Consider the following 115,343-nt stretch of genomic DNA (forward strand, 5'->3'; position numbering starts at 1 on the left):
GACGGGACTTGAACCCGTGACCGACGGATTATGAGTCCGCTGCTCTAACCAGCTGAGCTACCGCCCCGAGTCGCTCCCGAGAGCTACGGTGCCGGCTCGTCGAGGGTGACGTCGGTCGCCGGATCGGCGACGCGCTCCCCACGATACAGGCTCTCAAAGGTCGTGAGCGTGCGCTGAATGTCGTGGGGTTCGATGAGCTTCAGGCTGGCCTTCTTGAGCCGCAGTGTCTGCTCCCACGGCATCCGCAGCACGGTCTCGAGCTTCTGCGCCAGATCGTCGACGTCGCCCGGTCGGAAGAGGAAGCCGTTCTCTCCGTCGTGCACGAGGTGTGGGAGCGCCATGGCGTCGGCCGCGACGACCGGCAGTCCCGACGCCATCGCCTCCATCGTGGCGATGCTCTGCAGCTCGGCGATGGACGGCATTGCAAACACGGATGCCCGGGTCAGGGTCGAACGCAGCTCCTCGTCGCTGACATATCCCGTGAAGTTCACATTGGACCGGATGCCGAGGGAGACCGCCAGCTGCTTGAGCTGATTCATCTGGTCGCCACCGCCGACGATGTCCAGCTTGACGTCGAGGGTCGGGTCGAGCTTCGCGACGGCCTTCAGCAGCACATCGATGTGCTTCTCGCCCGTGACCCGGCCGACGAAGACGATGCGGTGTTCTTTGGGTTCCTCGAAGCTCGCGGCGTAGCGGCTCGCGTCGATCCCGCAGGAGATCGCGTGGACACCCTTCAGTTTGGTCTCGCTCTCGAGAAACGCGGCTGCCTTGCGGGTGGGGGTCGTGACGGCCTCGCAGAGCGCGAAGGTCTTCGAGGCATCCGCCCAGGCCATCCGGATGGCACTCTTCTGCAGGAACTTGGGCAACAGCGTGTGCTCGATCATGTTCTCGGGCATGAAGTGGTTGGTGCCGATGACCCGGATGCCGCGTTTGGTCGCCTGCCGGGCGAGGCCCCGTCCGACGACGATATGCGACTGGATGTGCACGACATCGGGCTTGACAGCGTCGAGGATGCGGGCGGCATGCGCCTGCGACCGCCAGGGCAACACGAAGCGCAGCCAATCGTGGGGATACCACCGCCAGGAATAGACCCTGTGCACGCCGAAGCGGGCGCCCTCATGATCCTCCATGAAGTACCCGTGGCGCCTGCTGAAGGCGGGAGCCTCGACCACGACCTCGTGGCCCCGCTCCGTGAGACCGGCCGCAAGTCGGGAGGCGAAGTTCGCCGCACCGTTGACGTCGGGTGGGAAGGTATCGCAGCCGATGAGTACGCGCAGCGGAGACGAGGGCGCCTGTGCCGTCGATTCGGGTGCAGCGGAGGGTTCTTGCACGCTGATGGGTTCCTTTGGGATGGGTCTCCCCGGCTGCCGGGGCGCGAGCCGGGTCAGGCTGGAAGCTCGAACAAACCTACCGCAGAGTCGGCCTCCGACATCGTCAGGCGCGCGACTGTGGATGATGTCGCGCCAGCATGAACACCCCTCGCACGGCGAGGGCGCCCGCCCCCAGGAAGACGAGGTAGGCGCTCCAGTGAGCGCCGCTCGCCTCCCCCAGCACGGCGATGCCGATCGTGACGGCAACAATGGGGTCGACGACCGTAAGTCCCGCGATAACGAGGTCGGGCGGACCAGACGAGTAGGCATTCTGCACGAACACGCCCCCGAGGACGGTTGCGATGAGAAGCCCGAGTAGGCAGGTGAGGGTGAGCCACTCGAAATCGCCCGTCTTGATCCTGTCGATCACGACCTTCGCGAGCGTTGCGACGAATCCGTAGAGGATGCCCGCCCCGAGGATGTACATGATGGCTTTGAACTTGGCCCGGTAGATGCCCCAAATCACCGCGCTGACCAGCGTCACTCCCCCGAGGATTCCGAGAATGGTGATGACCTGCCCATCGCTCACGGGGTGTGACCGCGTCGTGAATGAAGCGACCCCGACGAAGAGAGCGACCCCGACGACGCAGTAGACGATGGCACGGATGCTGACGGCATCGAGGGTTACGCGGGAGACCCGGGCGTTGACCACCGCCGTGATGACGAGCGCGACAGCACCGAGCGGCTGGACGAGAGTGATGGGTGCGAGATACAGGGCAGTCAGCTGCAGGACGACGGCGAGCCCGAGCATGGCCGTGCCGATGAGCCAGGAAGGCCGACGCGCGAGAAGGGCAAGCTGTTTGAGACTCAGCCCTGCCGTCGTAGCGAGGGGTTCCATCGCCTCAACGCCTGCGAGCGGTTCCGCGCGCTCCTGTGCCGCCCGTAGCGCCCTCGCCTCGACCTTGCCGACGCCGCGGTGTTGCAGCTGTGCGCCGACCGCCAGAAAGACGGCCCCCAGCAGGGCGACCGGGATGCCCAGGTACTGCAGCGGTGTCAGGGTTTCCACCGCGAGGATCGTCAGGTCTGGCAGCACGCAATGACCCTACCGGCTGACCCCACGATATTCTTGGCGAATGGCCGTGCTTCCGATTGTCATCACGGGTGAACCCGTGCTCCACACTCCGGCGGCGCCGGTCACCACGATCGACGACGATCTCCGCTCGCTCGTCGATGACATGTTCGAAACCATGGAGGCCGCGCCGGGGGTGGGCCTCGCTGCACCCCAGGTGGGGGTGGGCCTCCGCGTGTTCGTCTACGGCTGGATCGATGACGACGATGTGGAGCATCGCGGCGTCGCCATCAACCCCGAGCTCTGGCTGAGCCCACTCTCGACCGCACCGCTGCACGAGATGGCCGAGTCGGAGGGCTGCCTCTCAGTGCCCGGAGAGCGCTACCCGCTGCGGCGCGCGCACCGGGTCATCCTTCGAGCGACGGACCTGGAGGGCGAACCCTATGAGGTCGCAGCCGAGGGGTGGCTTGCGCGCATCTTCCAGCACGAGTACGACCACCTCGACGGTGTGCTCTACGTCGATCGCCTCGACCACACGAACGCCAAGACGGCGGCGAAGGCCGTGAAGCGAGCGGGCTGGGGCACACCGGGCCTCTCGTGGATGCCCGGGGTCGACGACCTCGAGGGCTGACGCCGATCAGCCCCCGAGTGCGCGGATGAGGGCCGCAGTCGCGGCCGCCGCAATGATGACGACGATGAAGGGAACGCGGAGGGCGAAGAGCGCAGCCGCGACGAGCAACGCGGGCACGCGGGCATCCAGCACAACGTCCTGACCGTCAGCGAGCGTCTGGGTCGCCACGAGAGCTGCGAGGAGCGCGACGGTGAGCAGACCGGCCACCCGCGACGGCCGCTCCCGCTCCATGACCTCCGCGGGCACGAGATAGCCCGTGATCTTGACGGCGAGGCCGGCGACGGATGCGATGATGATGATCGCCCAGATGCTCATCGCGCGCCTCGCCTCGTGCCGCCTCGTCCCCAGTTGGTAAGGCCTACGACGACCGCGACTACGGCGGCCGCAAGCACGGGCAGACCCGGCGCGACCCAGGGTGTGAGGGCCGTCGCGACGACAGCGGCGGCCACCGCCACCGCAACGGGCTGGAGCGAACTCAGGCGCGGCCAGAGAAGACCCAGGAATGCGGCCGCGGCCGCAGCATCCAATCCGTAGCGGCTGACGTCGCCCAAGAGGTCACCGAGGAGCGCCCCCGCGAGCGTTGTGAGGTTCCAGCCCACGAACACCAGGATGCCCGTGAGCCAGAAGCCGCGGCGCTGCTCCTCTGGGGTCCCCTGCGCCGTACCGACCGCCGTGCTCTCGTCGATCGTGAGATGGGCGGCGGCGAGACGGCGCAGGATGCCAGGGCCAACGATGGGCCCCATTCGCATGGCGTAGATCGCGTTGCGGCTGCCCAGGAGGGTCGCGCCGGCGATGGCAGCGGGACCCGCTGCAGCACCACCCGACGCGAGCACGCCGACAAGGGCGAACTGCGAGCCGCCCGAGAACATCACGAGGCTCAGCACACACGCCTGCCAGACGTCGAGACCCGCCGCAACCGCGAGGGCGCCGAACGAGACCCCGTAGGCCGACACCGCTGCGGCGACGCTCACCGCCATCCTCGTGACAGGCTCGCGCCTGGGCTCCGCGACCGAGTTCACGTCAGGAGTTGTGTGCAGCGCCCTGCACGCCCTTCGCATGGCGGAGGCGCGGGAACGCCGCGGAGACCGAGAAGCCGACCCCCGGCACGCGGTACGCGTTGAAAACGCCGCCGAAGAGCTCCGTGCGCTCGCGCATCTCCGTTATGCCCGGGCCCGTGGGGGTGTCCGTCAGCGCCGCCGCATCGTCCGCAACCGAGTAACCGGCCTCCCGAGCCTCGGCGGGAACCTCGCCCCCGCGCCGCGAGACAGCCCGCACACCGTCGTCGTCGACCAGCACGCTCAGCCCGTCCTCGGACCAGCGGAAGGTGACCCGCACTTCGGTGCCCTCACCACCATGCTTGAGCGCATTCGAGAGCGACTCCTGCAGGATACGCAGCACCGCGACCTCGGCGCCGTGCGCGAGGTCGAAGCGATCACCGAACTCCTCGAAACGGATGTCAAGACCCGCCTCCCGCATGACGCGCAAGAGTTCGCGCATCGTCTTGATGCCCGGCTGCCGCACGACATCCGTCTGCCCTTGGCGCACGATGGCCATGATTCGGCGGAGTTCCGCGAGCGTCGAGCGGGCCGTATCAGCGATCTTCACGGCCGCGCGCCCCGCTGCGGCGGGCTCCGTCTCCTCCGTGTAGCGGGCACCGTCTGCCTGCGCGACGATCGACGACACCGAGTGCAGGGCGACCTCGTGCAGCTCACCCACCATCCGGAACCGCGCGGCTTGCTCCGCGAGGGTCATCTCGAGCTCGAGAATGTCACGCTCCGCCTCGGCGACGCGGTGGCGGAGCGTGCGTCGGGCAGCGAGCCCGAGCATCCACAGCACCGCGACGACGAGGAGGACCAGGACGCCGACCGCCGCGAGGGCCAGAACGAGATTGGGGATGCTCGTGTCAGCGGCGAACCACGACTGCATGAACACACTCCCCGGAACAACCTCGGTCGTGCGGACGAAACCGCAGGCGAATGCCCACGGGACGCCCATCATAACGTCAGCCGTGCAAAACTCACTATGGCTCCCCGACTTGGACTCGAACCAAGAACCTGCCGGTTAACAGCCGGCTGCTCTGCCAATTGAGCTATCGAGGATCGCTGAAACAGCGTGCCTACTTTACCAAGGAATCCGCTGGCACCAAATTGACCAGTGCTCAGTACGCGCTTGCTGCGGGCAGCAGGAAGGTCGGGGTCGGCACATTGGCACTCGTGAGGAACTCGGGCATGCCCGTGTCTGCATCGAGCGCGAAGACCGCGACCGAGCCCGAGCGCTGGTTGGAGACGAAGAGCGCGTCGCCAACGAGCGCGAGATGGCGCGGCCAATCACCCTCACAGGAGACCGTGCCCACGGGCGCAAGCGACGCGGCATCCGCGACGGCGATGCGGTTCGACCCCCTCAGACCGGCGTACAAGAAACGTGCATCGCGGCCGGCGACGAGGCCCGAAGCCTGGTCGCCCTCCGCACCCTCCGCGATCTGGCCGGAAGCGACGAGCTCGAGCCCTGCCTCATCCATCCCGAGCTCACACAGGGCTCCGCCGAACTCGCCGAGCAGCACCATCCGTTCACGCAACGCGAGGAGGTCCCGCGGTCCTGTACCGGGCGGCACGGAGAGGGAAGACACCGGCGAGAGCACGCCGGAGGAAAGCGAGAGCAGGTGCACCAGATCGGCACCCAGATCCGCGCTCACCACCCACGGCGCACGCGAGCCTCGGGTGACCACCGCGGTGCTATGAGCGTGCGGCCCATCCTGCTCGTCCCGCGGCCCCGAGCCCGCACCCTGGAAGGAAGACGCGAGGTTATGCGCTGCTCCGTCAGCCCCGCATTCGACGAGATCGATAGAGCCGGAGCCGTAGTTGGCGACCAGAAGCGCCCGAGCCTCCGAGCCGTCGAGAAAGCGCACGTGGCAGGGGTTCGGCCCACTCGTGGGGACGGCGCCGCCACCCCCCAGGGGCACGAGCCCCCCGTCGGGCGACGCGGCGAAGGTGCGGACGTGCCCCGTCTCCTCATCGACCGCCGCGACGACGCCGCGGTCATATGCGAGGAACGATGGCGAGGGCATCCGTGCCACGGTCCCCTCGAAGGAGAGCGAAGCGCCATCCCAACGCAGGAGCCCGATGCCCTCGGCGGCGCCGCCCATGCCGGACGAGTACCCGCCCGCCCAGAGCAGCAGGTCAGGAGAGCGCACCATGAGCTCGGAAACCCTCCCGCACGGCGGCCAGAGAACGAAGGTACGGATGCCGCGGCTGAGCGAGCACCTCGTCCATTGCACCGAGACCAATCAGCAAGCCATGGTCGAGCACCGCGAGGCGATTCGACAGCGCCGAGACGACCTCCAGATCGCTGCTCACCACCATGGCCGCGAAACCGCGCTGCTCCTGCAACTCCCGCAACAGGTCGATCACGCCGTCGCGCACGGTCGCATCGATACCGCGCGTCGGCTCGTCGGCGACCAGGAACGTCGGCTCCAAGATGAGCGCCCGCGCGAGCGCGACCCGCTGCCGCTGACCGCTGCTCAGCTCAAATGGATAGCGCTCGACCGCGCTGAGAGGCAAGCGCACGGCGTCAATGAGGGTCGCGACAGCATCCGCCGCCTCACGCTCGGGGAAGCGACGATCGCGCTGGAAGATCGGCTCCGCCACGTTCTCGCCCACCGTCAGCTGCGGGTTCAGCCGCAGCGCCGCATCCTGTGCGAGGAAACCCGTCACAAGCGTCAAACGGTCCCGAGTTCTGCGGCCCAGCGAGCGCATGTCGCAGCCATAGACATGCAGGGAGCCGCCGCAGATCTCCGGCACCGCCTCCCCCGGCGCGAACCTGTCCGCCATGGCAGCAACAGTCAGAGCCAGCGTCGACTTGCCGGAGCCCGCCTCCCCTACAACGCCCAGAACGTCACCCGGCAGGATGTCGAAGCTCACCCCGTCGACGGCGAGATGGTAGGAGAGCGCATCGCGCGAGCGGTAGTGGATCGAGAGGTCGCGCGCCTCGACCACCACATCGTCGTCCCACCGTGCCATCTCGCCCCTTACTCCCGCGCCTCCCTCGAGACTAGTCCTCTCGCAGCGCCCGACGTTCCTGCTCGACCGAGACGAGCGCGCGCTGGAGCTGCGTGTAGCGCTCGGCCTCCGCCGCGGCATCCGTGCGCTGCAGGCGGCCCAGGAGCTCCGCCTTCTGCCGCAAGAGATCGCGATCCACGATCGAGGTGGCAATGCCCCTGCAGTAGACACCGAGGTCGCGATCGCTCTTCTCAGGCAACGGCGCGATCGCAAGTTCTGAGATGAGGCGGCGGAACGGCGCCGGAGCCTCCTCGAGCACACGCTCCAACCAGACCGGGGTGCCGAAAGCGTCGTCACGCTCGACCGATGCGAGGGCCGCCGCGACGGCATCGCGCACGACCGACAGTGACGCCGCAGCGAAAGCAGCCTGACTCACCCGGACGGCGAGATCGCGCCCCACCCGCTCCGGCGCCTGCAGGACCGCCATGAGGGCGTCGCGCTCCAAGCGGGTGGCCGGATCCGCCGGCAGCTGAGCAATCGTCGGCCCCGCCTCCTCTCGCGCCGGCTCATCCCCATGCACCTCCGGGTTCGCAGTACTACGCGTCTCCTCTCGGCGCGGGTCAGAGTCCGCGCGACGCTGGGCCCCCGACACGGCACGGCCCACCTCGGTCGGATCCATGCCCAACCAGCCCGCCAGGTTCCGCACGTAGCCCGTACCGAGCGCGCGATCGCGAATGCCCGCCACGATGGGGGCCGCCGCTCGCAGCGCCGCGACCCGCCCCTCGACCGTGTCGAGGTCGAAGCGCGCCAGGGTGCGGCGGAGCATGAACTCGAACATCGGCTTCTTGCCGGCCACGAGCATCCGCACGGCGTCGTCGCCGCGTGCGAGCCGCAGGTCACAGGGGTCCAGCCCCTCTGGGGCCACCGCGACGAAGGTCTGCGCCGCGAAGCGCTGCTCCTCCGCGAACGCACGGCTCGCCGCCTTCTGCCCCGCCTCATCGGGGTCGAAGGTGAAGACGACCTCGCCGAGTCCCGTCGAATCGGACGTGTCGAAGTCCCCCAGCACCCGGCGCACCACCTTGATGTGCTCCACGCCGAACGCCGTGCCACAGGTCGCCACGGCCGTCGTGACGCCCGCGAGATGGCAGGCCATGACATCCGTGTACCCCTCGACCACAACGACCTGCTTGCCGCGGGAAATGTCCCGCTTCGCCAGGTCGAGCCCGTAGAGCACCTGCGACTTGTGGTAGATCGGCGTCTCGGGGGTGTTGAGATACTTCGGCCCCTGGTCGTCATCGAAGAGCTTCCTCGCACCGAAGCCGAGGGTCTGCCCCGTGACATCCCGGATCGGCCAGACAAGGCGGCCTCGGAAGCGATCGTAGGTGTTGCCCCGGTCGTTCTTGCTGACGAGGCCGGAGGTCACGAGCTCGAGCTCCGTGAAGCCGAGGCCCACCAGATGCGTGCCGAGAGCATCGAAGCTCTTGGGCGCGAAGCCCACCCCGAAACGCTCCGCCGCCGCCCGGTCGAAGCCGCGTTCGCCGAGGAAACGACGCGCCGGCTCCGCCTCGGGCGACACCAACTGTGCCGCGAAGAACTCCGCCGCCGCCGTGTTCGCCGCAATCAGGCGCGCTCGATTGCCATAGTCACGGGACGCGGCACCGCCATCCTCGTAATGGAGCTCCACGCCGACGCGCGCCGCCATGCGCTCCACCGCCTCCGAGAAGGAGACGTGATCCATGCGCTGGAGGAAGGTGAAGACATCGCCGTCCTCACCACAGCCGAAGCAGTGGTAACGGCCCACCTGGGGGCGCACATGAAAGCTGGGGCTGCGCTCGTCATGGAAGGGGCACAGGCCCTTGAGAGAGCCGACGCCAGCACCCTTGAGAGTCACATACTCGCCCACGACATCCGCGATGTTGACCCTCGCCCGCACCTCATCGATGTCGTTGCGTCGAATGAGGCCGGCCATGCCGCAATCCTACTGAGAGCCTCGGATGCTGCGGCTCTCGACCACCTTGCTGTGGCGTGAGCGCGGGCATACGGTGACGCCATGGCGGATGTGGAACGTCCCGGCGCGCAGGAGTGGGTCCCCGACGGCGCAGGTCTTGAGGAGCTGCGCTCGGCCTCCGCCGAGTGCCGCGGCTGCGAGCTCTGGAAAGACGCCGAGCAGGTGGTCTTCTCTGCCGGGCAGCGCGGTGCCCGCATCATGCTCGTCGGCGAGCAGCCGGGCGACCAGGAGGACCGCACGGGGGAACCCTTCATCGGGCCCGCGGGGCGCGTGCTCGACGATGCCCTCGCCGATGCGGGGATCCCGCGCGGCGAGGCATACGTCACCAACGCCGTCAAGCACTTCAGACACCACGTGCGCGGCAAACGGCGGATCCACGACAAGCCCGGCGTCGCCCACATCGAAGCCTGCCACCCGTGGCTTGATGCCGAGATGCGGGTCATCTCCCCCGCCGTCGTCGTCGCGCTCGGAGCCACCGCCGGCCGTGCGCTCCTCGGGCGGCCCGTTCGGATCACGGCGGAGCGCGGCGCGCTGACGGAAGGACCTCAGGGCGCGCGTGTGCTCATCACGACGCATCCGTCTGCCCTGCTCCGGCTCCGAGGTCGCGAAGGCTGGGACGAAGCCTACGACAGGCTCGTCGCCGACCTGGAAATCGCGCGGGACGCCGCCAGGGCCTAGACGACGAGGCGGTCGTGCCAGCTCATCGCCGACTGGTCCGTCAAGCTCGCGACCTGGTCGACGACCACGCGGCGGCGCGCCGCGTCATCCGGCGCCGCCTCCCAATCTGCGGCGAAACCCGGGTCAAGCTCCGAGGGGCCGGCTGCAAAGAGCGCATCAGCGACGCTCGTGAGAATCTCCCGCTGCTGCGCGTAGATCGGCTGCCGCGTGTTCCGCGACATCACGAAGGCCGCGACGATTCCCTTCAGCACCGCGATCTCGGCGCGGATCTCGCGCGGCACCACGACATCCGCACCGAAGCGGATCAAACTCGCCTGCGGGAACGCGTCATGCGTCGCCTGCACGGCACCACCCGCGAACCGACCGATCAGCTGGCTCGTGAGGTTCTTGAGACGACTCTGTGCCAGCCGACTGCCATCCCACGCATCGATCCAGACGTCCAGGCTGTCAAGCCGGTCGAATGCCTCGATGAGCTCATCGTGACTCAGCTCACCGCCGATCCACTCGAACATGGAATCGACAAGCTCATCGTGGTCGACACGAGCGCCCAAAGCACGCACATCGATGTACCCGCTGAAGATCGCATCCTCGAAATCGTGGACCGAATAGGCGATGTCGTCGGAGAGGTCCATGACCTGCGCCTCGATACAGAGGCGACCGTCCGGGGCGCCCGCCCGCAGCCACTCGAACGCCGCGACATCATCCTTGTAGAAACCGAACTTGGCGCGACCGCTTGGATCCGCGACCGAGCGCGTGTCCGGCCACGGGTACTTGCAGCTCGCGTCGAGACTCGCGCGCGTCAGGTTGAGACCGTAGGCCCGGCCATCGTCGCCGAAAACCTTCGGCTCCAGGCGGGTCAGCAGTCGCAAGGTCTGTGCGTTCCCCTCAAAACCACCGAAATCCGCCGCCCACGCGTTCAGCGCGCGCTCGCCGTTGTGACCGAAGGGCGGATGCCCAAGATCATGCGCGAGGCACGCCGTATCGACGACATCCGGGTCCAGACCCAAAGCCGTTGCCAACTCGCGCCCCACCTGAGCCACCTCGAGCGAGTGAGTGAGCCGGTTTCGCGCGAAATCCGCGCCCTGCGTCGGGCTCAATACCTGCGTCTTCGCCGCCAGACGACGCAGCGCACTCGAATGCAGCAGCCGCGCGCGATCCCGTGCGAAATCGCTGCGCCGCGAATAGTGTTCCTCCGGCAGGAACCGTGCCGTGTCGTGCTCGCCATAGCCGTGCGCGGCGAGCCCGGAATCCATCAGCACCGACTCAACCCCCACTGGAATCCAGCTCGGCTCCCGCGACCTCGACCGCCGCTGCCTCATCCAGATCACGACTATCGAGCCACCCCTGTGGCAGCGCCGGCCGCTTGGGCGTGCCCGCACGACCACGCGGCCCCTCAGCGCCCGCCCCCGGGTATGGCATCTCCCAGTCAAGCTCGCCCAGCAGGTCGTCCAGATGCGCGAAACTCTCCACCGTGGTCAGCCGCGCCCGCATATCGCCGCCCACGGGATAGCCCTTGAAATACCAGGACATGTGCTTGCGGATGTCACGGCAGGCCCACTCCTCGCTTTCAAAGAACTCGGCGAGGAGCTCGGTGTGGCGCCGGACCGTGCGGGCGACCTCCCCCAGGCTCGGCTGTGCCACATCCCGCTGACCGTTGAACGCCGCCACGAGATCACCGAACAACCACGGGCGACCCAGGCAACCACGGCCGACGACCACCCCGTCGCATCCGGTCTGCTCGACCATGCGCACGGCGTCCTCGCCCGACCAGATGTCGCCGTTGCCCAGCACAGGCACGCTCGTCACCGTCTGCTTCAACTTCTCGATCGCCGACCAATCGGCGTGGCCGCTGTAGAACTCCGAGGCCGTGCGCGCATGCAAGGCAACCGCCGCAACGCCCGCGTCCTCTGCAATCCGCCCCGCCTCAAGATACGTCAAATGGTCAGAGTCGATGCCCTTGCGCATCTTGACCGTGAGCGGGATGTCACCCGCCGCCTTCACGGCCCCCGCGACGATGTCGCGGAAGAGACCCGTCTTCCACGGAAGCGCCGAACCCCCGCCCTTGCGCGTCACCTTCGGCACGGGGCATCCAAAATTCAGGTCGATGTGGTCGGCGCGATCCTCCGCCACCAGCATTGTGACCGCCTCCGACACCGTCTTCGGATCGACGCCATAGAGCTGGATGCTGCGAGGTGTCTCCGACTCGTGATGCTTGATGAGGCGCATGCTCGCAGGCGTGCGCTCCACCAGGGCGCGGCTCGTGATCATCTCGCTCACGTAGAGACCAGCACCGAACTCCCGGCACAGACGCCGGAACGCCGTATTCGTGATGCCCGCCATCGGCGCGAGCACAACCGGCACGGCAAGCTCAAGCGACCCGATGCGCAGCGGCGACGCCACGGCAGAAGCCGGGCGCGAAGCGGTAGCGTCGATCACAGTCACACACCGATTCTCCCAGAAAGCATCCGGCGCGCATGACAGCACTCACAGGAACCGCACGGGTCGCTGCCGCGGCAACAGAGCTCGGGCTCGACATCCAGCTCGTCGAAGGAGGGCCCGTCGCCAGCCTCGAGGAGGCCGCAGCATCCCTCGGCATCGAACCGTCTCACGTGATCAAGAGCCTCGTCGTCAAACGCAAAGACGGAGGCTTCCTCTTCGCGCTCGTGCCCGGTGACCGGCAGATCTCCTGGAGCAAACTCCGCACCGTCGTCGGCGTCAACAAACTCTCACTGCCCGACGCGCACACCGCCTACGAGGCCACCGGCTACGAGCGCGGCACCATCACACCCCTCGGCAGCAGCACCGCATGGCCCGTCTACGCTGACGAGCGAATGCGCGGCAGACGAGTCTCCCTCGGCGCCGGCGCGCACCACACCACCTTCTTCGTCGACGCCGACGAACTCCTGGCAGCCCTCGACGCCACCGTCGCCGACATCACGGAAGCGAACTAGTCCTCCCCTGCCTCCGGCGTCTCCGCCGCTTCCGGCGTAGGAACTGCGCAGGCGTCACCCTCGCACGTGACGGCGTCGGGCGCGCCGAGGAACGTGAGCTTCGAAGCATCCGTCGTCACGAACTCACCCGCTCCTCGCTGACCTGTCGCAACGCCTGGGCGAACGTCGCCGCCTCCTGAGCCCCCGAGATGCCATAGCGGCCGTCGATCACGAAAAACGGCACACCCTGGATGCCGTACGCTCGCGCCTGAGCCTGGTCGGCACTGACGGCATCGGCGAACTCCCCCGTCTCGAGCACGCGCAGCACCTCGTCCCCGTTCAGCCCAACCTCCGCCGCGAGATCGGCGAGCTGGGTGAGGTCACCGACGTGGGCACCCTCCTCGAAGTAGGCGCGCAGCAGCCGCTCCTTCATCTCGAGCTGCAGCCCCTGCGACTTCGCGAAGTGCAGGAGCTCGTGCGCCTTGAGCGTGTTCGTCTGCTTCATGGCGCCGAAGTCGTAGTTGAGGCCCACCTGCGCGGCAATCGCCGTGACATTCGCGAGCATCGCCTTCACCTGCTCCGGCGGCAGACCCTTGCGCGCGGACAGGTAATCGGCCGGCGTACCCACGAAGTCCGCGGGAGTATCGGGCGAGAGCTCGAAAGATCGGTACTCAACGTCCACCTCCCCGCCGAACTCAGCCGCGCCCGCCTCGAACTTGCGCTTGCCGATATAGCACCAGGGGCACTGGACGTCGGACCAAACCTCGACCTTGATGGGGTTGCTCATGCTCAGGGCAACCGAGGCCGCATTCTCGGCATTCCCGCCCGTCGCGGGGCGCGAGTGCGGCAACCGGGCCGGCCTCGGAAGCTCAAACCGGCTCCTGGCCCACGCGAAGCGACCCCAGACGCCCGTCTTCGGAAATTCAGGAGATGCCGCCTCGGCCCGGATGTCGACGCGCCGGCTCCCCCGCAAACTCGGGGACACAGGCGCACGCCGCCTGCTCACTTCCTGAATTTCCGGAGCGGCCATGTTTCAGTGCGGCCTCAACGGCGGCCAACGCTAACTCCCAGTCGTGGAACACCACCTGCGCCGGCAGCCTCAACGGGATCAGGTCAGCACGCATGATCTCGATGTCCTTCAGCCGATCCAAGAGGAAGCGATCCCAGTGGAACTCCTCACCATCGGTCTCGAGCCCCACCGCGCCGTCAATCACAAGGTCGACTCTTCGGTTGTTCTGCAGGCACACCTGCGTGATGACGTGGTGTCCGCGAAGACGGAGGCGGGTGCGGCTGAGGCTTTCGGGAAGACTCTCGCACGTCGCATCCACCCACTCGCGGATAAACCAGTAGCGCCGCGGGAGGGAGCGAAGAATGCGGTCGAGATCGTCGCTGTCGATGCGTCCAGTGTGCAGCGCCCAGTCCAGCGCCGCGACCGCCGTTTCGAGATCCTCGTCGAGAATCACCCGAGCGAGCGAGTCTCGGAGAGCCACCATTGTCGTCGAGCCACGGGATGCCACGTTGTCGCAGTCCCAATGGAGCTCGACGCCGAACTTCCGCTGCCTGGTCAACCGTGCACGTCGGTTGCGAGGCGAACGGAGCCGTGCCGCGTTGCCCGGAACGGAGATGTGCAAGGGACCGTGAGCCTCGAGCACCCAGCCTCCCTCGGCGCGAATCGCGGAGAGGCCAGTCAGCCTTCCGCCGCACCTCACGGCGAGGAAGCGCGGATCACCGACTGGCCGCGTTGAATACCACCCTTGACGGGCTCGAGACACCTCGCCCCTTCGGACCGCGAGCGTGAGGGCGTGGTCCGTCGCCCCTAGCGCGACGAGCTGTTGCTTTTGGGCGAAGCCGCCGAGGCTCTCCACCCACTGTGCGATAGACATGGCCCGATCCTGCGGAGCCTGCCGCCGCGCCTCCGCAGCCGCGCCCCCAGCGGTGGACACAGGGCCGCTGTACTCCCTGGGGAGGAGGCACGGCCCCGGCCCGCTTACGAAAATTCAGGAAAGCGCGGGGGCACGGGGTGCGGCTAGCCCGAATACAGGGGCGCAGGCGGCGCCCCGCGCCCGCAGTTTCCTGAATTTCCGAAGGGAGCAGGGAGCAGGGAGCGAATGGGGCGGCGGGCGGGCACCGCTCGACAAGACGGCAGTCGGGCACCGCTCGACGAGACGGCCGGCAGAGTACCGCTCGGGGGGTGGAGGGGGCGGCGGGCGAGCGCCGTTCGGGAAGGAGGGCGTCGCGGCGTTAGGCGCCGAGGAGACGCTCCGCGAGGTAGCCCTGCAGCCGGTCGAGCGAGATCCGCTCCTGCTGCATCGAGTCACGTTCGCGCACCGTCACCGCCTTGTCGTCGAGGGTGTCGAAGTCGACCGTGATGCAGAACGGCGTGCCGATCTCGTCCTGACGGCGGTAACGGCGACCGATGGCCCCCGCATCATCGAAGTCGATGTTCCAGTACTTGCGCAGGTCTGCCGCAAGCTCACGCGCGATGGGCGAGAGCTGCTCGTTGCGGGAGAGCGGAAGCACGGCCGCCTTGACGGGCGCGAGACGACGGTCCAGACGAAGCACGGTGCGCTTGTCCACGCCGCCCTTCGTATTAGGAGCCTCGTCCTCCGCATAGGCGTCGACGAGGAACGCCATAAGGGAGCGGGTAAGGCCTGCCGCCGGTTCGATGACGTAGGGCACCCAGCGCTCGTTCTTCGCCTGGTCGAAGTAGGACAGGTCGCTGCCGGAGTGCTTCGCGTGCGTCGAAAGGTCGAAGTCGGTGCGATTGGCGATGCCCTCGAGCTCGCCGAACTCGCTGCCCTGGAAGCCGAAGCGGTACTCGATGTCGACTGTGCGCTTCGAGTAGTGGGAGAGCTTCTCCTTCGGGTGCTCATAAAGGCGAAGGTTGTCGGGGTTGATGCCCAGGTCGACATACCAGCGGAAGCGCTCGTCGATCCAGTACTGGTGCCATTCCTCATCCGTGCCCGGCTCGACGAAGAACTCCATCTCCATCTGCTCGAACTCGCGGGTGCGGAAGATGAAGTTGCCCGGCGTGATCTCGTTGCGGAAGCTCTTGCCGATCTGCCCGATGCCGAACGGCGGCTTCTGGCGCGAGACGCCGAGCACGTTGGCGAAGTTCACGAAGATACCCTGTGCGGTCTCGGGGCGCAGGTAGTGCAGGCCAGCCTCGTCGTCGACCGGGCCGAGGTATGTCTTGAGCAGCCCAGAGAACTCTCGCGGCTCAGTCCACTGCCCCCGTGTGCCGCAGTTGGAACACGCGACCTCGGCGAGACCACCCTCGGGGGCACGCCCCTTCTTTTCCTCGAACTCTTCCTCGAGGTGATCGGCACGGAAGCGCTTGTGGCAGCTCAGGCATTCCACGAGCGGGTCGCTGAACACCTCGACGTGCCCGGACGCCTCCCACACCTTCTTGGGAAGGATGACAGAAGAGTCAAGCCCGACGACATCCTCGCGGCCGTTGACCATCGACTGCCACCACTGCTTCTTGATGTTCTCCTTGAGCGCGACGCCCAAGGGCCCGTAGTCCCACGCTGACCGCGATCCGCCGTAGATGTCACCGGCCTGGAAGACGAAGCCGCGACGCTTCGCGAGGTTGATGACAGGGTCGAGGGATGAGGCAGTGGCCACGAGGAACTCCAGGGGTCAGCCGGGCTGGATGCTCGGTCGATTGTGATGCGTAGGTTGTGCTGTGCGCGGCGCGCGACATCCAGCCTACTTGTCTCGCCGGGCTCGTTCCGCGCCTCAGAGCGCCAGCACTCGCGCGACCGCGTCGACGTCGCTCTCGTCATTCCACAGGTGGAATGCCGCCCGCAGTCGCCCGGCGCGCCCAGAAACCTTGATGCCTGCCTCGCTCAGCCGTGCGAGCGCATCCCCGTCGGAGTCAGGCCAGGTCACGATCGCCTGGTGCTGCTGCGGAATCTCGAGGGCGTCGCAGAGAAGGTCACCGAGACCGGAGGTGCGTGCCCACACCTCGGCGATGTCGATCCCGGCGAACATGCGCAGCGCCGGCTCCGCACCGGGCCAGCATGGCCAGGCGGGCGACACGTCGAAGCGTCGCGCACTCGCGGCCAGAGTCATCTGCGGCCCATAGATTGACTGCCAGATCTGTTCCCCCGCGTACCAGCCCGCGTGGAGCGGCGTGACCTGGTCGGCGAACTCCTCGGAGATCGTGAGGAAAGCGACGCCGCGCGGTGCGCACAGCCACTTGTATGCGTGGCAGACGGTCGCGTCGAAGTCTCGCCCATCGAACGGATGCACTCCCGCTGCCTGCGTGACGTCGCACACCGTCCGGCTCCCGTGGGCCGCCGCCGCTGCTCGGATCGCGGCGACATCCGCGACGCGGCCGTTGGAGGACTGGATCAGCGAGAAGGCGACCAGCCATGTGGCATCCGTGATGCTCGCGGCGAGCTCGTCGAGCGGGACCGAGCGAACCGTGATGTCGGGGCGCTGCAGGAACGGGTAGACGACAGAGGTGAAATCGCCCTCGATGCAGAGCACCTCGGCGCCGGGGGGCACGGCCCCGGCGAAGAGGCTCGCCATGACAGAGGTCTGCGAGCCGATCGCGACCCTCTCGACGGGAACGCGTGCGAGGCGTGCGAAGTGTCCGCGACTCGCTTCGACTGAGTCCTCGTAGCCCATGGGGTCGCGGTTTGCGGTGCGCCACGCCTCGAGGTCGGCGCGCATCGCCTCGACCGTCTCGGCCGTAGGGAGCCCGATGGAGGCCGCCGCCAAGTAGCCGCGGGCGGCAACCGGGTCGAAGTGCTCGATCGCCGCGGAGAGTGCGGCGCTGGGTTCGGGAAGGCTCGCCATGCCTCCATACTGCCGCGGGCGGCGCGCAGGATTCGTGCGATCTCGGCGGCGCGCCGCACGGACTCAGCGCGCGGAGAGGGAACTCACGGATTCGACAGCTGCCGTGACGGCATCGGCCACCGCCAGGAAGTCGCCACGGGGTGTGGCCGCGGGGAAGGTGAACCGCACGGCCGTCTGTGCGAGTTCCCGGCTGACTCCCATCGCCGTCAGCACAGCAGACGGCTCGTCGCTGCCAGCCGCGCACGCGGAGCCGCTCGAGCAGACGATGCCGCGCCGTTCGAGTTCCAGCAGCACCGCTTCTCCGCTCGTTCCATCGAAACAGAAGGAGGCGGTGCCGGGCAGTCGCTGCGTCCGGTGTCCCGTGAGCCGCGCTCCGGGAACCGACGCGAGCACGCGCTCGATGAAGTCATCCCGGCCCGCCGCAACCTCAGCGGCTCGTGCAACACGCTCCTCCTCGGCGAGGGTGAGGGCGGTCGCTAGCCCGACTGCGCCCGCGACGTTCTCGGTGCCGGACCGGCGCCCCGCCTCCTGCCCGCCCCCGTGCAGGGTCGGCTCGAGCGCGAGCCGCGAGCGGACGAAGAGCGCACCGACGCCCTTCGGAGCGCCCAACTTGTGGCCCGCGAGGGTGAGCGCATCGACGGGCAGGCCGGCGGCATCCCCGCGCGCGACTGTGAGGTCGAGCCAGCCGGCGGCCTGCACAGCGTCCGCGTGGAATGGCACTCCTGTGCCCACGGCGATCTCCCCCAAGCGGTCGAGAGGCTGCACCGTGCCGACCTCGTTGTTGGCGTACATGACGCTCACGAGGGTGGTGTCGGGACGCAGCAACCGCTCGAGTTCCGACGGATCGACAAGACCGTCTTCGTCGACGCCGAGGCGGTCGACCTCGAAGCCGTGGAAGCGCTCGAGGTAGGCGCAGGATTCGAGTACCGAAGGGTGCTCGATCGCCGAGGTCACGATGTGGCGCCCTCGCGGCGCCGCGAGAGCGATCCCCTTGATCGCGAGGTTGTTGGCCTCGGTGCCGCCACTCGTGAAGATCACCTCGCCCGCACGACAGCCGAGCACCTCGGCGACCCGGGAGCGAGCCCAGGAGAGGGCGGATGCTGCGCGCTCCCCCACCTCGTGATGACTCGAGGGGTTGCCGAACTCCCCCGTCAGGTAGGGCCACATGACCTCGAGGACCTCGCGGCGCACGGGCGAGGTCGCGGCGTGATCGAGGTACTGCATGGCGTCAGCCTTCCGCGCCCACTTCGATGTCCAGTCCGAGGTCGAGCGCCCGGACGCTGTGGGTCAGGGCGCCCACGGAGATGACGTCGACACCCGTCGCCGCAATGTCCGCCACCGTCGCGAGCGTCACTCCACCGCTCGCATCGACGAGGGCGCGACCGTCGACCAGACGAACCCCCTCGCGCAGTTCCGCCAGAGTGAAGTTGTCGAGCAGGATCGCGTCGACGCCCGCCTCGATGACGAGGGTGATCTGGTCGATGCGGTCGACTTCGACTTCGAAGTGCACGGTGTGGCCGAGACGAGAACGGGCCTCTCTGAGCGCCTCTGTGAGGTCGCGTCCGCCGGCCGTGAGGACTGCGAGGTGGTTGTCCTTCACCAGAACGGCGTCGGAGAGCGAGAAACGGTGATTGCTGCCCCCTCCACAGCGCACGGCGTGCCGCTCCAGCACGCGCAGGCCGGGCGTCGTCTTGCGCGTGTCGGCGATGCGCGCCCCAGTGCCCTCGACCGCCGAGACGTAGCGGGCCGTCTCCGTCGCGATTCCGCTCATCCGCTGAATCAGGTTCAGCGCCACACGCTCCGCCCGCAGCACGGCCCTCGCATCGCCCGTCACGAGGGCAAGCACCTCTCCCGCCTCGAAGCGCTCGCCGTCGGCCCGTCGTTCCTCCACGAGTGCGGCAGCATCGCACGCGTGCATGGCCGCCGCGAAGACCTCGATGCCGGCAAGCACGCCGGCCTCTCTCGCGGCGAGCACGGCGGTCGCCCGACTCCCCGGGGGCAGAAGCGTCTCACTCGTCACATCCCCCCACGGCGCGTCCTCCTCGAGGGCGCGATCCAGCACTGCAGCGATGGCGGATGCGGTCAGCATGCGATGGGAACCTCCCGGTCAGACACGGCGGGCGTCGCCGTGAGAGCAATGTCGTCAGTGCGGTAGTGGGCACCGACCGAACCGCGTCGTGCGGATGCTGCGGCCACGAGTTCGCGCGCGATGAGAAGCAGGTTCCCCGTCTCGAGATCAGGAACTGTCGAGCCGCGGACGACCGCGTCGGCGAGCTCGCAGCGCGCCTCCTCGAGCCCGTCGGCGTCTCGGTGGAGACCCACCCGATCCCACATGAGCTGCTGTAGGCGCTCGCGCGTGAGGAGTCGCCCACCCTCCGGATGCTCCGGTGCCGCCGCATCCGGCCATGCTGGCCATGCCGTACCGAGGGCCTGTGCCGCCCGATGGCCCGTGACGAGCGCCTCGAGCAGCGAGTTGGACGCGAGGCGATTGGCGCCGTGGGCGCGGGTGCAGGCCGCTTCACCGACCGCGAAGAGCCCGGGCACTGCGGTACGACCATCGAGGTCGACCTCGATTCCGCCCATCCAGTAGTGGGCGGCGGGCGTCACGGGCACCGCCTCCGTCGAGGGGTCGAGCCCATGGGTGGCTGCGAGCGACCAGAAGCCGGGGAAGCGGGAGCGGAGCAGGCGCTCGCCGAGGGCACAGGCGTCCAGCAGCACGGGCGCGCCTGCCTGCAGCTCCATCTGCCGGGCGATCGCGCGCGCGACGACATCTCTCGGGGCGAGCTCCGCATCCGGATGCACATCGAGCATGAATCGTCGCCCCGCGGCATCCCGCAGCACGGCCCCCTCGCCCCGCACCGCCTCGGAGACGAGAGGAGTGCCAGGCACCGCGAGCGTTGTCGGGTGGAACTGCACGAACTCGGCATCGACGAGTCGCGCCCCCGCCCGCATCGCCGCGGCGACCCCGTCGCCCGTCGCGCCCGGAGGATTGCTGCTGTATCGGTAGAGCTGGCCCACCCCTCCGGTCGCGATTACGATCGCGTCGGCGGCCAACTCGAACTCATGTGCTCCGCGGATCACGCACAGCCCCGCGACCGAGCCATGCCGCACGACGATGTCGCGCGCGACGCAGTGCTCGTGCACCTCAACTCTGCTCGCCCGCACTGCCGCCGTGAGGGCGGCGATGATCGCGCGCCCCGTCGCGTCACCGCCCGCGTGCACGACTCGGGACGCCGAGTGAGCTGCCTCGAGCCCTCGCTCGAGTTCCCCGTCGGACCCTCGGTCGAAGCCAGCACCCAGGGCGATCAGATCCCGGATGCGCGCGGGCCCCTCCTCGCAGATGAGGCGAGCCGCACGCGGGTCCGTCAGCCCCGCACCGGCCCGCACCGTGTCGGCGACGTGCGCATCGACGCTGTCGTCGTCGAAGAGCGCCGCTGCGACACCGCCCTGCGCATAGAGCGTATTGCTCTCGCCGAGCGTCGCCTTCGTCACGAGCACGACCTCACGGTCAGCGTTCTCGGCAGCCGTCAGCGCAGCGGTGAGACCAGCGGCCCCCGAACCGACGACGACGACGCGCTCCACCGTCAGCCCTTCGGCTTCGCCGCGAGCATCCGCTCCAGGGCGATCTTCGCGGTGTCCGCCACGTCTCCCGGCACCGTGATGCGGTTGAGCACCTCGCCGCGCACGAGAGCCTCCAACACCCAGGCCAGGTAGCCGGGGTGGATGCGGTACATCGTCGAGCACGGGCAGATGACGGGGTCGAGACAGAAGATCTCATGCTGCGGATGCTCCGCCGCAAGTCGCGACACCATGTTGATCTCGGTGCCGATGGCGAAGGTGCTGGGTTCGCTCGTCGCGGCGACCGCCCTCTGGATGTAGTCGGTCGACCCGGCCTCGTCGGCGGCGTCGACGACAGGCATGGGGCACTCCGGGTGCACGATGACGCGGACGCCCGGGTGCTCGGCACGCGCCCTGTCGATCTGCTCTGTCGTGAAGCGCTTGTGCACCGAGCAGAAGCCGTGCCACAGCAGCACCCGCGCATCCCGCAGCTCGCTCTCGCTGTTGCCGCCGAGAGGCTTGCGCGGGTTCCACATGGGCATCTGTTCGAGCGGCACGCCCATCGCCTTGGCGGTATTGCGGCCCAGGTGCTGGTCAGGAAAGAAGAGAACCCGCTGCCCGCGCTCAAACGCCCACTCGAGCACGGTCTGCGCATTGGACGACGTGCAGACGATGCCGCCGTGCTCCCCGCAGAAGCCCTTGAGCGCGGCCGAGGAGTTCATGTACGTGACGGGGATGATGGGAGCCCTCCCGTCCGCGTCGGGCTCCGTGCCGTAAAGCGCCTCCAACTGTTCCCAGCACGCCGTGACCGAGTCGATGTCCGCCATGTCGGCCATCGAGCATCCGGCCGCAAGGTTGGGCAGGATCACGGACTGGCCGGGCTGCGCGAGGATGTCAGCCGTCTCCGCCATGAAGTGGACGCCGCAGAAGACGATGTGCTCAGCGCTCGGCTTCGACTGCGCCGCATTCGCCAACTGGAACGAATCGCCCACAAAGTCGGCGTACTGGATGATCTCGTCACGCTGGTAGTGGTGCCCGAGGATCACAAGCCGATCGCCGAGCTGCTCCTTGGCAGCGCGAATGCGCGCGTCCAACTCCCCGGCGCTGGCCGTGCGGTAGAGCTCGGGCAGGGCGCCCTGCCGCGGCGCACCCGCGGGGATGACGTCACTCATCGACGAGCCGGGGCCGTAGCCGGGTGTGGCGTCGAAGTTCCAGGGCGAGTCGGCGAGGTCCGGCGTACACACCTCCCCCGCGGGGGTGCTGCCGCGCGGAGTGAGACGAATGCGCTGGATCGTCGTGTCGACTGAGGTCACGGTGACTCCTCGGGTCTGTGCTGCTCGGGTCTGTGCTGCTCGGGTCTGTGCTGCGGTGCGGGACGGTGCTGCTGGGAGGGAGAGGGCTGTGGACGGTTCGGTGGGTCAGCTGGCGCGAGGGCCGAGCGGCCCGTTGTCGGCCATGTCGACGTCCTCGTCGTAGCGGTAGAGGCGCGGAGGACGATGTCGGCCGCCCGTCACGACGGCCTCCGTCGCGACAAGGCCGCCCGTCGCCTCCATCTGTCGCCGGAAGTTCGCGGGGTCGATCGAGCGGCGGAGGATCGCCTCATGCACGGAGCGCAGCTGCGACAGCGTGAAGGTCTCGCCGAGCAGGGCGTGGGCGATGCGGCTGTACTCGACCTTGTTCCGGAGGCGCCACAGCGCGTAGTCGATGATGCCATTGTGGTCGAAGGCCAGATCAGGGAGCTCGTCCGCCACGAACCATCGCACGTTCTCGCCCTCGGCCACGCGGTCGGCCTGCTCGGCATGCACGAGCGCCCAATACACAATCGAGACGACACGATCGCCCGGGGAGCGCTCGGGGTCACCGAAGGCGTAGAGCTGCTCGAGGTACTTGGGCTCGAGGTCCGTTGTCTCCTTGAGGTTGCGCCGCGCCGCCTCGGCGAGCGACTCCGAGTAGCGCAAACGGCCGCCGGGAAGCGCCCACTGCCCCTCGTAGGGCTGCCGGATGCGACGGACCAGGGGGATCCACAGCGTTGGCGATCCCCCGTCCGGCGCGGGACGCAGGGCAAAGATGACGGTCGAGACGGCGAGATCGATTGTCTCGCGCTGTGCTCCCTGCACCATGTCGGCCACCCATCGGTAAAGGTCACTTCGACCTGAACAGATCCTAGCACTTAGGGTAGCGGCGACCCAAACACGTTACGCGAGGGGCGTATCCACCGCCCCGCCGAAGCGACGATTGCGCCCGGCATAGAGTTCGATTGCATGCCAGAGATCCGTCCGGGAGAAATCTGGCCACAGCGTGTCGAGGAACACCATCTCGGCATACGCGCTCTGCCAGAGCAAAAAGTTGCTCGTGCGCTGCTCCCCCGACGACCGCACAAAGAGATCCACGTCCGGCATGTCAGGCGTATACAGGTGACGCGCAATCGTCTTCTCACTGATGCCCGACGGACTCATCCTGCCGGCAGCGACCTCCGCCGCGATCGTGCGCACCGCATCCGTAAGCTCGTTGCGCCCGCCATAGTTGACGCACATCGTCAGCGTCAGCGTGCTGTTGCCCGCCGTGAGACGTTCTGCGAACTGGAGCTCCTTGATAACGGATGCCCACAGCCGAGGCCTGCGCCCCGCCCACCGCACACGCACCCCCCACTCGTTGAGCTGGTCACGGCGACGGTGCAACACCTCACGGTTGAACCCCATGAGGAAGCGGACCTCGTCGGGCGAACGCTTCCAGTTCTCGGTCGAGAAGGCATACACGCTCAGATGCGTCACGCCCACCTGGATCGCCCCCGCGACCACATCCAGCAGGGCCGCCTCCCCCGCCTTGTGCCCCTCGACCCGGGTGAGGCCGCGCGCATTCGCCCAACGGCCGTTACCGTCCATCACGATCGCCACATGCTTCGGCACGGCGGCCCGCGGAATCGGCGGTGGCGTAAGGCCCGTCCAATCGATCGGCTTGAAATCGACCGCATCCGGATGCGTCTTGCCGACTGGCGTCATGTGGTCTGTTCCTCCCGTGCCCCCGAGGGGGAGCTGCGATCAACGTGCTCAAGCGAACGGAGCCGGCGCTCCAGATGGAACTGCGCGTACGCGGCGACGATGCCGCTCGCCTGCGAACGAGTCCGCTCGTCGGCGGCCTCAGCGACGGACCAGTCGCCCGACAGGAGCGCGCCGAGCAGGCTCAGAGTCGCGGCATCCAGCCTCGGAGCCCCTGGCGGCGCCACCTCGTCACTCACGACCCCGCCCAACTGCACCACAAAAGCCGAATGCGGCCCGGGCGCGCCCGTCATCGCGCAGTCGTGAAAACTCGGCGACCACCCCGCGATCGCAAGCGACCGCAAGAGGTACGAATCCAGCGTGAGCCCCGGGCCGTGCTCCCGCCGCGAGAGCGAGCGGAGCGCGCCCACCAGCAGGAGGTACTGCTGAAGGCTGCCCTCGTCCTCCGTCAGCTTGTCGGCAGTCTCGACCATGGCGCTCGCTGCCGTGTATGCCCCGTAGTCCGAGGTAATCGCCGGACCGTAGGCCCCCACCGAGACCGCCTGCGTGATGACGTCGAGAGTGCGCCCCTCATAGAACTGGGCGTCAGCGACCATGAACGGCTCGAGTCGCGCACCGAACTTAGACGCCGTGCGACGGACCCCCTTTGCGACAGCTCGGATCTTGCCGTGCTGCCGGCTCAGCATTGTCACGATGCGGTCGGCTTCGCCCAACTTGTGGGTGCGGAGGACGACCACCTCGTCGCGGTACAGCGGCATCCCCCCAGTATCCCCCGCCGCGCCTATCCAGTGCCGCAAAGCCGCGTGCTAGAACTGGCTTCATGGAGCCGGTCGCCTTCACCATCCCCCTCTGGGCCGACCTCCTCGCCGTGGGCGTCGGTTCCGTCATGGGGGCGATGTATGCCGCGGGCTTCAGCGACCGGCGGCTCGACCTGCTCGGCGTCGCTGTCATCGGAGTCGCGACAGGGCTGGGCGGCGGACTCCTGCGCGACCTACTCCTGAATATCCCGCTCGCACCCCTGCACAGCAACTGGTATCTACCGGTCGCGACCGGGGCGGCACTCCTCGGCATGCTGCTGGAACGCGTCTTCAACCGGCTCCGCCACGTGCTGACCGTGCTCGACGCTCTCACGATCGGCCTCTTCGGCGCCATCGGCACGACAAAGGCGCTCGCGCACGGGCTTCCCGAGATACCCGCGATCTTCGTGGGCGTCCTCGCCGCCGTCGGCGGCGGCGTGCTCCGCGACATGCTGCTCGCGACACCCATCGCGATCATGCAGGTCGGCTCCTTCTACGCCATGGCTGCATTCTCAGGCGCCGGTGCGATTGTGGCCCTTGAAGCGGCCGGGGTGGTCCCTGCAATCGCCTCGGTAGTCGGAGTCGCCGTTGCATTCGGTGTCCGCGTCCTTGCCGTGCTGTTCCGCTGGAGTCTGCCCGAGCAGCGCCGACTCACGCGCCTGCCGCGGCTGCCGTGGCGGCGTGGCCTGCCCGAGTAGCGCGCCTCGCACCCTCCGGGTCTCGGGCGGCACAGGCAGCCTGAGATCAGACGGCCGCGGCACCCGCCCCCCTCACGAGAATTCAGGAAATCTCCTTGCTGCGGCGCAAGTAGCCCCCGGCCTTCGTCGCCGTGCGCGATGTCGGAAACTCAGGAAATACCGCGGTGAGGGTCCCGAAGGGCCCGGTGGTTCCCGCTGTCGCGAGACCTCGTCCATCCGCAGCTGAGGTGTTTTCCTGAACTTCCGAAGATTGGGCCGGGAGCGTCACCTCCTAGGAGTGCAGGGCGAGAGGATGCTCTCGCTCCCGAGCACCGTGAACTTCCTGAATTTCCGAAGTGGGACGGTGCGCACGGTACTCGGAAGTGCTGCGAGAAGCGAGCGCGCCGCGGGAGGGCATTACCCGCCGTCAGACGGCGGCGAGCACCCCGCCGCGACTTCCCGTCTCCGCCCGGAGCGCGCGGTTGACCGCCGAGACGATCGCCTTCAGCGACGCCGTTGAGATGTCCGCGTCGATGCCGACGCCCCAAAGAGTGCGACCGTTGACGCTCAGCTCGACGTAGGACGCGGCGAGAGCATCGCCGCCCGCACTCATGGCGTGCTCCTGGTAGTCGTAGAGGGAGACGTCAATGCCTCCGCGCTCGCGGAGCACGTTGAGGAACGCCGCGATGGGGCCATTGCCCGTCGCGTCGACCTCTTCGATCTCGTCACCGACCCGCAGCCGAACGTGAAGGGAAACGTCACCCTCCAAATCGCTCGAGGTGCGGGTCTGCTTGATCTCGAAGTGACCCCACTTCTGCTCCTGCTCGAGCGCGGGCAGATACTCGTCGCTGAAGATCGCCCAGATCTCGTCGCTCGTGACCTCACCGCCCTCAGCATCGGTGCGCGCCTGCACGACACCCGAGAACTCGATCTGCAGCTTGCGGGGCAGGTCGAGCGCATGGTCAGTCTTGAGCAGGTACGCGACGCCACCCTTGCCCGATTGAGAATTCACGCGGATGACAGCCTCATAGGTGCGCCCAAGATCCTTCGGGTCGACCGGCAGGTAGGGCACGGCCCACTCGAGCTCGTCCACCGAGACACCCTTGGCGGATGCCTCCGCCGCCATCGCCTCGAAACCCTTCTTGATCGCGTCCTGGTGCGACCCGCTGAAGGCGGTGTAGACGAGGTCGCCCGCCCAGGGGCTGCGCTCCGGCACCGGCAGCTGGTTGCAGTACTCGGCCGTGCGCTTGATCTCGTCGAGGTTGCTGAAGTCGATCTGCGGGTCGATGCCCTGCGTGAACAGGTTGATGCCGAGAGCGACGAGGTCAACGTTGCCCGTGCGCTCGCCGTTGCCGAAGAGGCATCCCTCGATGCGGTCGGCTCCCGCCATGTAGCCCAGCTCGGCCGCGGCGACAGCTGTGCCCCGGTCGTTGTGCGGGTGCAGGCTGAGGATCACGTTCTCACGGTGGTTCAGGTGCCGCGACATCCACTCGATCGAGTCGGCGTAGACATTCGGTGTTGCCATCTCCACCGTCGCCGGGAGGTTGATGATGACCTTGCGCTCGGGAGTGGGCTCGAGCACCTCGAGTACCTGGTTGCAAACATCGACCGCGAACTCGAGCTCGGTGCCCGTGTAGCTCTCGGGCGAGTACTCGTAGAAGATTTCGGTGCCCTCGGCGATGAGCTCCGCCGCCCGACAGAGGCGCGCACCCTCGAGAGCGATGTCGATGATGCCCTGTCGGTCGGTGCGGAAGACGACATCCCGCTGCAGGATGCTCGTGGAGTTGTAGAGGTGCACGATGGCCCGCTTCGCACCCTTCAGCGACTCGTAGGTACGGGTGATGAGGGCCTCGCGCGCCTGCGTCAGCACCTGGATGGTGACGTCGTCGGGGATGAGGTCTTCTTCGATGAGCGTGCGCACGAAGTCAAAGTCGGTCTGGCTGGCCGAGGGGAAGCCCACCTCGATCTCCTTGTAGCCCATCTTGACGAGCAGTTCGAACATGATGCGCTTGCGCTCGGGGCTCATGGGGTCGATGAGCGCCTGGTTGCCATCGCGCAGATCCACGGCACACCACCGCGGCGCTTGAGTGATGCGCTTTGTGGGCCACGTGCGGTCAGGCAGGTCGACCGCGATCATCTCGTGGAAGGGACGGTACCGGTGGATCGGCATCGCCGACGGCGTCTGGTTGTTCTTCATTGTCTTTGGGTTCTCTCTCGCGTGATCCGGATCAGCCGACGACAAACACCGCGACGAGGGAGGCCTGGTAACTAGGACTCGTCGCGGCAGCTAAGGAGAAGCAGACCAAACAACACACCTCCAGCGTAGCACCCCCAGCGAGAGGTTCCGCGGGCCGACCGTGCAGACGACCTGAATCCCGAAAACGTTGGGTGGTGACGTGTGCACCCGCCGCCCAGACTGGAGGCATGAGAACACTAGGTACTCGCGGGGGCACCCTCTTCGCCGTCCTCGGCGCGGCACTCGTGCTGACGGCGTGCGGCGCGGATCCCGCCGACCCCGGAGACATCATGGACATCACCGAATCGGATGCCACGGGCAGTGAAGTAATCGGACAGGGCACCGTGATCGAGAAGCCCGGTTCGACCGTGCAGATCTGCCTCGGCCCCATCACGATGATCTACCCGCCAGACTGCGGCGGCCCCGAGATCGTCGGTTGGGACTGGGACGAGGTCGACGGCGAGGAGACGGCGAACGGCACCACCTGGGGAACGTACGCGGTTCAGGGCACGTGGGATGGCGAGCAGCTGACGCTGACCGAGCCGCCCATCATGCTCGCCCTCTATGACCCGATGGTGCCCGACGACCCCTACACGGACCCGGAGAACCCGGGTGAGGCGAGCGAGGCGGAGCTCGCCGAGATTCAGGCGGAACTGGCGGACGAGCCCGACATTCTGGGCGCCTACCCCCAGAACGGCTACCTCTTCGTCGAGGTCGTGCACGATGACGGCTCGCTGCAGGAGGAGTTCAACGAGCGCTACGGCGAGGATGTCGTTGTCGTGCGCCCCCAGCTGAAGCCCGTCGAGTGAGGCCGGGGGGGCGGAGGCGCCGCGTCTGGCGACCCCCGCCCCCTGGCCTAGTCCACTGCGAGGGCCGCGACCGGGCTCACGCGTGTTGCCCGCCTCGCGGGGAACTGCGCTGCCAGCAGCGTAATGATGGCCGCGCCGAGGATGACCGCGAGCACGAGCATCCAGGGCACCGAGGGCCACACGAGCCCGGGGCTGCCCTCGATCGCTCCGAGAAGTGATTGCGCACCGGCCCAGCCGTAGACGACGCCGAGCACGACCCCGAAGCCAACACCGGCGACGGTCAGCTGGATGCTCTCGGCAACGATCATGGACCGCACCTGTCGTGAGGTGAAGCCGAGGGCGCGCAGGAGCCCGAGTTCGCGGGAACGCTGCAGCACGCTCAGTGAGAGCGTGTTGATCATGCCGAAGGCGGCCGTCACGGCGCTGAAGCCGATGAGAGCGCTGAAGATGCCGACCGTGACGACGAGGAGTTCATCGACACCCCCGCCGTAGGATTCGGGCGACTCCGCCTGGGAGCGGGTGATCATGTCGAGGTAACCCTGCGTCGCGACAGCGAACGTCGTGACGAGCGTCACCCCGATGACGAGGCCGATCGCTGTGCGGGCGCTGCGCTCGGGGTGCCGCAGGCCGCTCTCGGCGGCGAGCCTCGCGGGGGCGCCGGCTCCGAGTATGCGTCCTGCCGCGCGTAGGATCGGCGGGATCACGATGTGCGCGGCCAGCACGATGCCGCTGAAGGAGGTGATGCCTCCGAGGAACGCGACGAGGAAGCCGAACGGCGAGACAAGCCCGAGCGCGACGCCTGCCGCAAGGATGACGGCACCGCCGACGCCCAGGATACCGGCGATCGCGTTGCGCACCGGGCGCCGCAGCACGACCTCGCGGGGAGCCTCAACAGCAGCACCGGTCGCCTGCATGGGCGACACCTCCAGCACTCGACGAGAGCCGACCCATGACGCCGCCCAGGTCGAGAGCACGACGATGACTGCGGGGAGCACGATGAGCGGGTCGACCACGGGGTAGTCGAGCTGAGGGACGAGACCGGATGCTGCGGCGAGGCGTATCCCACCGGCGGAGAGCAGCACTCCCGCTACGGCGCCGAGGGCGCTGCCGAGAAGCCCGACCGCCAGTCCCTCTTTCGCGACCGCCCTCCGCTGCGCTGCGGCTGTCGCGCCGATCAGGCGGACGAGCGCAATCGTGCGGGTGCGCCCCGCGATGATGGTCGCGAAGGTGTTGGCCGTGACGATCGATCCGACATAGACCGCGATCATGATGAAGACGGCGGCGACCATGGCGAGAGCGAGCTGGACGCTGCTGCGGGAGGCGATGTCGTCGGCGGAAATGACGGTGGCGAGGATCGCCGTCGCCTGGATGAGCCCGACTCCGAAGGCGGCACTGAGCGCGGTGACGACGAGGCTCGCGACGTGATCCCGCTTCGGCCCCTTCACGCCGCACTCTCCATCGAGAGCATGAACGCGCTGATCTCCTCGGCGCTGGATCGCCCGCGCTCCTCAACGACCCGGCCGTCGGCGAGGAAGAGGATGCGGTCGGCGTGGCTTGCCGCGATGGGGTCGTGCGTCACCATGGCAATGCTCTGGCCGTAGTCGGCGGATGCCGCGGAGAGGAGTGCGAGCACTTCCCGCCCGGTGCGCGAGTCGAGGTTCCCCGTCGGCTCGTCGGCGACGACGAGGTCGGGCCGGGTGGCGAGCGCTCGCGCGATCGCGACCCGCTGCTGCTGGCCGCCGGAGAGTTCGTGGGGCCGATGGTTGAGGCGGTGGCCGAGACCGAGTGATTCCACGAGCCTGTCGATCCATTCGCGCTGCTCGGGGCCGGGCATCCGCCCGTCGAGCTCGAAGGGCAGCTGGATGTTGCCCGCGATATCGAGGGTGGGCACGAGGTTGAAGGCCTGGAAGACGAAACCCACGCGCCGGCGGCGAAGCACGGTCAGCTCTGTGTCGCCGAGCGAGGTGATCTCGGTGTCGCCCAGCCAGGCCCGGCCGGAGCTTGGGGTGTCGAGGCCGGCCATGATGTGCATGAGGGTTGATTTGCCGGAGCCGCTCGGGCCCATGATCGCGGTGAACTCGCCCGCACGGATCCCGATCGAGACGCCGTCGAGGGCGGTCACGGCGTTCGATCCGGCGCCGTAGGACTTGGTGAGGTGGGAGACGCGCGCCACGAGTCCCGCGTCGGAGTTGAGGAATGTCATGGCTTCGACGCTATTGAGCCGCCCCGCGGCCCCGCGTCGGCCGGATGTCGTCTTCCGCTACATCCGCAGGATGATTCGCCCTACACCGCGAGGCCGTGCTCGTAGGCGAAAACGACCAGTTGCACGCGGTCGCGGAGCGAGAGCTTTGCGAGGATCCGGCTCACATGGGTTTTGACCGTCGCCTCGCTCAGATACTCCTGGCGCGCGATCTCTGCGTTGCTGAGGCCCCGGGCCGCGAGGGCGAAGATCTCGCGTTCCCGCTCCGTCAGGGTTCCGAACGCCGGCGGCTCCTGGGGAGCTGCGGGTGCGGCCCCGAAGTGTTCGAAGAGCTCTCGGGTCGCGGATGCCGCGATCACTGCGTTCCCCGAGTGCACCGTACGGATCGCCGCAAGCAGGAACTCCGGCTCCGCGTCTTTCAGCAGGAATCCACTCGCCCCCGCGCGGATCGCGCGCGTCGCGGCCTCATCGAGGTCGAAGGTCGTGAGCACGATGACCTTGGGTGCGACAACGCCCTGCTCCTCGGCGTCGCTCACGATGCGGGCCGTCGCCTCGATGCCATCCATAACGGGCATCCGGATGTCCATGAGCACAACGTCGGGGCGGCGCGCCGCCACGAGAGCGGCCCCTTCCGCCCCATCGCCGGCCTCGCCCACGAACTCGAGGTCGGCCTGTGAGGAGATGAGCATTCGGATGCCCGCCCGGAAGAGCGCCTGGTCGTCGACGAGGGCGACGGTAATGCGGTCAGTCACGTGTGGTCCCTTCCCGGGTGGGCGTCGAAGGTTCAGGGGTGAAGGGGATGCGGGCGTCGACGCAGAAGCGCCCGTCACGCGGCTCTGCCGCAAGTCGACCGCCGACCAGTTGGGCCCGCTCGCGCATCCCGGCGAGGCCGTGCCCCAGGCTCGCCTGCACCGGCTGCTCCCCCGCGCGAAGCGCGCTCGAGACCCGGATCGCGACCGCTTCGGCGCCCCAGTCGAGAGCGAGCGTGACCTCCTGCGCCGCGTCACCGTGGCGGAGCGCGTTCGTGAGGGCCTCCTGCACGATGCGATAGACCGCGAGCTGTTGGGCGGTTCCGAGCTGCCTCGGCTCCCCCGCCGTGTCCTCCCGAATCCTGAGCCCCGACGCACGCACCTGCGCGACGAGTCTCTCGAGATCGTCAAGCCCCGGTTGCGGCCCCTCCCCCTGGCTATGGCGCAGCTGGGTGAGGAGGACACGAACATCGGCGAGGGCGTCTCTCGCCGTCGTCGAGATCGTTGCGAGGGCTTCGGATGCTGCATCCGGATCGCCCCCGATGGCGTAGCGTGCACCGTCCGCCTGAGCGATCACAACCGCGAGCGAATGCGCAACGACGTCGTGCATGTCACGGGCGATACGGTTGCGCTCCTGTTCGATGATCGCGAGTTGACGCGCCTGGCGTTCCTCCTGCTCGGCACGCGCCTGCGCCTCGCGGCTGGCGCGGGCAGCCGCCCTGGTGCGGGCAAGCAGTCCGAGTGTCCAGCTCAGCCCGAAGACGGCGGTGAAGCCGGCGAGCGTGAGCAGCAGCCCCACGATCGTGACGGGCAGGTCGCCCACCGCGATGGCGGCCGGCGAGACGGACATGACGACAGGGAGGAAGAAGAGGTAGGCCGTGGCGACGAGGGCGCCGGCGCCAGCGGAGGCGAGCCCGATCCACTTGACCCTCGTCGCACCGTAGGCGGCCGTCGCGTAGAGCACGGGCAGGATGGCGAGATTCGATAGGTCAGGAGGGAGACCCGCCGCCATCTGCGCGAGCGCCCCCAACCAGGCGAGCCCCAGCGCGATGGACGGGGAGAGCCGACGCATGGCCAGGGCTGCTCCCATACACAGCACGACGAAGGCCTCGCTGAGCGCGAAGATGCCGAAGGGGCCGAGCCTAACGGCAACGCAGAGCGCCGCGAACACCACGTCGAACGCGAGCTGGCGTGGGGTCAGACGGCGAAGCATGCGACAACGCTACGGCGTTCCTGCGCCGCACCGACCCGAAATCGCGTCGGCGGCGCGAAGATCATCCTCGGGATGTATGAGGTGTCAGAAGCCCAGCCGCCCCAGCTGCTTGGGGTCTCGCTGCCACTCCTTCGCAACCTTGACCCGGAGGGAGAGATAGACGGGTGACCCCACGAGCGGCTCGATCTGGGCGCGAGCTGCTGCGCCGACCTCCCGCAGGCGGGAGCCCTTGTGCCCGATGATGATGCCCTTTTGACTGTCGCGCTCCACGAAGACGTTGGCGTAGATCTCGACGAGATCCTTGTCCTCGCGTTCCACCATGTCATCGACCGTGACGGCGATCGAGTGGGGAAGCTCGTCCTGCACACCCTCGAGGGCCGCCTCGCGGATGAGCTCGGCGATCCGGTCGTCGAGGGACTCCTCCGTGACCGACTCGGCGGGGTAGAGGGGCGGCGACTCCGGCATGAGCGCGATCAGCTCGCTCACCAGCACGTCGAGCTGCACGTTCGTGAGGGCGGAGACCGGGATGATCGCGTCCCAGTCGCGCAGATTCGAGACCGCGAGGAGCTGCTCCGCGACGGCCGCCTTGGACGCCGTGTCGACCTTGGTCACGAGCGCCACGCGTTTGGCCCGGGGGAAGGCATCGAGTTGCTCGTTGATGAAACGGTCTCCCGGTCCGACCTTCTCATCGGCCGGGACACAGAAACAGATGACGTCGACTTCCGCCAGCGTGTCTTGCACGACCGCGTTGAGCCGCTCGCCGAGGAGGGTTCGCGGTCGGTGCATCCCCGGGGTGTCGACGAGAACGAGCTGCCCCTCTGACCTGTGCACGATGCCGCGGATGGCGCGCCGGGTGGTCTGCGGCTTGGTGCTCGTGATCGCGACCTTCTCTCCCACGAGCGCGTTCGTGAGGGTCGACTTGCCGACGTTCGGCCGGCCGACGAAGGTCACGAAGCCGGAACGGTGGGCAGCAGCAGATTGTTCGTCCGTCATGATCGTTGCTCCTCGCTGGGAAGGTCTTCGCCATCCGATTCCAGGTCGGCGAGGGTCTGGTCGCGCTCGACGATGACGGTGGTGAGGCGCTTGCGCCTCCCCTCGGTGCGATCCGCCATGAGCAGGATGCCCGAAACGCTCGCCGTGTCGCCCCGCGACGGGATGCGCCCGAGCCCCTTCGTGAGGAGGCCACCCACCGTGTCGACATCGTCGTCATCGAGGTCGAGGCCGAAGAGCTCGCCGAGTTCGTCGATTGCAAGCCGTGCCGAAACACGGAAGCGCCCCTCCCCCAGATCTTTGACCTCCTGGAGGGTGCGGTCGTACTCGTCGGAGATGTCTCCCACGAGTTCCTCGATGAGGTCCTCGAGTGAGACGAGCCCCGCGATGCCGCCGTACTCGTCGACGACCATCGCAAGGTGATTCGACTCGAGCTGCATCTGGCGCAGCAGGTCGTCGGCCTTCTGCGACTCGGGCACGAAGAGCGCGGGCCGCGCGATCTCCGCGACCGCGATGCTGTCGAAACCGAGAGGTTGTTCGTGGCTGAGGCGTGCGACGTCGCGGAGGTAGAGCACTCCGAGCACCTCGTCGACATCCTCGCCCGTGACGGGGATGCGCGAGACTCCCTTGCCGAAGAAGAGCGCGAGCGCCTCCGTGATACCCGCCGTGCCGTCGATCGTGACCATGTCGGTGCGGGGCACCATGACTTCGCGCACGACCGTCTGGTTGAAGTCGAAGATCGAGTGAATGAGCTCTCGGTCCTGCTCCTCCAGCACGTCGAGCTCGGTCGCCTCGTCGACCATGCTGAGCAGCTGCTGCTCCGAGCTGAAGGTCACAGTGCGAGGGCGGCCGGGAGTGACGCGGTTGCCGACCGCGACGAGGGCCGCCGCGAGGGGACCCAGCAATACCCGCAGGGCGTGCACGAGTCCCGAGGTCCAGAGGATGATCGGGGTCGCGTATTCACGGCCGACCGAGCGAGGGCTCGAGCCCACGAGCACGAACGACGCGACGATCATCACGAGTGCCGAGCACAACAGCGCCCACCACCACTCGTCGAAGAGGGTGGCGAAGCTCATCGTCACGAGCACCGCGGCCGTCGTCTCCGCCACGACACGCATGAAGTTGACGGCGTTGACGTGAGCGCCGACATCCGACGAGATGGCCAGGAGCGCGCGCGGGCGGCGCGAACGCTGTGCGAGATCGCTCAGGTCGTTCCGCGACAGCACTCCGAGCGCCGCGTCGGCGGCGGCGAGCAGGCCGCCAAAGGCGACGAGCAGCACGGCGGCCGTCACGAAGACGATCGTCACCGACCATCACCGCCCACGGGCTTGGGCGTACTCGGACCGTCGCTCACGACCGGAGACGCTCCTCGTGCGCGAAGCCGACGAGGATGTCTCGCTGAAGGCCGAACATCTCCCGCTCCTCCTCCGGCTCGGCGTGGTCGAAGCCGAGAAGGTGGAGGATGCCGTGCGTCGTGAGCATGAGGAGCTCGTCGCGGAGCGCGTGGCCAGCCGCTTCTGCCTGGACCTGCGCGACCTGCGGGCACAGCACGACGTCACCGAGTAGCCCTGCCGGCGTGATGGCGTCTTCCGTGCCGGGGCGCAGCTCGTCCATGGGGAAGCTCAGCACGTCTGTCGGGCCGGGCTCGTCCATCCACTGCACGTGAAGCTGCTCCATCGCTGACTCGTCGACGAGCACGATCGAGAGATCCGCGTCGGGATGCACATGCAGCTCGTCGAGGGCGTAGGTCGCGAGACGCTGCAGCGCCGCTTCGTCGACGACGATGGCCGACTCGTTGTTGATCTCGATGCTCACCGGGAGCGCCCTCGTCTCTCGTAGTCCTTGCGCTGCTGCTCGGCGTCGTAGCGTGTGTACGCGTCGACGATGCGACCCACGAGCGAGTGTCGCACGACGTCGTCGCTCGTGAGGGTCGCGAAGTGAATCTCGTCGATGTCATCGAGCACTCGTGTCACGAGCTTGAGTCCGCTCGCGCCCGTCGGCAGGTCCATCTGCGTGATGTCGCCCGTCACGACCATCTTCGACTCGAAACCGAGACGAGTGAGGAACATCTTCATCTGCTCAGGCGTCGTGTTCTGCGCCTCATCCAGGATCACGAAGGAGTTGTTGAGCGTGCGACCGCGCATATAGGCGAGCGGGGCGACCTCGATCGTGCCGATTGCGAGCAGCTTGACGACGACTTCCGGGTCCATCATCTCGTTGAGGGCGTCGTAGAGGGGGCGCAGGTAAGGGTCGATCTTGTCCGTGAGGGTTCCTGGTAGGAAGCCGAGACGCTCTCCCGCCTCGACCGCGGGACGGGTCAGGATGATGCGCTCGACCTCTTTACGCTGGAGAGCCTGCACGGCCTTCGCCATCGCGAGGTACGTCTTGCCTGTGCCCGCCGGCCCGATGCCGAACACAACCGTGTTCTCGTCGATCGCATCGACATAGGCGCGCTGTCCCGCGGTCTTGGGGCGGATGCTCTTGCCGCGACTCGTGAGAATGACCTGTCCCAAAACGTCGGCTGGTCGGGCACCACCGTCGCTCGCGAGGATGCGCGCCGACTCCGAAACGTCGCTGACGTCGAGGACGTGGTCCTCACGGATGAGCGCCACCAGCTCCTCGACGAGTGAGCGGGCCGCGCGCACGTCGTCGTCTGGCCCCTCGAGGGCGACCTCGTTTCCTCGGACGTGTACCTCGACGAGTGGGTACTGCGCCTCGATCGTGCGCAGGAGCCTGTCCTGAGGCCCGAGAAGCCGCACCATGGCGACCCCATCAACCTGGAGTACCTCGCGGCGCGTCGTCTCGCCGCCGCTCGTGTCGTCAGTCGCCAAGGGTCTGTTCCGTCAGGGTCTGAGTGCCCTCGCCCTCCCCGAGCACGTGGGCGTGAACATGAAAGACGGTTTGTCCGGCGGACTCCCCCGTGTTGAAGACGAGCCGGAATTCCCCTCCGCAGTGCTCATCGGCCAGCGACTTGGCGGTCGCGATGACCTCGGCGAGCAGCCCCGGGTCGCCTGCGGCCAGCTCTACGACATCCCGGTACTGCGGTGTCTTCGGGATCACGAGCAGGTGCACGGGAGCCTGGGGAGCGATGTCACGGATCGCAATCAGGGACTCGCTCTCGAAGACGATGTCGGCAGGGATCTCGCGGTCGATGATACGCGTGAAGATCGACGGTGAGGCGGATCCAGTCATGACACCAGCCTACGCGCAAACCCGCTGCCCACGCAGGCTACCAACGCCCGAGCCGGGCGTTCAGCACGGCGATCGCGGCAGGGCCGGCCGTGCTCGTGCGCATGATCCCCGCCCCGAGACGAACGGGTACGGCGCCCTCCGCCGCGAGGAGCTCGATTTCCTGCGGCGCGACTCCCCCCTCGGGCCCCACTACGAGCACGACATCGCGCCCCGCATAGTCGACCGAATCGAAGTCGATGGCGGTCAGGTCGGTTGTGGCACTCGGCTCGAGCACGAGCACGAGTGACGAGCGGGTGCGGTCAGCGATCTCACGTGTCGTCTCGAGCTCATGCACGACGGGAAGATGCGGCCGCATCGACTGCTTGCTCGCCTCCCGCATGATGGCCTGCCAGCGCTCGCGACCCTTCGCCCGTTTCAACGCATCCCAGCGTGCGATCGATCGCTGCGCCGCCCACGGCACCACAGCATCGACACCCAGCTCCGTCGCCGCCTGCACGGCGGACTCGTCGCGCCCGCCCTTCGCGAGGGCCTGCGCGAGCGTGATGGTCGGCGAGGGCGACGGATGCCGCGACACGCCGTCGACCCGAAGCGCGAGTCGGGCGGGTTCCGCCTCCACCACGTCGCCCGTGACGACGAGTCCCGCGCCGTTGCCGATCGACAGGCTCTCGCCCACACGGATGCGACTCACCGACACCGCGTGCTTGGCCTCGGCCCCCTCGAGGACGACGATCGCCCCCATCTCCGAATCGGCGAGGCCCTCGGCGAGGTAGAAGTGCGCCACGAAACCCCTAGAGGTTGAGGAAGCGGTCGCGCAGCTTCTGGAACAGGCCCTGCTGGAACTGCGACAGGTGAGGCGGCACCGCGTTCTGCACTCGCGCGAGCTCGTGGATGAGATCCTTCGCCTTGCCGTTGAGCTTGGTGGGCGTCAGCACCTGCACCCCGACCTTGAGATCGCCGCGTCCTGAGCCGCGGAGATGCGTGATCCCGCGGTCCTTGACCGTGATGACCTCGGCGCTCTGCGTGCCAGGCTTGATCTCGACCTCGACCGGCCCATCGAGCGACTCGAACATGGCTGTCGTGCCGAGCACGGCATCCGTCATCTGCACTTCCAGCGTCGCCAGCAGATCGTCGCCATTGCGGCTGAAGACATCGTGGTGCCGCACCTTGATCTCGAGGTAGAGGTCACCGCTGGGGCCGCCGCCCTGGCCCACCTCGCCCTGGCCGGGCATCTGCAGGCGAAGGCCCGTGTCGACACCGGCGGGGATGTCGACGGGGATCTTGCGGCGCGCCCGCACGCGGCCCTGCCCCGAGCACGTCTGGCACGGGTGCGGGATCGTCGTGCCGTAGCCGCGGCACGTGCCACACGGGCTCGACGTCATGACATTGCCGAGGAGGCTGCGCACGGAGCGCTGAATGAGCCCGGAGCCGCCGCAGATGTCGCAGGTCGTGACATCCGTGCCCGGCTCGCAGCAGGTGCCGCCGCACGTCTTGCAGACGACAGCCGTGTCGACCTCGACCTCGCGGCTCGTGCCGAAGATCACATCGGCAAGCTCGACCTCGAGGCGAATGAGCGCATCCTGCCCCCGCTCGGTGCGCGAGCGCGGCGGGCGGGTGCCCCCGCCGCCACCGCCGAAGAACGTCTCGAAGATGTCGCCGAAGCCGCCGCCGAAGCCACCGCCGAAGCCTGCCTGGTCGCCCAGGTCGTACTCCTGCTTGCGCTTCGGATCCGACAGCACGTCATAGGCGTGGGTCACATCCTTGAAGCGATCCGCGGCGTCAGGGCCGGGATTGACATCGGGGTGCAACTCACGGGCGAGGCGCCGATAGGCCTTCTTGATCTCCTCGGGGGTCGCCGTGCGCTCGACCCCGAGCACTTCGTAGTGGTCAGCCAATGCAGTTCCTCGTCACTTCTGGGTCAGTTCTCACTCAAGAGCTTCGACAGGTATCGTGCGACCGCGCGCACCGCCGTCATGTTGCTCGAATAGTCCATGCGGGTGGGGCCAAGCACGCCGACGCGCGCCACCTCGCCGCTCGCGCCCGTGTAACCCGAGCTCAAGACGGAGGCCTCACCGAGGCCGAAGGGCTCGTTCTCTCGCCCGATGCGCACCGCGATGGCGCCCATCTCGTGCTCCATCTCGCTGAAGAGCTTCAGCAGGGTCACCTGCTCCTCGATCGCCTCCAGGACAGGATAGATGCTGCCGCTGAAATCCCCCTCCGTGCGCGCCAGATTGGCCGCGCCGGCCATCACGAGCTTGTCGTGCCGGCTCGCCATGACCTGCTCATCGAGGATGCCCGCCACCACCTCGACGACGGGGCGACGGTGCGGCTCGAAGGACTCGGCGAGGGCAGCGAGGTGAGCCGAAGCATCCTGTAGTCCGAGACCCGCGATCTCGGTGTTGATGCGGGCCCGCAGCTCGGCAAGGAACTCCTCATCGATGACAGGAACTTCGACGATGCGCTGTTCCACCCGGCCCGTGTCCGTAATGAGGACCGTCATGAGTCGGGTGTCGCTGAGCGGGACGAGTTCGACATGTCGCACGCGCGAGCGGCCGAGTGTCGGGTACTGCACGAGTGCGACCTGGTGCGTGAGCTGCGAGAGCAGGCGAACCGTGCGGGCGAGCACATCATCGAGGTCGCTCGACTCGCCTAGGAAAGCCTCGATCGCATGCCGCTGAGCGGGAGAGAGCGGCCGCAGGTCGGCGAGCTGGTTGACGAAGAGACGGTAGCCCTTGTCAGTGGGCACCCGGCCCGACGACGTGTGGGGAGCCGTGATCAGCTCCTCCTCCTCGAGCTGGGCCATGTCACTGCGGATCGTCGCCGCCGACACCCCGAAGGAATGACGTTCTACGATTGACTTCGAGCCGACCGGCTCCCGCGACGCCACATAGTCCTGCACGATGACGCGGAGCACTTCGAGTCCGCGATCAGAGACCATCCGCACCACCTCCACGCTTGGCACTCCGACACTGTGACTGCCAATTCTACGCGACGCGCCGGGGCCGCGATCATTGCGGCGCGCTCGCGCGGGGCACTAGGTTATGCAGTGCTTGCGCTGCCCTCACTTTTCGGCCCGCGCTCTCCCGACCCGCAATGGCGCACCGCGCCCGTCGAAAGGCACACCATGACTGACCAGACTCCTCCCCCCGCAGCACCCGCGGCCGCTGCACCGCTCAGCGAGGCGGACGACCGCCAGTGGGCCTCCTTCGCTCACCTCGGCGGCATCCTCTGGATCATTCCGCCGCTCATCATCTGGCTCGTCTTCAAGGACCGCGGCAGCTTCACCAATCAGGAGGGCAAGGAGTCACTGAACTTCCAGATCACGGTGACGATCGCGCACATCGCCATCCAGATCATCAACGCCGTGCTCACCGCCGTGACCTTCGGAATCTGGATGCTCATTGGCTGGATTCTTCCCTTGGCGCTATGGGTGCTCACGATCGTCTTCTGCATCCAGGGCTTCACGAAGGCGAAGGACGGCATCGCCTACCGCTACCCCTTCGCGCTGCGCCTCATCAAGTAGCGCCGCAACGCATCACGAGGGCCGGGATAATACATCCCGGCCCTCGTCGTTTGCTCCGTGCCTTGCTTTAATGGCCGTATGACGAATGCCGCCCCGCCGCCACCCGGCCAGTACTCGACTCCGCAGCCCATGAGCCCCGCCGACGAGAAGCTCTGGGCGACCCTCGTACACATTGGCGGCATCTTCTTCGGCTTCATCCCTGCCCTCGTCGGCTACCTCGTGCTCAAGGATCGCGGCCCCTTCGTGCGCGATCACACGCGTGTCGCGCTCAACTTCCAGATCTCATACACGATCTACGCGGTTGCGGCGACAGTCCTGCTGCTCATCATCGCGATCCCCCTCGCATTCGTGACCTTCGGGCTGAGCTTCGGTCTCGTATACCTCGTCTTCCTCCTGCCCATCGTGGCGACGATCTTCATGATCATCGCCGCCGTCAAGGCGAACCAGGGCGTGTACTACACGTATCCGCTGACGATCGATTTCATCAAGCGGTAGGTGTCTTCGACAGGCGGGATGCGCGCGGTTCAGTCGAGAAGTCGGCGCACCACGGCGTCCGCCAGCAGGCGACCCTTCAGCGTAAGGACGAGGGACCCACCGATCGCGGCGCGTGCTTCGACGAGCCCGTCCGCGATGAGACCTGCGACCGCGAGGCGGCCGTGCTCCGTTAGCTCCTCAACCCGGAGACCGTCGCGGATGCGCGCGCCGAGCAATACCCGTTCGAGGGTGCGTGTAGCGTCGTCCAAGGTCTCCCGGCCTGCGGCGGGCGAGTGGCCGGCGAGCACCCGATCGGCGTAGGCGGCCGGGTGCTTGACGTTCCACCAGCGCACACCCCCGACGTGGCTGTGCGCGCCCGGGCCGATGCCCCACCAGTCCTGGCCGCGCCAGTAGGCGAGGTTGTGCCGGCTGCGATGGTCCGCAGCATCCGTGGGTCTCGCCCAGTTGCTGACCTCGTACCATTCGTAGCCTGCCGAGGCGAGCACGGCATCCGCCATCTCGTACATGTCGGCCTGGAGGTCGTCATCGGGCTCCGCGACCTCGCCGCGTCGAATCTGACGGGCGAGCTTGGTCCCGTCTTCGACAATGAGGGCATAGGCCGACACGTGGTCGGGCTGCTGCGCGATCGCGTGCTCGAGAGAGCGTCGCCAGTCGTCGAGGGTCTCCCCCGGCGTGCCATAGATGAGGTCGAGACTCACGTCGAGACCCGCTTCTCGCGCCCACTCCACGACGAGCGGGATCCGCGAGGGGTCGTGTGTGCGCTCGAGCGTCTCGAGCACGTGGGGCACGGCCGACTGCATGCCGAAGGAGACCCGTGTGAAGCCCGCCTCGGCCAGCTGAGCGAGATACTCGGTGTCGACCGAGTCGGGGTTCGCCTCCGTCGTCACCTCCGCACCCGCGGCAAGTCCCCACTGCTCACGCACGGCGGCGAGCATGTGGACGAGATCGGATGCCGGCAGCAGGGTGGGCGTGCCACCGCCGAAAAAGACGGTCGAGACCGGCCTCGAAGGCACCCCGGCGGCGCCTAGTACCTCGGCAGCGAAGGCAACCTCGGATGCCGCCTGGCCCGCGTAGTCGCGGCGGTGCACCCCCCGCAGTTCCTCCGCCGTATAGGTGTTGAAGTCGCAATAGCCGCAGCGCACGCGGCAGAACGGCACGTGGAGGTACACGCCGAAGTCGCGGTCCTCTGCGTCGGCAGCGACGTGAGCAGGCAGGGCACCGTCGAGCGGCGCCGGATCAGCGATCGGCAGAGAAGAGGGCATGGTCAGTCGACAGGGCCCGTGAGGGCTGCGAAGTAGCGGCGCCGCAGCATCCGCTGGGCGAGGGAAAGCAGGGGCGCGGCGAGTCTCCACCGTGTGGAGGCCGGTTGTGAGAGCGAGCGCAGCGTGAGCCACACGGCACCGTCGTCATCGAGGTCGACGAGGAAGAGCTCCTCGCCGCTCAGCGGATGCCCCGGCAGGGTGCCGTAGGCGAAGCCCTTGCGGTTCGGCTCATCGATGACGTAGATCACGCGAACGGGTTCGCGAAAGCGGAAAGGGCCGACGGCGAGGATGAGCCAGACGGAGTCGCCAGGCTGCACAAAGGGAAGACCGTCGGGGCCGTAGGCGACCTCCGCGGGTTCATCCTCGACGGTCGCGGGCTCGACAGGCGTGCCCGACTCGTCGAAACCGACGGGAGAGTAGCTCCCCTCCCTGACCTCGGGCGGGGTCTCCGTCAGTTCGATCTCGAAGCCGCTGCGGATCTTGATTCCCCAGGAGAGTGTCGCCCGCCACGCGAACTCCCAGCGCGCCGGTCCCGTGCCGATGCGCACCCGCTTCTCGAAGGGACGCAGCCCGGCGGGCGGAAACGCGAGCGCCTCCTGCGTCTGCGTGGCGCCGACGGCGGCGTAGGTGACGGGCAGGCTCCAGAGCGGCTTGCGTCCCACCTACTTCTTGTCCTTCTTCTCCACGTCACCCGAGAGTGCCGCGATGAAGGCCTCCTGCGGAACCTCGACGCGACCCACCATCTTCATGCGCTTCTTGCCCTCCTTCTGCTTCTCGAGGAGCTTGCGCTTGCGGGTGATGTCACCGCCGTAACACTTGGCGAGCACGTCCTTGCGCATCGCGCGGATGCTCTCACGGGCGATGATGCGGGAGCCGATGGCGGCCTGGATGGGCACCTCGAACTGCTGCCGCGGGATGAGCTCTCGCAAGCGGCCCGTCATGAGCACGCCGTAGGCGTAGGCCTTGTCGCGGTGCACGATCGCGCTGAACGCGTCGACCTGGTCACCCTGCAGCAGGATGTCGACCTTCACGAGGTCTGCCTCCTGCTCCCCCGCGGGCTCATAGTCGAAGCTCGCGTAGCCCGCCGTCTTGCTCTTGAGCTGGTCAAAGAAATCGAAGACGATCTCGCCGAGCGGCATCGCGTACTTGATCTCGACCCGCTCCTCGCCCAGGTAGTCCATGCCGATGAGGGTGCCGCGTCGCCCCTGGCAGAGCTCCATGATGACGCCCACATAGTCCTTGGGCGCGAGGATCGCCGCCTTGACGATCGGCTCCGTCACACTGTGGATCTTGCCGACCGGGAACTCGCTCGGGTTCGTCACCGTGACCGTCTTGCGGTCCTCCGTCGTGACCTCGTAGATCACGCTCGGCGCCGTCGTGATGATGTCGAGGTCGAACTCGCGGCGCAGCCGCTCCGTCACGATCTCGAGGTGCAGAAGGCCGAGGAAGCCGCAGCGGAAACCGAAACCAAGGGCGACGGATGTCTCGGGCTCATAGTTGAGCGCAGCATCCGAGAGCTTCAGCTTGTCGAGCGCCTCGCGCAGCACCGGATAGTCGCTGCCGTCGATCGGGTAGAGGCCCGAGAAGACCATGGGGAGCGGCTCCGTGTAGCCGGGCAGCGCCTCGGTCGCCGGCTTCGCCGCCGACGTCACCGTGTCGCCGACTTTGGACTGGCGCACGTCCTTCACGCCCGTGATGAGGTAACCGACCTCGCCCACGCCGAGCCCCTTGCTGGGCTGCGGTTCGGGCGCGCTCACGCCGATCTCGAGGATCTCGTGTGCCGCGCGCGTCGACATCATCTGAATCTTCTCGCGCGGGTTCAGCTGCCCGTCGATCATTCGCACATACGTCACCACGCCGCGGTAGCTGTCGTAGACGGAGTCGAAGATCATGGCGCGAGCCGGGGCATCCGCGACCCCCTGCGGGGCCGGAATGAGTTGAGTGACGCGATCGAGGAGCTCGGGGACGCCGACGCCCGTCTTGCCCGAGACGCGGAGGACGTCGTCGGGCGAACCGCCGATGAGGCCCGCGAGCTCGTTGGCGTACTTCTCGGGATCCGCCGCGGGCAGGTCGATCTTGTTGAGGACGGGGATGATCGCGAGGTCGTTCTCGAGGGCGAGGTAGAGATTCGCGAGGGTCTGCGCCTCGATGCCCTGCGCCGCATCGACAAGCAGGATCGCTCCCTCACAGGCGGCAAGGCTGCGGGAGACCTCATACGTGAAGTCGACGTGACCCGGGGTGTCGATCATGTTGAGGGCGAAGGTCTGGCCGTCGAGCTCCCACGGCATCCGCACCGCCTGGCTCTTGATCGTGATGCCGCGCTCGCGCTCGATATCCATGCGGTCGAGGTACTGCGCGCGCATGTCGCGCTCCGCGACGACACCCGTCACCTGCAGCATCCGGTCGGCGAGGGTCGACTTGCCGTGGTCGATGTGCGCGATGATGCAGAAGTTGCGGATGGAGGCCGGATCGGTCGATGCCGGCTCCAGGGCCTTGGATGCTCGAGGGCTCACGGAATCCTTCGCTGGGTAGAGACTTGAGAAGCCATTCTTCCATGGACGCGCATCATCGTCGTCTCCATGAGGCCCGCTGCGGGGTGAGATCTGGTAAAGTTGCCTGTTGGCTTGCGCACCGCGTTCATCCCCCACGATCACCCGGTGCGAACTGCGGCCCCACCCATGTTCGTTGCCCTCTACAACGACGCGGGGAATGGCCGCGACACACCGTCCGGAACAACAGAAAGTGTCTACCTTGGCAAACATCAAGTCGCAGATGAAGCGCATCCTCACCAACAAGAAGGCGACGGAGCGCAACAAGGCCGTCAAGAGCGAGCTCAAGACCGCCGTCCGCGCCACGCGCACCGCCATCGCCGCGGGCGACAAGGACGCCGCGACCACGGCCCTCAAGCACGCCAGCAAGAAGCTCGACAAGGCCGTGAGCAAGGGCGTCATCCACAAGAACCAGGCCGCCAACAAGAAGTCGGCGATCGCCAAGCAGGTCGCCGCTCTCTAAGTCGGCTCCACGCGCTAACGCCCCGTCTCGCATCGCGAGGCGGGGCGTTTGTCGTTGCTGGCCCTCCCTCGCAGGCGCGGTCGGCGCGAGGCGCACGATCGCTAGCGCGATCATCAACTAGCGCCTCGCGCTACTCAATCCGCGAGGCGCCACGGGAGGCGATTACGCCCACCATGCGCTCGAGGGCGAAGACCGGATCGCGCTCAGCACCCTTGACGGCAGCATCCGTCTCCGCGAGCACCTCGATGCACCGGCCGAGCCCCGCGCCACTCCAGCCCTGCAGGTCGCGCTTAGCGCGATCGATCTGCCACGGCGCCATGCCGAGCTGGGAGGCCAACTGCCCCGACGGGCCGCGCGAACCCGCCACCTTCGCCATCGTGCGAACCTTCATCGCGAAGGCGGCGACGATGGGGACAGGGTCGGCGCCGGAGGCGAGCGCATGGCGCAGCATGACGAGGGCCTCGCCGTGCCGACCCGCGATCGCGACATCCGCCACCGCGAATGCCGTCGTCTCGACCCTGCCGGAATAGTACTTCTCGACAGTCGCCTCGGTGACGTCGCCGCTCGAGTCCGAAATGAGCTGCTGGCAGGCTGCAGCAAGCTCAGCCACATCGTCGGAGAAGGCCGAGACAAGGGCGCGCACGGCACCCGCCGTCGCCTTTCGGCCGGCCGACCGAAACTCGGCCACGGCGAAGTCGACCTTGTCTGTCTCCTTCTTGAGCTCCGTGCAGACCACCTCGATGCCACCGCCCGCACCGCCGCGGATCGCGTCGAGGAGTTTCTTGCCACGCATCCCGCCGCCGTGCCGCAGCACGAGGTAGGTGCCATCGGCGGGTGCCTCGAGGTAGCTGAGCACCTCCGCGATGAAGGCATCCGTGCACTTCTCGACACCTGTGGCACGGATGAGGCGCGGCTCGCCGAAGAGTGAGGGACTCGCGACCGTGAGGAGCTCGCCCGGGGCGTAGGCGGCCGCGTCGATGTCGCTGACCTCAAGGCTTGGATCCTCGAGCTTCAGCACCTCGCGCAGCATGCGGATCGCGCGGTCGGCGAGGAAGTTCTCGGTGCCCGACACGAGCACGACGGGAGCCGGGCGGATCTTCGACCAGTCGAGCTGCGGGATCGCGACCGACGCCTTCGCGCCGCCTCGCGCTGACGTCCTGGCTGCCACGGTTCTCCTACCTCGTTGCTGCCGCCCACGCGGCCCACTTGATGCCCTAGCGACGACGCAAGTTTAGCCGCGGGTACCGACACGGGGTCAGGATGATGACCCGGGCTCTGACCCCGGGGCGTCATCGCCCCGTTCGAGCCACAGGCCTATGCGCCCGTCGCTATATCTCCACGCCAGGACGAGCCCCTGGCGGTCGGTGCGCGCAATGGTCGCCCCCGTCCGTTCCAACACCGCGAGGATGCTCGGCGCAGGGTGCCCATAGGTGTTGGCCTCGCCGACACCGATCATCCCGAGGTCGGCGGAAAGGAACTCATAGAGCCGCGCCGACTGGTCGGCGGAACCATGGTGCGAGACTTTGACGACGTCGATGGCACCGAGGGCGGCGAGCTCGTGACGCGAATCCGAGAGCATGCGCGTCTGCGCCTCCTCCCCCAGGTCCCCGAGAAGCACGCTCGTGAGGCAGTCGCAGGCGCGCCCGTCCACCGCGAGCACGACGCTCGCATCGTTGCCGGGCGGGACGTACGAGCGGGGCGCCGGCCACAGCACCGACCACATGAGACGTCCGAGGCCGCCCCGCAGCCCACGTGTGCCCTCGATCACCTCTGCACCAGCTTCGGCGAGGCGCTGCAGCATCCGCTCGTCGCCCTCCTCCCCCGGTGGCCCGGCGATGACGGTGTCCACTCGGCCCACGACGGCATCCACCGCGCCGACGTGGTCGAGATCGAAGTGGGTCAAGACGAGGGTGTCGATGTGGTCGACACCGAGGAGCGTGAGGCAGTCCTCGAGTGCTCCAACCTCCGCACCCGTGTCGACGAGCATGATGGCGTCGCCGTCCCGAAGCAGGTGGGCATCCCCCTGGCCCACATCGCAGGCAGCGAACTGCCAGTCACGAGGCATGACGAGGGCTACCCGCACCCGTTCACCCGCCACGACTCCGCCGACGACAGCGAGGCAGGCGCAGAGGCCCAGGGCCCACCAGCGACGCCGCGCGGCGAGCAGTAGGCCCAGCCCGAGGACTGTCAGGAGCGCGGCGACGGCCAGGCCCACCGCGCCCTCCGCCCACGGCAGACGGCTACCGGGAAGCTCCGCGAAGAACGAGGCGACCGCGGCGATCCAAGCGGACGGCAGCCACGCCGCCCACGCGACGCAGCTCGCGAGCCACGGCGCGAGGGGCGCGAGCACGCACGCCACGAGTCCCAGCACGGTCGCAGCTGGGGCGGCCGGACCGGCCAGCAGGTTCGCGATGACGCCGTAGAGCGGAATCTCGGGAGCGAGCAGGATGATGACGGGCTGGCACGCCAGTTGCGCCGCAAGGGGAACGGCAATGAGGATGGCGAGTGGCCGCGGCATCCACCGCTCCAGGCGACTCGACAGCGGCCCAGCGAGCACGAGGAGCCCCGCCGTTGCGAGGACCGATAGCACGAAGCCGTAGCTGCGGGCGAGCCAGGGGTCGATCGCTAGCAGGATGAGCACGGCAAGCGCGAGCACGGGGACTCCCGAGGCTCCGCGTCCGAGCAGGCGGGCGATCAGGACCGCAACCGCCATGACGGCGGCACGCAGCACGCTCGGCTCGGGCGTCACGATGAGCACGAAGCCGGCGAGCACCAGGAGCGAGCCCGCGATCCTGAGCCAGCGGGGCACCCGCAACGCCCCGCCGAGCGCCAGAACGAGACCGACGACGATGGCGCAGTTCGCCCCCGACACGGCCGTGAGGTGAGTGAGCGACGACGCCTTCATCTGCTCGTCAAGGGTCGCGTCGACCGCGCTCGTGTCTCCGATCGCGAGGCCGGGCAGGAGGCCTGCGCCCGGCCCGGGCAGCCTCTCGACGAGCATCCGGAAACCCTCACGCAGCTCTCCCGCCCACGCGACCGGGCCATCATTGCCCTCTCGCACCTCCGCGTCGCCCCGCGCGAAAACGAGGAACGCGGATGTCTCGGCCGGCCCGTTCGCGACGAGGGTGCCCGATACTGTGACAGCGTCACCGACCTCGCCGGGCTCCTTGAAAGCCGCGAACAGGGTTACCGGAACGGCAATGTGGAGCACCTCCTCCCCTGCCCGCAGCGTGTGGACGGTAGCACCAACCCGCGCCGATTCCGTGGGTTCGACGACCGCCTTCGTGAGGGTCGCCTCCATCGTCAGGTGGCGGCCTTCCGCCGCGAGGGCGAGCAGTGTCGCTGGCTGCCGTTCGTCTGCGTGGGCCGCCGCGCTCGCGAGGAGGATGGCCGCTGCTCCCGCCGCGACAGCACCCCACCCCCACCACGCTCGCCGTCGCCAGTGGGCAAGTGCCAGCAGCACGGCGCACAGGAGCGCGGACACCATGGGGGCAAGCGCGACTATCCCTCCCATGCCGAGTAGTACGCCGAGGGCCAGCCACGCGACGACGACGGATAACGCGAGCCGGAGGTCAAGGGTCGAGTCGCTCATACCGTCACGAGCTCGCGCAGTCCCTCGAGTGTCTTCTCGCCGATGCCCGTCACAGCAAGGAGGTCCTCGATCGCCGTGAAACGGCCATTCGCCTCGCGCCACTCGATAATGCGGGCCGACATCGCGGGGCCCACCCGTGGCAGTGTCTCCAGTGCAGCCGCATCGGCCGTGTTGAGGTTGACGCGCCCGTCGGCCGCCACCCCTGGCGTGCCCGTCGCCTCCCCCGCCGCACCCGCAACCGGTACGCCGAGCTGCTCGCCGTCCTCCACGAAGCGCGCGAGATTGACGGCGGCACGGTCCGCCTCCGCTGTGAAGCCGCCCGCCGCCGCGATCGCGTCGACGACCCGCGACCCCTGCGGCAGTTCGAAGAGACCCGGCGCCGCGACCGCCCCGTGCACATGGACGTAGATCGTCGCAGTGGGGGCAGCGGATGCCGCGGCATCCGGCTCGATCGTCAGCTCCTCGCCCCGCGGCCCGAGTGCCGTCACGAGCACCGCCACGGCGAGGCCGACGAGTACGAGCACGATCGCGGCACCGATGCCGATGCGAAGACGGACCTTCTCAGGGGTCGCGAGAAGGGCCGCAGCGGCGGAGGACATCTCAGAGGAGCGCTGCGAAGCCATGTCGGAACGCTAGACCGGAGTGCACCCTCCGCCGGATTTCTGGATGTGAGTTGTGCAGCAAGGCACGACAGAAGCGCGGTGGAGGAGCCTCGGCGCACGGGCTTAGGCTCGACCGCCCACCTGGTCATTCTCCGACGGCGTACCGCATCTGCACATTGTCGGAGTCGTCATACGTGCGTGCGCCGAGGAGCTTGAGCGGTAGGGCTTGGTCGAAGAGCGGAACACCGTCGACCAGAACGGTCGGGCTGACCATGAGACGCAGTTCGTCTACCTCGCCATCACGTGCAAGCGAGTTCCACAGGGTCCGGCTCGCGAAGATCAGGATGTCCCCCTGCCCTCGCTGCCGTTCGTCGCGGAGCCATTTCCGGACGCCGGAAGCGTCAAGCACAGTCGAACTGCCATACCACGCGTTGTCGCGGGGGATAGACCCGCGACTGCTCACGACGACCTTCGGCACTGCGTTGTAGCGACGGCTGATCGCACGGTTCACGTCATCGACCTCACGCGCCTCCGAGGCATCGGGATTGTCAGGCTCAGGAGCGTCGGCGATGAACGGCCAGTAGGCGCTGAATCCGTCGAAGGACCTTCGGCCGAGCAACACGGTGCCGGCCGTCTCAATCGACGCGAGATTCTCCCTGTCGAAGGCGCTGTCCATTGCCAAGGCGAGGGGGTTCCCGTCAGCGGTCGAATAGTGCCCGTCGAGGGAAACGATGTTGTTGACGATGACTTTTCGCATCTTGTCGAATCCTTTCGCTGGTGGTGTCACCAGTAGAGAGACGAGCGAAGCCGTGGATTCATCGGCCGACGAGAGGAGAATCTCCCAATGCTCGTTTCGCCGGGTGGCACTCTCGTCGTATGACAGGAGATCAACGCGCCTTCGGGCAGCTCGTCGAGCCCTACCGACGCGAGCTGATCGCGCACGCGTACCGTCTCGTGGGAAGTTCCGCGGACGCCGAGGACGTGTATCAGGAGGCCATGCTCGCGGCATGGCGTGGACGGGGCACCCTCCGCGACCCTCGGGCACTGCGTTCGTGGCTCCACACAGTCACCACCCGGGCCGGCCTCCGTTTCGTCGAGAAGCGCGGACCGCGACTGCCGTCGTGGGACGAAGGCGGCCCCCACGATCCCACGAAGCCCCTCGACCCACCCGCCGACGGCCCGTGGGTGGAGCCGTTCCAGGACCCCGACCCGGCCCACGTCGTCGAGCGATGGGAACGTCTCGAACTCGCGTGGATCGCAGCGTTACAGACTCTGCCCCCATTGCAGCGCGCAGCGATCCTGCTCAAGGACGTGCTCGGCTACTCCTCCGTGGAGATCGCTGGGATGTTGGAGACATCACCGGCCGCCGTGAACAGTGCCCTCCAACGAGGTCGAGACACGCTTTCCTCGACGCCGTCGGAGGAGTCGCTGCAGACAGTCGGAACGGGCTCTGTGAAAGAGGCAGACCGGCAGGCTGCCGAGCGCTTTGCCCGGGCATTCGCAGCGTCAGATATCGATGCGATCGTTGAGCTCCTCAACGCAGACGTTCGGTTCACGATGCCACCGTTGCCAGCGTGGTTCAAGGGAATCGACGACGTGCGGGTCTTCCTCGAACTCCGCGTCTTCGCGACCCCGTGGCAGATGATCCCTCTCGGAGACGTGAACGGGTATCCCGCCTATCTAGGCATGCAATGGCAGCACGACGCTTTCCGACCCGGGGCCGTCATCATAATTCACACGTTCAACGGCACTGTTCGCTGGATCGCCACCTTCGTCGAACCGGCCCTTGTCGAACAGTGGGCAGCTCGGGTCCAGTGACCCACCGCTGCCCTGCACTCTCTCCTATTTCTTGGTCGTGATGCTCACGATCTTGGGCGCGCGCACGATGACGCGGTCGATCTCCCGGTCACCGATCGAGCGAACGACGCCGGATGCTGCGAGGGCCTGCGCCTCGAGCTCGGCCGGGTCGATCGTGGGGCTGACGTCGAACTTGTCGCGGATCTTGCCGTCGACCTGCACAACCGCTGTGACCGACTGCTCGACGAGCAGCACGGGGTCGGCCTTGCGCCAGCCGTAGTGCGCCACCGAGCCCGTGTAGCCGAGGCGCTCCCACATGTCCTCCGCCGTGTAGGGCGCGAAGAGGCTCAGGCCGAGCGCGACGGTCTCGACCGCCTCGCGCACGGCACCGTCGGCACCGCCGGGGCCGCTGTCGATCGCCTTGCGAGTCGCGTTGACGAGATCCATGAGGCGGGCAACGACGACGTTGAACTTGAACGACTCCACGAGGGTCGGGGCATCCGCCAGGAAGCGGTGCGTGACGCGACGGAGCGACTCGTCGCCCGACTTCCACTCCACGTCAGGCGAACTCGTCACGTCACCCGCCAGGCGCCACGCGCGGGCCAGGAACTTCGCGGAGGCACCGGGCGAGACATCCGCCCAGTCGATGTCGTCCTCGGGCGGGCCCGCGAAGGCCATCGTGAGGCGGACGGCATCGACACCGTGCTCCTCGAGCTGCTCGCTCAGCTGCACGATGTTGCCCTTCGACTTGCTCATCGCCGAGCCGTCCATGAGCACCATGCCCTGGTTGAGCAGCGCACTGAAGGGCTCCGTGAAGGTCACGTAGCCGAGGTCGTAGAGCACCTTCGTGATGAAGCGCGCATAGAGCAGGTGCAGGATCGCATGAGTGACGCCGCCGACGTACTGGTCGACGGGGGCCCACTTCTCTGCCTCTGCCGGGTCGAACGCCTGAGTGTCGTCGTTGGGGTTCAGGAAGCGGAGGAAGTACCACGAGCTGTCGACGAAGGTGTCCATCGTGTCGGGGTCGCGGCGGGCAGGGCTGCCGTCGATGGGGTGCGGCACATTCACCCAATCCTCGGCCGCACCGAGGGGCGAGGAGCCCTTGGGCTTGAGGTCGAGCCCCTCCGACGGCGGAAGCGTCACGGGCAGCTGATCCTCGGGAACCGGCACGAGCGAGCCGTCTTCCGCGTGGATGATCGGGATGGGCGTGCCCCAGTAGCGCTGACGCGAGATGAGCCAGTCGCGCAGGCGATAGCTGCGGGCTGCCCGGCCCGTGCCCGCCTCCTCAAGCTGCTCGATCACGCGCTTGATCGCATTCGCCTTGCTGAGACCGTCGAGCGGACCGGAATTCATCATCCGGCCCTCTCCCCCAAGCGCCTCGCCCGTCGACGCAGGGTCGAGCGGCGGCAGGTCGGGAAGCACGGGGTCGCCGTTCTCATCCGTCTCGATGACGGGGATGGCCCCCGTCACGGGAGCGTTCGTGTCAACCACGACGCGAATCGGCAGGCCGAAGGCGCGAGCGAAGTCGAGGTCGCGCTGATCATGCGCCGGCACCGCCATGATCGCGCCCGTGCCGTAGTCGGAAAGCACGTAGTCGGCCGCCCAGATGGGCAGGCGTTCGCCATTGACGGGGTTGATCGCGAAACGGTCGAGGAACACGCCCGTCTTCTCGCGCGTCGCATCCTGCCGGTCGATCTCCGACTTCTTCTGCACCTCGGCAAGGTAGGTCGCGAACTCGGCCTTGACAGCATCCGTCGACCCGGCGACGAGTTCGGCCGCGAGGTCGGAGTCGGGCGCGACGACCATGAAGGTCGCGCCATAGAGCGTGTCGGGGCGCGTCGTGAAGACGGAAACCTTGTCGTCACGGCCTTCGACCTCGAAGTCCACCTCGGCGCCGATCGAGCGGCCGATCCAGTTGCGCTGCATCGCGATGACCTTGGCAGGCCAGCTGCCCTCGAGCTGGTTGAGGTCATCGAGCAGGCGGTCCGCGTAGTCCGTGATCTTGAGGTACCACTGCGTCAGCTTCTTCTTGACGACAACCGCGCCGGAACGCTCCGAGGTACCGTCGGGGAGCACCTGCTCATTCGCCAGGACGGTCTGGTCGACCGGGTCCCAGTTGACCCAGGAGTCCTTGCGATAGGCGAGGCCCTTCTCATACATCTTGAGGAAGAGCCACTGGTTCCACTTGTAGTACTCGGGGTCGCTCGTGTGGAGGACGCGATCCCAGTCGAAGGATGCCGCATAGAGCTTCATGCTCTGCTTCTGCTGCTCGATGTTGGCGTAGGTCCACTCACGCGGGTCCACGCCGCGCTTGATCGCGGCATTCTCGGCGGGCAGGCCGAAGGAGTCCCACCCGATCGGGTGCAGCACGTTGAAACCCTGCTGGCGCCAGTAGCGCGCGATCACATCGCCGAGAGCGTATGCCTCTGCATGCCCCATGTGCAGGTCGCCCGAAGGGTAAGGAAACATGTCGAGCACGTACTTGCGGGGCTTCGACTCGTCGGCCTTCTTGGTGCTGAAGGGCTTCGTCTCGTCCCATACGGCCTGCCATTTCGCCTGGATGGCGTGGAAGTCGTAGTCGGTGCCGTCGTCGTGCTGCTGTGCCACAGATGCTCTCAATTCGTATGCGTGCTTCGGTGCAGACCTCCCAGAGTAGCGAACTACCCGAGGCCGTGATTTCCGGTGGCGACTAGACGGGTTCCGGGATGACGGGACGCAGCTCGGGCCACCGCGGCGAGAGACCGTCGCCCGATGATCGCCCCGTGAGTCGGCGGCCGATCCACGGCCCGAAGTATTCGCGGGCCCACGCGGCATCCGCCCGCATGGCCTCGAGTCGGCGGCGCACCGGCAGCGGGCCGAGGTTCTCGGGCTGGAGCATCTCGTCGGCCTGGAGGCGGGAGAAGACGCGCCGGGCCATGTTGGCGTGGCCGAGGCTCGACATGTGCAGCCGGTCGATATCCCACATGCGCGGGTCGTCATACTCGTCGAAGCGCCAGTAGTCGACGATGTGGGCGCCGCGCTCGTCGGCGATCTCCCGCACGAGCTCGTTGTAGATGGCGGTGCGCGGGCGCGTCTTGCGAAAGAGCGCGGATGCCACGGTGTCGAAGCCCGTGAACATGACGACCTCGGCACCGGCCGCCCTCAACCGCACGATGGCATCGTCGTAGACGCGCATGAGGGCGTCGATGTCGACGGAGGGACGAAGGATGTCGTTGCCTCCCGCATAGATGGTCACGAGCGTCGGTTCGAGCGCAATGGCCGGCTCGACCTGCTCGTCGACGACCTGCCGAAGCTTGCGTCCGCGGATGGCGATGTTGGCATAGCTCGTGTCCGGGTCGGTGCGGGCCAGCAGCCCGGCGAAGCGGTCGGCCCAGCCGCGAACCCCGTTGGGGAGCTCGGGCGCGGGGTCGCCCACTCCCTCGGTGAAGGAATCTCCTAGGGCCACGAAGCGTATCGTCACGCAGACACCCTATGCTCTGCCGACCCGGACCCCGCGTCGTCTCTACGGTCGGGTTCGCCCACAAGCACGCGCAGGAGTGCCGCCGCCTTGAGCCTGACCTCCGCGAGCTCCTCGGCGGGATCCGACAGCACCGTGATACCGCCGCCGGCTCCCACGGTCGCCCCCTCGCCGTCGATCACGATGGTGCGGATGACCATGCCGAGATCGAGGCGCCCGTCGAGACCGAGGTGGCCGAAGGCACCCGAGTAGATGCCTCGCGCGCGACCCTCGAGGCGGTCGAGGATGCGCGTCGCCTCGCGCTTGGGAGCCCCCGTCATCGACCCTGCGGGAAAGCACGCCTCGATCGCGTCGATGGCATTCAGCCCTGGCCGCAGCCGGCCTCGCACAGTGCTCACGAGCTGGTGTACGTGCGGGTAGGTCTCGACGGCGAGCAAGGAGGTGACCTCCACCGATCCGACGTCGCAGACGCGGGTGAAGTCGTTGCGCATGAGGTCGACGATCATGAGGTTCTCGGCCTGCTCCTTCTCGCTCTCGCGAAGCTCGCGGGCGAGGGCGAGGTCGTTCTCCTGGTCGGCAGCCCGGGGACGAGTCCCCTTGATGGGACGGGTGAGGATCGCGCCATCGGGGTCTACCGCGAGGAACTGCTCGGGCGAGGAACTCAAGACCGAGACATCCGCAACCCTCAGGAAGCCGCCGTGATGCGCGGGGCTCGAGCGACGCAGGGCGAGGTAGGCCTGCAGGGGGTCCGGTGGCGAATCGACATGGGCTGCCGTCGTGAGACACAACTGGTAGGCGTCACCGTTGCGGATGGCGCGCTGGCACTCCGCGATCATCTCGAGGTATTGCTCCTCACGGTGCGCCCATGTCACAGAGGCCTGCCCGGTCACAGAGGTCTGCGAAGGTGTGGGCTGCGGCGCGTCTGACGTGGCGACGGTAAGCAGCGCGGCTGCCGTCGCGTCACGCCATACCAACAGCTCCCCGCTCCACTCGGTGCCGAGGGCGAGAAGTGAGACGGTGCCCGCCGAATGGTCGAACACCACGGCGCGGTCGACCCACATCATGGCCGCATTCGGATGCTTCGAACTCCTGCCGTGCGCCTCGCACATCGTGTGCGACCGGAGCTCGTAGCCGAGCCACCCGACCCAGCCGAGGCGGAAGCCGGCGCCCTCGACGACGACGTCCTCATGGTCCCGCAACCCCTCCCGGAGCACGTCGAGTACACGGGCCCCGCTCTTATCGACCATGACGGATGCCGCCGCGCCCATGGCGCTGACACCCTCGCTCGCGTCGATCCCGCAGTCGAGCCAGAAGCAGTTCTCATCGCGCCCGTGGAGGGCGACGAAGGCGGCCTGCGGGTCCACCCACAGCCTCAGCCCAGAGTGAAGCACGCGACGACGCATACGCTAACCCTATGAGTGCAGAGGGGATCCTGCGGTGGACGCCGTCCGGGCTCGCACCCGCGGAGGCTCACGAATCGGGCGATATCGCGGTGGCGGACTCGTGGCTCGTCGCTGACGGCGCTGCGCTCGGTCTCGGGATGCACCGCGAACGCTTTCTGCGCACCGCGTCCGACCTCATCCCCGAGGCGGCCGAATTTTGGGACGCCGCGCTCGCCGCCATTCCGCGCGAGGAGTTCTGGTTTCCGCGCGTGGAGGTGCGCGTGACGCGAGAGGGCCGGGAACTATTGCTGCGTCTCCGCCGCGCGCCGCGCCTGCAGCGCAGCCTCACACTTGCGACGCACCGCGGCGAGGACCCCCGCACGCACCCTTCCGTGAAGGGGCCCTCCATCGACGCGCTCGCCGCCGTCAGGACGGCCGCGAAAGCCGAGAGCGCCGCCGACGACGTCGTCATCCTCGATCCGCTCGGGCACATCGTCGAAGGTGCCTCGACCGCGATCGCGTGGTGGCGCGGCGACATCCTCTGCCTACCCGCGAAGGAACTCGAACGGGTCGACAGCGTCACCGCCCGCGCACTGACGGCGGTGGCGACGGCGGCAGGCACCTCCATTTCTTGGGAGACCACCACCCCCTCCGAACTCGACGGGCTCGAGATCTGGGCGCTCAATGCACTGCATGGCCCGCGCATCGTCACCCGCTGGGACGACGGGCCCTCACCCGCAGAGGAGCCGGGCCGCCTCGAGACGTGGCGTCGGCGACTCGAGGCGCTGCGCAAGCCCCTCCCGCATCCGAGAGCGCAGGTCGCCACATGAACGAGATACTCACCTGGATTCTCGATCTGGTGCAATCGGTCGACCCCGTCGTGCGCACCGTGCTCGCGGGAGTGGGCATCCTGCTCGAAACCTCGGTGCTCGTCGGCCTCATCGTCCCCGGCGACACGATCGTGATCGTCGCCTCAACGGCGATCGACGGAGTCGTCGAATACGTAGCGATGCTGCTCGCGGTCGTCGTAGGTGCTCTGGGAGGCGAGAGCATCGGCTTCATGCTCGGGCGCTTGTTCGGTCCGCGAATCAGGGCGAGCCGCCTCGGCAGACGCATCGGCGAGAAGCAATGGGTGCGCGCCGAGAACTACACCGATCGCCGGGCCGGTGTCGCCGTCTTCATCTCCCGCTTCCTGCCCGTGCTGCACTCGCTCGTGCCGCTGACTGCCGGGATGAGCACGATGCGGTACCGCACGTTCATGGCGTGGACGGTTCCCGCCTGCTTTCTCTGGGCCAGCGGCTATGTCACCGTCGGGTGGCTCGCAGCAGGGTCATATCGAGAGCTCTCGGAGCAGCTGCACTCGGCCGGCTACATCTTCGTCGGCGTCGTCGTCGCGTTTCTCCTGCTCGTCGTGCTGGCGAAGCGACTCCTCGGCCGAGCCGAGGCGCGCTACATGGATCGCGCGGGCGACGGGGATGCCACGACCGAGGGCTGAGAGTCAGGCCGCAGTCGCGCTCGAGAGGTAAGCGTGCGCAGCCGCGCGGGCCTCGGTGATGACGCGCTCGTCGCCTGAAGCGTCGAACGCGAACGCCCGGGCAAGGAGCGAGTCGACCACCTGGAGGACGACCTCGATTCGCAGCGGCAACTCCTCGTCGGCCAGGTCGAAACGGTCCGACAGCGCCTCCGCGACGACGGCGGCGACAACGGCAATGTTCGTGCGCTCGCCCTCGCGCGGCCGAACGTCGATGACGTCTCCGAAGCGAAGCGAACGGAAGCCGGGCTTGGTTGAGAACCACGAGACGGCCGTGTCGATCACGTGATCGATCGCCGATTCCCACGTGTCGATGCCGTCGGTCTGCAGCTCCGCGCGCACCTCGTCGATGAACTCGCCCAGGAATCGGATGCTCAGGCTCTGAAGCACCGCGATGCGGTCGGGGAAGTATCGGTAGACGGTGCCGATGGAAGCGCCCGCGCGCTCCGCGACCATCGCGGTGGTCAGCCGCTCGTAGCCGATCTCGTCGATGACCTCGGCGGCGGAGTCGAGCAGACGCGTCAGCCGGGCTGCGCTCCGAGCCTGAACGGGTTCATTGCGCAGGCTCGCGGTCGTGGCCTGCAGGGCGGCGTCCAGGTCGGGGTGTTGCAAGTGGGGCTCCCTTAATGGTTACGAAAGATCAGCTTGAAATACTACGCCTCGCCCCCGCGACGGGGGCGTGCCGAGGGCCGTGCTCGGCAATGTCGAAGGAAACTGTCAGCCTCGGATTAAATGCGACCAAGAGGGCCAGGAAGTCGCCCCGCTCACCGTCGGCACGACCTCGTGCCAGACTGGAGCAATGGCGAAGTCCGGGAACCCGTCGCGTGCCGACGCCGAGCCGCAGCTTCCCCACTTCGCATCCCGGCTTGAGGATGCCTTCCACGACTTCCGCGAACGCCGCGCGCGGCGCCGTGGGCACACCCCCACGATCATCCCGTACACGGGCTACGGGTCCCCCGGCTGGATCCGCGTGCTGGGCCGCGTCCTGCTCTCGAAACCCGGATCGAAGGCCCGCTACAAGAAGATCCGCGGGTGGCGCAGCTTCACCAGCGTGCCCCTCAACGACGTCACCGTGACGATTCAGGTCGGCGACGCCACCCACGTGGTGAGCGCTGATCGGGGCGGTGTGGTCGACGCCGTCGTACACGCCGACCTTCCCGCCGGGTGGAACACAGTGACCATGCAGACGGAAGGCTCGGAACGCATCGACGCGAGCGTCTTCGTGGTCGCCCCCGACGTGCGCTTCGGGCTCATCTCCGACGTCGACGACACCGTCATGGTGACGGCGTTGCCGAGGCCCTTCCTCGCCGCATGGAACACCTTCGTGCTCGATGAGCACGCGCGGCGGCCCGTGCCCGGGATGGCCGTGCTCTATGAGCGGCTGCTGCACGATCATCCGGGTGCCCCCTGCTTCTACCTCTCCACGGGCGCCTGGAACGTCGCGCCCACCCTCACCCGCTTCCTCCGGCGGCACCTCTATCCGAGCGGTCCCCTTCTGCTCACCGACTGGGGCCCGACCCGCGATCGCTGGTTCCGCAGCGGGCGACTGCACAAGGAGGAGACGCTGCGCAGGCTTGCAAAGGAGTTTCCCGACATGCGGTGGTTGCTGGTGGGCGACGACGGCCAGCATGACCCCGAGCTCTACGGCAGCTTCGCAGCCGACCATCCCGAGCAGGTCGACGCGATCGCCATCCGCCAGCTCACGCCGGGAGAGGCCGTCCTTGCCGGCGGCCGCAAGTCCGACGACGACCACGTGGGGGCCGACGGCGTCCCCTGGTACCACGCCCCCGACGGGGCCGGCCTCTCGGAACAGCTCATCGGCCCCGACCCGCGGCAGGACCTCGATCCGCTCAGCGGATGAGCGAGTGGACCGGCCGGTGCCGAGCAGGCGATGGACTACCCTTGTCTGCGGCCTGCCCGCCGCGTGAGCATCGGCGCCGCACCAGCATGGAGTAACGATGATCGAGCATCCCCCCGTTGAACGCTTTCCCCTCGCGATCAGGACCCTCACGGTGTCCTCGACCACGCGCCTCGGTGCGTCGTTCGTGCGGGTCACTCTCACGGGAGACGACCTGGCGGACTTCGCGGCCCCCGGCCCCGCCGACCACGTCAAAGCATTCTTTCCTGACCCGACGACGGGCGAGCTCGCGGTTCCTCGCCTCACGGCAGAAGGCATGGCCCGCCCCGACACCGGAACGGTCCTCGCACGCGATTACACACCCCGATCCTTCCGAGCCGCCGAAGACGACCGCCCGGCGGAGCTCGACATCGACTTCGTCGTGCACGGCGCCTCCGCCCCTGCCAGCTCCTGGGCGGCGAAGGCGGCTCCCGGGGACACTCTCGTCATCGCGGGCCCCCGCGGCTCGCACCCCGCACCGACGGGAATGGACCGGGTCGTCCTCGGAGCCGACGCCACCGCCCTGCCCGCGGTCGCCCGCTGGATCGAGATGCTGCCGGAGGACGTGGAGATCTGCGCCTTCGTTGAGCTCGACCACCCCTCAGATGCCGGCTATCTCGAGCCCGAGCTCGTCCATCGCGCCAGCGTCATCTGGCTCGATCGCGGCGACGGCGCCCTTGAGCGGGGCATTCGAAACGTGGACGACATCGACGAGAGCACCTACTTCTGGATCGCGGGCGAGGCAGGCGGTCTGGTTCCCATCCGGCGGCACCTCCGTCGCGAGCTCGGCCTCCCGGCACGCCAGGTCAAGGTCGACGGCTATTGGCGAGCGGGCGAAGCGGGGCGCGACCACCACGCCCCCCTAGACCCGAACGAACCCGAGGACTGACTCGCCGAGGCCACTCAGGCAAGCGGTTCCGACCAGCCCTCCGGTCCCATTGAGCCTGCCGGGTACTCCTCCATCGGCACATTTCCCTCCCGCCACGACGTGAGCACCGGCTCCACTATTCGCCAGCACTCCTCGATGACGTCGCCGCGCAGCGAGAGCGTCGGATCGCTCGTGAGGATGCCCGACAGCACCTCCCCGTATGGCCCGAGGTCCGCAGTCCCGAGCCGTGCCTCGAAGGTTACGCAGTCGAGGTCGAAGGGGTCCCCGCCTCCGTTCATGAGCACGTCGAGGCGGACATCCTCAGGACTGAGCGAGATGCGGAGCCGGCTCGGCTCGCTCACGCCCAACAGGCCGTCTGGCAGGTGCGGAACGTCACGGAACGTGATGATGATCTCCTTGCGCTCCGCCCCGACCGCCTTCCCGGAGCGCAGGCGGAAGGGCACTCCGGCCCAGCGCCAGTTCTCGACCGTGACGCTCATCTCCGCGAGTGTCTCCGTCTGGCGCGAGGGATCGACGCCCTGCTCGTCGACGTAGGCAGGGAGCTCACGCTCGCCAATCCGGCCCGCCGTATAGCGAGCCCTCCTGCTGGCGCTTGCGGGGGCCCCGGGGCCGACCCGCGTCGCTCTGAGCACCTGCGCCATGCCTCCGCGGAGGTCGTCGGCAGTCAACGACGACGGCGGTTCCATCGCGACGAGGGCGAGCACCTGCAGCAGGTGGCTCTGGATCATGTCGACAAGGGCCCCCGCCGAGTCGTAGTACCCGGCGCGCCCCTCGAGTGCGAGGGTTTCGTCGAAGACGATGTCGACCGACTCGATCGCGTCCCGATTCCAGGAATGCTCGAAGAGTCGATTTGCGAAGCGCAGGCCAAGCAGATTGAGCACGGTCGACTTGCCGAGGAAGTGATCGACCCGGTGCACGCGGCGCTCTGGAACGACGGCGGTCACGAGGTCATTGAGATGCGCGGCGCTCTGCAAGCCCGTTCCGAAAGGCTTCTCGAGCGCCAGAACGGTGCCCTTCGGCACGGAAACCGACTGCATGACCGCGACTGAGGCCTCCGTGACCGCGGGCGGAAGGGCGAAGTAGATTGCAGGGGTGCCGGCGGCAGCCTCAAAGACGCGCGTGAGATCGTCGGGAGACGTGACATCCGCCCTCAGGTACCGGGCTTCCCGGGCGAGCCTCTCCGCCGCCTCGCTCGTCGCTCCGCCCGACTCGAATGCCTCGGCGACCCGCCGACGCCACTCGTCGTCGCTCAGCTCCACCATTCCGACACCGAGCAGCCGGAGACGGGAGACATCGAGACCCGCTCCGCCTCCGGAGTCGACGAGCTGGCCGAGGCCGGGCAGGAGCAGGCGACGGGTGAGATCCCCGCCCGCTCCGAAGATCACGAGAACGTCAGGCGTTGAGGACATGCCCATCACGGTAGGTGCGAACATTGGACGATGGCTCTGAAAATCGAGGACTACGCACTGATCGGAGACTGTCACACGGGAGCGCTCGTCGGGCGCGACGGCTCGATCGACTGGTTGTGCTTCCCCCGCTTCGACTCCGACTCCCTCTTCGGCGCGCTACTCGGAGGCGAACAGCACGGGCGTTGGCTTGTGGCACCAGTAGGCGAGGTGATCGAGACCAGCAGGCGCTATGACGGGGACACCTTCATCCTCGTCACTCGATGGGTCACGCGGGAGGGAGAGGTCGAGGTCACCGAGTTCATGCCGCACGGCAATCGCCGTGCCGACATCGTGAGGCGGGTCCGCGGCATCCGGGGCACGGTGGCGATGCAACAGGATCTGCGCGTGCGCCTCGGCTACGCCGACGCCATGCCGTGGGTGCGGCAGAAGCCCGAGGAGGGCGGCAACGCGCTCATCGCCGTCGCCGGGCCCGACGCCGTCGTCGTGCGCGGGCCACACCTCGCGAAGTACGATCACGCGCACCGGTGCGAGTTCGAGGTGAGCGAGGGCGACACCGTGGATATCTCCCTCATGTGGTTCCCCTCGCACCGCGAGGTTCCCCCGCCGCTCGACGTCGACGAGAGCCTCGAACATACGAGGGCGTGGTGGAACGACTGGGCGGGCTCCGCCGAGGTGCATGGTCGCTACGCCGACGCCGTCATGCGCTCCCTCCTCGTGCTCAAGGCGCTCACGCACGAAGACACGGGCGGCATCGTCGCGGCGGCCACGACCAGCCTGCCCGAGCACTGGGGCGGAGTGCGCAACTGGGACTACCGCTTCGTCTGGCTGCGGGACGCCTCTCAGACGCTCGAAGTACTCGTGAGCCGCGGCTTCCGCGACGAGGTGCTGCCCTGGAGGGGCTGGCTCCTCCGGGCTATCGCGGGCGACCCCGCCGACATCCAGATCATGTACGGCCTCTCGGGCGAGCGCGTGCTCACGGAACACGTGATCGACAGCCTGCCGGGCTACGAGGGCGCGAGCCCTGTGAGACGAGGGAACGGCGCGTACGGGCAGTACCAGGGCGATGTCTTCGGCGAACTCATGATCGCGCTGCAGAAGGCCCGCGAGATCGGCATCGAGGAGGGCCGGTTCTCCTGGCCGCTGCAGCGCGCCATCATGAGCTTCGTCGAGGAGAACTGGCAGCGGCCCGACAACGGCATCTGGGAGATCCGCGGCCCCCTTCGACACTTCACGCACTCCAGGGTCATGCTCTGGGCCGCCTTCGACTCCGCTATCAAAGGCGTGCGGGAGCACGGACTCGACGGCCCCGTGGAGCGTTGGGAGAGGTGCCGGGAGGAGATCCGACACGAGATCGAGGAGAAGGGCTTCGATGAGGAGCTCGGCTCCTATACGCAGCACTACGGCAGCAAAGAGGTGGATGCCTCCCTCCTGCAGCTCGCCCAGGTCGGGTACGTCGACTACGACGACGAACGGATGCTCGGCACCGTCGCCCAGATCGAGAAGCAGCTGATGAGAGACGGGCTCCTGCTGCGCTACCGCACGGAGGAGGGAGTCGACGGTCTGCCTCCCGGCGAGCATCCGTTTCTAGTGTGCTCGTTCTGGCTCGTCGAGCAGTACGCGCTCGGCGGGCGGCTCGACGAGGCGCGGCAGCTCATGGATCGACTGGTCAGCTACTGCAACGACGTCGGGCTGCTCTCTGAGGAGTACGACGTCGAGCTCGGAAGACAGGTGGGCAACACCCCGCAGGCGCTCTCCCACCTTGGCCTCGTGCGCGCCGCCGGCGCTATCGAATACGCGGGGGCACGCCCCGATCGACCCGAGCTCGCAACCGTGTCGCAGGGAGCGCCGTAGCGGGGCGACGACGGGCGTACCGTGAAGGTATGCCGCCCCTCGGCGCCCTGCGCGCATCCGCTCGAAGCCCTCTCATCCAGGTTGCGAAGACCTCGCTCGCCGCGATCATCTCGTGGTTCGTCGCGGGCGCGCTGCTCGATCAGCCGCTCCCCATCTTCGCGACCATTGCGGCACTGCTCGTGGTGCAACCGAGCCTCAACCAGTCGATAGCGAAGGGTCTCGAGCGCAGCGTCGGCGTGCTCATCGGGGTCTTCCTCGCCTACGGGGCCGGGGCGCTTCTCGGCACGTCGAGCCTCATCGTGCTCGTCATCATCGTCGTCGCACTCCTGCTCTCCTGGGTGCTGCGGCTCACACCCGGGTCGGCGAACCAGATTCCGATCAGCGCGATGCTCGTGCTCGCGATCGGCCAGGGGAACACGGGAGCGTACGCGCTCGAGCGCATCGTCGAGACGCTCATCGGCGTCGCCATCGCCCTCATCGTCAACCTTGCGATCGTGCCGCCCGTGCTGCGGGAACCCGCTCGAAGGGCCGTGACTGATCTGGGCGCAAACATCGCCGGGACGCTCGATGAGCTCTCCCGAGTGCTGACACGGGCGGACGGCGACGTCGACCTCGACGCCATGCTCACTCGTGCCCGCACCCTGCGCCCGCTCCAGCGCGAGACCAGGGAGCACGTCGCCCGCGCCGAAGAGAGCCTGCTGCTCAACCCGAGAGGCGGACGCCACCGCTCCGACATCGAGCGGGACCGCGACCTCCTCACCCGACTCGACGTGCTCGTCACCCGCGTGCTCGGCATGGCTCGGGCTGTGCACGACCACTACGACGAAACCCTGTGGGAGGAGCCGATGACCCGCGCGATCGGGGTCGAGCTCGAGCGAGCCGCCCACGACCTGCGCCTGATCACGGCAGCACAGCCCGACTCCGAGGCTGCCCCGATGACGGCCGATCTCCCCGCCCTCACGGCACCCCTCGTGATCGCGGCGCCGCACCCGCAACACTGGATCCTCATCGGCGCTCTCATGGAGGACCTCCGCCGCGTGCGCGATGAGATCATCGGCAGCCGAGAAGAGGACTAGCCCCGGCAACGATCGTGAGCGTGGGTCATTGACCACCGCACAGGGCGCTGCTACCTTCGGAGCACTGCACACCCGAAGCGCAGTCCCTACCCGAAGGCCTTACCCGCCATGCCAGTGTTCCGCGGCATCACTGTCGTACCCGAATTCGTGCCCGCGATAGGCCTCGACGCCACCGTCTTCGATGCCGGAGGCCTCGTGAGCGTGCCCGCCGTGCTCGTGATGGCGGCAGCGTGCGGCATCCTCGTCGTCCTCGCACTCGACGTGCGGCGGCTCCGCCGCGCCTCCGGGCTCACAGTCGCCCACGGAATCACCACGGGCGTGCTCGCCCTCGCCGTCATCGGACTCGCAGTGCTCTTCACCTCGGGGCTCGCGCAGGTTCCCGCGGCAAGCGCGAACGGCAACCCACACGGGGGCACCGTCGATACGGCCCCGCTCGACCCCCTCGACGGCTACCAGCTACCCACCCTCGCGGACTGAAGTACCAACCCGCAGGGCAACGAGACGTCAGACGGCGACAGTCAGCTGAGCCAGGTCAGGGAGGCGAATTCCTCGGGGCTGACCCCGAGTCGCTCCGCCGTCGCCGCGACGAGCGTGCGCAGCTCCCCCACATCGGCGCCCTCACGCACGAGGATGTTCATCCCCGTCGCAACCGAGCGCGTGCGGCGGCAGGAGACGACAAGGATCGATGCCGAGTCGTCGAGCCCGACGGGCGTCCAGCGGCGCGAGTGCACCAGTTCACGCCCCGACCCGCGCCAGCGGAACTCGCCGCCGACGAAACGGCTCGTGCCCCGTGACATCCGCGGGGTCCCATCCGGGTTGGAGAACTCGATCGTCTCGCTCAACCGGAGCGGTGATGCCGCGACGACGTCGAACTCGAACAGCGGTTCGCCGTGGCGAGCATCGAGCCAATACAGCAGGTTGGTGGCACCCAGTCTCCAGCGCCCCGGCAGCGCTGTCGCGAGCCTTTCCGCCGTCAGGGTCGTGCTCATGAGCCCACACTACTGACGGCGGCTGTGAGGCGATCGACCCCCAGTCCGGGGAGCATCCTGAATTGTCTCCCCTCCGAGCGGTGCCGAAACCGAGCTAGAGCCGGTCGACGCCCGTCACCGTGAGCGCCACATCGCCCGAGGCATCCGATTCGCCCAGATCGACGACGGCACTGATGCCCCAGTCGTGGTTGCCCTGAGGGTCGTCGAGGATCTGACGGACCCGCCACTCCCGGGCGTCGCGCTCGATCATCAGCATCGCGGGACCGCGCGCGTCCGCTGCCGTGAGGATTTCGTCGTGCTCCTCCCAGTAGGGCTCGAGCGCCGACGCCCAGCGCTCCTCCATGAAGCCTGCCTCGCCGTCGAGCTCGCCGAGAGCGTCGTAGCGCTCCCGCGCGGCGAGCTGCACCCGACGAAAGAGCGCGTTGCGCACGAGCACGAGGAAGGCGCGCTCGTTCGTCGTCACCCCGCGAGGGGTGGGCGGCAGGACAGGCCCCGTGACGTGGCTGTCGGGGTCCGGATGCGCGAGCTCCTCCCACTCGTCGAGAAGACTCGAATCGACCTGGCGCACCAGCTCCCCCAGCCACTCGATCAGGTCGCGCAGCTCGTCCGTCTTGAGTTCGTCGGGAATCGTCTGGCGCGCGGCGCGGTAGGCGTCTGAGAGGTAGCGCAGCACGAGGCCCTCGCTACGGGAGATCGAGTAGAAGCCGATGTACTCGTTGAAGGTCATGGCACGCTCATACAGGTCGCGCACGACCGACTTCGGTGCAAGCTGGAAGTCACCAACCCACGGCTGCGATCGGCGATAGGTGTCGAATGCCTCGTCGAGCAGCTCCTCCAGCGGCTTCGGGTAGGTCACCCCTTCGAGCAATTCCATTCGCTGCTCGTACTCGATGCCCTCCGCCTTCATGGCGGCGACCGCCTCCCCTCTCGCCATGGACTCCTGGGCGGCGAGCACAGGGCGCGGATTCTCCAGCGTCGCCTCAAGCACCGAAACGATGTCGAGCGCGAGCGCCGGCGAGGCGGGGGCCGAAGCGTCCTCGGGTGGGCTGATGAGGTCGAACACGGCGAGGGCGAAGGGAGAGAGCGGCTGATTGAGCGCGAAGCTTGGCTGCAGATCGACCGTGAGACGGATGCTTCCGCCCACCTCCTCGACGACGCCCGCCGTGCGCAGCGTGCGGTAGATCGCGAGTGCCTGGCGCAGCAGCATCCGCTGACGAGATCGCGGCTCGTGGTTGTCCTCCAGCAGCCGCCGCATTGTGGCGAAGGCGTCACCGCCGCGCGCGACGACATTGAGAATCATCGAGTGGCTCACCGCCATCGACGAGGTGAGCCGCTCCGGTTCGGCCGCGATGAGACGCTGAAAGCTCGGCTCGCCCCACGAGACGAAACCCTCGGGCGGTCGTTTGCGCACGAGCTTCTTGAGCTTCTTGGGGTCGTTCCCCGCCTTTGCGAGCGCCTTCGCATTCTCGGTTTCATGCTCTGGCGCCTGCACGACCACGTCGCCCGCTGTGTCGAAACCCGCACGGCCCGCCCGCCCGGCGATCTGGTGAAATTCGCGGGCGGTGAGCTGCCGCATCCGCTGTCCGTCGTATTTGGTCAGTGCCGTCAGCAGCACGGTCCTGATGGGCACATTGATGCCGACGCCGAGGGTGTCGGTGCCGCAGATGACCCGGAGGAGGCCCTGCTGGGCAAGCTGCTCGACGAGCCTGCGGTACTTCGGCAGCATCCCCGCGTGGTGCACCCCGATGCCGGCGCGCACGAGGCGGGAGAGCGTGCGACCGAAGTTCGTCGTGAAGCGGAAATCGCCGATCGCATCGGCGATGCGGTCGCGCTGCTCCCGTGACGCTACACGGATGCTCGTGAGAGCCTGGGCCCGCTCGAGCGCCGCCGCCTGGGAGAAGTGGACGATGTAGACGGGCGCGCGATGAGTCTCGAGCAGTTGCTCGACGGTCTCGTGCACGGGGGTCGTCACATACTCGAATGACAGCGGCACGGGTCGCTCCACCCCGGTGACGGTCGCCGTGGACCGAGAGGTGCGGCGGGAGAGGTCCTCGGCCAGCCAGTCGACCTCGCCCAAGGTCGCCGACATGAGAAGGAACTGGGCCTGGGGCAGCGTCAGCAGCGGAACCTGCCAAGCCCAGCCGCGCTCGGGGTCGGCATAGAAGTGGAACTCGTCCATGATGACGACACCGACGTCGGCCCCCTCCCCCTCGCGAAGCGCGAGGTTCGCGAGAATCTCGGCCGTGCAGCACACGATGGGCGCATCGGGATTGACGCTCGAATCCCCCGTGACCATTCCCACGTTGGCAGCGCCGAAGATGTCGACAAGGGCGAAGAATTTCTCGGAGACGAGTGCCTTGATGGGGGCGGTGTAGTAGCTGCGGCGCCCAGACGCCAGGGCGGCAGCGTGCGCGCCGACCGCCACCAGCGACTTTCCCGTGCCCGTCGGGGTGCTCAGGATGACGTTGGCACCCGTCACGAGCTCGAGCAGGGCCTCCTCCTGCGCCGGGTAGAGCGTGAGGCCGCGCGTGCGCGCCCAATCCTCGAATGCGGAGTAGACGGCATCCGGGTCTTCGCCGAGTCCCTCAAGAGCGGCGGGCAGGGTCGCTGAAGGCACCCTTCAGCCTGTCACACTCCCCCACACCCGCGTCACCTCACATCGTGCGCCGGTAGAATCAGCCCAATGAGCCCCGCACGAGAACCGTCGACCAGCTCCGAGGAATCCCCCGCGGCCCACGGCGCAAGCGGCATCGACGCGGGCGACCTCGAGACCACCCTGCGCGTACTCGAGCAGCTCGACGGGCTCGACGAGACCCACCCGGACTTCGTGGCGGTACGCCGGGCGACCGCGCGGATGTTCAAGGCCGTCAAGCGCAACCGCAAGGTGGAGAAGCGCGACGCCATCGCCGCGGCCGACCGCGCCGTTGTCGCATCGACCGCGACGGGCGCGCCCGACCGGATCGATGACGAGACTCGCGGTGTTCCCCTCGCCCCCGGCACCACCGCGCCCATCGCGGGACACCTCATCAAGTCGAGAGCCTGCTACATCTGCAAGCAGCACTACACGCAGGTCGACTCCTTCTATCACCAACTCTGTCCGGACTGCGCGGCCTTCAGCCATGCGAAGCGCGACGCCCGCACCGATCTCACCGGCAGGAGGGCGCTCCTCACCGGAGGGCGCGCCAAGATCGGCATGCACATCGCCCTGCGCCTCCTCCGCGACGGCGCCCACACGACCATCACAACCCGGTTCCCCCGGGACGCCGTGCGCCGCTTCTCCTCGCTTGAAGACTCCTCGGAGTGGCTGCACCGGCTCCGCATCGTCGGCATCGACCTGCGCGACCCCGCTCAGGTGATCGGGCTCGCCGACTCGGTGGCGGAACAGGGACCACTCGACATCCTCATCAACAACGCCGCTCAAACGGTGCGGCGCTCCCCCGGTGCCTACAGCGCGCTTGTCGAGGCCGAGAAGGCCCCACTGCCCGACGGCCCGCAGCCCGAGCTCGTGACCTTCGGGCACACGAACGACCAGCATCCGCTCGCGATCGCCGCCTCCGTAACGGCGCATCCCATCCTTGCGAGGACCGCTGTCGACGCCGACCTCCGCACGGCGGCCGAGAACCTCGCCGCAGAAGCCATGGCGGCCGGGTCCTCCTCGCTGGAGCGGCTCGCGGCGGGAACCGCGATCGACGCGGGAGGTCTCATCCCCGACGAGGACCATGTCAACAGCTGGACGCAGCACGTGCAGGAGGTCGAACCGCTCGAAATGCTCGAGGTCCAGCTCGCCAACGCCACCGCGCCCTTCCTCCTGATCAGCCGGCTGCGCTCAGCCATGGCCGCCTCCCCGGCGCGCCGCAAATATGTCGTCAACGTCTCTGCCATGGAGGGGCAGTTCTCCCGCCGTTACAAGGGCCCCGGGCATCCGCACACCAACATGGCGAAAGCCGCCCTCAACATGCTGACGCGCACGAGCGCGGGAGAGATGTTCGAGACCGACAGCATCCTCATGACCGCGGTCGACACGGGCTGGATCACTGACGAGCGGCCGCACCACACCAAGGTGCGCCTGGCGCAGGAGGGCTTCCACGCTCCCCTCGACCTCGTCGACGGCGCCGCGCGAGTGTATGACCCGATCGTGGTCGGCGAGGCCGGCACGGATCTCTACGGGGTGTTCCTGAAGGACTACGCTCCCTCCTCCTGGTAGGCGAGCGGGAAGGACCAAGCGCTCATGTGGACCCCGAGGACGCCGCAGACGTATCTCGAGCGCTGGGACCTCAGGGTGGACGGGCACGCCGTCACGACGCCCTCGTCAACCATCGTGCCCGTGCTGTCTGAGGGCCGCCGCGCCATGCTGAAGGTCGCCCGGATCGAGGAGGAGGGCCGCGGATGTCGCCTACTCGCCTGGTGGAACGGCCGCGGCGCCGCGCGTGTCTTCGAGGCGGACGACCACGCCGCAGTCATGGAACGGGCGGCGGGAGGTAGCCTGCGCCAGGTGAGCAGAGGCGATGACGAGGCCGCCACCCTCACCCTGTGTGACATCGCGCAGACGCTCCACGGAGCCTCGGCGATCATGGCTCCGCCCGGAGGGCTCACCCCCCTTCGCGAGTGGTTCGGTGCACTCTACGCTCGGGCAGAGTCCCACCCGGACGAGAAGCGCGGCTTCTGGACGCAGGCGGCAGAGATCGCCGACCGCCTCCTCGCGGACGACGGGCAGGAGGTCGTCCTTCACGGGGACCTGCACCACGACAACGTGCTGAATTTCGGCGAGGGCCGCTGGAAGGCGATCGACCCCAAGAACGTTGTCGGGCACAGGCTCTTCGACTACACGAGCCTTCTCTTCAACCCCACCGCCCACTCCGCCGAGACCCACTTCGCGCGCAGGATCGCAACGATCTGCCACGCTACCTCCGCTTCTCCGAGTGCCGTTCTGGAGTGGACACTCACCTCTGCTGCCCTGAGTGCGGCCTGGTTCGCGGGCGAGGAGCGCACGGCGGAGAGCGCGCGTCTGCTTCGGATCGCGCGCCTCGCCGCCCGCGGGCTCGAGACGGCTTGAGCCGGCCCAAGCAATACGCTCGCACGCCCGAACGCGCCTTCCGCCGCACTGTCTTTCCGCCCTGCCGGCAGAGCGGTCCGCCCTCTGCAACGCGCTCGCTCACGGTGGCCAGCCAATTTGATAGACAAAATAGTTGACGACCGTTACTGTTGATGATTGCAAGGGATTCCGCGGACGTCCCCGGAATCGAGCACCACCGGCACTGAGAATCAATGGAGATCCCGAATGCCCAGCACGACCGCAGTCCACGACGACACCACCTCCCGCGCCGTGCCAGGTGCCGATGGTGCAACTCCCTCCGTGCGGGTTGAGGGGCTGCGTAAGCGCTTTCGGCGCGAAGACGGGTCCGAGGTTCTCGCCATCAACGACGTGACCTTCGACGTCGCTCCCGGCGAATTCATCGTGCTCCTCGGCCCCAGCGGGTGCGGCAAGACGACACTGCTTCGCACGATCGCGGGGCTCGAAACGCCCGATGAGGGAGTCATCGAGATCGGCGGACGCACCGCCTTCGCATCACAGCGCGGGATCGCTCAGCCACCCGAGCGCCGCGGCATCTCGATGATCTTCCAGTCGTACGCACTCTGGCCGCACATGACGGTGTTCAAGAACATCGCCTACCCGCTGACCAGCCGGAAGGGGCTGCGCCTCTCGCGCGCCGACATCGAGACGCGCGTGCGCACCGCCCTTGCGCAGGTGGGCATTCCCGAGCTCGAGGGCCAGTATCCGAGCCAGATGAGTGGCGGCCAGCAGCAGCGAGTAGCACTCGCCCGCGCCCTCGTGAGCAACGACGATCTCATCCTCTTCGACGAGCCGCTCTCCAACGTCGACGCCAAGGTGCGTGAGCAGCTGCGCCTCGAGCTCGTCTCGATGCAGCGCAAACTCGGCTTCTCCGCGCTCTTCGTGACCCATGACCAGACGGAAGCGATGGAACTCGCGACACGCATCGCGGTCGTCGACTCGGGCCGCATCGCGCAGTTCGGCACGCCCCAGGAGATCTATTCGGCGCCGGCCACCCGCTACGTCGCGCGCTTCATCGGCGCCATCAATGAAATTGAAGGCGTCGTCTCCGCTGTCGAGTCCGACCACGTCGTGCTTGACACACCGCACGGCCGCGTCGTGTCACGCGACACCTCGGCGGGGCTGCTCGTGGGTGAGGGCGCCGTCGCGCTGTGGCGTCCCGAGCGCGGTCACCTCGACACGGAGGAGCCGAACACGGTGAACCGTTGGAGAGTGACAGTGGATGCGGCCATGTTCGTCGGCTCCCACACGGAGTACCTCGTGCGCAGCGGCGACATGTCCGCTCGGCTGTGGAGCCCCCGGTTCGAGGATGTCGCATCCGGATCGTCGTCGTGGGCGAGCGTCTCGCCCGCCGACGTGCGTGTGCTTCCCATCACGGACGGCGAGGGCGGACCCGCCGTCACGGGGTCGATCGGCACGACGGGTTACTCAGCATGACCGCGACGCAGACGCCCCCCACGGCGCCGGCGGCACCCTCACTCGATCCCAAGCCGTCCTCGAAGAAGCCGGGCGGCATCCGCCGCATCGGCCTCTTCGACGGCGTGACGATCGCCATCGGCCTCGCCCTCGTGGCGATCGTGGTGATCCCGCTCCTGCGCGTGCTGATCGGCCTCTTCTGGGTCGACGGTCAGTTCACGATCGACCCCATCGTGCGCACCTTCGCAATCCCCGACCTCGGGGAGCTCCTCATCAACACCCTCATCGTCGTGGGCGGCAGCAGCCTGGCGGCAGCCGTCATCGGTGTGCTCCTGGCCTGGCTCAACGAGCGAACCAATGCGCGCATGGGAGTTGTGGGCGACGCGCTGCCCCTTCTTCCCTTCCTGCTCCCTCCCGTTGCAGGGGCGGTCGGCTGGACGATGCTCCTCTCGCCCCGAGCGGGCCTGTTGAACTCCTGGTTCCGCGATTTCGTCTCCCTCTTCGGCATCGAGCTTGAGACCGGCCCCTTCGACATCAACAGCTGGTACGGCCTCATCATGGTCTTCACCTTCTACGCCGTGCCCTTCGTCTACATGAACGCGGCAGCGAGCCTTCGCAACTTCGACACGAGCCTCGAAGAGGCGTCGCGGCTGAGTGGCGCTGGCGCCATTCGCACTCTCGTCAAGGTCACGCTCCCCGCGATCGCCCCCGGCATCGGGGCGGGCCTGCTCCTGTGCATCTGGTTCGGCTTCGGCATGTTCTCGATCCCGTCCATCATCGGCACGCCTGCGGGCATCGACGTGATATCGGTGCGCATCGTGCAGCTCCTGACCTTCACCTATCCGCCCGAGACAGACATCGCTGTCGGCCTGAGCGGCTTCGTCGTGCTCTTCGTCGGCCTCGCCTACATGATGCAGGCGCGCATCCTGCGCAAGGGGCGCTTCGCCACCATGACGGGCAAGGGGTCACGCTCGGCCGTCACCGATCTGGGCGCGTGGAAGTGGCCCCTGCGCATCCTCATGCTCGTCTACGTCGCGGGTTCGACGCTCCTGCCGATGTTCGCGCTGGTCATCGTGTCGCTCAACGGCTACTGGACCCCCAATATCGGCTGGGACAGCCTGAGCCTCGACGCGCTCCGGATCGCGGTGCTCGATGACTTCATCACGCGTCAGGCGCTTGCCAACAGCCTCGGGCTCGGTCTCGCGGGCGGCCTCATCGGCATCGTCGCGGCCGCGCTCGTCTCCCTCTACGTTGCCCGCAACCGCACGGCGTTCGCACGAGGGCTCGACGTGGGCATCAAGATGCCCGCCGCGATCTCGAACATGGTGATTGCGGTGGGAATCCTGCTTCTCCTGGCCTCGCCGCCCTTCAACCTCTCCGGCACGCTCATCATCCTGCTGATCGGGTACCTTGCGCTCTACCTGCCGCAGGCCTCGATCGCCGCGGATGCTGCCGTGAGCGGTGTCGGCAAGGAGCTGCCTGAGGCATCCAGCGTCTCCGGCGCTTCGCCGTCCCGCACGTTCTTCCGCATCTACCTGCCGCTCATGGTGCCTGGCCTTGTCGCGGGATGGGCGCTGCTCTTCATCCGCATGGTGGGCGACCTCACGGCATCCGCGATCCTCGCCGGCACGGGCAATCCGGTCGTGGGCTTCCGCATCCTCGAGGTCTTCAACGGCGGCTCGTACGCCCTGCTCGCGGCGCTCTCGACCGTGCTCGTGCTCATCACGGCGACCGTGCTGGTGCTCGTCATGGTCTACGCGCGCCGCAAGTCCCGCTTCGGCATCACCACGAAGGTGGGCTGACGTGGAACTCATCCTCCTCGGAACCAAGGGCGGGCCGCGCCTCTCGGCAACGCACTGCGGCCCGGGACAGGTCGTGATCGACGGCGACCGGGTTGTGCTGATCGACGCGGGCCAGGGGGTGCCGCAGCAGCTGCTGCGCGCGGACATCGATCCGGCCGACGTCACCGACGTGCTCATCACCCACCACCACTCCGACCACAATGTGAGTCTCGGAAGCGTACTGATGGCGGCGTGGGCCCACGGCCGTTCGGCACCCATCACGGTGTGGGGTCCGCCGCCGCTCTCCCGACTGGCACACCATGCGATTGACGCCAACAGCTACGACATCGACATCCGCATCATCGATGAGGGACGGCATGACCTGCGGTCGATGATCGAGGTCGTCGAACTCGAGGGCACCGAGCGCGAGGTCGTGATCGGTCACCTGAGGCTCTCGGCGGCGCTCGTGGATCACCCGCCCGTCTACCCGGCCCTCGGGTATCGCCTTGACGGCCCAGCCGGCTCCGTCGTCGTCTCGGGCGACACCGCCGCGAGCGACAGCCTCGTGGCCCTGGCCGAGGGATGCGACATCCTCGTCCACGAGGTCATCAACACGGCTCTCATCGCACCTCACCACGCCGGCTCGGTCAACACCGACTGGAAGAAGCTCCGGGCACATCTCGTCAAATCCCACACGGATGTCACGGAGGTGGGTTCGGTCGCGGCCAGGGCGCGGGTAGGCACCCTCGTGCTGAGCCACAAGGTGCCCGGGGCGACCTTCGACGGCTCCGACTGGGAAACCCCGATCCGAGCCCACTACTCGGGCACCGTCATCCTCGGTCAAGACCTCATGCGCATCCCCGTGGGGGCGCGGATGCCGGCTGCCCAATCCTGAACCACACCCAAGACGCACCACCACCACATCACAAGGAGGCAATCAATGAAGATTCGCACCGCGGCACTCGCCGCAGGAATGACGGCGGCGCTCCTGCTCGCCGGCTGCAGCGGCGGAGGAGGCAACACCGCCGCTCCCGACGTCGAGGTCGACGATCCAGCCCTGCAGGAGCTGATCGACGCCGCCCAGGAGGAGGGCAGCCTCACGCTCTATGGCATCCCCGACGAGCGGGTGCTGCGAGCACTCGGCTCCGCCTTCACGGAGGAGTACGGCATTCAGGTCAACGTGCTACGCCTCGTCTCGGCCGACCTTTCGCAGAAGTTCTCGACCGAGGCCGAAGCGGGAGCCACCGTCGCCGACGCCATCCTGCTCACCCACTCGCCCTTCTTCACGGACGCCCTCGACAAGGAGTGGTTGACGCCGCTCGGCGACGCCGACCTCCCCGCCTTCGAGGGCTACCCGGCCGACTACATCCGCAATGACGGTGGCGCGGCCGTTGTGAGCCTCGTGCCCACGCAGCTCGTCTACAACACCGACAACGTGACGGAGGAGCCGACGAGCTGGGAGGAGTATGCGAAGCCCGAGTACAAGGGCAAGCTGCTCTTCGCGGAGCCCGACTCCTCCCCCGCCAACCTCACCTTCTGGTCGCTCATGATCGACGAGTACGGGGAGGAGTTCCTCGAGGCGATCGCCGCGAACGAGCCGACCTGGATGAACAGCGCAGTCGCGACGACGCAGGGCGTCGCGGCCGGCGAGGGTGATCTGGCCCACCCCGGCGTCCTCGCCATCGTGCAGACGCTGCAGGAGTCGGGGGCACCCGTCGAGGCGGCTCTCCTCGGGCCGACGACCGGCCCCGAGATCGCCCTCGGTCTCGCCGCCGACAGCCCCAACCCCAACGCCGGCCGGCTCTTCGCCCACTGGCTGCTGACAGAGGAAGGCAGCAACGTACTCGCCGAGGAGTCGGGGGCCGGATCCCCCTTCGGCCTCAACATGGTCGACGGCTGGGTGAGCCCCGGACCGGTCGACGAGGACGTCGCAGCCCGCATCAACGAACTCCTCGGGGTCGGTTGAGCTACGGTGGCGCCCGGTCCACGCCGGGCGCCACCTCCCCCGTTGAACCCAGGACGAGAGACAGCACCATGAGCCTCACGAGCACCGAACATGACCGCCGACGCGACGACCACGACTTCGACCCCGTGCGCCCCGGAGAGACCTTCACGAGCGCGCACGAGGAGTTCCACGAGCTGCGCAAGGCGCATCCGGTCGTCCGCAGCCAGGAGTACGAAGGCTTCTGGGCCGCCATCAGCTATGACGCAGTGCTCAATGTCATCACCGACATCGAGCACTTCACGACCTCCAAGCAGAACGCCGTGCCCAAGTTCGCCTTCACCGGCGTACGACCGCCGCTCCACCTGGATCCGCCGGAGCACACCGACTATCGCCGCGTCATCAACAAGGCGTTCACCCCGCCCAAAATGCGGGCGCTCGAGCCGAAGGTGCGCGCATCCGCCATCGCGTTGCTCGACCCGCTCATCGACGCGGGGTGGGCGGATGTCTGCGCGCAGTACGCCCACCGTTTTCCCGCTTTCGTCTTCGCCGATTTCTTCAACCTCGACGTCGAGACGTCTCACCTCATCAAGAAGGTCACAGGCACCTATGTCGATGCGATTCAGGTGCTCAACCACGAGGTCGTCAAGAGCCTCAGCGGCAAGCTCTACGAGATCGCACAGGGCATCATCGATGATCGCAAGGCCGGCGGCTACGACCCCGAAGTCGACCTGACCGCAGCCCTGCTCGCGGCGCGGCCCGACGGTGAACCTCTCCCCGATGCCATGATCCTCGGCACGGTGCGACAGCTCATCGTCACGGGGATGGTCGCCCCAAGTGTCTTCATCGGCAACATGTTTGTGCACCTCGCCCGCGACCCCGAGCTGCAGGATCAGCTCCGGGGCGACCCCTCCCTCATCCCGGCCGCGGTCGAGGAGTTCTTGAGGCTCTACTCCCCCTATCGAGGCATGGCCCGCACTGCCCGAGAGGACGTCATGCTCGAGGGGCAACTCATTCGCAAGGACGACCCTGTGGCGCTTGTCTACACCTCAGCCAACCGCGACGAGAGCGTGTTCCCCGACGGCGAGAAGTTCATCCTGAACCGCCCCAACATCGCCAAGCACATTTCGTTCGGCCGTGGCACGCACAGCTGCCCCGGCGCTCCCCTCGCGCGCATGATGATGGTCATCACGCTCGAGGAGGCGCTGAAGCGCAGCGCGAGCTTCACCTCGGCCGGCGAACCGGAGATGGCGATCTGGGCGGAGTGGGGCACGCGCTCGGTTCCGCTCGACTTCGTGCGGGCCTGAGCTGGGAGGCAACGTGAGCATCGCGCAGGCGTCCCAGATCCCCGACGACTTCGACGCGCGGGCACCCGAGACGTTCGATAGCCCGCACGAGGTGTACAAACGCCTGCGGGATCAGCAACCAGTCGCACATTCCAAGGAGTACGGGGGCTTTTGGGCCCTCACCCGCTTCGAGGATGTTGAGGCGGCGGCCAAGAACTCCGACCTCTATATCTCCTCGGTGCGGGCGGTCGTGCCAAGCGACCCCCGCGGTATCCGTCGACCGCCGCTCAACTTCGACGCACCCGCCCACTCGCCCTTCCGGCGTGCCCTCGACCGCACGCTGCACCACTCTCGACTCGAGCGCATTGCGGAACGGCTGCGCGAGCACGCCGCCCGCGAGATCACGCCCTTCATCGAGGCGGGCACGAGCGACATCTGCCAGGGCTTCGGCACCGTCTACCCCGCATTCACCGCGGCGGAGTGGCTGAACCTCGACCACGACGACGTCTACAGACTCGCGGATGTCGCATCCGAGTGGGTCGACGCGTGGCGGCGACAGGACGGCGAGCTCGTCACCGAACGCAGCAACGAGATGTATGACATGGCGCGTGCGCTTGTAGCGGACCGCAAGGCGCGCCCGAGGCCGATCGAAACGGACCCAGCGAGTTCCCTCCTCGCGGAGCAGTACGAGGGCGAACCCCTGAACGAAGAGCTCGTCGTGGGAGCCCTACGGCAGTCCCTCGTCGTCGGCATGGTGGCGCCGCCCATTCTCCTCGGCGGCATCTGCGTGCACCTCGCGCGCGACCCGGAGCTGCAGCAGCGGCTGCGCGAGCATCCGGAACTCCTCCCGGCTGCGGTCGAAGAGTTCGTCCGGCTCTACACCCCCTACCGGGGCTTCGCCCGCACCGTCGCGGAGCCCGTCACGCTGCACGGGCGCACCATCAATCCGGGAGAGCCTGTCACGCTCGTCTATGCGTCGGCCAATCGCGACGAGCGGATGTTCGAGAACCCCGACGAGTTCGTGCTCGACCGGCCCAACATCATGCAGCACCTGGGTTTCGGCCGCGGTCGCCACCGCTGCGTCGGGATGTCGCTCGCGCGGCTCAGCCTGCGCATCGCCCTCGAGGAACTCTTGAAGCGCACGAGGAGCATTGAACTCGCCGGCGAGATTGAGACAACGCGGATGCCCGAAGTCGGTGCGCAGGGAGTGCCGCTCCGGGTCACCCCCACCAGCAGGGGCTGAGGAGCTTCAGGCGTCGCGCGACGTGTGGTGCGAGGCCAGCGACGCGAGGCTGCGGTCGACGTTGCCGATGATCTGCCGGAAGCGGCCCTCCGCCGTCGTGCCCAGCTCGTCGTAGATGTGATACGCGACCTCGCGGGCCCGCCTGCGAGGCCAGTCCTCGGGGAGGAGCTGCGAGGGCAGCGTCGGGTCCACCTGCCGAAACTGCAGCCACTCGCTCATGACCTCCGTGCGCAACACAAGCGCCTCACTCGGTGCGACGCGGCCCGCGATGACCTTCTCGACCATCGGCTCATGCCGCGCGATGAAATCGCGATACTCGCGTTCCAGCTCGCGCAGGTCGAAGACATCGATGAAGGATTGCTCCCTCCCTGGGCGCTCAAGGATCTGGGCACGCATGACGCTCGCATCCGTGACATCCAGCTCCTCCAGCAGCGCGGTTGCCTGCTCGACGCGGTGGTGCGGGGAGACCCAGATGGCGTCGTTGAGCAGACCGAACTTGAGGTCGCGCAGGCCGTTTCGCAGCAAGCGGCGCACATCGCGGTCCTTCTCGGGGATCGAGAACGACACGACTGTCCAGTGCTCGTCCCAGTCGGTGAACTCGAGCCCGAAGCGCAGCACCCGCCGTCGCCGCGCGACAGTGGACTCGGACATGTGCTCCGGTATGCCGTAGAAGGTCGTGCGTCCCGACTTGGCCTGCTCGAGCATCCGTCGGTTGGTGAGACGGCGCATCGCCTGCCTGGCGCTGCTCTCGGTGACGCCGAACTCGGCCAATAGGTCGACGAGAGCGGACGAGGGGATCTTCTCGCGTCTTCCGGACCAGTAGTCACCGAGCAGCGTCACCAGCAGGTACTGGGGCTCGCGCCCCGTCGTCGAACGCGGAAGGTGGGGCCCCGGCGGCAGGAAGTCCATGCTCGTTTCGCCCCCGATCGTCGTGGTCATGGCTGCTCCACGTTAGCGGAGGAAAGCACTGATTCCGTGAGCCACGTCGCCACACGTCCACGGAAAACCTCGACATCGTAGGAACTCTCGTCCGCATTGTCGGCGTGTACCTCGATGACGGGGATGCCCGCCGCCTCGAGAGCGCGGGTCGTCGCCCAGTTGCCGCGAGGGTCGTCCGACACGAGGTGCACGACCCCGTCGACGCCGTGCTGCCTCGCCTGATGCACATACCACTCGGCTGACATAGGGGCGACGTAGAGATGCTCGCTGAACCCGACGAAGCGTGCGGCGAGGGCGCGCAGCGGGTCGTCACCGTAGCGGAGGTAGCCGTCAGCTGCGATCGCGAGGTACATCGACCACACGAACACGGCGCCGTACTCCTGCTCGAAGTGGCGGTAGAAGCCGAGGTCGAACCACAACCCCCGACCCACCCACATCAGCCGAGCACGCTCCGGCGTCGCGAGCGCGCTGCCCGCGGCGATACGCGACTCGACCTCGAGATACAGCTGCTTCGCGGCATCCCGCCCCCATTCCGAGCCCCGATGCCACTGCGGCACCATGACGGCGGAGATGCTGTCGTTGACGCTCACGGGGCACGGCCGCGCCTGCGCGAGTAGGTCTCGTGTGCGCCGATTCCACTCGGCCTGCTCGTTGCCGAGTTTCATGATGCGGGCCAACTTGTCGCGATCGAAGGCCGTGCCCGTCTCCTTTTCGAGGAAGGCGATGAGCTCCTGCATCTCGGCCACGAGGAGGTCGATGCGATCGCTTCCCGCGAGACGCTCCCAGTCGTGCGGCAGGTCATCCCACCACTCGGCCTCCATCTCCGCCTCGGCCGAGTTCTCGAACTCGAAGCAGGTGATGCCCTCCTGCTCGCCCCAGACGTCGAAGACCTTGCGGGTGACGTCTCCCGTGATGTCGCTCATGACGAGGAAGGGCTTGGGCAGGCCGCCCCAGGGCCCCGTTGCAGGCTCCGGATCGAAGACCGAGCCGAGCCCGATGGCGTTGTACTGCTCCGAGTCGCGAGGAAGCCCCTCCTGCGCGACGAGATCGAGGTAGCGCTGGGCACCCGACCGGGATGCTGCGATCGAGGACCACCACTGGTTGACGACGTAGGGGATGTCGAAGGCGCGGAGGATCTCGTGCGGGGTGTCGGCATTCACGAGGGCGAAGCGGCCGCCCGCCGCGACATGCTCGTGGAGCTCCGCGAACCAGCGCTTCTGGTAGGCGAGAGCATCCCCCGCCGCTGTCAGGCGGTCTGCACGGTGCTTATTCATTCGTTGACTCCTGTCGCCTCGGGGGCGGTCAGCGCCCGGTCCAAATCCCCTCGGTGGATGCGACCGTAGGGTTGCCTGACCACGACGCCTGCCGGCACGGGGGATTCGCGTCGCTGCGCCGCAAAGTCCCACAGGGGGGCTTCGTCCATGAGGCGCACATACGACAGGAGCAGCTCGGCTGACGTGCGGCGGATGCCCGCAGCCGTGTGCGCCGCGCGAGCTCCGATCGATGCCCGCTGGGCCGTGGGCCCGTTGTGCTGGTAGCGGAGGGTGATCGCCTCAAGCACCTCGGCGGGCGCGCCCGGGGAGCGCACATCGCGCTCTGCGAGCAGCTCCCCGTGGTCGTGATCTTCGCCGACGATGACCGTGCCGCGCGCCTCGATCTCTCTGTAGACGCCGTGGTGATCGTGGTTACTCCCCGTGAGGAAGATGCGGCGACCCGAGAGTGCTGGCAAGTCAGCGGCACCGGCGACGAGCGCCTCGAGGCACTCGTGGTAACGCGGTCGGGGCATGCGGTCGGCCGCCGCGAAAACGGCGAGGGCGTCGCATCCGCTCATCTTCGCGGGCACCGCGCTGCGCAGCCGCATGGCCGCCCGCTGGAGCGCCCGCGTCGCATCCTGTTCGGCCACGGCATGCTCGATCGCCGCCTCATCGGGACGCGTGCCTGTCCACCGCTCCAGCACGTCGAGGAACTCGCGCAGCTTGGCGGCCGTGTAACGGGTGCTCGCCGCGCGCGGCAGGTGGAGCACGTCGACGAGGTGCACGGGAGGGACTGTGGTCTCCGGATCGACGCGTCGCATCTCGCGCAGAACGTAGTACAGGCGTTGGGATGCGTCACAGTCGCTCGAGACGACAATCGCGTCAAGCGGCCCGAACGCTCCCGAGAGGATGCCTGCCAACAAGGAGCGTGTCGCAGGGTCGAGCCCGCGTCCGAGGTAGCGGTCAGCCGGAGCTGTGTCCCACTCCGGGTTGCCCCGCAACCGAAAGGCGCAGGCACCCGCGGCATGGATCAACTCGAGCGGCACATCCTGGCCGACCGTGCCGATCACAAAATCGCTCGCGTGTGTGGCGGCGTCGCGCTCGGCGGCGGCCCTGATCTCATGCAGCGCATCCGCCGCCGTGATGGGTGCCATGGTGCCTTCCGTTGCTGTCGTCGTCGAGTCGTCGTCGTGATGGGTCGCGTCAGCCACCGCTCTCCCTCTCAGGGGTGCGGGCGCGCCCGCGCACGAGCGCGAGATACACGGCGAGACCACAGCAGGCTGTGACGGCGGCACCCACACCGAGCGCAGCCTGTCCCGAGGTCACGTCGATCAGGACACCCACGAGCAGGGCACCGAGCGGAGCCACCCCCTGCTGCCCCAGCGTGACGAGCGACATCGTGCGCCCGAGCGCGTGGGGTTCCGACTCCCCCTGGGCGGCCCCGCTCAGCACGCCCTGGTAGACGCCGATCCCGATGCCGAGAAGGGGCGCCGCGAACAGGAACAGCAGCAGGCTCGGTGCTGCCGCATTGACGGCGAGCGTCGCGGAGAAGAGCAGGCACGCGGGAACGAGGGTCGAAGCTCCGAGGCGGGCATAGCGGGCGAGCAGCACTCCGCCGACGACCGCCCCGACAGCGTTGAGCGCGTGTGCGGCGCCCAGCTCCCCCGCGTCGCCGCCGAAACCGAGTGACACGGTCGAGGTGAGTACGACGTTCATGTTCATGGCCGCGAGTGTGACGACGACGTTGACGACGAGGATCACGACGAGCGCGCGATTTGAGCGGATGGCGCGGAGGTTCTCACGCACGCTCGGTCCCCTGCCCTCGGGGCGGATCCGGGCATGCAGATCGCCCGGGCGGATGAGCAGCACAGCGACAAGCACGGCGAGGTACGTCGCGGCGTTGATGAGCAGGCAGGCGGCGGGGCCGACCGCGAGGAACGCGAGCCCTGCGAGGCCGGGACCGATCGAGCGGGCTGCGGAGATGTAGACGGTGCTCAGCACGACCGCGTTCCGAAGAAGCTCGGCCCCCACCAGCTCGAAGATGAACGCCTGCGCTGCGACCCGCTCAAAGGCGTGGAAGCATCCGGAGAGCACGATGAGCCCATAGATCCACGGCAGCGAGGGGCTCTCCTGCGCCACGGCGACGGCGAGCCCGCACGTGACCACGATCGAGCAAGCGGATGTCGCGGCGAGGATGCTCCGCGGAGACACCGTGTCGGCCAGCCGACCCGCAACTCCCGCAAGCAGCAGGATCGGACCGAACTGCGCAACCGTGACGAGGGCGAGCGCACTCGCGCTGCCCGTCACCTGAACGACGATGAGCGAGATTGCGAGATTCTGAAACCACGTGCCCGTATTGGAGACGAGCTGCCCCACGAAGTACCGCGCGAAGTTGGCGACGCGAAACGCCTCAAGCGCCCCACCGTGGGAGCGTGAGGACTGCTCCCGCGTGCCTTCGCTGGGAATCATGCCGCGCGCCGCATCCCGATGCTCACAGCGCCCCCGCACGCCGGAGCTCACGGACGCGCTCCTCGGAGTAGCCGAGCAACTCCCGCAGCACGGTATCCGTGTGTGCGCCGAGGGCCGGGGCGGGCTCGGTGAGGGTGGTCTCAGCAGCGGACAGGCGAATGGGCATCCCCGAGCCGTAGAGCTCCTCCTGAGTGCCGAAGGCGGGGTGCCGCAGTTGCACCACCTCGCCCCGCTCCTGCACGAGCGGATCCCGCACGGCGTCTGCGGTGCTTCTCACGGGCGCCGCGGGCACCCCCGCCGCCTCGAGCCTGCTGGTCGCCTGCTCTGTGCTCAGGTGCTGCGCCCACTGCGCGATCATCGCGTGCAAGGCGTCGGCGTTGGCGACACGACCGTCACGCCGGGCGAAACGCTCATCCTCCGCAAGCTCCGGCGTTCCCAGTGCTGTCATGACCCCGCGGGCGAACTCGTCGGTGGGCGCACAGAGGGCGAACCATCCGTCCTTCGTCGCAAAGGTGCCGAAGGGGGCCAGACGCGGCACATAGTCGCCCGTGCGCAGGGGAAGGCCGATCTGCTCGAAGGCGTCGAAGGGCTCACACGCGACGAGTGAGGTGAGCGCCCCCAGCATCGACACGTCGACGTGCTGCCCCTCCCCCGTGCGTTCCGCCTGCACGACCGCGCCAAGCGTGCCGATGACGGCGAAGAGCGGTGCGACGAGATCGCCGATCGGCAGGCCGAACCGCACTGGCCCGTCATCCGGCTTGCCCGCCGTCATCATGACGCCGCTGAGAGCTTGGATGATCGTGTCCATAGCCTTGCCGGTGCCGACCGTGCCCTGCGCACCGAAGCCGCTGATCGAGGTGTAGACGAGTGCGGGGTTGAGGTGGCGCACCGCCTCATAGTCGATGCCGAGACGCTTGGTGACCCCCGCGCTGTAGTTCTCGACGACGATGTCCGCGTTGGCGACGAGGTCGAGGAAGACCTGGTGACTCTCCGGGTGCTTCATGTTTAGCGTCATGCTCTGTTTGTTGCGCCCGCGCAGCATCATCGAGACGGACATGTCCTCCTCGCTCGTGCGCGTCACGCTGAGTCCCTCGCGCGTGACGTAGGGCGAGTTGTTGCGGGAGCTGTCGCCGCCTCGCACAGGGTTCTCCACCTTGATGACGCGCGCGCCGAGCCCCGCAAGCAGGAGTGTCGCGTACGGGCCTGACAAGGCGGTTGTGAGGTCGATGACGGTCTTGCCCTCGAGGGGGCGGGTGGTGCTCATTCGATGCTGTCCTTCCAGGATCACGCGCGAGGCGAGCGGACGCGCACAAGCTGTCCGTCCCAGGTGAACTCGGTGTCGAGGTCGATTTCGCGCGTGATGTTCTCGATGTAGTCGGCGACTCGGCGCCCTGTTTCGTCGTCTCCGTGCGGCACGGGGCGTGCATCGTCGTCGATCCAGCACGGGATGAAGGCCCCCGAGACCGCTCCCGTGTCGCTCACCTCCAGCACGGCGATGGCGGTATTGCGACTCTCGGGATGGAACGCATAGGTCGGCATGGCCGGATCGGGGCTGAAGCCGAAGAGCTTCTTGCGCCGCTTCGCCCAGGCCTGGCGTTCAGGGGAGTTCTCGTCGCCGCTTGAGAGCGCGGATGTCACGGTCACGAAGTTGCCCAGCCCGTGGAAGATCGGCGCCCCCCGGTAGACCTCGATGCCGCGCATGATGTGCGCATGGTGTGCGATGACGGCGTGGGCGCCCGCGTCCACGGCGGCTCGAGCGATCTCGAACTCGTACGCGGCGACGTCTGCTGGCATGTGCCCGATGCCCTTGTGGAGGGCCACGATGACGACGTCGACCTCGTCGGCGAGACGGGCGATGGCATCCGTGAAACCCTTGAGGGAGGTGGGATCACAGAAGCTGTAGATGGTGGGTGGGCCCCCCGGGTTGGCACTCTCGAGCTCGTAGTGGGTCACAACCTTGACGTAGGCGGAACCGGGCTTCTTCGACGTCGCCCACGACTCCCGCGGCCCCACACAGTTGACGTCCAACACTCCAATGCGGTGTCCCCCGCGCTCGACGACGGCAGGCTCCCACGCCTCCTCGAGCGTCATCCCCGCTCCCGTGGGGATCATTCCGGCCTCGCGGCAGAGGCGGATGGTGTCGGCGATCCCCTGCGGTCCGCAGTCGTAGATGTGGTTTCCAGCGAGCGTCGCGACCGCGACACCGGCACGTGCCGCCGCCGCGACATGCGCCGGGTCGGCCGGCGGAGCCGGCACATCCACACTCGCGCTCTCGGTAGAGGTCGTGTGCGGCACCTCGATCTGCGCAATCGCCAGGTCGGCCGCCTGTAGTGTCGCCGCGCTCGGCTGGAAGTAGAAGTCCGGATCGGGTTCGTCGAGGACGAGATCCCCGACGGCCATGATGCTGATCGCCCGCTTCACGCCTGCACCTCCTCGCCCTCGCGCTGGCCTTCGGAATAGCGGGAGAGGAAGGATCTCAGCCTCTCCGTGCGTGGCTGCGTGAAGAACTCGGCCGACGCGCCCTCCTCGATGACCCGGCCCCCCGCCATGAAGACGCAGCGGTCGGCCACTTCGCGGGCGAAAGCCATCTCATGCGTGACGACGACCATCGTGATGCCCGTCGAGGCGAGGCTCTTCATGACCGCGAGAACCTCGTCCACGAGCTCTGGGTCGAGCGCGCTCGTGGGCTCGTCGAAGAGGATGACGCGGGGATTGGGGGCGACAGCGCGGGCGATCGCCACCCGCTGCTGCTGCCCGCCGGAAAGCTGTCGCGGGTGAGCATCCGCCTTGTCGGCGAGTCCGACCCGGTCGAGCAACTCGAGCGCGCGAGCGCGAGCCTCGGCCATCGGCACGCCGTGCACCTTCACAGGTGCCTCCGTGATGTTGCGCAGCACGCTCCAGTGCGGAAACAGGTTGAACTGCTGGAACACCATGCCCATCTGTCTGCGCTGGCGCTCGATCTGGCGATCGCTGCGCGGTCTGATGCCGCCACGGTGCTCCTCGAAACCGAGAAGCTCCCCGTCGAGGTACATCGCCCCGCCGTCGATCGACTCGAGCTGGTGAAGACAGCGCACGAGCGTCGACTTGCCCGAGCCCGAGGGGCCAAGGATCGCGACGACGTCGCCCTCGCTGACGCTGAGATCGACCCCGTCGAGCGCGAGGGTCTCTCCGAAGCGCTTCGTGACTCCGAGGGCCTCAAGAACCGTGCGGGACTCGGTGTTCGACGCGCTCATCGGCGATCCCCCTTCGTGGTGCGTCGGCCGCGGCCGACGCCGCGCCCTCCGGCTGGCTCGGGCAGCGGCACTGCCCCCGTCAGCATGGTGCGAATCGAGCCGGTCCTCGGCGCGGTGGTCGCCGCCCGGTCGTAGCCGCGCCCGAAGTAGCGTTCGATGCGACGCTGCCCCATTGTCAGGAGCGTGACGACGAAGAGATACCAGACGACGGCGACAAGCAGCAGCGGCACGACCTGGTAGGTGCGGTTGTAGATGACCTGCACGGAGTGCAGGAGGTCGCCCATTGCAATGACCGAAACGAGAGACGTGCCCTTGAGTAGGGCGATGAACTGGCTGCCTGTCGGCGGGATGATCACGCGCATCGACTGCGGGAGCACCACCCGCATGAAAGTCTGGCGGCCGCTGAAGCCCATCGCTTTGGCGGCGTCCCGCTGGCCCGGGTCGACCGCGAGGATGCCCGAACGCACGATCTCCGACATGTACGCCCCCTCGTGCAGGCTGAGCCCGATTATTGCGGCCGTGAGCGGGCTGATGAGGTCGTTGGCCGACCACGAGTAGAGCTCGGGACCGAAGGGCACACCGATCGTGATTCGCGGCACAAGGTAAGCGAGATTGAACCAGAAGATCAGCTGCACGAGCGGCGGGATTCCCCGGAAGATGCCGACGTAGAGCTGACAGATCCACCGCACGGGGGCGAAGTCGCTCAGCTGCCCCGCCGCGATGACCGTCCCGAGCACCGAGCCGATGACCATGCCGACAATCGTGAGGAAGATGGTCATGGCAAGGCCTGAGAGCACCGTCGGATCGAAGAGGTACTGCGCGACGACATCCCACTCCAGACGCTCATTCGTCACGAGGAAGACGACGACCTGCAACAGGATGATCGCGATGATGGTGCCGCCCACAACCCGCCAGGGGCGGAATCGGGGTCGGGCGTTCGCGACGTCGACGGTCAGACCGGCGGAGGTCGAACTCGGGGTGGTCATGGTTCTCCTGCGTTATGGGAATACGGGGACGTACTCGACGGCAGGTGGGCGTGGCCGAGTGACCACGCCCACCGTAAGCGAAGGCCTCAGCCGCCCGTGACGGGGTTGTAGAGGGGCTCGTCGAGCGCGACGTTGGAAAGGCCCCACCGCTCCATGAACTCCGCGTACTCACCGTTCTCGAAGAGATTCTCGACCGCCTGGAATAGCACGGGCCCGAGCTCGTTGCTCTTGGGCGCGAACATGGCGAGCTGGTCGACGCCGGCACCCTGCTCGTCGGTCTGCGTGTGGTATGCGAAGGTGTCGGGGGTCTGCTCGAGGATGTCGATCGCGGCCGTCTCCGTGACGGCAAGAGCATCGGCCCGCTCCGACTGCACGGCCAGGATCGTCGCATTCGTGTCGGCCAGGCCCACGAAGGTGTTCGCTTCCTTGCCCTCCGCGGTGCACCATTCGTTGAGTGCCTCGACCTGCGTCTCCGTGACAGAGCCGGTGACACCCGCGATGCTGATGCCGCAGAGGTCCTCGGCCGACTCGAAGTCGCTTGCGCGGTCCTCTAGGAAGACATAGGAAGTGCGCGTCGTCAGCCACACGATCGCGTCGAACTCGGCTTCGCGCTCCTCCGTCGTGCGTACGGGCCCATTGAAGGCGTCGTAGCGACCGGAGAGCATTCCGGTGAGAATTGCGGGGAGCCCCGCGGCCACCTCGATCTCGATCTCGACGCCGAGCTGGCTCTCCAGCATCTCCTGGAACTCGGGGTCGATTCCCGTGATCGATCCGTCGGCTTCGACGGTGCGATAGGGCGGGTGACTGTCGCCTCCGAAGGTGAGAGAGCCCTCGTCCTTCACCCACTGGGGAAGCTCATCGTAGAGAGGGGCGGCTGAGCTGTCGCCGGCTCCCGCCGACTCTTCGGGCTCGTCGTTTGATGTGGCACAACCGGCAAGGAGAAGACCGGTCACGCTGAGGGCAAGCAAAGCCATGGGACGGGATGCGCGCATGTGAATACTCCATCGGATTCAGCCGGTGCCGCGAGAGGTTTCCCGCGGCATGGACGGCGGCTCATTACCGGAAAGAGTATCGGTGAAGTGTACGAGCGTCAAGCAAAGTGTTGCCTATTCCGAGCGTGTCGCTCCCCTATAGCCATGCTCGCCCACGAGCGGGACGAACGCGACACCGAGCAGGTCGCGCTCCGTGAAGGAGCCATCATCCTCCCGCGTGACGAGAACGAGCTGCTGATGCCCGTAGCGGCGCTCAACCGGGATGACCAGTCGACCCCCGATGGCAAGCTGCTCCCGCAGCGCGTCAGGAACAGCGGGCCCCGCCGCTGTCACAATGATGGCGTCAAACGGAGCCAACTCGCGCAGACCGCGGGTGCCGTCGGCCGCGTGGACGCGCACGTTGTCGTAGTCGAGCCGCGACATCCGCTTGGCCGCCGAAGCAGCAAGCGACTCGATCCGCTCGATCGTGTCCACCCGCGCCGCCAGCTGCCCGAGGACGGCTGCGCCGTAACCCGAACCGGCACCGATCTCGAGCACCCGATCACCCTCGCGCACGGCGGCTGCCTGCGCCATGAACGCAACGATGTAGGGCTGCGAGATCGTCTGGCCCTCCTCGATCGGGAGAGGCCGATCATCGTAGGCATGGTCCCTCGCCTGCTCCGCGACGAATTCCTCTCGGGGAACCCGCTCCATGGCGGCGAGCACCCTCTCGTCCTCGATCCCGCGGTCAAGAAGGTGGTGGTTCAGCATCGTCTGCCGTGCGAGCGTGAGGTCATTCATGGACCCATGATGCGGCGCAGGCCTCATCTGGCCAAGCATTCGCAGTCAAACACCCTGCCGCCGCACAGGCGGGTCCTACACTGGCCGAGATGCCTACACACTCCCCGGCCTGGTTCGACCCCGCCGTCTACGACACCGCCGACGTCCACCAGCTCGCTGTCGGGCGCGCTCACATCACGTATCGCACGGGCGGCTCGGGCGACGGGCCCCGGCTCCTCTTCGTGCACGGGGGAAGGGCGCATGCCACCTGGTGGGCGCCTCAGCTCGCCCTGTTCGGGCCAGAACCACCCAAGTGGGCGGCGATCGACCTGTCGGGCCATGGGGACAGCGACTGGCGCGACGAATATCGTGCACAGCTCTGGCTGGATGAGGTGCGGGCCGTCGCCGCACACCTCGCCGAGGCTGACCGGCTTGTGCTCGTCGGCCACTCGCTCGGCGGGATGCTCTCCGTGCTGCTGGCAGTGTCGGGCAGCGTCGAAGGAATCGAACGTGTCATCACGGTCGACGCGGTCCCGCTGGACCCGGGGATGGGCCTCGCCCAGGCAGAGCCGTCCACCAGCAAGCCCTTCTACCCCTCTCTCGACGAAGGAGTCAGTGCGTTCGCCCAGCGCCCCGCGCGCGAGGCGTGGCCCACATGGCTCGCCCGCTTCGTGGGCGAACGCAGCCTTCGGCCGCACGATGGCGGCTGGGTCTGGCGTCACGACAACGCGTCACGGGTCATCGAGCGCCCCACGATTGATGACTTCGGAGCACTCGACCTCACTCGCCTCACGCTCATTACGGGCAAGCGGTCACCCTACAGGGCCTCGATTCTGGCCTCCGGCTTCGTGGAACGCGCCGGTACCGCCCTTCGTCGCATCGACCTCGACACGGGCCACGACGTAATGATGGAGCGACCCGAAGAGTTCCACCGGGTCCTTGAGAAGGAACTCGAGCACTGAACCTAATGCCGAGGATAGTCCTGTCCATGAAATGAGGACGGTGCTCCGCCTAGAAGCGGCAGCACTCAGAACGTCGAGGGACAGCGGCCGTCGCTGAGAAAAATTCGGTGGATCCAAGGGGATTTGAACCCCTGACCCCCTGCATGCCATGCAGGTGCGCTACCAGGCTGCGCCATGGACCCGTGTTCGCCGCTCCTCGCGAAGCAACTTCTCAAGATTACTACATTCCCGCCGAGCACAAAATCGAGTTCGGCTCGATCAGCTAAGCGAGGTGCTGGAGACGCTCGTGAAGCGACCGGATGCCGCGGACGGCCGACCGCAGCTCCTGCAGGTGATGCTGCGGAAGGAAGCGCTGCGTGAATTCGCCAAGATCGCTCGCCGTAGCATCCACTCCCACCGTCTCAACTCGCATGCCGTGTCGGATCCCCAGCACCTCCACCGCGACGGCAGCCTGATAGGGCACGTAGATCGGCGTCGTCACCACCAGAACGGACGGCGCCCTGCCCTCCGCCGACTGCGTTCCTTCCCCGCCGAAGCGCGAAGCCCAGTGCTCGAAGGTGTCTGCAGTGTCCGCCCGTCGTGTTGTCGCTGCACGCGAGGGAGCGGCGATCACCTCGAAACGCGGATGCTCGTGGTCCCGCCAGCGCACGCTCGTCGTGCGCGCGTACCCCATGCCCGCGCTCACCCGCCGCGACTCCCGCACCCCGAAGGCACGCTCCACCCCCGCCGTCATGGCGTCGACCTCGTCCGCCCCCGAGATGCCGAGTTCGGCGGCAAGTATCGACTCGTCACCCGCGAACTCGCGGTGCGCGCCGAGGAACACGACGTGCCGGGCGTCAATGCCCTCGTCGAGCAGGCGGCGGACGAAGCGCGGCTTGACGACCCCCGCGCGCACCATCCCGCCCGTCATGATGACGGCATCGTAGCTGGCCTCGAGTGGCCACGACTCGGCAAGTCCGAGCGCGGGGGCGCACCTGAGCGCGGCCGCCTCCTGCCGGGAGGTCAGCTCGGCATCGACCGCAAGGTTGCGCTCACGGCCGCGACGGAAGTCCCAGTGTTCGGCGGAGAAGCGGTCAAGCCATTCCAGCAGGGCACCCTCGGAAAGGCCGCCGGGCGCCTCGATTCCCCACTCACCGAGCAGGGTGCTCAGACTTGGGGAGCGCAGCCACTCTTGAATACCGCGAAGGGTCTCCGCGGCGGCATCCGGCCCCGGGTTCCAGCGCGGCACCCAGCCTGTCATGCCCCCCGGTCGGCCTCCGCGCCGTCGCCGGCCACCTCCGGCAGCACGAGCGGAATCGCGGGACAGTCCTTCCACAGCCGCTCGAGCGAGTAGTAGATGCGCTCCTCCTCGTGGAAGACATGCACGACAATGTCCCCGAAATCGAGAAGCACCCATCGCCCCTCGGTGCGCCCCTCGCGGCGGAGCGGCTTGGATCCCGCCTCGACGAGTCGGTCCTCGATCTCACTCGCGATCGCGAGCACGTTGCGCTCATTGCGGCCGGAGGCGAGCAGGAAGACATCGGTGAAAGGCAGCGGCTCAGAGACATCGAGCGCGACGAGGTCGGATGCCTGCTTCGCGTCGGCAGCAGTGGCGGCGATGGTGAGCAGGTCTAGGGCGTGCTGGCTGGCGGTCACAAATTCCTAAAGTCGGCGGGGAGATGGTGTGTCGAGTCTAGAACGCGTCCGTGATGAATCCCACGACGACGAGCACGGTGACACTCACCATCATCGAACCGGCCGTGATCGCGAGCACGATCGGCAGACGGTGTGCGCCGCCAGACTGGCGCGACATCGAGATGACGTCGCGGGGCGAAGTGTGCGTGCTGACGGCGCGGATGGCGCGAACGGGCGCCGAATCCCCCTCCACATCGTCGCGGTCGACCGCATCGATGATCGCGTCAAGATCGGAATGGTCGTAGCGTGCGGGGTGCGCACCCGTCGTGCCCAAGGTGGGCGGGAGCGCGATCGACCCCGTGATGAGCACCTCACCCGTCGAGGTCGAGAAGGGCACCGAAAGGTCTGACCCCTCGGGGATCGCCGGCAGCACGAGCGCGTTACTAGTGATCGGCCCGCTGGAAGTAGACACATCGCGAGAGGTGACGGATGCCCCACCCTGGTTGGCGTCGTCGATCGCCTCCTGAGTGGACCAGTGCCCCAGTGGCGCCTGCTGCTGCGCAGCGAAGTCGATCCCCCGAGCCGACTCGACAGAATCGGGAAGCATTGTGGGCGGCGGGTACTGAGCGAGCGAATACTGGGGCACGAAGCTCGCCCCCGTATCTGTCTCGCTGGCCGCAGCCGACTCATTCGGCTGGTCGGGAGGCGCCGGCGGTGTGGGCGGCTGCGGCGGCGCCGGAGGAGGCGGAAAGTCCGAGAGCGACGGAATCTGCGTCGGCGAAGTGCCCAGAGGCGCTCCCACCGGGGGCTCGAGGTCGTGCAGCGACGGCGCGGCAGGAGGGCCTACCGGCGTGTCCTGCGTCTCATCCCGCGGTTCAGGTGTCGGCTCGCTCTCAACGATCGGTCGACCAGGCAGGTCAAGCGCGGAGGGCACATAGGTGGGCGGGACCAGATCCACCCGCGGCGGCTCCACGAGCGGCGGAGGCACCGTTGGAGGCTGCCAGGCGGATGCTGCGGGCTCAGGCTGCTCGGGAACGCTCGACACGTCGAACCCCTGCTGCCAGCCCGAACTCACGGCATCAGTCGGCTCTGCCGCAGTCGCTTCTGCGCCTGTCGCTTCTAGATTGCTCGGCCCTGCGCCGGTTGCTTCTGCACTGATCGGATCTGCACTGATCGGTTCTGCACTGATCGGTTCTGCACTGATCGGTTCTGCACTGATCGGTTCTGCACTGATCGGTTCTGCGCCACCCTGTTGGGCTTCAGCCTCGCGAGCGCGGGCCGCCTCGAGGGCGCGCAGCTCACGGCGCGTGAGGGGACGTCCTGCCGCAGCCGCGGCATCCGGAGTGGGAGAAGGCTGGGGGACACTGGAGGCTTCGTCGGCCTCATTCTCTACTGGCGGCCGAAAGTCGCGCACACGGAACGACGCAGGCTCGCTCGGTGCCGAGGACTCTGCGCTCGCCTCCGCGAGTCGCTGAGCACGGCGGCTACCCGGCCGGATCGCGCCGTGGGTACCTGTCGCCAGCGCATCGTCGAAACGCCCGGCGGCAGCATCCGTGGCAGACTGCGCCTGCTGCCCGGGGGGAAATGTGTCGAACGGCACCGGCTCGGCGGGAGAGTCGACGTTCACACGAGAGTCACCCTGGGCCTCGGTGGCGTCCGCTTCGGCCATACGACCGCGCTCACTCATCCGGACCTGCCTCCGCGAGAGCGGCGGCTGGTCACCCCAGGCTGTCATTACTCACTCCGATACAGATGGTGCTTGGCGATGTACTGCACAACTCCGTCGGGAACCAAATACCAGACCGGGAACCCCCGGCCCACCCGGCTGCGACAATCCGTCGAGGAAATCGCCAGAGCAGGCACTTCCAGCAAGCTTACGTCGTGCTCCGGCAAACCGGAAACACTCAAGGTGTGACCTGGCCGAGAAACCGCCACGAAGTGAGCCAACGCGAACAGCTCATGCGCGTCCTTCCACTCCAGCATCTGCGCCACGGCATCCGCGCCCGTGATGAAGAAGAGCTCGGCCTCCGGGCGGAGGGCACGGATGTCGTGCAGCGTGTCGATCGTGTAGGTGGGCCGGTCGCGATCGATGTCGACGCGGCTGACAGTGAAGGACGGGTTCGACGCCGTCGCAATGACGGTCATGAGATAGCGATGCTCGCTCGTCGTGGCATCGGGCTTCTGGTAGGGCTGTCCGGTTGGGACGAAGATGACCTCGCTCAGCCCGTAATGCTGCGCCACCTCACTCGCTGCCACGAGGTGCCCGTGATGGATCGGGTCGAAGGTGCCACCCATGATCCCGACGCGCGGGCGCCGGGAATCGAAATCGAGGGCGGTCACCGACCGGTCCGCGCTAGCCGTGGGTTCCGGCGCCGGGACCCACGTTGGTCGACTTGCGGTGGCTGCGGTGCGCCACGTCGCGGAAGCTGTAGGTGACGAGCCCGATGACGATGAAGAAGGCAGCGGCGATGACCGCGAACCAGATCGGGTCCATAATCATGGGCGCAAGGTCGTGGTGGCCCTCTTCGGCCAGGGCTGCAAGCAATGACATGTGTTCTCCGTTCGACGCGTCTCTAATCTACCGTGCGCTCGGGACTAGGCGCGCACCTGGCCCGAGCCACGGACGATCCACTTCGTGCTCGTGAGCTCGGGCAGACCCATGGGGCCGCGAGCGTGGAGTTTCTGCGTAGAAATGCCCACCTCTGCGCCGAAACCGAACTCGCCACCGTCAGTGAACCGCGTTGACGCATTGACCATCACGACAGCCGAGTCGACCTCGGCGAGGAATCGCTCGCTGCTCGCGAGGTCGCGGGTCACGATCGACTCCGTGTGGTTCGTCGAATAGCGCCGGATGTGATCGAGCGCGCCATCGAGATCATCCACGACCCGCACTGCGAGGTCGAGACTCATGTACTCGGTCGCCCAATCCTCCTCCGTCGCGGCCACGACATCGGCGAAGATCGCCGCTGTCCGCTCATCCGCGTGCAGGGTGACGCCGCTGTCGCGCAGCGCGGCAAGCACGGGGGGAAGGAGCCGCTCGGCGGCCCCCGCGTGCACGAGGAGCGTCTCCGCTGCATTGCACACGCTCGGGCGGTGGGTCTTGGCGTTGTGCACGATCGCGACCGCGTCGTCGACGTCGGCGGACTCGTCCAGGTACACGTGCACGACGCCCGCACCGGTTTCGATCACGGGGACCTGCGACTCCCGCACGACCGTCTGGATGAGGTCGGCGCTGCCGCGCGGGATGAGAACGTCGATGAGGCCCCGCGATCGCATGAGCTCCGTCGCACCCTCACGGCCGAACTCGTCGATTCCCTGCACGAGTTCACGGGGCAGCCCCACCGAGGCGACCGCCTCCTGAATGAGCTCGACGAGAGCGGTGTTGGAGTGCAGCGCCGCCGAGCCCCCGCGCAGCACGACAGCGTTGCCGCTCTTGAGCGCGAGGGAGGCGATGTCGATCGTCACGTTGGGGCGCGCCTCGTAGATGGCGCCGACGACGCCGAAGGGCACACGCACCTGGCTGAGCGCGAGACCGTTCGGGAGCGTCGAGCCGCGCACCACCTGCCCCACGGGGTCGGTCAGCGCAACGATGTCGCGCACGGCGTCAGCGAGCCCCTGCAGGCGCTGCTCGTCGAGGCGCAGTCGATCCTGCAGCCCGACGCTCAGTCCCTTCTCCCGGCCGTTCGCGAGATCAAGTTCATTTGCGGCGAGGATGCGCTCCGCACCGGCCAGGACGGCCGAGGCGATCGCCTCGAGGGCCTCATTCTTGAGCTGGGCAGTGGCGGTGGCCAGGGAGCGCGATGCCTCGCGGGAGACGAGCAGCTTCTCCTGCAGGCTGGGCGCGACAACAATGGACTCAGGCATGCGCCCAGTGTAACGAGCGGGCGCGCCCGGGGTGCGGCATCCGCCCCTCAGCCGACCGGCTGCTCCGTCAGGCCCGCGTGGAACCAGGTGCCGACGGGAGCGCCCTCGAGAGCGTCACGCACCTGCGCCGTCGAGGTCAGGAGAACGGGAGTGCCGGCGCCCGCGGCGAGTCGTGCTGCATCGACCTTGGTGCGCGCCCCGCCGGTTCCGACACCGGCCGCACCGATGCCACCGAATTCGACCTGGGCAAGCGGGTCACCGAAGGGCACGTCGACGATCCGTTCAGAGCCCTCGAGCCACGGCGGCTTCGTGTAGAGGCTGTCGACATCCGAAAGCAGCACGAGAACATCAGCACCCAACAGCTTCGCAACCCGCGCGGCGAGCTCGTCGTTGTCGCCAAAGCGGATCTCCGCGGTCGCGACCGTGTCGTTCTCGTTCACAATGGGCAAGATGCGCAGCTCGAGCAGCCGCTGCATCGCGCGGCGCGCGTTGGAGCGGTTGACCTTCGCTTCGAGATCCCCCGCCGTCAGGAGCACCTGCGCGGCGACGATGCCATAACGGCCAAGGCTCTCCTGATAGCGATAGACGAGCACGTTCTGCCCGACTGCGGCGGCCGCCTGTTTGGTGGCGAGATCGGTGGGCTTGTCCTGCAGATTGAGAAACGGCAGCCCATTCGCGATCGCCCCCGAGGACACCAGGACGATCTCGCAGCCGCGCGCGTGCGCCGCCGCGAGGGCATCGACGAGCGAGGACACCTGCCCCGAGTTCTCGCCGCTGATCGACGACGATCCCACCTTCACCACCACGCGACGCGCGCGCGGGATGTCACTCCTCGACGACACGGGACTCAACGTCGGGATGGTGCTGGTCGTGGGTTGTACGGTCATCGAACCTGTCAGTCGTGTGAGTCGGATGCCCCGGCCGAGTCACCCTCGGAGGGGGTGGAGTCGCGGCGGTCGACCGCGAAACCCTCATCATCATTCCAGAGCCCGGCTTCTCGCTCGCGAATCAGCTCGGCGCGCGCCGCAGCCTTCGCGTCCATCCGCTCGAAGTAGGCCTGCCTGCGGGCGTTGCGGGTCGGACGCTCCGACTCGCCCAGTCGGGCATCGGTGCCCCTCGGGCTCGTGATGAGCTCTGCCGCCGAGGTGAGGGTGGGCTCCCAGTCGAAGACGACGCCCTCCCCCGCCCCGATCACGACGGTGGACCCCGCTACGGCACCCGCGGAGAAGAGTGAATCCTCCACTCCCAGCTTCGCGAGGCGGTCCGCGAGATATCCGATCGCCTCGTCGTTGGTGAAGTCCGTCTGGGCCACCCACCGTTCCGGTTTGCCGCCGACGATCCGGTAGACGTTGCCGTGGCTCCCGCCCTCCACGCGGATCTCGTAATCCGCCTCGTTGACCGCCCGCGGCCGCAGCACGATGCGCTCGCGCACAGGCTCTGCCTCAATGCTCGACCTCTGCTCCTCCACGAGCTCGCCCAGCGCGAAGGACAGCTCGCGCAGCCCTGCGCGGCTCACCGCGGAGACCTCAAAGACCCGGAATCCGCGGTCCTCGAGTTCGGGGCGCACGAGATCGGCGAGGTCACGAGCATCCGGGACATCCACCTTGTTGAGCACGACCACCTGGGGGCGCTCGAGCAGCGGAGTCTGGCCGCTCGGAACCTCATACGCCGCGAGTTCGCCGAGGATGACATCGAGATCGCTCAGCGGATCCCGGCCGGGGTCGAGAGTCGCGCAGTCGAGCACATGCACGAGCGCCGAGCAGCGCTCGACATGGCGCAGGAACTCGAGACCCAGGCCCTTCCCCTCGCTGGCGCCCTCGATGAGGCCGGGAACATCAGCGATCGTGTACCGGCTATCACCCGCCTGCACGACGCCGAGATTCGGATGCAGCGTGGTGAAGGGGTAGTCGGCGATCTTCGGCTTTGCGGCCGACATGGCCGCGATGAGGCTTGACTTGCCCGCCGAGGGGTAGCCGACGAGGGCGACATCCGCAACGACCTTGAGCTCCAGGACGACATCACCCTCCCAGCCCGGCGTGCCGAGGAGAGCGAACCCCGGAGCCTTGCGCTTGGTCGTCGCAAGGGCCGCGTTTCCGAGCCCCCCGTGGCCGCCGGGAGCGACCACGATGCGCATGCCGGGTTCCGTCAGGTCCGCAAGGACGGTGCCATCGACATCCTTCACGACGGTGCCGACAGGAACAGGGAGTTCGAGATCCGCTCCGGTCGTGCCGGCCCTGTGGTCGCCCATCCCCGGCTGCCCATTCTCAGAGGAGCGGTGCGGGGCGCGGTGGAAGCCGAGAAGAGTTGTCACCTGCGGGTCGCTGACGAGCACGATGTCGCCGCCATTGCCGCCATTGCCCCCGTCGGGTCCGGCGAGAGGCTTGAACTTCTCGCGGCGGACCGATACGCATCCATTGCCACCGTGGCCTGAGCGCAGGTGCAGGGTCACGTGGTCCACAAAGGTCGCCATAACCGTGATCCTTGTCTCGAAGGCCGAAAGGCCGATGAAAAACACGTAGGGGCGAGCCGAAGCCCGCCCCACGTGTGCCCGGTGTCCCGGGCCGTGCTGTGTGCCTAGGAGGCCGCCGCCACGATGTTGACGACCTTGCGGCCACCCTTCTGGCCGAACTCGACAGAGCCCGCCGCGAGGGCGAACAGGGTGTCGTCGCCGCCGCGTCCGACGTTCACGCCGGGGTGGAAGTGCGTGCCGCGCTGGCGGACGAGAATCTCGCCAGCGTTGACCGTCTGGCCGCCGAAACGCTTGACGCCGAGGCGCTGCGCGTTGGAGTCGCGGCCGTTACGGGTGGACGATGCGCCCTTTTTGTGTGCCATTAGTCAGCCCCTGTTGCTTCCTGATATCTACTTGATGCTCGTGATCTTGACGCGCGTGAGCTCCGAACGGTGCCCCATGCGACGCTTGTAACCGGTCTTGTTGCGGTAGTTCTGAATGACGATCTTCGGACCGCGCAGGTCGCCGAGAACCTCCGCCTTGACCGTGACCTTCGCAAGCGCCTTCGCGTCGTGCGTGATCTTGTCGCCGTCAACGAGCAGCACGGGGGCGAGCTCGATGTTGCCATCCTTGTCGGCCGCGATACGGTCCAGGACGACGACCGAGCCGACCTCGACCTTTTCCTGCCGACCGCCGGCGCGCACGATTGCGTAAACCACTTGGGAACCCTAACTACTTGAAGAAAGCTTCATGATTTCACCGGAGCATGATGCCCCGAGAAGAACTTGGCGTTGATTGCGGGCTTGGCCAGCGCACGCCAAGGGTCAATACTAGTCGAAACCTCGGGAGCCGGTCAAACCTCGTCCATATTACCCGAGGATGCGGGGCTCACCCGCCCGACTCGCGGCCAGCACCACCAGACGAGAAGAACCAGGGCCACGACGGGAGCCGCCTGCGCGAACACCGAGATGCCGGTGTGCACGGCCGAGCGGACGCCCTCAAGGACGTCCCAGCCGCCGTAGGCGAGGGGGAAGGAGTTGCCGAAGAACGGGCCGGGCACACGGAAGCCCTGTGTCAGTGCCACGAGGACGCTGCACAGTAGCGCGCCTGCGGCCCCCAGAGCGGCGGCCACGAGTGCGCGCAGCCCCACCTGTGAGAGGCTCAGCACCCGCGACACGGGTGCTACGTACCACAGAGAGAACCACGCTCCCACCGCGAAGGGAAGCGCCACCACGAGCATCCAACGGATGCCACTGCCCATCAACGAGAGGAGAAGACCATCCTGGGGAACGAGGATGGCGGAGGCAATGATCTGCAGCCACTGCTGCAGCAGCAGGACAACCACGACAGCAACCGCAAGCACGATCGCGATCGAGAGCCTGCCACGCTCCCTGCGAACAGGAAACTCTTCTGCTGCCATCCGTGTCGCTCCCCTTCTCCGAACTGTCTAGACTCACCGCCATGGCCGTGCTGATAGACCACCCTATGTGGCCCGCGCACGGGACCCTATGGGCTCACCTCGTGAGCGACAGCTCCCTCGATGAACTCCACGAGTTCGCCGCCCTCGCCGGCCTCCCCCGCCGCGGATTCGACCGCGACCACTACGACGTGCCCGCTGACCGCGTGCCCGCCCTCGTCACCCTCGGTGCGGAACCGGTCAGCAACCGGGAGCTCGTGCGCCGACTCGAAGCGAGCGGGCTGAGGGTCAGCCAGCGCCAGCGCCGCGGCATCCGATGATCAGCGCCGCGGCACCCGATGACTCAGCGCCGCATCCGTTGACTCAACGGGCGTCACCAGGCGATGCCGAAGCCGGGGACGTCGGCGACGCGACGGCCGGTCGCAATGTCGACGAGGACCGTGCGGATGGTGTCAGCACGGGCGAACGGGTAGTAGGCATCTGAGACAGCGGTCGCGACATCCGGGACGAACTCGACGGCGACGAACTGGCCGTTGGGCGACACGCTGATCTCGTCGATCGACCCCGCGCCGCTCTCGCTCAGGAAGAGGCTTCGCGATTCGACGCCGTCGTCGGCAACGACACGGCTCACGAACACGCCCGCCTCGGGGTCGTAGACGCTCACCTTCTGCACCCGGGCAGGGCCGGCCTGGAGGAGCTCCACCTCCCCGCCGAAGGGAACGACCCCGTCGATCGGGGACGGCCCGAACGGCTCGGCAGACCCGTCGGCCAGCGAAAGCACGATCGTGTCGTAGAGATCGCGCACGATGGCCGTGCTGCCATCGGCGGAGATATCGTCGAGCCCCTCCCAGATGCCCAGCGGCACAGCCGGGTCCTCACCTCGCGGATCGATCAGGAGTAGTGACTGGTCGGTCGCCAGGGCAGCGATCGCCCCCTGCGGGGGCACGAAGGCCCAATCGCTGACCGAGAGGGAGTCGCCCGTAAGACCGTGTACAGGCGAGGGTGTGTGCGCCCCTTCGAGGTCCATCCAGAAGAGGGTCTGGGCGTACTCTCGGGCCAAGGGGTCACCCGCACTCGTGAAGCGGAAACCCACGGCGAAACCGGAGTTGGCCTGCAGCTCGTCGAGCGTGCCCGCGCCGGGAAGCTCGATCTCTTCGACCGCGCCATCGAAGAGGCTCACGATCGAAAGGCGGTGGTCGTCGCTCGCAGCCTCCGTCACGACCGCGAGCGCCTGCCCCGCGACCACGAAGTCGAGGATGCGCTCGTCACGATACACGGCGACAAGCCCCGTCAGTCCCTCCGCCGTCAACTCCCCCGCCTGGATGACGTCCTGCTCCCCCGAGCCGGGCTCGGCCCGGTCGAGGAGGTGGACCGTCTCGGGCTCCGTGCGGAACTCGTGCCGAAGAGTGGCGGGACGTTCCTGGTAGGGGCTCGTGACATCCGAGACCTCGACGACATAGTCGGTGCCGTAGTGGAGACTCTGCTCGAACTCGATCGAGATCACATCACCATCGGTCGACACCGTGAACGGCGCCGCCGGCGTGATCGTCACCTGATCCTCGGCGACCTGCGCGACCGCCTGATTCGTGAACAGGCGCAATTGCTGCCCTGGCTGCTGGACGACGAGAGCGGGGTCTACGACGGCCGAGGCCAGCTTCGGCCCCTGAAATGTCGTGAGGCCGAGGAAGACGAGGCACAGGACGGCGAGGACAACGACGCTCCCGGTGAAGGCTCGCTGAAAATCGCCTTCACCGTCACCGGAGTCACGGCGCGGGCGCCGGGGGGCGCCCCTAGGGTCGTCGATCAATAGAGGTACGGCTCCTCGGGCTGATCCACGGGCACGATCTCCTCGGGAATCAGTGCGAGCGGCTGTGCGCTGCCCCGACTCGGGTTGGTGTCGAATGTTCCCGTGACCTCCACCCAGGCGTCGGGACTGAACTCCCCCTGCCAGTCCGGAAGGTACACGGGAACGCCCACAGGCTGGGCGTCCACAGCGCAGCAGGTCACCTTGAAGCGTGAGACGTAGAAGGAGTTCTCCGGATCATCGCTGTCGGGCGTGATGAAGCCGAGCACCTCGGCCGGCTTGTCGGCGTAGAACGCACGATCTGACGTCTGACGCAGCAGCGACGCCCAGTCGAGCACGGTGAAGGAGGCGGATGCCCCGGCAACGCTCGCCGCTTCAGTGACAGACTCGTCCACCTCGCCGAGAGCCGTGCTGTTGATCTCGCGCTGTGACGCCGTCGCGGTCGTGAGGGTTGCGGGCGGAATGATGACGAGCGCGAGAGCGAGTGCACCGGCGAGCACCGATCCGGTGAGTGATGCGGCGCGCGCGAGCCTGCGGGGCTGCTCACCCTCTGTCGCTCCCCTCCCCGCGACGAGGCCCGCCACCACGAAGACGACGCCGATGAGAGCCATCGCGACCGTGAAGACGACGTAGCGCGGGTGGATGTAGAGCACCAGCTGCCCCGTCGCGGCGAGCCAGAGCGTCGATACGAGCACTGCGGCCGCGAGAGCGAGCCCCTGCCAGCGACGCCAGGCATCCCACACTCGCTGCCCGCGGGTGCCCCCGTGTTCGTGATGGTGCGCGTGGGCGTGCGCCCCATGCTTTTCGTCAGAAGACATAGTTCACCGCCAATCCGATGCCCGCGCTCAGGAGCGCCACGAGCACCGTGATGCGCACGAGCACCGCCGTCGTGAAGGTCGTGCGCAAGAGAGCCAGCATCTTGATGTCGATGATCGGGCCGAAGAGCAGGAATGTTGCGATCGAGCCCGGCATGAACGTCGATGCGAAGGGCAGGATGAAGAAGGCGTCCACGTTGGAGCAGACCGAGATGATGAAAGCGAGAGCCATCATCGCGAGGATCGACCAGAGCGGATTGCTCCCGAGGGTCACGAGAACATCGCGTGGCACGGCCACCTGCACAAGTCCAGCGATGAGGGAGCCGATGAAGAGGGCAGGCATGATGACACCCATTTCGCGAACGAAGAGTGTCACGCTGCGGTTCCAGCGTCCGCCACGACCGTGCGGCTCCCCCGCCGCGCACTCCGCTGCGAATCCGCTCGAGAGAAGGCTCTCGGGCGCCGGATGCTTGCTGAATACCCAGCCGATGAGGTTGGCGATGAGAAACCCGCCGAGCAGCCGTGCCACGAGGATGCCGTCGTCGAAGCCGAACGCCTGGTGGGTCGTGATGATCGTGACGGGGTTGAGGATGGGGGCAGCGAGCAGGAAGGTCATCGACTCCGACACCGAGAAGCCGCGAAGCACCAGCCCTCTCGCGAGCGGCACGTTGCCGCACTCGCAGACGGGGAGGAACATACCCAAGAACGACACCATCGCGCGACGCGCCCACGGGTTGCGCGGCATAGCCCGGCTGATCCACCGGTCCGGGATCCAGTGCTGCACGACGATCGACAGCACGACACCGAGGATGACGAAGGGCAGCGACTCGATGATGACGCTGATGCTGAGCGTCAGCAGGTCTTGCGCGGTGTTCGGCAGGCTGGGGAGGCCAAGCTCCGGAGTCAGTGCACGGATTGCGAAGAGCGACGCGATTCCGAGAAGCCCCAGCACGAGGCCGATGATCGCCGCGGGACTCGGCCCGCGCGGCGGCGGAGCGGGTTCGTCGGGGCGACGTCCCAGCTCAACGTAGACTCGCGTGCTCATCGTGCTCCATGATCACATGCCCCAGCTGGGCTTCCCGGTAGCTGCGGTTCAGTCGTCGGCCGTGAGCGCCTGAGCCGTGCCCGCCTGAACCACGCCGGAGCTTGAGGCGCGGCGGGAACCGCGCGACCGCCCCTGACCGGGCTGCTTGGGCTCGGGCAGAGCGTCGAGAACCGACCCCAGGAACTGCTCGGCGTCCTGGCTGCTGACCTTGCGCTGCGACCGCGCCGCCTTGACGGGGATATCCAGGATCTGCACGACCTCGTCTTCCTGCGTCGCCTCGACGGAGGCTGCGTCAGGAGTGCGAGCATCCGTCGCAGGATCAGAGGCGGAGGAGCCCTCGGCATCCGGTGCTGACTTCGCTCGTGAGCGGCGCGACCGACCGGACTTGGGCGCCGTCGTCTCGGGAACCTCGGCACCCGATTCGACCTCCGGCTTCTCCTCGCCCGACGGATCCGTTTCGGCATGCGGTGCGATCGTGCTCGCTGCGATCTGAGCGAGGGCGTTCTTCACGTCCTCCGTGATCGCATGCGTGCCCGAGGCCTTGGCGCCGCCATTGGAGCCATTGCCGCTACCGTTTCCGTTGCCATTTCCGTTGCCATTGCCGCTGCCGCTGCCATTGCTCTTGCCGCGTCCGCGACGAGAGTCGGGCTGCGACGACTGGCGGTGCCGTGTGATGGGGTCGTGGTGCACGATGATGCCGCGCCCGGCGCAGCTCTCGCACGGCTCGCTGAAGGACTCGAGAAGCCCGAGGCCAAGCTTCTTGCGCGTCATCTGCACGAGACCGAGCGAGGTGACCTCTGCCACCTGGTGCTTCGTGCGGTCGCGGCTCAGGCACTCGACGAGGCGACGCAGTACCAGGTCGCGATTCGACTCGAGCACCATGTCGATGAAGTCGACGACGATGATGCCGCCGATGTCGCGCAACCTCAACTGGCGCACGATCTCCTCGGCCGCCTCGAGGTTGTTCTTGGTGACGGTCTCCTCGAGGTTGCCGCCCGAGCCGACAAACTTGCCCGTGTTGACGTCGACAACCGTCATTGCCTCCGTACGGTCGATCACGAGCGAACCGCCCGAGGGCAGCCAGACCTTGCGATCGAGCGCCTTCTCGATCTGCTCGCTTATGCGGTACTCGTCGAAGGAGTCCTTCTCCCCCGCGTGCGCCTCGACGCGGTCCACCAGGTCGGGGGCGACCTGGCTGAGGTAGTTCGTGATCGTCTGTCGGGCATCCGCCCCTTCGATCACGAGCTTCTGGAAGTCCTCGTTGAAGACATCGCGCACGATCTTGACGAGCAGGTCCGGCTCGCTGTGCAGAAGCGCGGGCGCATTGACGCTCTCCAGCGAGGAGCTGATGGCCGTCCACTGCGAGGTCAGTCGGTTGACGTCGAGCGTCAGTTGCTCCTCCGTCGCCCCCTCGGCAGCCGTGCGCACGATGACGCCCGTGTTGTCAGGAAGCACCTCCTTGAGGATCTTCTTGAGCCGCGCGCGCTCCGTGTCGGGGAGCTTGCGACTGATGCCGTTCATCGAACCGTTCGGCACGTAGACGAGGTAACGCCCCGGAAGCGAGACCTGGCTCGTGAGCCGGGCACCCTTGTGCCCGACCGGGTCCTTCGTCACCTGCACGAGCACCTTGTCGCCCGGCTTGAGGGCGAGCTCGATGCGCCTCGCCTGATTCTTGCCCTCCGCGGAATTCTCCGCGGCGGCCTCCCAGTCGACTTCTCCCGAGTACAGCACAGCGTTGCGGCCTCGGCCGATGTCGACGAACGCCGCCTCCATGCTCGGCAGAACGTTCTGCACGCGCCCTAGATAGACGTTGCCGATGAGGGATGCCTCTTGCGACTGTGCCACGTAGTGCTCCACGAGCACCCCGTCCTCGAGCACGCCGATCTGAATCCGGTTGTTCTTCTGGCGCACGACCATGACGCGATCGACGCTCTCGCGACGGGCGAGGAACTCCGCCTCGGTGACGACAGGACGACGGCGTCCCGCGTCCCGACCATCGCGCCGACGCTGCTTCTTTGCCTCAAGCCGGGTCGACCCGCGCACCTTTTGCGGCTCGTTCGAGGGCTCCTGCTGCTGGCGCGGCTGACGCTGCTGACGACCCGACTGCGACTTCTCCGCAGTCTCGGCGCCCTTCTCCTCTTCGGTGGAGCGACGACGAGAGCGGCGGCGCGACGACGAGGGGGGCGTCTCGTCTCCGGGGCGGTCATCGTCACTCCGCGGCGGAAGCATGGTCGGCAGGTCGGGGGCACGGAACAGGAGGGAGGTCGTCGAGGTCGCGACAAGCGGCTCAAAAGACGGCGCGCCGCTCTCGGCTGGAGACTTCTTCTCGGCCGCAGTGAGGGCCGAGGCCTCCGTCGCGCCGGGCTCCTGCGCCGACGTCACGCTCGCAGCCTCAGGGTCGTGCGCTGCGTCGGTGACCTGCGCTGTCTCGGTGACCTGCGCTGTGTTGGTGACCTGCGCTGCCTCGGTGACCTGCGCTGTCTCGGTGACCTGCGCTGGCGCACCGACCTGCTCCGTTTCAGAAGCCTCGGTTGTCTCAGGCGCCTTCGCTGCCTCAGGAGCCTGCTCGGTCGCGCTGGACTGTTCCGTTAGCTTGGCTCGGCGACCACCGAACAGCCTGACTCGCTTGCGCGTCCCCTCATTCTTCGTTCCGCCGTCATTGTTCTCGTTTGTCTCCACCATCGCTGGTGCACTCCTAAGCCGATGCGGCAAACCGCGCTGCCCACCGGAACTCTCTCGGGGCCCGCCTCGGCGGTCCCGCTAATCCTTACGACGCGTTTCGGGCGGATGCATCCTGATGGCATCGGCCCGGTCTCGCTCGTCTTGTCTTCGTTCGGTACTGCACGCCCGGCGTGCCATGTCTGCGACGATCTCGTCGCTCACGTCGCATGCGACGCGGAATGGCAGACCGGAAAGCTCTCATTTGTTGTCGCCGTGAGCGCGGCTCGCGACGAACATCTCCCAAATTATCGCACGCCTTGTCGAGAGTCCCGCATTCGAGGGACGCATGTTGCCTCTCGAGACAACGGAACTGGGGGCCAGAGCGTGTCAGGATTGAGGCATGGCCGACGCACTTCTCACCCCCGGCGGACGCCGGACGGCGGGCATCATCATCGCCGCCCTCGGAGTGATCGGGTGGATCGTGTGCTTCGTCTCGACCCTGCAGACGTTTGAGGGCATGGACACGGAGTCGCCCCTTCCCGTCCTGATTCTGGGGATTCCCGCAACCGCCGCAGGACTCGTCGCCTGCACCCTCCTCATCGGCACCGGCGTCGTCCTCGCCGTGACGCGCGCGGATGCAGCATCCGATCGTCGCCCCGTCTCTGGGAGTCTGCTCGCTCTCGCCGCCGCGGTGGGCCTGCTCGCGGCGTGGTCGCTCACGGCCGACAAGGTCGTCACTCTCACGGAACCCAACACGGAACTCGAGTGCAATTTCAGTCTGCTCGTGCAGTGCGGGGCGAACCTGGCGTCGTGGCAGGGCGCGCTCTTCGGCTTCCCCAACCCCCTGCTCGGCCTCGTCGGCTGGTCGGCCGTGCTCGTGGTGGCGGCGGCCATGTTCGCGGGTGTGCGACTGCCGACGTGGCTCTGGTCGATCTTCACACTGGGGGTCGTTGGGGCGATGGCATTCGTCATCTGGCTCATCAGTCAGAGCATCTTCGTGCTCAACACCCTCTGCCCATGGTGCATGGTGACGTGGGCTGTGACGATCCCGGTCTTCTGGTACTGCCTCGGCGAGTGGGCGGCAAGAAGTGGCCGAGCCGGCATGGCGAAGGTCGGCCGCACCGCCCTCGGATGGCTGCCGCTGCTGACAGTACTCGGTTACCTCACCGTCGCCGTCGTCGCTCAGATCGGGCTTGACCTCATCTCGTATCTCTGAGGCCGAGCACCCTCACGGCGCGGACGACGGCGACGGAATGTGGGCGTGAGTCAGGCGAACCAGAGGGCGAGTTCGCGTGTGGCCGACTCGGGCGAGTCGCTGCCGTGCACGAGGTTCTGCTGCACCCGCAGTCCCCAGTCGCGGCCGAGGTCGCCGCGGATGGTTCCGGGGGCAGCCGTCGTGGGGTCTGTCGTGCCCGCGAGCGAACGGAAACCCTCGATCACCCGGTTGCCGGCGATGCGGATGGCGACGACGGGGCCGCTCTCCATGAACTCGACGAGGGGCTCGTAGAAGGGCTTGCCCTCGTGCTCCGCGTAGTGCTGCGCGAGCAGGTCGCGATCGGGCTGCACGAGCCTTAGGTCGACAAGCTGGTACCCCTTGGCCTCGATGCGACGGAGGATCTCCCCCGTGAGTCCGCGGGCGACTCCATCCGGCTTGACGAGGACGAGTGTCTCTTCGATCTCCATGCGTTCTCCTTCTTTCTGGGGGTGTTCGGTCTACTGGGGTGCGACGCCGAGGGCTGCATTGCGGCGATCTAGCCTGCGACCTGTGACGAAGCAGTAGATCCAGATCGCGACGAAGATGGCTCCCGAGATGAAAAGGGCGGGGAGGAGGAAGCCGAGCGCCAGGAGGGCTACCTGCAGTGCCCAGCCCAACCACACTCCCCAGCTGTAGCGGAGCGCGAACGTCGCCCCGAGGAGCACGACGATGAAGGCGATACCACCGCCCAGCGCCACGACGGGCGGCAGGATGTCAAGCCCGAACACTGTGAGGGCGACAAAGAACATGAGCGCAGCCTCGAGTCCCAGCACGATTGTGAGAAGGCTCTCCGTCACGGAGCGCACCCGACGTGGCCGGGGTGTACGCTCGGCCGTCGGCTCCGCGCTCATGGCTTCCACCCCTCAGCAGACGCGAGGTCGATCGCCTCGCCCACGAGAGTGATCGATCCCGTCACGACTACGGCGCGCTTCGGTGCTTCCCCGGCCCAGCTCCGCGCTGCTTCCGCCGCCTCGACGAGGGTCTCGTACTCCCACGTGGCGTCGGAACCTATGGCGTTACGCACGATGTAGGCCAGATCGTCGGATGCCACGGCCCTATCGGACGTCGACTGGGTCACGTAGATGCGTGCTGCGAGCGGCGCAAGCGCATCGACGATACCCTCCGCGTCCTTGTCCTCTAGGACTCCGAGCACGAGCGCGACCTCGTCGAAGTCGAAGTACTCGCTCATCGCCGCCGTCAACGCTTGTGCCCCCTGCGGGTTGTGCGCCGCATCGACGATGACGGTCGGTTCGATCCCGACCAACTCGAGTCGGCCCGGGGACGTGGCCTCCGCGAGACCCTGCTCCAGAACGTCGGAGACGACGGCCTGTGCGCCGCCGCCGAGGAACGACTCAACGGCCGCGACGGCGACGGCGGCGTTCTGTGCCTGATGCGAGCCGTAGAGCGGCAGGAACACGTCGTCGTAACTCGCGGCGCGGCCCCGAATCGAGACCAGCTGACCGCCGACGGCCATCGTGGTGCTCGCGACATCAAAGTCATCGCCCTGCGGCACGAGAGTGGCACCCACCGCATCGGCACGTGAGGCCAGCTCGGCAAACGCCACGGGTTCCTGCCGCGCGCTGACGACGATCGACTGCGGCTTGATGATGCCCGCCTTGGTCCGCGCGATCTCCTGGATCGTCGAGCCCAAGCGGTGCATGTGATCGAGCGCGATGGGCGTGATGACGGCGACCGCGGCATCCGCGATATTGGTCGAATCCCATTCACCGCCCATGCCCGTCTCGAGCACCACGACGTCGACGGGGGCGTCGGCGAAGCTCGCGAACGCGAGCAGGGTGAAGGCCTCGAAGTAGGTCAGCGGCGCCTCCCCCTCCGACTCGAGCTGCGCATCCGTCAGCTGCAGATAGGGGCGGATGTCACGCCAGTTGTGGATGAACGCCTCGTTGCTGATCGGCTGCCCGTCGATCAGGATGCGCTCGTTGACCCTGCTCAGGTGCGGGCTCGTGAGCAGCCCGGTGCGAAGACCGTGCGCACGTAGGAGGCTGTCGATGATGCGGCTTGTGCTGGTCTTGCCGTTGGTGCCCGCGACATGGATGACCGGGGTCGCCCTGTGCGGGTCGCCGAGAAGCTCGGCGGCCCTCCGAGTGGGCTCAAGTCGCGGACGCGGGGTCGCCTCCCCCACCCGTGACAGCAGCTCCGCATACACGGCGTCGGCTTCCCCCTGCAGGAGGGCGTCGTCGCTCAGCTCGGGATCCATCTCCGGCTCCCGTCGGACCTCGTCAGACATCGACTCCCTCTCCCCACCGGGCCACATCGATGACGATGCGCCCCGCATTCGCATATTGGCCTGCCCGCACCTCGCCGCGGTGGCTTCCCACCGCGCCCTCGAGCTCGCTGCCGGCACCACGGTGCACGCGGAGCGCGAGGGCGAGCGTCTCGCCCGCGACCAGATCAGAGAAGGACTCGAGGGATGCCGCATCCGCATCGTCATCGAAGTACAGGTCGAGCCGGATGCGGTCGCTCACGTCGAGCCCGGCAGACCTGCGGGTCTCCTGCACGGCGCGCACGACATCACGGGCGAGCCCCTCTGCCTCCAGTTCGGGCGTGGTCGCGGTATCGAGGAGCACGAAACCGCCTCCCGGCAGGAAGCTGATCGCGCTGTCAGAGGATCCGGCGGTGAGTTCGAGCTCGAACTCACCGGGGAGGAGCTCGATGCCACCCACGATGACGCCGTCCCCCGCCGTCTGCCAGTCGCCCGCCTTTGCCGCCGGAATGACCTGCTGCACGGCCTTGCCGATGCGGGGGCCCGCCGCGCGCGCGTTGACCGTGAGCTTGCGCTCGATGCCGAACGAGGCGAGACTGCCCTCCTCGAGGGCGACCAGCTCGACGGCCTTGACGTTGAGTTCGTCGCGCAGGATCGACACGAACTCCTCGAGGCTTGCGCCGTCGTCGCTCACAACCGTGAGGCTTGCGAGCGGCAGCCGGACTCGCTTGCCCGTCGCCTTGCGAAGGGCGAGGCCGGCCGACGCGATCTCGCGCACGCGGTCCATCGAGGCGGCGAGGGCCTCGTCGGCCGGGAAGGCCGCCGCATCCGGCCAGTCCTCGAGGTGCACGCTGCGGCCGCCCGTCAGCCCCTTCCATACCGTCTCGGTCACGAGAGGGGCAAGCGGCGCGGCGACGCGAGTCAGAGTCTCTAGCACCGTGTAAAGGGTGTCGAAGGCATCTGTGTCGGTGCCCGCCCAGAAGCGGTCGCGGCTGCGCCGCACGTACCAGTTCGTCAGCACGTCCGCGAAGTCGCGGAGGGCGGCGGCCGCGAGCGGCGAGTCGAGCGCATCGAGGTGAGCCGTGACATCCGTCACCAACTGGCGGGTCTTGGCCAGCAGGTAGCGATCGAGCACGTGGGTGGAGTCAGTGCGCCACTTCGCCTCGTAGCCGTCACCGGCGGCGTTGGCGTAGAGAGTGAAGAAGTAGTACGTGCTCCAGAGGGGCAGCAGGAACTGCCGCACCCCCTCGCGGATGCCCTCCTCCGTCACAATGAGGTTGCCGCCTCGGATGACCGACGATGACATGAGGAACCAGCGCATCGCGTCGGCACCATCGCGCTCGAAGACCTCGTTGACGTCGGGGTAGTTGCGCAGCGACTTGGACATCTTCTGGCCATCGTTGCCGAGGACGATGCCGTGGCTGATCACGTTCTTGAACGCCGGCCGATCGAAGAGGGCCGTCGAGAGCACGTGCATGGTGTAGAACCAGCCGCGGGTCTGGCCGATGTACTCGACGATGAAGTCGGCGGGGTTGTGGCTGTCGAACCACTCCTTGTTCTCGAAGGGGTAGTGCACCTGCGCGTAGGGCATTGAGCCCGAGTCGAACCAGACGTCGAGCACGTCCTCGATGCGCCGCATCGTCGACGTGCCCGTAGGGTCGTCGGGGTTCGGTCGCGTGAGGTCGTCGATGAACGGCCGGTGCAGGTCGGGCTCGCCGTCGGCGTTCCGCGGGAGCGTGCCGAAGTCGCGCTCGAGCTCCTCGAGCGAACCGTAGACGTCGACGCGGGGGAACTCGGGGTTGTCGCTCTTCCATACCGGGATCGGCGAGCCCCAGTAGCGGTTGCGCGAGATCGACCAGTCGCGGGCGTTCGCCATCCACTTGCCGAACTGGCCGTGCTTGACGTTTTCCGGCACCCAGGTGATCTGCTCGTTGATCTCGACGGCGCGGTCGCGGAACTCCGGAACCCGGATGAACCAGCTCGAGACCGCCTTGTAGATGAGCGGATTACGGCAGCGCCAGCAGTGCGGGTAGCTGTGCTCGTAGCTCTTCTGCTGCAGCAGTCGACCCTCGGAGCGCAGCAGCTGAGTCAGGGGCTTGTTCGCCTCGAAGACCTGCTGCCCCGCGACGGGCTCGACCGCGGGCAGGAAGCGGCCGGCCTCATCGACCGAGATGATCACGGGGATGCCCGCCGCCGCACACGTGACCTGGTCGTCCTCGCCGTAGGCGGGCGCCTGGTGCACGATTCCCGTGCCCTCGCCCGTCGCGACGTACTCGGCGACGAGAATCTGCCAGGCATTCTCATAACCCTCGGCACCCGCATAGAAGTCCCACAGCCGGTCGTATTGCACGCCGCCGAGGTCGCGACCACTGATCGTGCGGGTGACGGATGCCGCGGCATCCGCTGCGCTCTCATACCCGAGGTCCTTGGCATAGGCGCCGACCGTGTCGGCCGCGAGCAGGTACTCCGCGACGCCCTCGGCGGAGCCGTCACCGGCACCCAGCGGGCCGCTCGGCACGACCGCGTAGTCGATCTCGGGGCCGACGGCGAGGGCCGCGTTAGTGGGCAGGGTCCAGGGGGTCGTCGTCCAGGCGAGCGCGCGCACGGCGGTGAGCCCGAGCGCCTCGGCCTTCTCGCCGACGAGGGGGAAGGTCACGGTGACGGTCTGGTCCTGGCGCATCTTGTAGACGTCGTCGTCCATGCGCAGCTCGTGGTTCGAGAGCGGCGTCTCGTCGTTCCAGCAGTAGGGCAGCACGCGGAAGCCCTCGTAGGCGAGCCCCTTGTCATAGAGCTGCTTGAACGCCCAGATGACGGACTCCATGAAGGAGATGTCGAGGGTCTTGTAGTCGTTCTCGAAGTCGACCCAGCGCGCCTGGCGGGTCACATACTCCTGCCACTCGTTCGTGTAGGTGAGCACAGACTCCCGCGCTGTCGCGTTGAATGCCTCGACGCCCATCTGCTCGATCTCGTCCTTGCGAGTGATGCCGAGCTGGCGCATCGCCTCAAGTTCGGCGGGCAGGCCATGCGTGTCCCAGCCGAAGCGCCGGTGCACCTGCTTGCCGCGCATCGTCTGGTAGCGAGGGAAGAGGTCCTTGGCGTAGCCCGTCAACAGGTGCCCGTAGTGCGGCAGACCGTTGGCAAAGGGCGGGCCGTCATAGAACACCCACTCGTCGCATCCCTCGCGGCCCTCGACCGAGGCGCGGAAGGTGTCGTCGCCCTTCCAGAACGCGAGGATGCCCTTCTCCAGCGCGGGGAAGTCGGGGCTCGGCGTGACAGACGCCGCAGGCGTGCCGTCGTGGGAGTGGCGCGGGTAGGTCATTCTTCTCCTGGCAGTGACGAATCTGCACGAGGACGACGGATGATCGGCTCACCCTCCGCGGTACCACCTCGCTTGCCGCATCCAAATCAGGACGCGACCGCTCCTTCTGCGGCTGTGACGGGCCTGACCCGTTCGGTTCTACTGGGCGGATGTCGCATCCGCTGTTCTTCCGACCGCTCCCCGGTGATGGCCGGATCGGTGCGTGTGCTGTCAAGGATACCGCGACTGGGCTGAACCCCTCACGTCTCGATCGCCCCCGCGCCAGAGGCGAGATGTTCCCGAAGCGAGTAGCCGGGGTCATCGCGACGCCGTTCCAGGTAACCGTCGAAGTCCAGCTGGCTTCGCAACGACTCCCCTCCGCGCATCCGCGCCGCCTGCCTCGCCTCGATCTCGGCGATATCGCGGGCAAGCGCCACCACCTGGTCAACCTCATCGTGCGCAAGCACGAGCACGCCGTCGTCGTCCGCCGCGACCATGTCGCCGGGCATGACCCGCACTCCGCCGAGAGTCGCCGACCGCATGGGGTCGCCCCCGCTCGGAACCCGGGTGGGCCCGAGCGGCATCGCGCCGGTGCTGAAGACGGGGAGCCCGATGTCCCGGAGCTGCGCGGTGTCGCGGTGAAGGCCCCAGATGATGACGGCGGCAAGGCCAGCCTGCTTCGCCTCGAGCACGACCAGATCACCCACGCACGACTCATCCGTGCGTGCACCGTTGTCGACAACGAGCACGCCGCCCTCCGGGGCAGCGTCGATCGACTCGAGGATCACGTCCACGCTTCCGAGGTGGGTCACGGGCACAGCCGGTCCCATGAGCGGCGGGGTCGGAAAGAGGGGCGCCAGGGTGGCGGGCGCACAACGCACCGGGCGCGTGAGCCGCACGAGCGCGTCGGCGAGAGCAGCGGTGGGCGGGACATCCGTCATGGTCGTCTCCTTCACGGTGGTGTGGCGACAGATTAGGACATGAGGCGGTGCCATGCTGGAAAGCATGGACGTGAGAGCGCAGACCCTCGACGAGCTTCGCACCCGCACGAGCGTGAAATGGCGAAGCTACCCCGCGGATGTCCTCCCCCTCTTCGTCGCCGAACACGACTTCCCGCTCGCGGAGCCCGTCGCCGACGCACTTCACGCGTGCATCCGCCGCAGCGACACTGGATACTCCTCCGGCGGACCCGAACTCCCCGAGGCGTTCGCCGGCTTCGCGCTCTCGCGATGGGGTTGGCAGGTGGACCCCGCCCATGTCCGTTCCACCGCCGACGTCAGCATGGGAATCGTCGAGTGCCTGCGCGGGCTCATAGAACCGGGCGACCGCGTCGTCATCACTCCCCCCGTCTACCCGCCGTTCTTCGAACTCGTGCGGGAGGCGGGCGGCGTCGTCGCAGAGGCGCCACTTCTCGAGGACGCCGAGGGGTGGCATCTCGACCTCACCGCGATCGAGGATGCGTTCGCAGCCGGGGCGAAGGCCATGGTGCTCTGCAACCCGCACAATCCGCTGGGCCATCCGCACGATAGGAGCGAGCTTGAGGCACTCGCCGCGATCGCTGAACGGCACGGTGCCACAGTCGTCAGCGACGAGATCCACGCCCCCCTCACCCATCGCGACGCCCGATTCGTTCCGTTCCTCACCGTCAGCGAGGCCGCCCGCGAGCACGGGATCTCCATCACCTCGGCGAGCAAGGCCTTCAACCTCGCGGGGCTCAAGTGCGCCGTCATGGTGACGGCGAGCCCGCGCATGCGCGCCATCATCGAGGGCATGTACCAGGAGGTGTTCTGGCGCACGAGTCACCTCGGCGTGCACGCGAGCATCGCGGCGTTTCAGCATGGCTCCGAGTGGCTCGACGGGCTCCTCGCCTCACTCGAGGAGAATCGTGCGCTGCTGTCTCGCCTGATCCACCAGAAGCTGCCGGGGGTCGGCTTTCGGGAGCCGCGCGCGAGCTATCTCGCCTGGCTGGATGTTCGCCGGCTACAGCTCGGAGACGAGCCTGCGCGGCACCTGCTCACGAGGGCCCGCGTGGCGCTCGGGGCGGGCCGTGACTTTGGTGTGCAGGGCACAGGATTCGTACGGCTGAACTTCGGATGTTCGCCGGAAGTGCTAACGGACGCCGTCGATCGTATCGCCGCCGCTACCATCGGCACCTATGACCGCCACTGATGTCGCCGCCGATTCCGCCATCCTGCTCTCCGTGACCGACGGCCTCGCCCGCGTCACTCTCAATCGGCCGCAGCGCCTCAACGCGATCGACGATGTCGCGGGGGAACTCTGGCGCGACATCGCCCGCGAGGTCACGCAACGCGATGACGTCAAGGCCGTGCTGCTGGATGCTGCGGGCCAGGCGTTCTGCGCTGGCGGCGACGTGCAGGCGATGGCGTCGTCAGAGTATGACGCCGCGACGCTCTCGCACCATGCTGACGTCATCCATGAGGGCCATGCCACGCTCCGCCACGGTGCGAAGCCGATTGTGGCCGCCGTCCAGGGTGCCGTGGCGGGCGGCGGGCTCGGATTCATGCTGTGCGCCGACTACATCGTCGCGGCCGATTCCGCCTTCTTCGCCTCGCGCTACGCTGCGATCGGCCTCACCCCCGACTGTGGCGTGAGCACGCTCCTGCCGGAGGCCGTCGGCATGCGACGCGCGCTCGAACTCACCCTGAGCGATCGGCGACTCTCGGCCGAGGAAGCCTGCGAGTGGGGGCTCGTGACCGAGGTCGTGCCGAGCGCGCAGGTGGGAGCCCGCGCGCTCGAAGTCGCCCAGGGCTGGCTCAGCGGAGCGGCGGGCGCCTTCGGGCAGGCCAGGCGCCTGCTGCGTGCCGCCCCGCTACGCGACGTGCAGGCATCCCTCGACGACGAGGCGCGCACCATTGGCGCGGCCTTCGCAACGGAGGATGCCACTCAGCGCATCGCCGCCTTCACGGCAGGCAAGAAGCGGCCCTGACGCCGGACGA

At 67.6% G+C, this 115,343-nt stretch carries 108 protein-coding genes and 2 tRNA genes; 29 read left to right on the forward strand and 81 right to left on the reverse strand.

Annotated features, from left to right (window positions below; genetic code table 11):
- Positions 1-83 precede the first annotated feature (83 nt).
- Positions 84-1,331, reverse strand: a complete 1,248-nt coding sequence (locus OH146_RS02080) for a glycosyltransferase (protein WP_265156898.1) — start codon at positions 1,329-1,331, stop codon at positions 84-86.
- Positions 1,332-1,434: 103 nt separating this feature from the next.
- Positions 1,435-2,403 (reverse strand): DMT family transporter, encoded by a 969-nt coding sequence (locus OH146_RS02085; protein WP_308214934.1) that lies wholly within the window; start codon positions 2,401-2,403, stop codon positions 1,435-1,437.
- A gap of 40 nt (positions 2,404-2,443) precedes the next feature.
- Here OH146_RS02085 and def point away from each other — a divergent pair, with 40 nt between their 5' ends.
- Positions 2,444-3,010, forward strand: a complete 567-nt coding sequence (gene def, locus OH146_RS02090; protein ID WP_265156900.1) for a peptide deformylase — start codon at positions 2,444-2,446, stop codon at positions 3,008-3,010.
- A 6-nt stretch (positions 3,011-3,016) separates the two neighbouring features.
- On the opposite strand, the gene OH146_RS02095 is transcribed toward def, so the two are convergent.
- The 7 genes from OH146_RS02095 to dnaG form a co-directional block, all read right to left on the reverse strand.
- Entirely contained in the window at positions 3,017-3,325 is a 309-nt protein-coding gene (locus tag OH146_RS02095; RefSeq protein ID WP_265156902.1) for an AzlD domain-containing protein, read from the reverse strand.
- The gene (locus tag OH146_RS02100) at positions 3,322-3,987 is read right to left on the reverse strand and encodes an AzlC family ABC transporter permease (RefSeq protein WP_265156904.1); all 666 of its coding nucleotides are present in this window, start codon (positions 3,985-3,987) and stop codon (positions 3,322-3,324) included. Before OH146_RS02100 ends, OH146_RS02095 begins: the two co-directional genes overlap by 4 nt.
- A gap of 43 nt (positions 3,988-4,030) precedes the next feature.
- Positions 4,031-4,936 (reverse strand): sensor histidine kinase, encoded by a 906-nt coding sequence (locus OH146_RS02105; protein WP_265156906.1) that lies wholly within the window; start codon positions 4,934-4,936, stop codon positions 4,031-4,033.
- A gap of 97 nt (positions 4,937-5,033) precedes the next feature.
- Positions 5,034-5,109 (reverse strand) — tRNA-Asn (locus OH146_RS02110).
- Between the two features lie 59 nt (positions 5,110-5,168).
- On the reverse strand, positions 5,169-6,203 hold the full coding sequence (locus OH146_RS02115; protein ID WP_265156908.1) for a lactonase family protein: 1,035 nt from the start codon (positions 6,201-6,203) through the stop codon (positions 5,169-5,171).
- Positions 6,187-7,026 (reverse strand): ATP-binding cassette domain-containing protein, encoded by an 840-nt coding sequence (locus OH146_RS02120; RefSeq protein ID WP_265156910.1) that lies wholly within the window; start codon positions 7,024-7,026, stop codon positions 6,187-6,189. The genes OH146_RS02115 and OH146_RS02120 overlap by 17 nt, the downstream gene beginning before the upstream one ends.
- A 31-nt stretch (positions 7,027-7,057) precedes the next feature.
- Complete coding sequence (gene dnaG / locus OH146_RS02125; RefSeq protein ID WP_265156912.1) at positions 7,058-8,974, reverse strand: DNA primase; 1,917 nt, start codon at positions 8,972-8,974, stop codon at positions 7,058-7,060.
- Positions 8,975-9,055: 81 nt separating this feature from the next.
- On the opposite strand from dnaG, the gene OH146_RS02130 reads away from it, so the two are divergent.
- Positions 9,056-9,691 (forward strand): UdgX family uracil-DNA binding protein, encoded by a 636-nt coding sequence (locus tag OH146_RS02130; RefSeq protein ID WP_265156914.1) that lies wholly within the window; start codon positions 9,056-9,058, stop codon positions 9,689-9,691.
- Here the strand turns inward: OH146_RS02130 and OH146_RS02135 are convergent.
- Entirely contained in the window at positions 9,688-10,944 is a 1,257-nt protein-coding gene (locus OH146_RS02135) for a deoxyguanosinetriphosphate triphosphohydrolase (RefSeq protein WP_265156916.1), read from the reverse strand. The genes OH146_RS02130 and OH146_RS02135 overlap by 4 nt on opposite strands.
- Before the next feature lie 10 nt (positions 10,945-10,954).
- The gene (gene dusB, locus OH146_RS02140) at positions 10,955-12,133 is read right to left on the reverse strand and encodes a tRNA dihydrouridine synthase DusB (protein ID WP_265156917.1); all 1,179 of its coding nucleotides are present in this window, start codon (positions 12,131-12,133) and stop codon (positions 10,955-10,957) included.
- A 32-nt stretch (positions 12,134-12,165) separates the two neighbouring features.
- On the opposite strand from dusB, the gene OH146_RS02145 reads away from it, so the two are divergent.
- Positions 12,166-12,642, forward strand: coding sequence for an aminoacyl-tRNA deacylase (locus OH146_RS02145; protein ID WP_265156919.1), 477 nt, complete (start codon positions 12,166-12,168; stop codon positions 12,640-12,642).
- On the opposite strand, the gene OH146_RS02150 is transcribed toward OH146_RS02145, so the two are convergent.
- The 12 genes from OH146_RS02150 to recO form a co-directional block, all read right to left on the reverse strand.
- A complete protein-coding gene (locus tag OH146_RS02150; protein WP_265156921.1) occupies positions 12,639-12,761 on the reverse strand; it encodes a hypothetical protein in 123 nt (40 codons plus the stop codon). The genes OH146_RS02145 and OH146_RS02150 overlap by 4 nt on opposite strands.
- Positions 12,758-13,408 carry a DsbA family oxidoreductase gene (locus OH146_RS02155; RefSeq protein WP_265156923.1) on the reverse strand — a complete coding sequence of 217 codons (651 nt, stop codon included), beginning with the start codon at positions 13,406-13,408 and terminating at the stop codon, positions 12,758-12,760. The genes OH146_RS02150 and OH146_RS02155 overlap by 4 nt, the downstream gene beginning before the upstream one ends.
- Before the next feature lie 136 nt (positions 13,409-13,544).
- Positions 13,545-14,084, reverse strand: coding sequence for a hypothetical protein (locus OH146_RS02160; protein ID WP_265156925.1), 540 nt, complete (start codon positions 14,082-14,084; stop codon positions 13,545-13,547).
- Between the two features lie 778 nt (positions 14,085-14,862).
- Positions 14,863-16,248 carry a glycine--tRNA ligase gene (locus OH146_RS02165; RefSeq protein ID WP_265156928.1) on the reverse strand — a complete coding sequence of 462 codons (1,386 nt, stop codon included), beginning with the start codon at positions 16,246-16,248 and terminating at the stop codon, positions 14,863-14,865.
- A 114-nt stretch (positions 16,249-16,362) separates the two neighbouring features.
- The gene (locus OH146_RS02170; RefSeq protein WP_265156930.1) at positions 16,363-17,430 is read right to left on the reverse strand and encodes an aminotransferase class V-fold PLP-dependent enzyme; all 1,068 of its coding nucleotides are present in this window, start codon (positions 17,428-17,430) and stop codon (positions 16,363-16,365) included.
- Positions 17,431-17,493: 63 nt separating this feature from the next.
- The gene (locus tag OH146_RS02175) at positions 17,494-18,654 is read right to left on the reverse strand and encodes a cysteine desulfurase family protein (protein WP_265156932.1); all 1,161 of its coding nucleotides are present in this window, start codon (positions 18,652-18,654) and stop codon (positions 17,494-17,496) included.
- 4 nt (positions 18,655-18,658) lie between these two features.
- The gene (nadC, locus tag OH146_RS02180; protein ID WP_265156934.1) at positions 18,659-19,519 is read right to left on the reverse strand and encodes a carboxylating nicotinate-nucleotide diphosphorylase; all 861 of its coding nucleotides are present in this window, start codon (positions 19,517-19,519) and stop codon (positions 18,659-18,661) included.
- On the reverse strand, positions 19,513-21,012 hold the full coding sequence (gene nadB / locus OH146_RS02185) for an L-aspartate oxidase (RefSeq protein ID WP_265156936.1): 1,500 nt from the start codon (positions 21,010-21,012) through the stop codon (positions 19,513-19,515). Before nadB ends, nadC begins: the two co-directional genes overlap by 7 nt.
- A gap of 2 nt (positions 21,013-21,014) precedes the next feature.
- Positions 21,015-22,301: a quinolinate synthase NadA gene (nadA, locus tag OH146_RS02190; protein WP_265156937.1), complete on the reverse strand. Its 1,287-nt coding sequence runs from the start codon at positions 22,299-22,301 to the stop codon at positions 21,015-21,017.
- Between the two features lie 105 nt (positions 22,302-22,406).
- Positions 22,407-23,108 (reverse strand): NUDIX hydrolase, encoded by a 702-nt coding sequence (locus OH146_RS02195; RefSeq protein WP_265156938.1) that lies wholly within the window; start codon positions 23,106-23,108, stop codon positions 22,407-22,409.
- 75 nt (positions 23,109-23,183) lie between these two features.
- Positions 23,184-23,987 carry an isoprenyl transferase gene (locus tag OH146_RS02200; protein WP_265156940.1) on the reverse strand — a complete coding sequence of 268 codons (804 nt, stop codon included), beginning with the start codon at positions 23,985-23,987 and terminating at the stop codon, positions 23,184-23,186.
- A complete protein-coding gene (recO, locus tag OH146_RS02205) occupies positions 23,984-24,742 on the reverse strand; it encodes a DNA repair protein RecO (RefSeq protein ID WP_265156943.1) in 759 nt (252 codons plus the stop codon). The genes OH146_RS02200 and recO overlap by 4 nt, the downstream gene beginning before the upstream one ends.
- Before the next feature lie 62 nt (positions 24,743-24,804).
- On the opposite strand from recO, the gene OH146_RS02210 reads away from it, so the two are divergent.
- Complete coding sequence (locus OH146_RS02210; RefSeq protein ID WP_265156945.1) at positions 24,805-25,479, forward strand: trimeric intracellular cation channel family protein; 675 nt, start codon at positions 24,805-24,807, stop codon at positions 25,477-25,479.
- A 406-nt stretch (positions 25,480-25,885) separates the two neighbouring features.
- Here OH146_RS02210 and leuA read toward each other — a convergent pair whose 3' ends face one another.
- Positions 25,886-27,655 carry a 2-isopropylmalate synthase gene (gene leuA, locus OH146_RS02215; protein WP_265156947.1) on the reverse strand — a complete coding sequence of 590 codons (1,770 nt, stop codon included), beginning with the start codon at positions 27,653-27,655 and terminating at the stop codon, positions 25,886-25,888.
- Between the two features lie 227 nt (positions 27,656-27,882).
- Here leuA and OH146_RS02220 point away from each other — a divergent pair, with 227 nt between their 5' ends.
- Positions 27,883-28,503: a hypothetical protein gene (locus tag OH146_RS02220; RefSeq protein WP_265156949.1), complete on the forward strand. Its 621-nt coding sequence runs from the start codon at positions 27,883-27,885 to the stop codon at positions 28,501-28,503.
- A 47-nt stretch (positions 28,504-28,550) separates the two neighbouring features.
- On the opposite strand, the gene OH146_RS02225 is transcribed toward OH146_RS02220, so the two are convergent.
- The 12 genes from OH146_RS02225 to hrcA form a co-directional block, all read right to left on the reverse strand.
- Complete coding sequence (locus OH146_RS02225; protein ID WP_265156951.1) at positions 28,551-29,948, reverse strand: ABC transporter permease; 1,398 nt, start codon at positions 29,946-29,948, stop codon at positions 28,551-28,553.
- Positions 29,945-30,706 (reverse strand): ABC transporter ATP-binding protein, encoded by a 762-nt coding sequence (locus OH146_RS02230; protein WP_265156953.1) that lies wholly within the window; start codon positions 30,704-30,706, stop codon positions 29,945-29,947. Before OH146_RS02230 ends, OH146_RS02225 begins: the two co-directional genes overlap by 4 nt.
- An 80-nt stretch (positions 30,707-30,786) precedes the next feature.
- On the reverse strand, positions 30,787-31,455 hold the full coding sequence (locus tag OH146_RS02235; protein WP_372508447.1) for a response regulator: 669 nt from the start codon (positions 31,453-31,455) through the stop codon (positions 30,787-30,789).
- Positions 31,448-32,665, reverse strand: a complete 1,218-nt coding sequence (locus OH146_RS02240; RefSeq protein WP_265156955.1) for a sensor histidine kinase — start codon at positions 32,663-32,665, stop codon at positions 31,448-31,450. Before OH146_RS02240 ends, OH146_RS02235 begins: the two co-directional genes overlap by 8 nt.
- An 84-nt stretch (positions 32,666-32,749) precedes the next feature.
- Positions 32,750-33,658: a GTPase Era gene (era, locus tag OH146_RS02245; RefSeq protein ID WP_265156957.1), complete on the reverse strand. Its 909-nt coding sequence runs from the start codon at positions 33,656-33,658 to the stop codon at positions 32,750-32,752.
- Positions 33,655-34,962 carry a hemolysin family protein gene (locus OH146_RS02250; protein WP_265156959.1) on the reverse strand — a complete coding sequence of 436 codons (1,308 nt, stop codon included), beginning with the start codon at positions 34,960-34,962 and terminating at the stop codon, positions 33,655-33,657. Before OH146_RS02250 ends, era begins: the two co-directional genes overlap by 4 nt.
- Positions 34,963-35,005: 43 nt before the next feature.
- Positions 35,006-35,470 carry an rRNA maturation RNase YbeY gene (ybeY, locus tag OH146_RS02255; protein WP_265156961.1) on the reverse strand — a complete coding sequence of 155 codons (465 nt, stop codon included), beginning with the start codon at positions 35,468-35,470 and terminating at the stop codon, positions 35,006-35,008.
- The gene (locus tag OH146_RS02260) at positions 35,467-36,486 is read right to left on the reverse strand and encodes a PhoH family protein (protein WP_265156963.1); all 1,020 of its coding nucleotides are present in this window, start codon (positions 36,484-36,486) and stop codon (positions 35,467-35,469) included. The genes ybeY and OH146_RS02260 overlap by 4 nt, the downstream gene beginning before the upstream one ends.
- A complete protein-coding gene (locus OH146_RS02265) occupies positions 36,476-36,847 on the reverse strand; it encodes an HIT domain-containing protein (protein ID WP_265156965.1) in 372 nt (123 codons plus the stop codon). The genes OH146_RS02260 and OH146_RS02265 overlap by 11 nt, the downstream gene beginning before the upstream one ends.
- Before the next feature lie 37 nt (positions 36,848-36,884).
- The gene (locus tag OH146_RS02270; protein ID WP_265156966.1) at positions 36,885-37,628 is read right to left on the reverse strand and encodes a 16S rRNA (uracil(1498)-N(3))-methyltransferase; all 744 of its coding nucleotides are present in this window, start codon (positions 37,626-37,628) and stop codon (positions 36,885-36,887) included.
- A gap of 7 nt (positions 37,629-37,635) precedes the next feature.
- Positions 37,636-38,739 carry a molecular chaperone DnaJ gene (dnaJ, locus tag OH146_RS02275; protein WP_265156968.1) on the reverse strand — a complete coding sequence of 368 codons (1,104 nt, stop codon included), beginning with the start codon at positions 38,737-38,739 and terminating at the stop codon, positions 37,636-37,638.
- Between the two features lie 23 nt (positions 38,740-38,762).
- Positions 38,763-39,782 carry a heat-inducible transcriptional repressor HrcA gene (gene hrcA / locus OH146_RS02280; RefSeq protein ID WP_265156970.1) on the reverse strand — a complete coding sequence of 340 codons (1,020 nt, stop codon included), beginning with the start codon at positions 39,780-39,782 and terminating at the stop codon, positions 38,763-38,765.
- Between the two features lie 186 nt (positions 39,783-39,968).
- Between hrcA and OH146_RS02285 the strand changes: the two genes are divergently transcribed.
- Positions 39,969-40,367: a DUF4870 domain-containing protein gene (locus OH146_RS02285; RefSeq protein ID WP_265156972.1), complete on the forward strand. Its 399-nt coding sequence runs from the start codon at positions 39,969-39,971 to the stop codon at positions 40,365-40,367.
- A 78-nt stretch (positions 40,368-40,445) separates the two neighbouring features.
- Positions 40,446-40,862, forward strand: coding sequence for a DUF4870 domain-containing protein (locus OH146_RS02290; protein ID WP_265156974.1), 417 nt, complete (start codon positions 40,446-40,448; stop codon positions 40,860-40,862).
- 29 nt (positions 40,863-40,891) lie between these two features.
- Here OH146_RS02290 and hemW read toward each other — a convergent pair whose 3' ends face one another.
- From hemW to lepA, 3 genes are read right to left on the reverse strand one after another with little or no spacing between them, the layout of a single operon-like run.
- On the reverse strand, positions 40,892-42,124 hold the full coding sequence (hemW, locus tag OH146_RS02295) for a radical SAM family heme chaperone HemW (protein ID WP_265156976.1): 1,233 nt from the start codon (positions 42,122-42,124) through the stop codon (positions 40,892-40,894).
- A 2-nt stretch (positions 42,125-42,126) separates the two neighbouring features.
- On the reverse strand, positions 42,127-42,786 hold the full coding sequence (locus OH146_RS02300) for a DUF1990 domain-containing protein (protein ID WP_265156978.1): 660 nt from the start codon (positions 42,784-42,786) through the stop codon (positions 42,127-42,129).
- Entirely contained in the window at positions 42,787-44,637 is a 1,851-nt protein-coding gene (gene lepA, locus OH146_RS02305) for a translation elongation factor 4 (RefSeq protein WP_265156980.1), read from the reverse strand.
- A gap of 238 nt (positions 44,638-44,875) precedes the next feature.
- On the opposite strand from lepA, the gene rpsT reads away from it, so the two are divergent.
- On the forward strand, positions 44,876-45,136 hold the full coding sequence (gene rpsT / locus OH146_RS02310) for a 30S ribosomal protein S20 (protein WP_265156982.1): 261 nt from the start codon (positions 44,876-44,878) through the stop codon (positions 45,134-45,136).
- 130 nt (positions 45,137-45,266) lie between these two features.
- Here the strand turns inward: rpsT and holA are convergent, their stop codons facing one another.
- From holA to OH146_RS02330, 4 genes are all read right to left on the reverse strand, one after another.
- The gene (holA, locus tag OH146_RS02315; protein WP_265156984.1) at positions 45,267-46,304 is read right to left on the reverse strand and encodes a DNA polymerase III subunit delta; all 1,038 of its coding nucleotides are present in this window, start codon (positions 46,302-46,304) and stop codon (positions 45,267-45,269) included.
- Positions 46,305-46,391: 87 nt separating this feature from the next.
- Positions 46,392-48,728, reverse strand: coding sequence for a ComEC/Rec2 family competence protein (locus OH146_RS02320; protein ID WP_265156986.1), 2,337 nt, complete (start codon positions 48,726-48,728; stop codon positions 46,392-46,394).
- Complete coding sequence (locus tag OH146_RS02325) at positions 48,725-49,351, reverse strand: helix-hairpin-helix domain-containing protein (protein WP_372508448.1); 627 nt, start codon at positions 49,349-49,351, stop codon at positions 48,725-48,727. The genes OH146_RS02320 and OH146_RS02325 overlap by 4 nt, the downstream gene beginning before the upstream one ends.
- A gap of 124 nt (positions 49,352-49,475) precedes the next feature.
- On the reverse strand, positions 49,476-50,087 hold the full coding sequence (locus OH146_RS02330) for a dihydrofolate reductase family protein (RefSeq protein WP_265156988.1): 612 nt from the start codon (positions 50,085-50,087) through the stop codon (positions 49,476-49,478).
- A gap of 119 nt (positions 50,088-50,206) precedes the next feature.
- Between OH146_RS02330 and OH146_RS02335 the strand changes: the two genes are divergently transcribed.
- Complete coding sequence (locus OH146_RS02335; protein ID WP_265156990.1) at positions 50,207-51,148, forward strand: RNA polymerase subunit sigma-70; 942 nt, start codon at positions 50,207-50,209, stop codon at positions 51,146-51,148.
- A 24-nt stretch (positions 51,149-51,172) separates the two neighbouring features.
- Here OH146_RS02335 and leuS read toward each other — a convergent pair whose 3' ends face one another.
- From leuS to pabB, 3 genes are all read right to left on the reverse strand, one after another.
- Entirely contained in the window at positions 51,173-53,734 is a 2,562-nt protein-coding gene (leuS, locus tag OH146_RS02340) for a leucine--tRNA ligase (protein ID WP_265156992.1), read from the reverse strand.
- A gap of 82 nt (positions 53,735-53,816) precedes the next feature.
- Positions 53,817-54,587 carry an SGNH/GDSL hydrolase family protein gene (locus tag OH146_RS02345; protein WP_265156994.1) on the reverse strand — a complete coding sequence of 257 codons (771 nt, stop codon included), beginning with the start codon at positions 54,585-54,587 and terminating at the stop codon, positions 53,817-53,819.
- The gene (pabB, locus tag OH146_RS02350; RefSeq protein ID WP_265156996.1) at positions 54,584-55,987 is read right to left on the reverse strand and encodes an aminodeoxychorismate synthase component I; all 1,404 of its coding nucleotides are present in this window, start codon (positions 55,985-55,987) and stop codon (positions 54,584-54,586) included. Before pabB ends, OH146_RS02345 begins: the two co-directional genes overlap by 4 nt.
- Before the next feature lie 11 nt (positions 55,988-55,998).
- On the opposite strand from pabB, the gene OH146_RS02355 reads away from it, so the two are divergent.
- Together OH146_RS02355 and OH146_RS02360 are read left to right on the forward strand one after the other, a co-directional pair.
- Positions 55,999-56,796 (forward strand): aminotransferase class IV, encoded by a 798-nt coding sequence (locus tag OH146_RS02355; RefSeq protein WP_265156998.1) that lies wholly within the window; start codon positions 55,999-56,001, stop codon positions 56,794-56,796.
- Positions 56,793-57,461 (forward strand): DedA family protein, encoded by a 669-nt coding sequence (locus OH146_RS02360; RefSeq protein WP_265157000.1) that lies wholly within the window; start codon positions 56,793-56,795, stop codon positions 57,459-57,461. The genes OH146_RS02355 and OH146_RS02360 overlap by 4 nt, the downstream gene beginning before the upstream one ends.
- A gap of 3 nt (positions 57,462-57,464) precedes the next feature.
- Here the strand turns inward: OH146_RS02360 and OH146_RS02365 are convergent, their stop codons facing one another.
- Positions 57,465-58,109 (reverse strand): TetR/AcrR family transcriptional regulator, encoded by a 645-nt coding sequence (locus OH146_RS02365; RefSeq protein WP_265157002.1) that lies wholly within the window; start codon positions 58,107-58,109, stop codon positions 57,465-57,467.
- 187 nt (positions 58,110-58,296) lie between these two features.
- Here OH146_RS02365 and OH146_RS02370 point away from each other — a divergent pair, with 187 nt between their 5' ends.
- Together OH146_RS02370 and OH146_RS02375 are read left to right on the forward strand one after the other, a co-directional pair.
- Complete coding sequence (locus OH146_RS02370; protein ID WP_265157004.1) at positions 58,297-59,358, forward strand: App1 family protein phosphatidate phosphatase; 1,062 nt, start codon at positions 58,297-58,299, stop codon at positions 59,356-59,358.
- Positions 59,359-59,455: 97 nt separating this feature from the next.
- Positions 59,456-60,283, forward strand: a complete 828-nt coding sequence (locus tag OH146_RS02375) for a siderophore-interacting protein (RefSeq protein ID WP_265157005.1) — start codon at positions 59,456-59,458, stop codon at positions 60,281-60,283.
- Between the two features lie 14 nt (positions 60,284-60,297).
- Here the strand turns inward: OH146_RS02375 and OH146_RS02380 are convergent, their stop codons facing one another.
- The gene (locus tag OH146_RS02380) at positions 60,298-61,692 is read right to left on the reverse strand and encodes a glucose-6-phosphate dehydrogenase (RefSeq protein ID WP_265157007.1); all 1,395 of its coding nucleotides are present in this window, start codon (positions 61,690-61,692) and stop codon (positions 60,298-60,300) included.
- 30 nt (positions 61,693-61,722) lie between these two features.
- Here OH146_RS02380 and OH146_RS02385 point away from each other — a divergent pair, with 30 nt between their 5' ends.
- From OH146_RS02385 to OH146_RS02395, 3 genes are all read left to right on the forward strand, one after another.
- Positions 61,723-63,543, forward strand: a complete 1,821-nt coding sequence (locus OH146_RS02385; RefSeq protein WP_265157009.1) for a glycoside hydrolase family 15 protein — start codon at positions 61,723-61,725, stop codon at positions 63,541-63,543.
- A gap of 29 nt (positions 63,544-63,572) precedes the next feature.
- Entirely contained in the window at positions 63,573-64,619 is a 1,047-nt protein-coding gene (locus tag OH146_RS02390) for an FUSC family protein (protein WP_265157011.1), read from the forward strand.
- Positions 64,620-64,727: 108 nt separating this feature from the next.
- Positions 64,728-65,096 (forward strand): hypothetical protein, encoded by a 369-nt coding sequence (locus OH146_RS02395; RefSeq protein ID WP_265157013.1) that lies wholly within the window; start codon positions 64,728-64,730, stop codon positions 65,094-65,096.
- A 41-nt stretch (positions 65,097-65,137) separates the two neighbouring features.
- On the opposite strand, the gene OH146_RS02400 is transcribed toward OH146_RS02395, so the two are convergent.
- A complete protein-coding gene (locus OH146_RS02400; protein ID WP_265157015.1) occupies positions 65,138-65,608 on the reverse strand; it encodes a hypothetical protein in 471 nt (156 codons plus the stop codon).
- Between the two features lie 94 nt (positions 65,609-65,702).
- Positions 65,703-68,225 carry a DEAD/DEAH box helicase gene (locus tag OH146_RS02405; RefSeq protein WP_265157017.1) on the reverse strand — a complete coding sequence of 841 codons (2,523 nt, stop codon included), beginning with the start codon at positions 68,223-68,225 and terminating at the stop codon, positions 65,703-65,705.
- Positions 68,226-68,291: 66 nt separating this feature from the next.
- On the opposite strand from OH146_RS02405, the gene OH146_RS02410 reads away from it, so the two are divergent.
- The 8 genes from OH146_RS02410 (at position 68,292) to OH146_RS13855 (ending at position 78,347) form a co-directional block, all read left to right on the forward strand.
- The gene (locus OH146_RS02410) at positions 68,292-69,812 is read left to right on the forward strand and encodes an SDR family NAD(P)-dependent oxidoreductase (protein ID WP_265157019.1); all 1,521 of its coding nucleotides are present in this window, start codon (positions 68,292-68,294) and stop codon (positions 69,810-69,812) included.
- Between the two features lie 24 nt (positions 69,813-69,836).
- Positions 69,837-70,661: an aminoglycoside phosphotransferase family protein gene (locus OH146_RS02415; RefSeq protein WP_265157021.1), complete on the forward strand. Its 825-nt coding sequence runs from the start codon at positions 69,837-69,839 to the stop codon at positions 70,659-70,661.
- Positions 70,662-70,886: 225 nt separating this feature from the next.
- Positions 70,887-72,116 carry an ABC transporter ATP-binding protein gene (locus OH146_RS02420; RefSeq protein WP_265157023.1) on the forward strand — a complete coding sequence of 410 codons (1,230 nt, stop codon included), beginning with the start codon at positions 70,887-70,889 and terminating at the stop codon, positions 72,114-72,116.
- The gene (locus tag OH146_RS02425; protein WP_265157026.1) at positions 72,113-73,897 is read left to right on the forward strand and encodes an ABC transporter permease; all 1,785 of its coding nucleotides are present in this window, start codon (positions 72,113-72,115) and stop codon (positions 73,895-73,897) included. The genes OH146_RS02420 and OH146_RS02425 overlap by 4 nt, the downstream gene beginning before the upstream one ends.
- Position 73,898: 1 nt before the next feature.
- On the forward strand, positions 73,899-74,771 hold the full coding sequence (locus OH146_RS02430; protein ID WP_265157029.1) for an MBL fold metallo-hydrolase: 873 nt from the start codon (positions 73,899-73,901) through the stop codon (positions 74,769-74,771).
- Positions 74,772-74,816: 45 nt separating this feature from the next.
- Positions 74,817-75,842, forward strand: coding sequence for an ABC transporter substrate-binding protein (locus tag OH146_RS02435; RefSeq protein WP_265157031.1), 1,026 nt, complete (start codon positions 74,817-74,819; stop codon positions 75,840-75,842).
- A 68-nt stretch (positions 75,843-75,910) separates the two neighbouring features.
- Positions 75,911-77,125 (forward strand): cytochrome P450, encoded by a 1,215-nt coding sequence (locus OH146_RS02440; protein ID WP_265157033.1) that lies wholly within the window; start codon positions 75,911-75,913, stop codon positions 77,123-77,125.
- 13 nt (positions 77,126-77,138) lie between these two features.
- Positions 77,139-78,347 carry a cytochrome P450 gene (locus OH146_RS13855; protein ID WP_265157035.1) on the forward strand — a complete coding sequence of 403 codons (1,209 nt, stop codon included), beginning with the start codon at positions 77,139-77,141 and terminating at the stop codon, positions 78,345-78,347.
- Positions 78,348-78,353: 6 nt separating this feature from the next.
- Here OH146_RS13855 and OH146_RS02450 read toward each other — a convergent pair whose 3' ends face one another.
- The 10 genes from OH146_RS02450 to OH146_RS02495 form a co-directional block, all read right to left on the reverse strand.
- Positions 78,354-79,286 (reverse strand): PaaX family transcriptional regulator, encoded by a 933-nt coding sequence (locus tag OH146_RS02450; RefSeq protein ID WP_265157037.1) that lies wholly within the window; start codon positions 79,284-79,286, stop codon positions 78,354-78,356.
- Positions 79,283-80,560 (reverse strand): 2-hydroxyacyl-CoA dehydratase family protein, encoded by a 1,278-nt coding sequence (locus OH146_RS02455; RefSeq protein ID WP_265157039.1) that lies wholly within the window; start codon positions 80,558-80,560, stop codon positions 79,283-79,285. The genes OH146_RS02450 and OH146_RS02455 overlap by 4 nt, the downstream gene beginning before the upstream one ends.
- On the reverse strand, positions 80,557-81,750 hold the full coding sequence (locus OH146_RS02460; RefSeq protein ID WP_265157041.1) for a 2-hydroxyacyl-CoA dehydratase family protein: 1,194 nt from the start codon (positions 81,748-81,750) through the stop codon (positions 80,557-80,559). Before OH146_RS02460 ends, OH146_RS02455 begins: the two co-directional genes overlap by 4 nt.
- On the reverse strand, positions 81,743-83,059 hold the full coding sequence (locus tag OH146_RS02465) for an MFS transporter (protein WP_265157043.1): 1,317 nt from the start codon (positions 83,057-83,059) through the stop codon (positions 81,743-81,745). Before OH146_RS02465 ends, OH146_RS02460 begins: the two co-directional genes overlap by 8 nt.
- Complete coding sequence (locus tag OH146_RS02470) at positions 83,031-84,272, reverse strand: CaiB/BaiF CoA transferase family protein (protein WP_265157045.1); 1,242 nt, start codon at positions 84,270-84,272, stop codon at positions 83,031-83,033. The genes OH146_RS02465 and OH146_RS02470 overlap by 29 nt, the downstream gene beginning before the upstream one ends.
- 20 nt (positions 84,273-84,292) lie before the next feature.
- On the reverse strand, positions 84,293-85,429 hold the full coding sequence (locus OH146_RS02475) for a CapA family protein (protein WP_265157047.1): 1,137 nt from the start codon (positions 85,427-85,429) through the stop codon (positions 84,293-84,295).
- Positions 85,426-86,241: an amino acid ABC transporter ATP-binding protein gene (locus tag OH146_RS02480; RefSeq protein WP_265157049.1), complete on the reverse strand. Its 816-nt coding sequence runs from the start codon at positions 86,239-86,241 to the stop codon at positions 85,426-85,428. The genes OH146_RS02475 and OH146_RS02480 overlap by 4 nt, the downstream gene beginning before the upstream one ends.
- Positions 86,238-87,227, reverse strand: coding sequence for an amino acid ABC transporter permease (locus tag OH146_RS02485; RefSeq protein ID WP_265157051.1), 990 nt, complete (start codon positions 87,225-87,227; stop codon positions 86,238-86,240). The genes OH146_RS02480 and OH146_RS02485 overlap by 4 nt, the downstream gene beginning before the upstream one ends.
- An 86-nt stretch (positions 87,228-87,313) precedes the next feature.
- Positions 87,314-88,219, reverse strand: coding sequence for a transporter substrate-binding domain-containing protein (locus tag OH146_RS02490; RefSeq protein ID WP_265157053.1), 906 nt, complete (start codon positions 88,217-88,219; stop codon positions 87,314-87,316).
- 114 nt (positions 88,220-88,333) lie between these two features.
- Entirely contained in the window at positions 88,334-88,999 is a 666-nt protein-coding gene (locus OH146_RS02495; RefSeq protein ID WP_265157055.1) for a protein-L-isoaspartate(D-aspartate) O-methyltransferase, read from the reverse strand.
- Between the two features lie 89 nt (positions 89,000-89,088).
- Here OH146_RS02495 and OH146_RS02500 point away from each other — a divergent pair, with 89 nt between their 5' ends.
- Complete coding sequence (locus OH146_RS02500; RefSeq protein WP_265157057.1) at positions 89,089-89,940, forward strand: alpha/beta fold hydrolase; 852 nt, start codon at positions 89,089-89,091, stop codon at positions 89,938-89,940.
- Between the two features lie 108 nt (positions 89,941-90,048).
- Here the strand turns inward: OH146_RS02500 and OH146_RS02505 are convergent.
- The 12 genes from OH146_RS02505 to OH146_RS02560 form a co-directional block, all read right to left on the reverse strand.
- Positions 90,049-90,122: transfer RNA gene (locus OH146_RS02505), tRNA-Ala, on the reverse strand.
- 80 nt (positions 90,123-90,202) lie between these two features.
- Positions 90,203-91,180 carry a hypothetical protein gene (locus tag OH146_RS02510; protein WP_265157059.1) on the reverse strand — a complete coding sequence of 326 codons (978 nt, stop codon included), beginning with the start codon at positions 91,178-91,180 and terminating at the stop codon, positions 90,203-90,205.
- On the reverse strand, positions 91,177-91,575 hold the full coding sequence (gene rsfS / locus OH146_RS02515; protein ID WP_265157061.1) for a ribosome silencing factor: 399 nt from the start codon (positions 91,573-91,575) through the stop codon (positions 91,177-91,179). Before rsfS ends, OH146_RS02510 begins: the two co-directional genes overlap by 4 nt.
- Before the next feature lie 37 nt (positions 91,576-91,612).
- Positions 91,613-93,241 (reverse strand): hypothetical protein, encoded by a 1,629-nt coding sequence (locus tag OH146_RS02520; protein ID WP_265157063.1) that lies wholly within the window; start codon positions 93,239-93,241, stop codon positions 91,613-91,615.
- A 47-nt stretch (positions 93,242-93,288) separates the two neighbouring features.
- Positions 93,289-93,894 (reverse strand): nicotinate-nucleotide adenylyltransferase, encoded by a 606-nt coding sequence (gene nadD, locus OH146_RS02525; protein WP_265157065.1) that lies wholly within the window; start codon positions 93,892-93,894, stop codon positions 93,289-93,291.
- A 13-nt stretch (positions 93,895-93,907) separates the two neighbouring features.
- Positions 93,908-94,105 (reverse strand): hypothetical protein, encoded by a 198-nt coding sequence (locus OH146_RS02530; RefSeq protein ID WP_265157067.1) that lies wholly within the window; start codon positions 94,103-94,105, stop codon positions 93,908-93,910.
- A 44-nt stretch (positions 94,106-94,149) separates the two neighbouring features.
- Positions 94,150-95,418: a glutamate-5-semialdehyde dehydrogenase gene (locus OH146_RS02535; protein WP_265157069.1), complete on the reverse strand. Its 1,269-nt coding sequence runs from the start codon at positions 95,416-95,418 to the stop codon at positions 94,150-94,152.
- Positions 95,419-95,465: 47 nt separating this feature from the next.
- Positions 95,466-96,305: a glutamate 5-kinase gene (gene proB / locus OH146_RS02540; RefSeq protein WP_265157071.1), complete on the reverse strand. Its 840-nt coding sequence runs from the start codon at positions 96,303-96,305 to the stop codon at positions 95,466-95,468.
- 8 nt (positions 96,306-96,313) lie between these two features.
- Positions 96,314-97,888, reverse strand: coding sequence for a GTPase ObgE (gene obgE / locus OH146_RS02545; RefSeq protein ID WP_265157073.1), 1,575 nt, complete (start codon positions 97,886-97,888; stop codon positions 96,314-96,316).
- 104 nt (positions 97,889-97,992) lie between these two features.
- Entirely contained in the window at positions 97,993-98,250 is a 258-nt protein-coding gene (gene rpmA, locus OH146_RS02550) for a 50S ribosomal protein L27 (protein ID WP_265157075.1), read from the reverse strand.
- Between the two features lie 27 nt (positions 98,251-98,277).
- Positions 98,278-98,586 carry a 50S ribosomal protein L21 gene (gene rplU / locus OH146_RS02555; RefSeq protein ID WP_265157077.1) on the reverse strand — a complete coding sequence of 103 codons (309 nt, stop codon included), beginning with the start codon at positions 98,584-98,586 and terminating at the stop codon, positions 98,278-98,280.
- 134 nt (positions 98,587-98,720) lie between these two features.
- On the reverse strand, positions 98,721-99,287 hold the full coding sequence (locus tag OH146_RS02560; protein WP_265157079.1) for a hypothetical protein: 567 nt from the start codon (positions 99,285-99,287) through the stop codon (positions 98,721-98,723).
- 41 nt (positions 99,288-99,328) lie between these two features.
- Between OH146_RS02560 and OH146_RS02565 the strand changes: the two genes are divergently transcribed.
- Entirely contained in the window at positions 99,329-99,604 is a 276-nt protein-coding gene (locus OH146_RS02565; protein ID WP_265157080.1) for a DUF4031 domain-containing protein, read from the forward strand.
- 53 nt (positions 99,605-99,657) lie between these two features.
- Here OH146_RS02565 and OH146_RS02570 read toward each other — a convergent pair whose 3' ends face one another.
- From OH146_RS02570 to OH146_RS02585, 4 genes are read right to left on the reverse strand one after another with little or no spacing between them, the layout of a single operon-like run.
- Entirely contained in the window at positions 99,658-101,091 is a 1,434-nt protein-coding gene (locus OH146_RS02570) for a hypothetical protein (protein WP_265157082.1), read from the reverse strand.
- Positions 101,088-101,906, reverse strand: a complete 819-nt coding sequence (locus tag OH146_RS02575) for a TIGR03943 family putative permease subunit (RefSeq protein ID WP_265157084.1) — start codon at positions 101,904-101,906, stop codon at positions 101,088-101,090. Before OH146_RS02575 ends, OH146_RS02570 begins: the two co-directional genes overlap by 4 nt.
- The gene (locus tag OH146_RS02580; RefSeq protein WP_265157086.1) at positions 101,896-102,948 is read right to left on the reverse strand and encodes a permease; all 1,053 of its coding nucleotides are present in this window, start codon (positions 102,946-102,948) and stop codon (positions 101,896-101,898) included. Before OH146_RS02580 ends, OH146_RS02575 begins: the two co-directional genes overlap by 11 nt.
- 48 nt (positions 102,949-102,996) lie before the next feature.
- Entirely contained in the window at positions 102,997-105,630 is a 2,634-nt protein-coding gene (locus tag OH146_RS02585) for an Rne/Rng family ribonuclease (protein ID WP_265157088.1), read from the reverse strand.
- 379 nt (positions 105,631-106,009) lie between these two features.
- Between OH146_RS02585 and OH146_RS02590 the strand changes: the two genes are divergently transcribed.
- The gene (locus OH146_RS02590; RefSeq protein WP_265157090.1) at positions 106,010-106,825 is read left to right on the forward strand and encodes a vitamin K epoxide reductase family protein; all 816 of its coding nucleotides are present in this window, start codon (positions 106,010-106,012) and stop codon (positions 106,823-106,825) included.
- A 50-nt stretch (positions 106,826-106,875) separates the two neighbouring features.
- Here the strand turns inward: OH146_RS02590 and ndk are convergent, their stop codons facing one another.
- The 5 genes from ndk to OH146_RS02615 form a co-directional block, all read right to left on the reverse strand.
- Positions 106,876-107,292: a nucleoside-diphosphate kinase gene (gene ndk, locus OH146_RS02595; RefSeq protein WP_265157091.1), complete on the reverse strand. Its 417-nt coding sequence runs from the start codon at positions 107,290-107,292 to the stop codon at positions 106,876-106,878.
- Positions 107,293-107,322: 30 nt separating this feature from the next.
- Positions 107,323-107,661, reverse strand: coding sequence for a DUF4233 domain-containing protein (locus tag OH146_RS02600; RefSeq protein ID WP_265157093.1), 339 nt, complete (start codon positions 107,659-107,661; stop codon positions 107,323-107,325).
- Between the two features lie 50 nt (positions 107,662-107,711).
- Positions 107,712-109,112: a bifunctional folylpolyglutamate synthase/dihydrofolate synthase gene (locus OH146_RS02605; RefSeq protein ID WP_308214935.1), complete on the reverse strand. Its 1,401-nt coding sequence runs from the start codon at positions 109,110-109,112 to the stop codon at positions 107,712-107,714.
- On the reverse strand, positions 109,105-112,407 hold the full coding sequence (ileS, locus tag OH146_RS02610; protein WP_265157095.1) for an isoleucine--tRNA ligase: 3,303 nt from the start codon (positions 112,405-112,407) through the stop codon (positions 109,105-109,107). The genes OH146_RS02605 and ileS overlap by 8 nt, the downstream gene beginning before the upstream one ends.
- A gap of 239 nt (positions 112,408-112,646) precedes the next feature.
- Positions 112,647-113,327, reverse strand: a complete 681-nt coding sequence (locus OH146_RS02615; RefSeq protein WP_265157097.1) for an RraA family protein — start codon at positions 113,325-113,327, stop codon at positions 112,647-112,649.
- A 64-nt stretch (positions 113,328-113,391) separates the two neighbouring features.
- Here OH146_RS02615 and OH146_RS02620 point away from each other — a divergent pair, with 64 nt between their 5' ends.
- Positions 113,392-114,555, forward strand: coding sequence for a MalY/PatB family protein (locus tag OH146_RS02620; RefSeq protein WP_265157099.1), 1,164 nt, complete (start codon positions 113,392-113,394; stop codon positions 114,553-114,555).
- Positions 114,542-115,333, forward strand: a complete 792-nt coding sequence (locus tag OH146_RS02625; RefSeq protein WP_265157101.1) for an enoyl-CoA hydratase/isomerase family protein — start codon at positions 114,542-114,544, stop codon at positions 115,331-115,333. Before OH146_RS02620 ends, OH146_RS02625 begins: the two co-directional genes overlap by 14 nt.
- Positions 115,334-115,343 lie beyond the last annotated feature (10 nt).

Origin of the sequence: Homoserinimonas sedimenticola (assembly GCF_026094475.1) — a bacterium.
Lineage (GTDB): Bacteria > Actinomycetota > Actinomycetes > Actinomycetales > Microbacteriaceae > Homoserinimonas > Homoserinimonas sedimenticola.

Coding starts and splice junctions, on each gene's coding strand:
- def (WP_265156900.1), top strand. CDS start 2,444: ATGGCCGTGCTTCCGATTGTCATCACGGGTGAACCCGTGCTCCACACT.
- OH146_RS02095 (WP_265156902.1), bottom strand. CDS start 3,325: ATGAGCATCTGGGCGATCATCATCATCGCATCCGTCGCCGGCCTCGCC.
- OH146_RS02100 (WP_265156904.1), bottom strand. CDS start 3,987: ATGGCGGTGAGCGTCGCCGCAGCGGTGTCGGCCTACGGGGTCTCGTTC.
- OH146_RS02105 (WP_265156906.1), bottom strand. CDS start 4,936: ATGCAGTCGTGGTTCGCCGCTGACACGAGCATCCCCAATCTCGTTCTG.
- OH146_RS02115 (WP_265156908.1), bottom strand. CDS start 6,203: ATGGTGCGCTCTCCTGACCTGCTGCTCTGGGCGGGCGGGTACTCGTCC.
- OH146_RS02120 (WP_265156910.1), bottom strand. CDS start 7,026: ATGGCACGGTGGGACGACGATGTGGTGGTCGAGGCGCGCGACCTCTCG.
- dnaG (WP_265156912.1), bottom strand. CDS start 8,974: ATGGCCGGCCTCATTCGACGCAACGACATCGATGAGGTGCGGGCGAGG.
- OH146_RS02130 (WP_265156914.1), top strand. CDS start 9,056: ATGGCGGATGTGGAACGTCCCGGCGCGCAGGAGTGGGTCCCCGACGGC.
- OH146_RS02135 (WP_265156916.1), bottom strand. CDS start 10,944: ATGGATTCCGGGCTCGCCGCGCACGGCTATGGCGAGCACGACACGGCA.
- OH146_RS02145 (WP_265156919.1), top strand. CDS start 12,166: ATGACAGCACTCACAGGAACCGCACGGGTCGCTGCCGCGGCAACAGAG.
- OH146_RS02155 (WP_265156923.1), bottom strand. CDS start 13,408: ATGAGCAACCCCATCAAGGTCGAGGTTTGGTCCGACGTCCAGTGCCCC.
- OH146_RS02170 (WP_265156930.1), bottom strand. CDS start 17,430: ATGGCGAGCCTTCCCGAACCCAGCGCCGCACTCTCCGCGGCGATCGAG.
- OH146_RS02175 (WP_265156932.1), bottom strand. CDS start 18,654: ATGCAGTACCTCGATCACGCCGCGACCTCGCCCGTGCGCCGCGAGGTC.
- nadC (WP_265156934.1), bottom strand. CDS start 19,519: ATGCTGACCGCATCCGCCATCGCTGCAGTGCTGGATCGCGCCCTCGAG.
- OH146_RS02195 (WP_265156938.1), bottom strand. CDS start 23,108: ATGGTGCAGGGAGCACAGCGCGAGACAATCGATCTCGCCGTCTCGACC.
- OH146_RS02200 (WP_265156940.1), bottom strand. CDS start 23,987: ATGACGCCAGTCGGCAAGACGCATCCGGATGCGGTCGATTTCAAGCCG.
- recO (WP_265156943.1), bottom strand. CDS start 24,742: ATGCCGCTGTACCGCGACGAGGTGGTCGTCCTCCGCACCCACAAGTTG.
- OH146_RS02210 (WP_265156945.1), top strand. CDS start 24,805: ATGGAGCCGGTCGCCTTCACCATCCCCCTCTGGGCCGACCTCCTCGCC.
- leuA (WP_265156947.1), bottom strand. CDS start 27,655: ATGAAGAACAACCAGACGCCGTCGGCGATGCCGATCCACCGGTACCGT.
- OH146_RS02220 (WP_265156949.1), top strand. CDS start 27,883: ATGAGAACACTAGGTACTCGCGGGGGCACCCTCTTCGCCGTCCTCGGC.
- OH146_RS02230 (WP_265156953.1), bottom strand. CDS start 30,706: ATGACATTCCTCAACTCCGACGCGGGACTCGTGGCGCGCGTCTCCCAC.
- OH146_RS02240 (WP_265156955.1), bottom strand. CDS start 32,665: ATGCTTCGCCGTCTGACCCCACGCCAGCTCGCGTTCGACGTGGTGTTC.
- era (WP_265156957.1), bottom strand. CDS start 33,658: ATGACGGACGAACAATCTGCTGCTGCCCACCGTTCCGGCTTCGTGACC.
- OH146_RS02265 (WP_265156965.1), bottom strand. CDS start 36,847: ATGACTGGATCCGCCTCACCGTCGATCTTCACGCGTATCATCGACCGC.
- hrcA (WP_265156970.1), bottom strand. CDS start 39,782: ATGGTCTCTGATCGCGGACTCGAAGTGCTCCGCGTCATCGTGCAGGAC.
- OH146_RS02285 (WP_265156972.1), top strand. CDS start 39,969: ATGACTGACCAGACTCCTCCCCCCGCAGCACCCGCGGCCGCTGCACCG.
- OH146_RS02290 (WP_265156974.1), top strand. CDS start 40,446: ATGACGAATGCCGCCCCGCCGCCACCCGGCCAGTACTCGACTCCGCAG.
- hemW (WP_265156976.1), bottom strand. CDS start 42,124: ATGCCCTCTTCTCTGCCGATCGCTGATCCGGCGCCGCTCGACGGTGCC.
- OH146_RS02320 (WP_265156986.1), bottom strand. CDS start 48,728: ATGAGCGACTCGACCCTTGACCTCCGGCTCGCGTTATCCGTCGTCGTC.
- OH146_RS02325 (WP_372508448.1), bottom strand. CDS start 49,351: ATGGCTTCGCAGCGCTCCTCTGAGATGTCCTCCGCCGCTGCGGCCCTT.
- OH146_RS02330 (WP_265156988.1), bottom strand. CDS start 50,087: ATGCGAAAAGTCATCGTCAACAACATCGTTTCCCTCGACGGGCACTAT.
- OH146_RS02335 (WP_265156990.1), top strand. CDS start 50,207: ATGACAGGAGATCAACGCGCCTTCGGGCAGCTCGTCGAGCCCTACCGA.
- pabB (WP_265156996.1), bottom strand. CDS start 55,987: ATGCGTCGTCGCGTGCTTCACTCTGGGCTGAGGCTGTGGGTGGACCCG.
- OH146_RS02355 (WP_265156998.1), top strand. CDS start 55,999: ATGAGTGCAGAGGGGATCCTGCGGTGGACGCCGTCCGGGCTCGCACCC.
- OH146_RS02360 (WP_265157000.1), top strand. CDS start 56,793: ATGAACGAGATACTCACCTGGATTCTCGATCTGGTGCAATCGGTCGAC.
- OH146_RS02370 (WP_265157004.1), top strand. CDS start 58,297: ATGGCGAAGTCCGGGAACCCGTCGCGTGCCGACGCCGAGCCGCAGCTT.
- OH146_RS02375 (WP_265157005.1), top strand. CDS start 59,456: ATGATCGAGCATCCCCCCGTTGAACGCTTTCCCCTCGCGATCAGGACC.
- OH146_RS02380 (WP_265157007.1), bottom strand. CDS start 61,692: ATGTCCTCAACGCCTGACGTTCTCGTGATCTTCGGAGCGGGCGGGGAT.
- OH146_RS02385 (WP_265157009.1), top strand. CDS start 61,723: ATGGCTCTGAAAATCGAGGACTACGCACTGATCGGAGACTGTCACACG.
- OH146_RS02390 (WP_265157011.1), top strand. CDS start 63,573: ATGCCGCCCCTCGGCGCCCTGCGCGCATCCGCTCGAAGCCCTCTCATC.
- OH146_RS02395 (WP_265157013.1), top strand. CDS start 64,728: ATGCCAGTGTTCCGCGGCATCACTGTCGTACCCGAATTCGTGCCCGCG.
- OH146_RS02400 (WP_265157015.1), bottom strand. CDS start 65,608: ATGAGCACGACCCTGACGGCGGAAAGGCTCGCGACAGCGCTGCCGGGG.
- OH146_RS02410 (WP_265157019.1), top strand. CDS start 68,292: ATGAGCCCCGCACGAGAACCGTCGACCAGCTCCGAGGAATCCCCCGCG.
- OH146_RS02415 (WP_265157021.1), top strand. CDS start 69,837: ATGTGGACCCCGAGGACGCCGCAGACGTATCTCGAGCGCTGGGACCTC.
- OH146_RS02420 (WP_265157023.1), top strand. CDS start 70,887: ATGCCCAGCACGACCGCAGTCCACGACGACACCACCTCCCGCGCCGTG.
- OH146_RS02425 (WP_265157026.1), top strand. CDS start 72,113: ATGACCGCGACGCAGACGCCCCCCACGGCGCCGGCGGCACCCTCACTC.
- OH146_RS02435 (WP_265157031.1), top strand. CDS start 74,817: ATGAAGATTCGCACCGCGGCACTCGCCGCAGGAATGACGGCGGCGCTC.
- OH146_RS02440 (WP_265157033.1), top strand. CDS start 75,911: ATGAGCCTCACGAGCACCGAACATGACCGCCGACGCGACGACCACGAC.
- OH146_RS02450 (WP_265157037.1), bottom strand. CDS start 79,286: ATGACCACGACGATCGGGGGCGAAACGAGCATGGACTTCCTGCCGCCG.
- OH146_RS02455 (WP_265157039.1), bottom strand. CDS start 80,560: ATGAATAAGCACCGTGCAGACCGCCTGACAGCGGCGGGGGATGCTCTC.
- OH146_RS02470 (WP_265157045.1), bottom strand. CDS start 84,272: ATGAGCACCACCCGCCCCCTCGAGGGCAAGACCGTCATCGACCTCACA.
- OH146_RS02480 (WP_265157049.1), bottom strand. CDS start 86,241: ATGAGCGCGTCGAACACCGAGTCCCGCACGGTTCTTGAGGCCCTCGGA.
- OH146_RS02485 (WP_265157051.1), bottom strand. CDS start 87,227: ATGACCACCCCGAGTTCGACCTCCGCCGGTCTGACCGTCGACGTCGCG.
- OH146_RS02490 (WP_265157053.1), bottom strand. CDS start 88,219: ATGCGCGCATCCCGTCCCATGGCTTTGCTTGCCCTCAGCGTGACCGGT.
- OH146_RS02495 (WP_265157055.1), bottom strand. CDS start 88,999: ATGAATGACCTCACGCTCGCACGGCAGACGATGCTGAACCACCACCTT.
- OH146_RS02500 (WP_265157057.1), top strand. CDS start 89,089: ATGCCTACACACTCCCCGGCCTGGTTCGACCCCGCCGTCTACGACACC.
- OH146_RS02510 (WP_265157059.1), bottom strand. CDS start 91,180: ATGACAGGCTGGGTGCCGCGCTGGAACCCGGGGCCGGATGCCGCCGCG.
- OH146_RS02520 (WP_265157063.1), bottom strand. CDS start 93,241: ATGAGTGAGCGCGGTCGTATGGCCGAAGCGGACGCCACCGAGGCCCAG.
- OH146_RS02530 (WP_265157067.1), bottom strand. CDS start 94,105: ATGTCATTGCTTGCAGCCCTGGCCGAAGAGGGCCACCACGACCTTGCG.
- OH146_RS02535 (WP_265157069.1), bottom strand. CDS start 95,418: ATGCCTGAGTCCATTGTTGTCGCGCCCAGCCTGCAGGAGAAGCTGCTC.
- proB (WP_265157071.1), bottom strand. CDS start 96,305: ATGACCGTACAACCCACGACCAGCACCATCCCGACGTTGAGTCCCGTG.
- obgE (WP_265157073.1), bottom strand. CDS start 97,888: ATGGCGACCTTTGTGGACCACGTGACCCTGCACCTGCGCTCAGGCCAC.
- rpmA (WP_265157075.1), bottom strand. CDS start 98,250: ATGGCACACAAAAAGGGCGCATCGTCCACCCGTAACGGCCGCGACTCC.
- OH146_RS02560 (WP_265157079.1), bottom strand. CDS start 99,287: ATGGCAGCAGAAGAGTTTCCTGTTCGCAGGGAGCGTGGCAGGCTCTCG.
- OH146_RS02565 (WP_265157080.1), top strand. CDS start 99,329: ATGGCCGTGCTGATAGACCACCCTATGTGGCCCGCGCACGGGACCCTA.
- OH146_RS02575 (WP_265157084.1), bottom strand. CDS start 101,906: ATGTCTTCTGACGAAAAGCATGGGGCGCACGCCCACGCGCACCATCAC.
- OH146_RS02580 (WP_265157086.1), bottom strand. CDS start 102,948: ATGAGCACGCGAGTCTACGTTGAGCTGGGACGTCGCCCCGACGAACCC.
- OH146_RS02585 (WP_265157088.1), bottom strand. CDS start 105,630: ATGGTGGAGACAAACGAGAACAATGACGGCGGAACGAAGAATGAGGGG.
- OH146_RS02590 (WP_265157090.1), top strand. CDS start 106,010: ATGGCCGACGCACTTCTCACCCCCGGCGGACGCCGGACGGCGGGCATC.
- ndk (WP_265157091.1), bottom strand. CDS start 107,292: ATGGAGATCGAAGAGACACTCGTCCTCGTCAAGCCGGATGGAGTCGCC.
- OH146_RS02605 (WP_308214935.1), bottom strand. CDS start 109,112: ATGTCTGACGAGGTCCGACGGGAGCCGGAGATGGATCCCGAGCTGAGC.
- ileS (WP_265157095.1), bottom strand. CDS start 112,407: ATGACCTACCCGCGCCACTCCCACGACGGCACGCCTGCGGCGTCTGTC.
- OH146_RS02615 (WP_265157097.1), bottom strand. CDS start 113,327: ATGACGGATGTCCCGCCCACCGCTGCTCTCGCCGACGCGCTCGTGCGG.
- OH146_RS02620 (WP_265157099.1), top strand. CDS start 113,392: ATGGACGTGAGAGCGCAGACCCTCGACGAGCTTCGCACCCGCACGAGC.
- OH146_RS02625 (WP_265157101.1), top strand. CDS start 114,542: ATGACCGCCACTGATGTCGCCGCCGATTCCGCCATCCTGCTCTCCGTG.